Source organism: Pseudomonas sp. P42 (genome assembly GCF_017973755.1).
Lineage (GTDB): Bacteria > Pseudomonadota > Gammaproteobacteria > Pseudomonadales > Pseudomonadaceae > Aquipseudomonas > Aquipseudomonas iridis.
Map to the genome: position 1 here is coordinate 626,363 of NZ_JACOPU010000002.1, position 111,712 is coordinate 738,074.

Genomic DNA, 111,712 nt, shown 5'->3' on the forward strand with positions numbered 1-111,712 from the left:
GGTGCTCGGTGTTCTTGCCTTCGCCGTACATATCGATCGCCAGCGCGCTGTAACCGAGTTCGGCCAGATCCCGCGCGCGGCGCTTGGCGTAATCGTTCAGGCCCCACCACTCATGCACCACGACGATCCCCGGACGCTTGCCTTTGATGGCGTCGTCGTAGGCGTAGTAACCGAGCAGCTTGGTGCCGTCGGCGCTCTGGTAGGGGATTTCCTCAGTCTTGATCGCAGCCTGGGTGAGGCTGCTGGCAGCGAGCAACGTGAGGGCGAGGAACAGGCGCATGGTCGGTCTCCTTATTGATAAGTGGTCAAAACAGCCTAGTCGATTTGGTTCAGGTCAGGTTCAGAGAGCGTTCAGGGTCGGTACAGGGGAGGGGCAGTAATCTTGCGCCATACCCAAACAGCACTGTGAAAGAGGAAATACCATGACTCGTTTAAACAAACTGCTGCTGGCATTTACCGTAATGAGCGCCAGCATCGCGGCCCATGCCGACACCACTTCCAACTTCGCTGGCCTGACTTTCGGCCAGACGAGCGACAAGATCAAAAAGTCCCACGCACTGAACGATAACCTTGATCACCCGAACGCCACTGGCGCGATCGACGGCAACAACACCTACGGCGTACGCCTCGGTCAGCAAAACTCGCAAGGTCGCTACTACGCCACCTACGACAATGTGTCCGGTTCGCACAATGGCATTAAACTGCGTCAGGAAAATCTGTTGGGCAGCTACGATCTGTTCTACCCGGTGGGCAGCAGCACCAAACTGTTCGGCGGCGCGACGGCGGGTCTGACCAAACTGACTCAGGAATCCCCAGGCTTTAGCCGTGACAGCGACATCGGCTATGCAGTCGGCGGCCAGTTCGGTGTGATGCAGCAAGTTTCGCAAAACACATCGGTGGAACTCGGTTACCGTTACCTGCGCAGCAATGCCAGCACCGAGATGAGCGAACGCGGTGGCAGCAAGCAAGGCTCGCTGGACCTGACCAGCAGCGCGCAGACGTACTTGTCGGCCAACTACTTTTTCTAAGGAGTTGCCGCCAGGCTAAATGTGGGAGCGAGCCTGCTGGCGAAGCGATGTGTCAGTCGACAATCTTCATTGACTGATCCACCGACTTCGCGAGCGGGCTCACTCCCACAGGTGTGTTTTTGGAGATTTCTGATTTGCCCGGGAGAGCGTCATGAAGCTATTGGTCGTCGAAGATGAAGCGCTCTTGCGCCATCACCTGCAAACCCGCCTGACGGAGAGCGGTCACGTGGTTGAGTCCGTGGCCAATGCCGAAGAGGCGCTGTACCAGACCGGCCAGTTCAACTTTGACCTGGCAGTGATCGATCTCGGTCTGCCGGGTATGGGCGGTCTCGACCTGATTCGTCAGTTGCGTTCAGGCGGCAAGACCTTTCCGATCCTGATTCTCACCGCGCGTGGCAACTGGCAGGACAAGGTCGAAGGCCTCGCCGCCGGCGCCGATGATTACGTGGTCAAACCGTTCCAGTTCGAAGAACTCGACGCGCGCCTGAATGCCTTGCTGCGCCGTTCCAGCGGCTTCACCCAGTCGACCATCGTTGCCGGCCCGCTGTTGCTTGATCTCAATCGCAAACAGGCGAGCCTCGATGAGCAACCGCTGGCGCTGACCGCTTACGAATACCGCATCCTCGAATACCTCATGCGCCACCACCAGCAAGTGGTGCCCAAGGATCGCTTGATGGAGCAGCTCTATCCGGACGACGACGAGCGCGATCCAAATGTGATCGAAGTGCTGGTCGGCCGCTTGCGCCGCAAACTCGAAGGCCCGGCCGGGTTCAAGCCGATCGATACCGTGCGTGGCCTCGGTTACCTGTTCAATGAGCGCTGCACTTGATTCGTTCCCTTCGCGTTCGGCTGATGCTCGCCGCCACCACGTTGGCGGTGTTGTTCATGCTTGCCCTCCTGCCGGCGATGCAAGGCGCATTCAGCCTTGCGTTGCAGGATTCGATCGAGCAGCGCCTGGCTTCGGACGTCACCACGCTGATCTCTGCCGCGCGCGTTGAAGACGGGCGACTGATGATGCCGTCGCAGTTGCCCGATGAGCGTTTCAACCTCACCGACTTCCGTTTGCTCGGTTACATCTACGACCGTGAAGGGCACTTGGTCTGGCGTTCCAGAGCGACTCAGGAAGAACAGATCAACTACAAGCCGCGTTACGACGGACTCGGCAATGAGTTCGCGCGGATACGCGAAGCCAATGGTCAGGAGTTCTTCGTTTACGACGTTGAAGTCAAACTGCTCGGCGGCAAAAGTGCGGCGTTCAGCATCGTCGCCCTGCAACCGGTGCGCGAGTACGAAACCACCCTCGAAGGCCTGCGCGAAAATCTTTATCTGGGCTTCGGCGCAGCCTTGCTGGTGCTGTTGGCTCTGTTGTGGATCGGCCTGACCTGGGGCCTGAAAGCCCTGCGCCAACTCAGTCAGGAGCTCGACGAAATCGAAACCGGCGCTCGCGAAAGTCTCACCGAACAACACCCGCGCGAACTGCTGCGCCTGACAGGTTCGCTGAACCGCTTGCTGCTGAGCGAGCGTCAGCAGCGCAGCCGTTATCGTGACTCACTGGATGATTTGGCGCACAGCCTGAAAACGCCGTTGGCGGTGTTGCAAGGCGTCAGTGAGGACATGGCTCAGCGGCCTAAAGACGTCGATCAGGCCTGGGTTCTGCAGAGTCAGATTGAGCGCATGAGTCAGCAGATCAGTTATCAGCTGCAGCGGGCGAGTTTGCGTAAAAGTGGGCTGGTGCGGCATCAGGTGCGGTTGCGTCCGGTGCTGCAAAGCCTGTGCGATACGTTGGACAAGGTGTACCGCGACAAGCGTGTGCAGGTGGCGTTTGATCTGCCGGAACATTGTTATGTGCCGATCGAGCAGGGCGCCTTGCTGGAGATGATGGGGAATTTGCTGGAGAACGCTTATCGGCTTTGTCTGGGCGAGGTGCGCATCAGTGTGCGTGAGAGCCTGGCAGGGATTGAGTTGTGTGTTGAGGATGATGGGCCGGGTGTGCCGCCGGATCAGCGGGCGCGGATTCTGGAGCGTGGTGAGCGCCTGGATCGGCAGCATCCGGGGCAGGGGATCGGGTTGGCGGTGGTGAAGGATATTATTGAGAGCTATAACGCCAAACTCGCGCTGGGTGATTCGCCGATGGGTGGGGCGGCGTTCAGGATTCACTTTCCTGCGGTTTGAGTTTTGACCGGGGGTTTGGTTTTGGTTTTGGTTTTGGGGTTGGGGTGTATATCCGTTGCTGCGGTTATGGCTGCTTAGGGTTTCGCCCTTACGGCGAGTCACCTTTTCCAGACGCCGGAGTGCCGGCCCAGCGAAAAAGTAACCCAAAAGGCTTTGCCCTGACGTTCGGCCCACTCGCTGGGGCTCGGGGTTCCTTCGCTCCGGGATCCATCCGGGGCATCGATTCCGGTTTGCTTCGCTGCACCTCCTTTCGATGTCTTCCCCGGATGAACCCCTACACTCAGCCTGCCGACGGGCCTTTTAGATCAAGATCAACAGCTGCACTCGAGCTAACGCTCATTGTGTTGAGTGGTGCAGAGACCGGGCGGTGTGCGCTTTGCATTGAGTTCAAAATTGTGGGAGCTGGCTTGCCAGCGATTGCGGGCTGACAGTCGGCAGTTTCTTGCGTGTACTCGGCTCAAGTGTAGGACCCCCCGGAGGCTGCGATCTTTTGATCCTGATCTTTGCGGTGCTTTTCTGGATGCGAGCCCGGCTCGACATACCGCAGGTGCATACCCTCGCCCAAACACCTCTGTCAGTCCCTCAAAACTGCATCAATCAACGCTGGAGTCCGGCGCTTGGCGGGAGGCGGCTTCTAGATCCAGCAGTCCTTGTCCGTAGGCTTCGCTGTTACCGTAAATGCCCGTCCGGTTGGCGGTGGCCAGCAAGTGCGCACGCACTTGTTGTGGTGTGAGTTCGGGATAACGACTTTGCAGCGCTGCCATGGCGCCACTGACCAGTGCGGCGGCTGGAGATGTGCCGGCAGTTTGCACGTATTGACCATTCTTGTTGGTGGTCAACAGACCTTGGTCAGCACCTGAGTCGCCACCCGGTACGGCGATGCACCAGGCTGCTGCCACGCCGCAGTAGTTGGATTTGGCATTGATGGCGCTGCCATCGTTTTTCAGTGCAACCACGGCGATCCAGCCTTTTTCAAGTTCTGGCAGGGCGAGCGGCAAGCCAGGTTCGGCCAAGGGTTCTCGCTTCAACTCGTTACCGGTCGGGAAGACAAATACCGCGCCGTCCTGAACCAGTTTCCGGGCGGTTGCCAGCGACTCCGGCATGACTTGCTTGTAGCGTGCTTCATTGATCTCGGTCGCCGGGATGGCATTGGCCCACGAGTTATTGAGGATCAGTGCGCCTTTGTCGAAACCGGCCTGCCAGGATTGGGCAATCTCGCTGTCGAAGAAAAACGGCTCATTGTCGTCACCGAAACGAAACGGGATCAGCTGTGCGTTGAACGCGACGCCGTGCATACCCTGGTCGTCCTTGTTGGCGGCGAGAATGCCCGCCATCTGGGTGCCGTGACCGATTCGGTCAAAGGTGCCGACCCGGTTTTCGACATGATCAAACCCCGGATCACGCAGCCGTCCCTGAAATTCCGGCAGGTTGCTGTTCAATCCCGAGTCGATCAGTGCGACGGCCACGCCCTGACCGGTGCCGCCACGGGCATATAGAGATGAAGCATGAATAATCGCCAAGCCTTTCTGGGCTTGATATTCCGGCGTCTCGAACGGCGTCGGATCGATAGCGGGCTGTACGGGGTTTGTCAGGCATCCGGTTAACAGCAGCGGCAGCGCAAGCGCGGGGATGATTGAGATATTGGCTATTTGAAGCATGATCGTTCCTTGATAAGGCTCCGTGCACGGCAGGTTTTCTGGCCTGTGCAAATGTCGCGGAGGAAGGTTTTGATGAAGCGAGAACCTTACCGGTGACAAGCGGTGAAACGTCATGGAGGCAAAGTGCCCCGTCTGTTTCAAAGGATGGCGAATGGAAAGGTTTGAAGTATCGAAGTTTGAGGCGAGGGGGCGCAGCGCCCGGATTTACTTAACCTGACCTGCCTGAATCACTTTCAACGAAGGGGTTCAACCGACATCTTCAGACATGCTTTCACTACACATCAAGACCAGTCAGCGTTTTCAATGCTCTTGAGCGCGATAGGCCCCCGGCGTCAGCCCCGTCCACTTCTTGAACGCCCGATGAAACGCCGACGGTTCGGAAAAACCCAGCTGTTCAGCGATCTGTTGCAACGACAGGTCCGCGCGGCCCAGATGGTAGATGGCGATATCCCGCCGCAGCTGATCCTTCAACTCTTGAAAACTGGTGCCTTCCTCGCGCAAATGCCGGCGCAGGGTTTGCGGGCTGATGTGCAGGTGCGCAGCGACGGCGTCGAGATCAGGCCAGCGTGTGCTGTCGCGGCTGAGCAAGCGGCGCAGGCGGCTGCTCAGGCTGTCGCCGTCGTCGGGGCGTGACAGCAAGTCAGCGGGGGAGCGTTCGAGGAAGTGCTTGAGGGTGCGTTCATCCTGCAGCAACGGCATGTGCAGGTAGCGGCTGTGGAACAGCAGGCTGCTTCGATCTGCTGAAAACACCAAGGGGCAAGGGAACAACAGGTCGTATTCGGCGCCGTGCGCAGGTTTCGCATAGCTGAATGTCGCCTGCTCCAAGCGGATTCGCTGGCCGATCAGCCAACTGCCGAGACGATGCCAGATCACCAGCAGGCTTTCGCTGAGGAAGTGATCCGGGTCCCACAATTGCGAATCGTCGAGGCTCAGGCGCACCCATTCGTCCTCGCGGCTCAGGGTCAGGCGCGGGGCGTCGGGGAACAGGCTATAAAACAGCAGGCCGCGTTGCAGGGCCTTCTCCAGGTTGCGGCAGTGAATCGAGGCGTGGCACATCATGGCGAAGCTGCCGGGTTTGCTCGCGGCCTTGCCGAAGCCCAGGTATTCGTCGTCCAGTGCCAGCCACAGGCTCTGGATCAGGCGGGTGAACTGTTCCGGGGCGATGCGCGCACGGGGCTCGTCAAGCAGTTCGGGGCTGATCCCCAGTTGCAACAGCAGACCCGAGTAATCGAACCCCAGGCGGCGTGCGCCACCCAGGGCGGCACGGGCGAAATGACTGGCAACGGTGCGTTCGCGCATAAGCGGCAGATCCTTCCTCAGGCGTCGGATGGTAGCCGGGGGGTGGCAGGGGGACAAGGCGGATTTCCGCCAAATTGTAGGACGAGAACCGGTGAGTTGGCGGATATCCGCCACCCTTGAGTAACCGAGTTGTGACCAAAAAAACCTGTAACCCCTGATATCAAAAGGCTCGTAGCCATCTGCACCAAAGTGGCACGACGTTTGCGATATGAGCGATAGAAACGTGCATTGAGCCTGTGTGCAAAGTGCCGTTCCAACAACAAATCCCTCCAGTGCAGGAGGGTTCGCAATTCAGGTGTCGCGGTCAACAGATGGATGCTGCCACGCGGGACTCTTGAGGAAACTTGCAATGACGACTCGTCAGCCAATTTACAAATCCCTGTATTTCCAGGTGATCGTTGCCATCGCTATCGGCATTCTGCTCGGTCACTTCTATCCGCAAACCGGTGTGGCCCTCAAACCGCTGGGTGACGGGTTCATTAAACTGATCAAAATGGTCATCGCCCCGATCATCTTCTGTACCGTTGTCAGCGGCATCGCTGGCATGCAGAACATGAAATCGGTGGGCAAGACCGGCGGCTACGCGCTGCTGTATTTTGAAGTCGTTTCCACCATTGCCTTGCTGATCGGCCTGATCGTCGTCAACGTCGTGCAGCCGGGCGCCGGCATGCACATCGACGTGACCACTCTGGATGCCTCGAAAATCGCCACCTATGTGACGGCCAGTAAAGACCAGAGCATCGTCGGCTTCCTGCTCAACGTGATCCCGAACACCATCGTCGGCGCGTTTGCCACAGGCGATATCCTGCAAGTGCTGATGTTCTCGGTGATCTTCGGCTACGCCCTGCATCGTCTGGGTTCGTATGGTCGTCCGCTGCTGGACATGATTGATCGCTTCGCTCACGTGATGTTCAACATCATCAACATGATCATGAAACTGGCGCCGCTCGGTGCGTTCGGTGCCATGGCTTTCACCATCGGTGCTTACGGTGTCGGCTCGTTGGTGCAACTGGGCCAGTTGATGATCTGCTTCTATATCACCTGCGTGCTGTTTGTGTTGGTGGTGTTGGGTGGGATCTGCCGCGCGCATGGTTTCAGTGTGTTGAAACTGATTCGCTACATCCGTGAAGAGCTGCTGATCGTACTGGGCACTTCGTCCTCTGAATCGGCACTGCCACGCATGCTGATCAAGATGGAGCGTCTGGGTGCGAAGAAATCGGTAGTGGGTCTGGTGATCCCGACCGGTTACTCGTTCAACCTCGACGGTACTTCGATCTACCTGACCATGGCCGCGGTGTTCATCGCTCAGGCGACCGACACCCACATGGACATCACCCACCAGATCACCCTGTTGCTGGTGCTGCTGCTGTCCTCCAAAGGTGCGGCGGGTGTGACCGGTTCGGGCTTCATCGTGCTGGCGGCTACGCTGTCGGCGGTAGGTCACCTGCCGGTGGCCGGTCTGGCGCTGATCCTGGGTATCGACCGTTTCATGTCCGAAGCTCGCGCACTGACCAACCTTGTTGGTAACGCTGTTGCGACCATCGTTGTCGCCAAGTGGGTGAAAGAGCTGGACACCGACGTGCTGCAATCCGAGCTGGCCTCGGGCGGTCGCGGTATCTCCGACCAGCGTGAAGAAGACGACCTGGGTGTGGCTGAAGGCCCAACCCCGGTCAATGTGAAGTAAGCATCGCTTGTAGGAAAAACCCGCTTCGGCGGGTTTTTTCATGCCCGCAATTTGAGCGTAACGGTCACGGCTGGTGACACTTACGGTGATTGCTGTACCGGCCATCGCTGCCTAGGCTGAAGGCATCGTCCAAGGAGTTCGCCCATGTCCGCACCGCTGGCCTCATTGAAGATTCTCGATTTCTCGACGCTGCTGCCGGGGCCGTTTGCTTCCCTGTTGCTGGCGGACATGGGCGCCGAGGTGTTGCGCATCGAGTCGCCGACGCGCATGGATCTGCTGCGAGTCTTGCCGCCGCATGATCAGGGGCTGTCGGCCAGTCACGCTTATCTGAACCGCAACAAGCGCAGTCTCGCGCTCGACCTGAAACAGCCCGAAGCGCTGGAGCTGGTCAAGCAGTTGCTGGCCGATTACGACATCGTCCTCGAGCAGTTTCGCCCCGGTGTGATGGAGCGTCTGGGTCTGGGTTACGAGGCCCTGAAGGCGATCAACCCGAAGCTGATTTACGTGTCGATCACCGGTTACGGCCAGACCGGCCCGTACAAGGATCGCGCCGGGCATGACATCAACTACCTGGCGCTGGCCGGCCTTGCCAGTTATACCGGCCGGGCCGACAGCGGGCCGTTGCCGTTGGGCATGCAGGTTGCGGATATCGCGGGTGGTTCGCTGCACGGGGTGATTGGTCTGCTTGCTGCGGTGATCGCCCGTCAGCAAACCGGGCAGGGTACGCATCTGGACGTGAGCATGACCGATTGTGCATTCAGCCTGAATGCCATGGCCGGTGCCGGTTTTCTCGCCTGTGGTGCAGAGCCGGGTTGGGAAGACCAGATGCTCAATGGCGGCAGTTTTTATGATTATTACCGTTCACGGGATGGCCGCTGGATGTCGGTGGGCAGTCTGGAGCCGGCATTCATGCAGCCATTGTGCGCGGCACTGGGGCGGCCGGAATTGGCGGCGCAGGGTTTGTCGCCCAAGCCCGAGCATCAGCGAGCGCTCAAGGAAGCCTTGAAGGTCGAGTTTGAAAAGCATGACTTTGTCGAGCTGTGCGAGTTGTTTGCCGGGATCGATGCGTGTGTCGAGCCGGTGTTGAATCTGAGTGAAGCAACCGAGCATCCGCAATTACAGGCGCGGGAGTTGGTGACGCAAGTGCCGCGCGGGGATGGTTCGACGCAGGCGCAAATGGCATGCCCGCTGAAGTTTTCCCAAGGGTTGCCGGCGCCACGGCATGTCGGGGCGGTGTTGGGACAGCATACGGATGAGGTGTTGGGAGAGTTGGGGTTGAGTCCTTCGAAAATTGAAGAGCTGCGCCGGGCCAAAGTCATTCTTTAGTGCCTGTTCTGGCTTCATCGCTGGCAAGCCAGCTCCCACAGGTTTCGGTGTCGTACACAGAATCTGTGGACACCTCGAACATTGTGGGAGCTGGCTTGCCAGCGATGGGGCCAGTCAGGGCAACACAACACTGACTATTCCACCCGCATCTCACCGCTGAACACCAACGTGTTGCGGCATCTGCGGCACAGATACCGCCGCCCTTGCCGCACCAGACTATGGCGCTGTGCCGAAAACGGAAAATCACTTTCCGCACACGGGCATTTGTAGATGTAGCGGGTCACGCTGCGGCGTTTGACTGCATAAGTGTGGCAGCGATCCGGCGGCAGTTCGTAAACGCCGCGCATGATCAGTTGCCACTCTTCGCCGTGGGGCTGGATGCGGTCGCCGAACAGCTGATGGGCGATCAGGTGCGCAACTTCATGGGCCACGGTTTGCTTGAGGAAGTGTTCGGCGTTTTCCCGGTAGAGCTGAGGGTTGAAGCGCAGCAGGTTCTCGTGCAGATGCGCGACCCCGGCTTTTTGTCCGCGCAGCTTGAGACTCACCACGGGGCGTTGGAAATGACGTTTGAAAAAGGATTCAGCGAGTTGGTAACAGTCTTCGACGCGAGTATTGATTTGCTCGGGCATGCTTGATGGATCTCCAGAGGCGTCAAGTATGCCGCAACCCTCAAGCGTTGCGAATCGCCGAACCGCCGAATGGTCATCCTCCACACGAGAAGGCCGCCTTGCGGCGGCCTGTATTGGCAGATCTTGTTTTTCTCGGGGAGTCATTGCGTCAGTTGGTATATACGGGGCCTACGCCCAGTCCCCAGACAATCACGGTGAACGCCATGATGGCTACCAGCACCACCAGACCCACCGCCAGTACCGAGCTGGAAAACAGAAAACCTTCGTCCGACGGAATATTCATGAACGTCGGTAGCCCCACGTACAACAGGTACACCGTGTAGCAGATGGCCGCCGTACCAACGATCATGCCTAGCCACATATGCGGATACAGCGCCGCCAGCCCGCCGACAAACAGCGGCGTCGCGGTGTAGGTGGCAAACGCCACGCAACGCGCCAGGCTGGGGTTGGCGTCATAAGTACGGGCCATCCAGTGCACGAATGCACCCATGACCGCGACCCCGCCGAGCATCGCCAGGTATGACATGACCGTCATCCACGCCGCACTTTCGACGGTGAGCATGACCGGCGCGCGATTACCAATCACCCAGCCAACCTGGGTCGTGCCGATAAACGCCGAGACAGCGGGGATCGCCGCCAGAATCAGCGTGTGCGTCAGGTACATGTGGCTGATGCTTTCCTCTTGGTCGCCACGGATTTCCTTCCATTCCTGATCGGGGTGGGTAAAAAGTCCCACTACGTGATGGATCATGCCATTCACTCCTCTTGTTATTGCCATCGCCCCCCAACGGAGCGCCTACGGGCCAAGGTGGCCGAGCAAATTCAGGTCTTCAGATGTGTGCGACCTTACGTCGCAGTATAGAAAGGTCTTAACCGCACAGGCACTAGGGGCTTAGAGCAAATTGCGCTGTAAACACCGGGCTTAATCGCGGTGGGGTCTTGCCGCAGCCCGACGGCCCTTCGCCCTCACGATTTTTTTGCGTAAAATGCCGGCCTTTCGTCACACCTCACGGATTTCGCGTCATGGGCACTCTTACGGTCAACCAGAACAAGCTGCAAAAGCGCCTGCGCCGTCTGGCGGGCGAAGCTGTCGCCGATTTCAACATGATTGAAGACGGCGACAAGGTCATGGTCTGCCTGTCCGGGGGCAAGGACAGCTACACCATGCTCGACGTGCTGATGCACTTTCAGAAGGTTGCGCCGATCAGGTTCGAGATCGTCGCCGTGAACATGGACCAGAAGCAGCCGGGCTTCCCCGAGCACGTGCTGCCTGCCTACCTCAAAGAGCTGGGCGTCGAGTATCACATCGTCGAAAAAGACACTTATTCGGTGGTCAAAGAGCTGATCCCGGAAGGCAAGACCACCTGCTCGCTTTGCTCGCGTCTGCGTCGCGGCACGCTGTACACCTTCGCTGACGAAATCGGCGCGACCAAAATGGCCCTCGGTCACCACCGTGACGACATCGTCGAGACGTTCTTCCTCAACATGTTCTTCAACGGCAGCCTCAAGGCGATGCCGCCCAAGCTGCGCGCCGACGACGGCCGTAATGTGGTCATCCGTCCGCTGGCCTACTGCAGCGAGAAAGACATCCAGGCCTACTCGGATCTCAAGCAATTCCCGATCATCCCGTGCAACCTCTGCGGATCGCAGGAAAACCTGCAGCGCCAAGTGGTCAAGGACATGCTTCAGGAATGGGATCGCAAGACACCGGGCCGCACTGAATCGATTTTCCGCAGTCTGCAGAATGTGATTCCGTCACAGCTGGCCGACCGCAACCTGTTCGACTTCACCAGTCTCAAGATCGACGAGACCGCCGCTTCGCGCTTCGTCAACGTCGTTAACCTGTAAACACCTTCAAATGTGGGAGCGAGCCTGCTCGCGAAGAGGGAGTATCAGTCAACAAATCAGTTGAATGACACACCGCTTTCGCGAGCAGGCTCGCTTCCACATTGGTTTCTTCGCTTTATTCAATAGGAGAGGGCATGCGCGATTACAAGTGGCTGCACGAATACTGTCTGAACCGTTTCGGTTCGGCGGCTGAACTGGAAGCCCATCTGCCCGTCCCCAAGACTGCGGCACAACTGCGCAAGATCAGCGACGACCGCTACCTCTCGACCATGGCCCTGCGCGTGTTCCGCGCCGGCCTCAAGCACAGTCTGGTAGACGCCAAGTGGCCGGCCTTCGAAGAAGTGTTCTTCAAATTCGACCCGGAAAAAGTCGTGCTGATGAGCGCCGAACACCTTGAACGGTTGATGCAGGACGCGCGGATTATCCGTCACCTGGGCAAGCTCAAAAGCGTGCCGCGCAACGCGCAGTTCATTCTCGATGAGGAAAAAGAACGCGGCAGCTTTGGCGCGCTGATTGCCGACTGGCCGGTGACCGACATTGTCGGTCTGTGGACGTACCTGAAAAAGCGTGGCCATCAACTGGGTGGGCTGTCGGCGCCACGGTTTTTGCGCATGGTCGGCAAGGACACGTTTGTGCCGAGCTATGACGTGGTGGCGGCGCTGAATGCGCAGAAGATCGTCGACAAAGTGCCGACCAGTCTGCGTGATCTGGCGATTGTGCAGGATGCGTTCAATCAATGGCATGAACAGAGTGGCGGGCGGGCGATGAGCCAGATTTCGATGATGCTCGCTTACACCGTCAATCATTAAGACCGCGTTGTCCCAATCGCTGGCAAGCCAGCTCCCACAGGTTTTGCGTCGATCACAAATTAGTGTTCCAACACAGATCCTGTGGGAGCTGGCTTGCCAGCGATGGCGCCAGCTCAGGCGACAGAGATTTCACCCTCGCCAGCCAATTTGCGATTCAACTGATACCGCCAGCGCACATACAGCAGCGCCGAGCAGAACACGGCCAGGCTTGCCGCCATTTCCAGCACGCCAAACCACTGTCGGTTCGGGTCATACGCGGCCAGTGCGCCTTTGATGAAATACAGATTCACCACAAAGCACATCCATGAATGCCCGCGGGCGCTGCCCATGATCATCGCCGGGGCGAGGATCAGCCACGGGACCAGTTCGACCAGCAGAATTACCCACGGCCGCGCACCATGCAGGTCGGCGAATATCAGGTAATAGACGGCGAGCAATCCGGCCAGGGCGAAAAAGCTCAGCAGACTGATGATCCGCATCGCCTTCACGCGCGGCTCCAGCCACTCGACAGAGGGCAGGACTTTCGGCTTCTTGGCCACCTCAGCCCTCCAGTTTCTGCGCGGTTTTGGCCAAGCGCAGACCGAGGGCGCGACACAACGCCACTTCGTGCTGATCAAGACCTCTTTTGCCATCAGCGCCGGCGTGGTGGCTGGCACCATAAGGCGTGCCGCCGCCTTGGGTTTCCAGCAGCGCCGACTCGCTGTAGGGCAGGCCGGTGATCAGCATGCCGTGGTGCAGCAGCGGCAGCATCATCGACAACAGGGTGGTTTCCTGACCGCCGTGCAGGCTGGCGGTGGAGGTGAACACGCCGGCCGGTTTGCCGACCAGCGCGCCGGTCAGCCAAAGATTGCTGGTGCCATCGAGGAAGTACTTGAGCGGTGCAGCCATGTTGCCAAAACGCGTCGGGCTGCCCAGTGCCAGACCGGCGCAGTTTTTCAGGTCGTCGAGGGTGGCATAGAGCGCGCCTTCGTCCGGAATGCTTGGCGCTACGGCTTCGCACTCGGTGGAGATCGCCGGCACAGTACGCAGGCGCGCTTCGAGGCCGGCCTGTTCCACACCGCGAGCAATCTGCCGCGCCATCTCGTTGGTCGAGCCGTTGCGGCTGTAATAGAGGACCAGAATGTACGGCGCGCTCACGGCAGCAACTCCAGAATATTCTCCGGCGGACGACCGATGACGGCTTTGTCGTCGGCTTCGAGAATCGGCCGTTCCATCAGTTTCGGATGTTCAGCAATCGCGGCGATCAACTGCGCTTCGCTGAGGCTGTCGTCAGCGAGCTGAAGCATTTTGTATTCATCTTCCCCGGTGCGCAGCAATTGCCGCGCGCTGATTCCGAGCTTGCCGAGCAGGGCCTTGATTTGCGCGGCATTCAGCGGAGTTTCGAGGTAGCGCACGACGTTCGGCGTCAGGCCGCGGGCTTCAAGAAGCTCCAGCGCACCGCGGGATTTCGAGCAGCGCGGATTGTGATAAAGCGTCAGATCGGTCATGTCGGGTCGCTTCTGGCGTAGAGTGGCGGCTATTCTAACTGTGCAGCGCGCAATCCAGAACCTTCAGAGGCGATGGTTCGCAGGCGTTTTCAAATTTTCACAAGGAACAGGACATGACACGGCGATTGGCAGCGGCATTGACGATAATCGGGGCGTTGATGCTGGGGGGTTGCGGCAACGATTACGGGATTGACCAGAACGGTCAGAAGGTCGCATCCGAGCGCCTCGACAAGCAATGGGTAATCGTCAATTACTGGGCTGAATGGTGTGGCCCGTGCCGAACCGAAATCCCGGAGCTCAACCACTTGGCTGAAGAGCTCAAGAGCAGGAAGGTCGGTGTGTTCGGGGTCAACTTCGACAACGTGCAGGGTGAAGAACTGAAGAGTGCAAGCGAAAAACTGGGCATCAAGTTCACCGTGCTGGCGCAGGACCCGGCGGAGTTGTTCGAGCTGCCACGCAGCGAAGCGCTGCCGGTGACGTACATCATCGACGACAAGGGCAAGGTTCGTGAACAGCTGATGGGCGAGCAGACGGCGGCCGGGGTGATGGCGAAGCTTGATGCGTTGCAGGCTACGAAGTAGCTTTCAAAAGCCCCTCACCCCAGCCCTCTCCCGGGTGGAGAGGGGGCCGACCGAGGTGTCTGGCGCCATGCATCGACCTGAAAGATCAGGTCGATTATGGATTCGGCAAAGCTGAATCAAGTGGATGCTGGATTCAGCAGCGCAATACCTGGTCGATTCTGGATTTGCTGGAGCTAGATCCAATCGATTCTGGATTCAGCAGATCAAGACCCAATCGATTCTGGATTCGGCAGGAGCCTTTCAGGTCGGCGGACTTCCCCAATATCCCCCAATCGGTTCCCTCTCCCAGTGGGAGAGGGCTAGGGTGAGGGGCTTGGCGATTCAAGCGATCAACCCTCTTCCAGCCACCAGCGCAACGGTTTGCCTTGCGCCGGCCAGAAGCGCATCTGCTCGATTGGCGAAATGTCCCAGCGCTCGACATGCTCCAGTGCCTCCAGGAACCGTTGTTCCTGTTCCATCAGCGCCGGTGCACACAGTTTGCGGGTCTTGCCGATCTTGCCGAAGGTCAGCTTGTCACCATCCAGGGTGTACGGCGCGAACCAATGGTTGCAGCCGCCGTTACCGTAGGCACGACCGTCATCGCCAAGGGTCACGGTCAGATGGCTGTAATCCATCAATGGCCGCTCGCCGATCCATTCCAGAATGTAGCTGCGGTTCTGTTGCAGTTGCACAGGCTCGGCGGCGCAGCCCGCGAGGCCAATACCGACCAGAGCCGCCAGGGCAAAGCGTTTCATCACGCAGGCTCCTGGCATTTCGGGCACAGGTGCTTGTCGCCAACGGCCTTCCAGCCCAGCTCGGCAATGCGCGCGGTGGCGGCCGGTTTTTCTGCCGTTTTGCCCAGCTTGGCGTCCACTGCAAACTCGAAGTTCAGCGCTTTGGCGCAGCTGTCGCAATTGACCTGCCAGGTGTGGATCGCCAGTTCGCCGAACACCGGGCCCGTGGTCATCGCGGTCCATTGGCCCGGCGGGTTGATCAGGTGGCGGACGGTTTCAACGGTCAGGCGCATGGACAAATCCTTGCTGCCTTTGAGGGTGACCAACAGCGCGTCACCGATGCGGATCGAGCCACCGTTGCCGGTGACCTGATAGCGGCCCGGTACGAGGGCGCGGCATTCGGTGAGGGTGTGTTGCGGGTTCATCAGGTTGTAGCGGAAATCGTGTTCGACCATGGGTCCTCCAAATATGCGCGACATGCTAGCACGGGCTGGATTGCAGAATGATGCACGCGTGCGACCTTCGATCAGGTTCAAATCGACCTGCGCACATGGCAAACTGCCGCCCTCGACTCTTAAGGAACGGAACATGGCGCTGATCGAATGTTATGAATGCAAGCGGAGCATCAGTTCCGAAGTCAAAGCGTGCATTCATTGCGGGGCTCCGATGGCGGAGTACCAGGCCCACGTGCAAGCGCAGACCGCAGGCGCACCGGCTCAGGCTTCGACGATTTCTTTCGGCAGTCTGCCGCGTAATAGCGCGGTTCCTGAGGCCGCGGTGTTGCCGCAAGCTTCGCAGGGTTTGCCGAAAGTCATGCCGGCTGCGGCGGGGCGTCGGCGTCGACAACAGGCCGCGCAAGCTGCGCAGATCAATGAGGACGGCAGCCGCCCGGTGGAAGGCTGGCTGAAGATCATGGTGTTCCTGATTCCGTGGATTTTCGTCTGGTTCCTGCTGCGCAGCGGCCATTCGGCGAAACAGCGGTTGTTCGGCTTCGGCTGGCTGGCGTTGCTGATTCTGGCGTCGTCGCTGAAGTAAGCGGTTAAGCGATCAACCTTCGACCTGATTCTGCGGTGATCCCGCCGCCCAGGTCGCGATGTTGCGCAGGGTCGTCGCAGCAATCGCGCCCAGCGCCTCTTGCGTCAGGAACGCCTGGTGCGCGGTGACGATCACGTTAGGAAAGGTCAGCAGACGCGCCAGCACATCGTCCTGCAACGGCAAGTCGGAACGATCCTCGAAAAACAGCTGCGCTTCTTCTTCATACACATCCAGCCCCAGATAGCCGAGTTGACCGTCCTTGAGGGCGTCAATAAGCGCTGGGGTGTCGACCAGCCCGCCGCGACCGGTGTTGATCAGCATGGCGCCGGCTTGCATGTGCGCCAATGAATCGCGATTGATCAGGTGTTTGCTCTGCTCGTTCAGCGGGCAGTGCAGGCTGATGATGCGCGACTGCGCGAGCAAGTCCGGCAGGCTCAGATAACGTGCACCGAGTGCTAGAACATCGGGATTTGGATACGGATCGTACGCCAGCAATTCACAGCCGAAACCGTGCATGATTCTCGCGAAGGCGGCGCCTATCTGCCCGGTGCCGACGATGCCGACAGTCTTGCCGACCAGATCGAAACCGGTCAGGCCATGCAGACTGAAATCACCTTCGCGGGTGCGGTTGTAGGCGCGGTGCAGGCGACGGTTGAGGGCGAGGATCAGCGCCACGGCATGCTCGGCCACGGCATGCGGCGAGTAGGCCGGAACCCGCACGACGGCCAGCCCCAGACGTTTGGCCGCGAGCAGATCGACATGGTTGTAACCGGCCGAACGCAAGGCAATCAGCCGGGTACCGCCCGCCGCCAGACGTTCCAGCACTGCGGCGCTGAGATCGTCATTGATAAAGGCGCAGACCACCTCATGCTGGTCGGCCAATGCCGCTGTATCTAGACTGAGCCGGGCCGGTTGAAAATGCAGTTCAATCTCTGCCGGGCAATCGGCATCGAGGAAACTCTCGCGGTCGTAGGTCTGGCTGCTGAAAATGATCGTGCGCATGAAATCCTCCTGGAGCATCACCGGGGCTGCATCACCCGAGTCCACTTTAGCCGTGACGGCGTTGACCGGCATTGCGCTGGATCAGGCGCTGATCTTCGCTTGCGCGGCCAGTCGGTTGATCGCAAGTTCCAGCTCATCCAGCGCCATCGCTGCTTTCGGGTCTTCCTGTTTGAGCAGGGTTTCACTGCGCTGACAGGCTGCGCGCAATTGCGGTACGCCGCAGTAACGCGTGGCGCCATGCAGGCGATGCACGCGTTCAATCAGTGCATTCTGGTCGTGGTTGTCGCGCGCGCTGCAGATGGCTTCGCGGTCGGCCTCCAGTGAAGCCAGCAGCATCGCCAGCATGTCCGCCGCCAGATCTTCTTTACCGGCAGCCAGACGCAAACCTTCCTCTTGATCAAGCACTGGCAGTTCGTGATTGCCCGCAGTACCTTCGCTGACGCGCTCCGGGGCCTGATTGCGCAGTGCCAGACCGGTCCATTTCAGCACCACTTGCGCCAGTTGCCGCTCGCTGATCGGTTTCGTCAGGTAGTCATCCATGCCGCTTTGCAGCAACGCACGTTTTTCGTTGGCCATGGCATGGGCGGTGAGCGCGACGATCGGCAGCGGTGTGCAATGCCGCTCGCTTTCCCACTGGCGGATGGTTTCGGTGCTCTGGCGACCGTCCATGCCCGGCATCTGCACGTCCATCAGCACCAGATCGAACGATTCGGTCTGTACCGCTTTGACCGCGGCATAACCGCTTTCCACGGCCAATACCTTGGCGCCCATGTCTTCGAGCAAGGTCTGCACCAGCAAAAGGTTGGCCGGGTTATCGTCGACACAGAGCACTTTCGGCGCGCGACTCGACAGCGGTTCGCCGGGTTCGTTACGCGGTTGACGCGGGTTGGCCAGGTCCGACAGGGCGCGGCGCAGTTTGCGCGTGCAGGCCGGTTTGGCCTGCAGCTGGCTGTGCGGGTTGGGCACCGACAGATGGAACAGCGTCTGCTCGGTGGTCGGGCACAGCACCAGCACTTTGCAGCCCAGGTGTTCGAGGTCCCAGATATGCTGGTTCAGGCGTTCGGGCAGCATGTCGTTACTGGTGATGCCGATCACCGCCAGATCAATCGCCTGATCGGTCTGGTGTGCGCCGGTAACGCCATTGGTCAGGCTTTCCAGGGTATTGAACGGGGTGACGATAAGCCCGCAGTCTTCCAGTTGATGCTGCAAGGCCTGACGTGCCAGTTCATGGTTTTCCAGCACGGCGACCCGGCGGCCGAGCAGCGGCGCCGAGGGCAGGTCTTCGGCATCGTCGCGGGCTTTGGGCAGGCTCAGGCTGATCCAGAATTCCGAACCTTCGCCCGGCGTGCTGTCGACGCCGATCTCGCCGCCCATCTGTTCGATCAGGCGCTTGGAGATCACCAGGCCCAGTCCGGTGCCGCCGGGCTGGCGCGACAGCGAATTGTCTGCCTGGCTGAAGGCCTGGAACAACGCGCGCACGTCCTGATTCGACAGGCCGATGCCGGTGTCCTGGATGCTGATGCGCAGCTGCACGCTGTCATCGTGCTCTTCTTCCAGCATTGCACGGGCAACGATGGTGCCCTCGCGAGTGAACTTGATGGCGTTGCTGACCAGGTTGGTGAGGATCTGCTTCAGGCGCAGCGGATCACCGACCAGCGACAGCGGGGTGTCGCGGTACACCAGACTGACCAGTTCCAGCTGCTTGGCGTGAGCGGCGGGGGCGAGAATCGTCAGGGTGTCTTGCAACAAGTCGCGCAGGTTGAACGGAATGTGGTCGAGCACCAGTTTGCCGGCCTCGATTTTCGAGAAGTCGAGAATCTCGTTGATGATCCCGAGCAGGCTGTCGGCGGACTTTTCGATGGTGCCTAAATAGTCGAGCTGGCGCGGGGTCAGTTCACTTTTCTGCAACAGGTGGGTGAAGCCGAGAATGCCGTTGAGTGGCGTGCGGATTTCGTGGCTCATGTTGGCGAGGAATTCGGATTTGATCCGGCTCGCCTCCAGAGCCTCTTTACGCGCCAGATCGAGTTCGATGTTCTGAATCTCGATGGTTTCGAGGTTCTGGCGCACGTCCTCAGTGGCTTGATCGACGCTGTGCTGCAATTCTTCCTGGGCGTTTTGCAGGGTCCCGGCCATGCGGTTGATACCCGACGCCAGTTCGTCCAGTTCCTGACTGCCGAGGGGTGGCAGACGGGTTTCCAGGTGACCGTCCTTGAGTTGCGCGACGGCCTGTTTGATCTGGCTCAGCGGCCGATTGATGGTGCGGCCCATGCGTAACGCGAGCAGCGCCGCACCGGCGAGGCCCGCGGCGATCAACAACAGGCTGGCAAACAGGCTGCGATACCCGCGCAGCAACATGCCGTTGTGCGACAGCTCGAGTTCAACCCAGCCGAGCAGGCGCTCGGATTCTTCCGGGATCAGTTCGCCGGCGAGGTTGCGGTGCTTGCCGAAGACCGGCATCAGGTAGCGGGTCGCGTCATTGCCGCTGCGTCGTTGCAAGTGCGCGCTGTCGCCGCTCGGCGCCTGATTGAGCATGGTCGGGCCGGCGTGAGCCAGTGGCGAGCGATCCGGCGCGAGAAAAGTCACCGCGCGCACGTCCGGTTGTTCGAGGGACTGAGTGGCAATGCGTTCGAGCAGTTCGCCATTGCCGTGGCCCATCGCCGGCGCCACCAAGGGTGCCAGTTGCTCGGCGATCATTTCGCCACGCTGGAGCAATTGGGTTTGCAGGTCGGACTGCTGCGTCCAGGTGAAATATCCACCCAGCACCAGCGCCATCAGGCTGGTCGGCAACAAGGTCAGCAACAACACGCGACCTTTGATTCCCAGTTTCTTGAGCACGCCTATCTCCTGCATCCCGCTGATCTGTTGACTCATGCGTGCATCCGGCACGCGACATGGGCGCAGTGTAGCGATTTGCTCGCGGGCAATCTCCGGAAAAATACGGGCGTTGTCGTTCGGCCTGGCAAGGCGCGTTTGTCCGACAGTGCAACCTTGGGTTGCCCGGTGTCCGCCAATCTTGAATAATCGCGCCTAACTGAGAATTACTTGCAGATACTCATGACTCCTGTTTCCGTTGGCCAGCCACGCATTCTTTCCATCGAGGACGATCCGGTCCTGGGTGCTTATGTTCATGAACATCTGGGTCGTAGCGGGTTTCAGGTGACCTGGTGCCAGAACGGCCAGGAAGGCCTGAACATCGCCCAACGCCAGCCGTTCGACGTGGTGTTGATGGACATCCTTTTGCCGGGGCTGGACGGTCTGAACGTGCTCACTCAACTGCGCCAGAGCCATTCGACGCCAGTGCTGCTGATGTCGGCGCTGGGTGCCGAAGCCGATCGCATCAGCGGTTTTCGCCTGGGCGCCGACGATTACCTGCCCAAGCCGTTCAGCATGGCCGAACTGCATGTTCGCATCGAAGCGATCCTGCGCCGGGTCGCCCTTGATCGGCGTCCTCCAGAGCGCTCTGCGCCGGTAGCGACCGGCACGCTGCGCTTCGACGATGAACAGTGCGACGTGTACTTGCGCGAGCAACCCGCCGGCCTGACCCGAAGCGAGTTCCGTCTGCTGGAAACCCTCAATCGCAATGACGAGGAGGTCCTGAGCAAGGCCTTCCTTTATCAGCACGTTCTGCAACGCGGCTATGCCGCGCACGATCGCAGCCTCGACATGCACATCAGCCAGATCCGCCGCAAACTCAAAGCCATCGGCTACACCGAGCGCGAAGTACGCACCGTGTGGGGCAAGGGCTACGTGCTCAGTGGTGCCGATGAAAGTGTCTGAGCTGCCGGGGCGTCACTCGCTGTTCTGGAAACTGGCCTGTTTGCTGGTGGCGTTCTGTCTGCTAATGATCTGGCTGAGTTGGTCGTGGGGCCGATACATGGAGCAGCGCAACCAGTTCCTGTCTGACGTCGCCCGCGACACCCTTACGCGTTACGCCGCTGAAGCCGAGCGGGCGTGGCAGCAAGGTCAGCGTGACGGCGTCGATAGTTGGCTGCAGAGTATGGAATTGCGCGAGGCTGGCTGGGTCGGCGTAATTGACAGCAATTTGCAGTCGCTGGCCAATGATCCGTTGAACGAACAGGAAATCCAGCGCCTGACTTTTCTGCGCGGGCTCGATTGGCCGATTCATAAAAAGGGCCGGCCCGGGCTGCGCATACCGTTTCCCAAGGATCCTTCCGCCGGCAGTCTGGTGATCGAGTTGCCCGAGCGTTTCCTGCCGGGCAAATATCGACTGTTTTGGCGGGTGATCACCAACGGGGTGATTCCGGGGTTGTTCACCTTGCTGCTGTGCGTGGGGCTGTATCGCCTGCTGGTGGTGCCGCTGAACAATCTGCGCGAACAAGCCAATGCCTGGCGTGCCGATCAATTGAATGTGCGGTTATCCAGCGGTATCACCCAGCGCCCGGACGAACTCGGTGAACTGGCCCGGGCGTTCGACTCGATGTCCGAACGTCTGCAGTCCACTGTCGCCCTGCAACAGCAACTGCTGCGAGATCTGTCCCATGAACTGCGCACGCCCCTGAGCCGATTGCGGGTAGCGAGTGAAAGCGAACAGGGCCTGGAGCAATTGCGCGAACGCATCGGTCGTGAAGTCGACGGCATGCAGCGACTGGTCGAAGACACGCTGCAACTGGCGTGGCTCGACACCGAACGCTCACCATTGCCCGACGAGTCGATCCAGATCCAGGCGCTGTGGGAAATGCTCACCGACAACGCCTGTTATGAAAGCGGCTGGCCGAGCCTGCAGTTGCAGTGCTCGGTGCAGGCTTCTTGCTGGGTGCGCGGCAATCTCAACACCTTGGCTCAGGCGCTGGAGAACATTCTGCGCAACGCCATTCGTCATTCGCCCGAGGGCGGGATTGTGCGGCTGGAAGGACGGCGGGACGGGGATTACTGGCATCTGTGGCTGGAAGATCAGGGCGGCGGGGTGGCTGAAGCGGATCTGCAGCGGATTTTTGATCCGTTCACCCGACTCGACGGCTCGCGACCTGGGGATGGCGGGTTTGGTCTGGGGTTGAGCATCGCCAGGAATGCGGTACAGCGCCAGGGCGGAACGCTTTGGGCGGAGAATTGCGGGGCGGGGTTGCGGGTGAATTTGCGCTTGGTGGCGGATGATGGTGTTGTCAGCCCAGACGCCATCGCTAGCAAGCCAGCTCCGACAGGTGCCAGCGTCGCTCACCCCCCCTTCACCCACCCCCAGGCCCTGTAGGAGCATTCGAGTGAAACGAGGCTGCGATTAAAGGCAGACCGAAAGATCGCAGCGTGCCGCAGCGCCTGCACGTATATAAGCAAGACCAAAATTCTGTGGGAGCTGGCTTGCCAGCGATGAAGCCTTTTGCACCCCTGGTGAATCTGAAATGTCTCACCACTGGCGAGACAATTGCTGCTTATTCCCATAAACCATAAGCACCGCACTTTGCGTGATATGGCCTTCGCGGGTTTGCCGGTATGATAGGCGCCCCCGCACGTCTGGATTGCGAATACGCCATGACCCTGCAGTACCCAACCATCGCCGATTGCGTCGGCAACACTCCGCTGGTGCGTTTGCAGCGCCTGCCCGGTGTCACCAGCAACACCTTATTGCTCAAGCTCGAAGGGAATAACCCGGCGGGTTCGGTCAAGGACCGTCCGGCGCTGTCGATGATCACCCGTGCCGAGTTGCGCGGGCAGATTCACGCCGGCGATACGCTGATCGAAGCGACCTCGGGCAACACCGGAATTGCGTTGGCGATGGCCGCCGCGATCAAGGGTTACAAGATGATCCTGATCATGCCGGACAACTCCAGCGCCGAGCGCAAAGCGGCGATGACCGCTTATGGTGCCGAGCTGATTCTGGTCAGTCAGGAAGAGGGCATGGAAGGCGCTCGCGATCTCGCCCAACGCATGGAGGCCGAAGGTCGTGGCAAGGTGCTGGATCAGTTCGCCAATGGCGACAATCCTGAAGCGCATTACACCAGCACCGGCCCGGAGATCTGGCGTCAGACCGAGGGCACCATCACTCACTTCGTCAGCTCGATGGGTACCACCGGGACCATCATGGGCGTCTCGCGCTACTTGAAAGAGCAGAGCGACAAGGTGCAGATCGTTGGTCTGCAACCGATGGAAGGCTCGGCCATTCCAGGTATTCGCCGCTGGCCGCAGGAATACCTGCCGAAGATCTATCAGGCCGATCGCGTTGATCGCATTGTCGACATGGCGCAAAGCGAGGCCGAGGACGTCACCCGTCGTCTGGCCCGCGAAGAAGGCATCTTCTGCGGCGTGTCCTCGGGCGGTGCGGTAGCAGCGATGCTGCGTCTGTCCCGGGAAGTTGAAAACGCGGTGATCGTCGCGATCATCTGTGACCGTGGCGACCGATACTTGTCGACCGGCATTTTCGACGCGCCCAACTGATGGCCAAGCAAGAGAGAGGCCTGCGCTTCCAGCCCGCCGGCGGCAGCAAGGCCCCGCAAATCCCGACTGGCAAGAAGCAGCGCTTGAACATCGAGCGCCTGGCGAATGACGGGCGCGGTATCGCGTTTTTCGAAGGCCGGACCTGGTTCGTACTCGGCGCGCTTGCTGGTGAAGAGGTCGAAGCGCGAGTGCTCGGTGCTCACGGCAAAGTGGTCGAGGCGCGCACCGAACGCGTGTTCAAGGCCAGCGAACTGCGCCGGCCGACGCCGTGTCAGCACGCCGGTCGCTGCGGTGGCTGCAGCGTTCAGCACTTGCCCCACAGTGAACAGCTCGCCCTGAAACAGCGCATGCTCGCCGAGCAATTATCCAAGGTTGCCGGTGTCGAACCGCAAGAGTGGGTAGCACCGTTGACCGGTCCCGAGTTCGGCTATCGCCGTCGTGCCCGCGTTGCTGTGCGCTGGGACATGAAAGCGAAGAAACTCGAAGTGGGTTTCCGCGCCGCCGGCAGTCAGGACATCGTCGGCATTAACGAATGCCCGGTGCTGGTACAGCCCTTGCAGCCGATCATGAGCCGTTTGCCGGAGATGCTCCGTCGTTTGAGCAAGCCGCAAGCGTTGGGCCATGTCGAATTGTTCGCTGGCTCGTCGCTGGCGGTGTTGCTGCGGCATATGGCGCCGTTGTCTGAAGCAGATCTGACGATCCTCAAGGACTTCTGCCAGTTTCATGAAGCGCAGTTGTGGTTGCACGGCGAAGGCGAGCCGCAACCGGTCGATGCCACGCAGTCGCTCAGTTATCGCCTAGAGCAGTGGGATCTGGATCTGGCTTACCGGCCGGGCGATTTCATCCAGGTCAACGCGGGCGTCAACGAAGCGATGGTCGCGCAGGCACTGGACTGGTTGAAGCCGACCAGCGAAGAGCGCGTGCTGGACCTGTTCTGCGGGCTCGGCAACTTTGCTTTGCCACTGGCCAGAACGGTGCGCGAAGTGGTGGCGGTGGAGGGTGTGCAGACCATGGTCGAACGTGCCGCTGCGAATGCCGCCAGTAACAATTTGCATAACACAAAGTTTTTTCAAGCCGATTTATCCCAGCCTTTAACGGGTGTCGAGTGGATCGGAGATGGCTTTTCTGCGGTACTCTTGGACCCACCGCGTGACGGTGCTTTCGAGGTGGTGCGCAAGCTGGCGACCCTGGGTGCGAAGCGGTTGGTGTATGTGTCGTGCAACCCTGCAACGCTGGCGCGCGACACGGTCGAATTGATCAAGCAGGGCTACCGGTTAAAACGTGCCGGGATTCTCGATATGTTTCCTCAGACGGCACATGTCGAGGCCATGGCGTTATTTGAAGCGAGCCAGGATGGCTCGTCTGATCCGTCTGGTCCGTCCGTACAGCGCTCGCTTTAGCCCCACGAGTGCAAACGGGCAACGAAGGTCAGCGATTTGACGCATTGAATCTGCGTCGTAGGGAAGGTAAAGCAAGATGGTACAGGTGAGAGCACACCAGCCGATCAACACTGACGGCAGTATCAATCTCGAGGCTTGGCTCGATCACGCGGTCAGTGTCGATCTGGCACTGGATCGCGAAGCCTTGAAAGAAGCCTGCGAGTTCGCTCGCGAGGCCGAACAACAGTCCAATGCTGCGAAAAACCTGTGGGCCGAGGGCTCCGGGAGTTTCAGAACCGGCCTTGAGATCGCCGAGATTCTCGCCGACCTCAAGCTCGATCAGGATTCGCTGGTCGCCGCGGTCCTGTACCGCGGTGTGCGCGAAGGCCAGATCGAGTTCGCGGCTGTCAGCCAGCGCTTTGGTCCGGTGGTTGCCAAGCTGATCGACGGCGTGCAGCGCATGGCCGCGATCAGCGCCAGCCTCAGTCCGCGCCAGTCGATGGTCATGGGCACGCAAGGGCAGGTGGAAAACCTGCGCAAAATGCTCGTCGCCATGGTCGACGACGTGCGTGTTGCCCTGATCAAACTGGCCGAACGCACCTGCGCCATTCGTGCGGTGAAAACCGCCGACGACGAGAAGCGTAACCGTGTCGCCCGGGAAGTCTTCGACATCTATGCGCCGCTCGCTCACCGGCTCGGCATCGGTCATATCAAATGGGAACTGGAGGACTTGTCCTTCCGTTATCTGGAGCCTGATCAATACAAGCAGATCGCCAAGTTGCTCCATGAGCGACGGCTTGATCGCGAGCGTTTCATCGCCGACGTGATGACCCAGCTCAAGGATGAATTGCAGGCTACCGGCGTCGACGCCGACATCAGCGGTCGGGCCAAACACATCTATTCGATCTGGCGCAAAATGCAGCGCAAGGGTCTGGAATTCAGCCAGATCTACGACGTGCGTGCGGTGCGCGTGCTGGTCCCGGAAATGCGCGATTGCTATACCGCGCTGGGTATCGTCCACACGCTGTGGCGGCACATCCCGAAAGAATTCGACGACTACATCGCCAACCCGAAAGAGAACGGCTACCGCTCGTTGCACACGGCCGTGATCGGCCCGGAAGGCAAGGTGCTGGAAGTGCAGATTCGTACGCATTCGATGCACGAAGAAGCCGAGCTCGGGGTTTGCGCGCACTGGCGTTACAAGGGCACCGACGTCAAATCCGGCTCCAATCACTACGAAGAGAAAATTTCCTGGCTGCGTCAGGTGCTCGAGTGGCATGAAGAGCTGGGTGATATCGGTGGTCTTGCCGAACAGCTGCGCGTTGATATCGAGCCGGATCGGGTCTACATCTTCACGCCCGACGGTCACGCCATCGACTTGCCGAAAGGCGCAACACCGCTGGACTTCGCTTACCGCGTACACACCGAAATCGGTCACAACTGCCGTGGCGCCAAGATCAACGGGCGCATCGTGCCGCTCAACTACAGCCTGCAGACCGGCGAGCAAGTCGAGATCATCACCAGCAAACACGGCACCCCCAGCCGAGACTGGCTGAACTCGAACCTCGGTTACGTCACCACGTCGCGGGCGCGGGCGAAGATTGTTCACTGGTTCAAGTTGCAGGCCCGTGACCAGAACGTCGCCGCCGGTAAAACCCTGATCGAACGCGAGCTCACACGCCTCGGCCTGCCGGCGGTGGATTTCGACAAGTTGGCCGAGAAGGCCAACATGAAAACCGCCGAAGACATGTTCGCCGCCCTCGGTGCCGGTGACCTGCGCCTGGCGCAACTGGTCAACCTGGCGCAGCAACTGGTCGAGCCGGAGCGCGGTAACGAACAGCTGGAACTGATCCCGCGCAAAGCGACTGGCTACAAGCCGGGCAAGCGCGGCGACATTCAGATTCAGGGCGTTGGTAACCTGATGACGCAAATGGCCGGCTGCTGCCAGCCCTTGCCGGGCGATGCAATCGTCGGTTACATCACCCAGGGCCGTGGCGTGAGTATTCACCGCCAGGACTGCGCCTCGGTGCTGCAACTGGGCGGACGCGAGCCAGAGCGGATCATTCAGGTCAGCTGGGGGCCGGTGCCGGTGCTTACCTATCCGGTGGACATCGTCATCCGCGCCTACGACCGTTCGGGTCTGCTGCGTGACGTCTCGCAGGTACTGCTCAACGAGCGGATCAACGTGCTGGCGGTCAACACCCGCTCGAACAAGGAAGACAACACTGCGCTGATGTCCCTGACCATCGAGATCCCGGGTCTGGATGCACTGGGGCGGTTGCTGGGACGGATTTCGCAGTTGCCGAACATCATCGAGACACGGCGTAATCGCACCCCGTGACGCAATTGATTGTTCCCTGTGGGAGCGAGCCTGCTCGCGAAGAGGGCGTGTCAGTCGACATCTTTGTTGCAGACACACCGCTTTCGCGAGCAGGCTCGCTCCCACATGGGGTTTGTGGTGAGACAGAAAACATGATGTACAACCTTGAAGACCTGCTCCATCTCATGAGCCGGCTGCGTGATCCGCAGTTCGGTTGCCCGTGGGACATCAAGCAAACCTACGCAACCATCGTCCCGCACACCCTCGAAGAAGCCTACGAAGTGGCCGACGCCATCGAGCGCGGCGATTTCGACCATTTGCAGGGCGAGCTTGGCGACCTGTTGTTCCAGGTTGTCTATTACAGCCAGTTGGCGCGCGAAGAAGGGCGCTTTGAGTTTGCCGGTGTGATCGACAGCATCACCCGCAAGCTGATCCGTCGTCATCCTCACGTTTTTCCCACCGGCGACCTGTACGCGCCGCTGGACGTGCCGCGTTTGAATGAAGAGCAGGTCAAGCAGCGCTGGGAAGAAATCAAGGCTGAGGAACGTGCCGAGAAATCCGCCGCGCCACAGCAACAGTCACTGCTTGATGACGTACCGGCCACGTTGCCTGCATTGTCGCGCTCAGCCAAGCTGCAGAAGCGTGCGGGGCAGGTGGGGTTCGACTGGCCGGACGCCTTGCCGGTGTTCGACAAAGTGCGTGAAGAGCTCGATGAAGTGCTCGAGGCGATGTCCGAAAACGATCCCGCAGCGGTGGCTGACGAGATCGGTGATCTGCTGTTTTCCGTGGTCAATCTGGCCCGGCATCTGAAGGTTGACCCGGAGACTGCACTGCGTGGCGCCAACGGCAAGTTTGAAAGACGTTTCCGTTTTATCGAACAGGCATTGCGCGACACCCACCGTCCCATAGAAGATTGCACCCTCGAAGAGTTGGACGCCCTGTGGGGTGAAGCCAAACGTCAGGAAAAGAATTTGCCCAGCTGTGGCTGAGCAACTGCCCAAGTGAGTAAGCACCATGAGTATTTCCCTTCGCGATCAGTTGCTCAAAGCAGGCCTGGTCAATCAAAAGCAGGCCAAGCAGGTCAGCAAGGACAAGCAGAAGCAGCAGCGTCTGGCCCACAAAGGTCAGATCGAGCTGGATGACTCGCAGCAGCGCGCCGCTCAGGAAGCCATGGCCGAGAAGGTCAAGCGCGACCAGGAGCTGAACCGTCAGCAGAAAGAGAAGGCCGAAGCCAAGGAGCGCGCCGCGCAGGTCAAGCAATTGATCGAAGTCTCGCGTCTGCCGAAGCTGACCACCGAGGACTACTACAACTTCGTGGACGACAAGAAGGTCAAGCGCCTCTCGGTCAACACGCTGATGCGCAACAAGCTCAGCAGCGGTTCGCTGGCGATCGTGCATCATGCCGGCGGCTATGAAGTGATCCCGCGTGAAGCGGCCCTGAAGATCCAGGAGCGCGACCCACAGCGTATCGTGCAACTCAACGTGAAGACCGAAGAGGTCAACGCCGAGGACGATCCGTACGCGGCCTATCAGATCCCCGACGATCTGATGTGGTAAATCGCCAAGCCGTAACAACGACAAACCCCGCTGATCGCGGGGTTTGTCGTTTTCAATGCTGTGGTTGATTCAGGCGGATCGTAAATCCCGTTGCTGCTCTTGCACTTCCAGTTCGGCCTTGTAGTTGTGGGCGTCAATCTCGTTGTGGAACATCCCGACCAGCAAGTCTTGTTGATGCACATCCCAGATCCGGATACCGGCGGCTACGCCTTCATGGGACATGTGTGAATCGTCGCGTTCAGTTACTTTTACAGTCATCTGCTAGCTCCAAATCTCGAGTTATCTGCAGCAAGGCGTGTGCAGGACTCTTTTATAGAATTTGTTAGGCAGCTAAGTAAACGGCTTATTCGAGCAAGGTGTTGTTGCGTTTTTTGCAACAGTGCTGCAGGCCGCTAAATCCGCGACATTCAGTCGCAGGGCGGTAAGTTTCATGACAGAAGTTTCATTTTCAGGGCATGCATAGAACCCTGTGGGAGCTGGCTTGCCAGCGATGACGTCGGCACAGCAAACATCTTCGTTACCTGACAATCCGCTATCGCTGGCAAGCCAGCTCCCACAGGGATCAGCGGTGTCCCGGTTATATTCTTCAAACGAAAAAAAACGCCCCGAACCAGTCGGGGCGTTTTTCATGTGTGGCTCAAGCCTTGGGAATTACTTGCCTTCCCAGCGCTTCATCACCAGCGTGGCGTTGGTGCCGCCGAAGCCGAAGCTGTTGCTCATCACGGTGTTGATGGTAGCGTTTTCGCGAGTCTTGGTCAGAATCGGCATGTCAGCCACTTCCGGGTCCAGTTCGTCGATGTTGGCGGAACCGGCAATGAAGTTGCCTTCCATCATCAGCATGCAGTAGATCGCTTCGTGAACGCCGGCAGCGCCCAGGGAGTGACCGGACAGGCTCTTGGTCGAGCTGATCGCTGGAGCCTTGTCGCCGAACACTTCACGCACACCTTTCATTTCCGCGACGTCGCCGACCGGAGTCGAAGTGCCGTGGGTGTTCAGGTAGTCGATCGGGGAATCAACGGTGGACATCGCCATCTGCATGCAGCGGATCGCGCCTTCGCCACTTGGGGCAACCATGTCGTAGCCATCGGACGTCGCGCCGTAGCCAACGATTTCCGCGTAGATCTTCGCGCCACGGGCCAGAGCGTGTTCCAGCTCTTCAACCACGACCATACCGCCACCACCGGCGATGACGAAACCGTCACGGTCGGCGTCGTAGGCACGGGAGGCCTGTTCCGGGGTGTCGTTACGCTTGCTGGACAGGGCGCCCATCGCGTCGAACAGGAACGACTGGCTCCAGTGCTCTTCTTCACCGCCACCGGCGAAGACGATGTCCTGCTTGCCCATCTGGATCTGTTCCATGGCGGTACCGATGCAGTGAGCACTGGTGGCGCAGGCAGATGCGATGGAGTAGTTCAGGCCCTTGATCTTGAATGGCGTGGCCAGGCAAGCGGAAACGGTGCTGCTCATGGTCCGCGTTACACGGTATGGGCCGACGCGCTTCACGCCTTTCTCGCGCAGGATGTCCAGCGCTTCCATCTGGTTCAGTGTGGAAGCACCGCCAGAGCCGGCGATCAGGCCGGTACGCGGGTTGGACACTTGCTCGTCGGTCAGGCCGGAGTCAGTGATCGCGTCTTTCATCGCCAGGTAGGCGTAAGCCGCGGCGTGGCCGACGAAGCGAAAGATCTTGCGATCGATCAGCTCTTCGAGGGGAAGGTCGATGGAGCCGGAAACCTGGCTACGCAGACCCATTTCGGCATATTCCGGGTTGAACCGGATGCCAGGGCGACTTGCACGCAGGTTAGCGGAGACGGTCTCTTTGTCATTGCCCAGGCAAGAAACGATACCCAGACCAGTGATAACGACGCGGCGCATGCGGATAACCCTTAGAAGTTTTCAGTGGAGGTAAACACGCCGACCCGAAGGCCTTCGGCGGTGTAGATTTCGCGACCGTCCACAGAGACCGAACCGTCAGCGATAGCCAGGTTCAGCTTGCCCTTGAGGACGCGCTTGATTTGAATGTTATAGGTGACTTTCTTGGCGGTCGGCAGAACCTGGCCGAAGAATTTCACTTCGCCCGAACCCAGCGCACGGCCGCGGCCCGGCAGACCTTGCCAGCCCAGGAAGAAGCCAACCAGTTGCCACATGGCATCCAGGCCCAGGCAGCCCGGCATCACCGGATCGCCCTCGAAGTGGCAAGCGAAGAACCACAGGTCAGGGGTGATATCCAGCTCGGCGACCAATTCACCTTTGCCGTACTTGCCGCCTTCTTCGCTGATATGGGTGATGCGATCCACCATCAGCATGTTCGGGGCGGGCAGTTGCGCGTTACCTGGGCCGAACAGCTCACCGCGACTGCAGCGCAGCAGGTCTTCCCGAGTAAAGGCGTTTTGTTTGGTCATGCGAGCTCCTCAATAATCCCATGCGGCAGGTGGGGCAAATCTTCCCGACCGTTCGAAGCATTCATGCCTCGAACCGGCAGCCTACTCATAGACTATTGCGTTGTGGTGAAAGTCACAGCACCAAGGACATGAATGTACACTTGTGCACTGAAATTTTTAATCAAGCCTCTTTTGAGGCTCGTTCGGGTGCCTAAGACTGCCGCACTTTCGCTTTTCATGCCAGTCGCAGATGCTCGAAAAGCCGACACTAAGACACCCAGCGCTGCAGAATCTGCTGCAGATCATTACGTTTGAACGGCTTGGCCAGATAATCGTTCATCCCCGCCGACAGACAGGTTTCCCGGTCGCCCTGCAAGGCATTGGCGGTCAGCGCGATGATTGGCACGTTGCCGCGTCCGGGCAGGTTGCGGATCTGTCGGGTTGCTTCATAGCCGTCGATGATCGGCAGGCGACAATCCATCAGAATCACTTCGAACTCACTGCCCTGGGCACTGCGCACTGCCTGAGCGCCATCGGTGGCGACACTGACAGTAAAGCCCAGACTGCGCAGCATCGCTTCAATAACCGTCTGATTGACCGGGTTGTCCTCAACCAGCAACACAGTGCGTCCAGCGCCCTGGCCGTCACCGTTCAATGCGCGCGGTGCGACCTGTTTTGGCAATGCCTGCTTATAAAGAGCCAACGGGATTTCCAGGGTGAACACCGACCCTAGACCTTCCTCACTCTGCGCTCTTAATGTGCCGCCCATGCGTTCGGCGAGTGTGCGGGCGATCGGCAGGCCCAGGCCGGTGCCGCCGTAGCGTCGCGAAATCGAGCTGTCGGCCTGCTGGAACGCGTTGAACATCAGCTCCAGGCTCTCGGAGGAAATACCGATGCCACTGTCGCGCACCGAGCAGGTGAACCACAGCAATTCGTGATCCAGCGACTGCCACTGCGCCTCGATACTGACCCGGCCCTGTTCAGTGAACTTCAAGGCATTGCCGACCAGGTTGACTAGAATCTGCCGGATCCGCGTCGGATCGCCCTGCACCTGCAAGCCGCGCATGTCTTCGGGAATCCGCAGGTTGAGCGCCAGACCACTTTGCACTGCGCTGTGCTGGAACGACTGGGCGCACGCGCCGATCAGTTCGGCGAGGTTGAACGGAATGTGTTCCAGCTCAAGCTCTGAACGCTCGATGCGCGAGAAGTCGAGGATGTCGTTGATGACCTTGAGCAAGTGTTCAGTGGACTCCGAGGCGAGCGCGGCGTACTCGATCTGCTCCTCGGTCATGTCGGTGGTTTCCAGCAATTGCAGCATGCCGAGCACGCCATTCATGGGCGTGCGCAGTTCATGGCTCATCATCGCCAGGAAGTCGGATTTGGCATTGTTGGCCTTTTCCGCTTCCTCGCGTGTCTGGATCAACTGTGCCATCGCCTGATGCTGTTCACGACTGGCCTGCTCCAGCGCCTGAGCGAGATTGTTGATGTGCTGCGACAGCGCGCCCAGTTCGGTGTCATCGACGATCGGCAGCGGGGTTTTAAAGTCGCCATCCTGGATCGCCTTCACCGCGTTGCCGATATCGCGAATCGGCTGCGACAGGCTGCCGGCCAGACGCCGCGCCAGGACAAACGTAAAGAGCAGGGCGAACAGCGCCAGAATCCCGGCCTTGAGCAGAATCTCCTGTTGGCGCTGACTGAAGGCATCGTTGGACAGACCGACGATCACCCGCCCCAGATAATCCTCGCTGGCCGCGCCGCTGCTGACTTTGGCGTCCTGGAAAAAATCATTGTTCAGGGCAATCCGTTGGAGGCGTACCGGCGCCTGGAACACTTCGACCTGATGCGGACGACTGTGGGAATCCGCCGGTTGTTCGACATACACCAGAATCCGGTTGGCGCTGTCCTGTACTTCGAGGAAGCGCACGTTGGGCGTTGCCAGCGTCGCCTTGAGCAGACTTTCCAACACGTCGTTGTTGCCGGAAATTACCCCGTATTCGGTGGCGGGCGCCAGTTGGTTGGCGATCAGTTGACCGGTGTGGTTCAGCTCCTGGCGCAAATCCTGAATGCGCACGAACGTGAAGAAACTGATCAACAACAACGTCAGCAACAGCGCCGGGCCGAGGCTGATCAATTGGGTACGGGTGTTGATGTCCCAACGTCGAAAATTCATGGGCGGCTTTCTCCTTCAGCCAACGCGCTGGCGACAGACGCTTCATTCAGCGGTTCGATACCCAAGGAACGAGCGACCTGGGCATTACTTGAGACCTTAAAGCGTTCGGGATAGAGCGATCGCGGCCAATGGGGCGGCGGCTGGTCGAGCAACCGGTCGAGAACGCTCAGCCAATCGCTCTGGTCGCTGTAAGTGCTGGCCAGGCTGCCGGCGCGCACGAACGCGGCATTTGGCCCGACCAGCGCCATTTGTCGGGAGTAGCTGCTAAGCAGCAGATTTTTCGCGGTCTTCGGGTTGTACAGATCCGGATCATCAAGGCCCAGCAGCACTTCACTGTTTTTCAGCACGGCTTGCAGGGGGCGGCTGTCGTGAGTGTTGTCCCAGCGCTGGCTGACCACTTGCAGATTCAGCGGCTCGGCAGCCAGAAGCAGTTCTTTGAGGAGGAACTCGCTGTGTTCATCGAACAACACGCCAATCCGGCTCGCCTGAGGCAGGATGCGTCGGATCAATTGCAGCTGTCGGCTCAGTGGCGGATCACTCCAGAGCAAACTCAGGTGCGCCGGTTGCGCCGCGCCGAGGCGCTGTCGGGCTTGCAGACGGCTGATGCGCAGCACCAGCGTCGCCGGGCCTTGAGGTTCTTGCAGGCGCCAGTCGAGGCTTGGCAGGTCGAGCAGAATCAGGCGCAGGCTGGACGGCAATTTGCCTGGCGCGGGCAGACTGGCCAAGGGCTGGAAACGCACGTTGTCGGTGGGACGCAATTCGCTCAGCGCCTGCACGAACGCCTGCACGCCGGGGCTTTCTTCGGCGCCGGTCAACAGAATGTCGGCGGCCTGTACCGCCATGCCGTGCAGCCACACGGTCAGAAACAGGCCAAGTCCGGCCAGCCAATGGCCGAGGGTCGGCGTCTTCCTTGACAGACCGTGGCGCATCCTAGAACTCCAGCTCGGCGCTGACATACATCACGCGGCGTTCGTCGTAATTGTTGTCGACGAACGTGGTCGGCTCGTGATCGAGGCGCTGCTGCAGCACGCCGGCCAGTTCCAGTTGGGCCTTGCCCAGCTTGATGCGTTTGGCGATTCGGGTGTCGACGCGCTCGAAGCGATAGCCGTTGAGCGCGTTGTCGCCGTAATAGAAGAGGGCGCTGTTCCAGCCGTGGCCCCAATCGCGCAGCCATCCGGCAGAACCGCTGTGACTGGCGGTAAATTGCTGATCCAGCGGATTGCTCGCTTCGGCTTCGACGTAGGCGTAAGTGAAGCGCAAGCGGTCGACTGTGTTCACGCGCCAGTCGAGTTGGGTTTCGGTGCCGCGAAAACGTGAGCTGTTGGCGTTGCTGGCGATGTACTGATTGTTGCGCAGCGGTTCGCTGATCATCCCGGTGATCTCGTCGTAGAACAGTTTGACGTCGACCGCCAGACCCCACTCGGCGAAGTAGCCGTTGTAGCCCAGCTCTCGCGAGCGCATGTGTTCCTGATCGAGATCGCCGGGGCCGCGCGTCTTGACGAAATAGCGCGCCGAAGACTTGCCGTACGCCGAAGGTCGCAATTTGCTGACCTGATAGCTCCAGTTGACGTTGTTCTCGAACATGTCCGGCGAGCGGATCGCCTCCGAGTACACCGCGCGCAGGCCGTGACGCGGGTTGATCAGGTAATTGATCGCGAAGCGTGGGGTCAGCGAACTGCCGATCAGTTGCGTGTCTTCGAACATCGCACCGCCCTGTAACAGCCAGTGTTCAGTGGCGCGCCACTCCAATTGGCCGAACGCACGCCACGTGGTGTCGTCCAGCGTGCCGTTGAAGTAGGTCTCGGAACTGGCGCGGTCATAACGATAGTTCAGGCCGCTGACCAGACGCAGGCTGTCGGACAGGCTGAGGGTGTCTTGCAGTTCGAGGTCGTAGCGTGACTCGCGGGCGCTTTGGTCGATGTCGCCGCATAACGTCTGGCTGGCGCCGTTGCGCCACTGATCGAGCACTTGGTTGGCCAGCGCCATTTCCTGCGGCGTACCAGATTCCGCGCCTGGGCCGGTGAAGCGTGTGATGTTGCGCGCTAAACGTTCGGTGTAATTCGGGTTGAGCTGCCACAGCTGTGTCAGCTCCGGGCTGAAGGACACCTCGGCATCACAGGCGCGCCACACCTGCTGACGATCCCAATGCTGCGCCGAACCTTGTACGTAGAGACTGTGCTCGGGATTGATATCGAGATTCCAGCGCACCGAGCCGGCATAGTCCTTGGCTACGACGTCGGAATTGTTGCCGCTGTCAGTAATCCCCGAGAACACCGGGCGGTAGGTATAAGGCCGTTGATTGCTGCCGTCCTTCGCGTTGACCTGCCAGTCGAGGCTCTGGTTGTCATTCAGCGTGTGGCTGACCGCGAGGCTGAAGCGGTTCAAGCGGCGGCTGTCACGGTAATCGGCGCCCGTGCGATCGCTGTCGAAACCGTCATCCTCCTGGCCGGACAGCGACAGACGCAGATCTCCGCCATTCCATCCGGTGCCCTGGCTGGCATAAAAGTCATTGATGCCGCGCTGGCCTCGGGTAATTTTCAGCCGCGTGCCGTGGCTTTCCGCCGGGTGGCGCGTGATGATATTGACCACCGCCATCAGCGCGTTGGCGCCATAGCTGACGGTGTTCGGGCCGCGAAAGACTTCGATGCGGTCGATGTCCTCCATGGCCACCGGGATATCGCTCCAGTCCACCGTGGCCAGACCTGCGCGGTACACCGAGCGGCCGTCGATCAATACCTGCATACGCCGCGCTTCGGTGGCGTTGGTGCCGTGGTAATTGACCGCCGACTGATTGCCGCTGATGTTGCCGACCATCATGCCGGGCACCAGCCGCAGCAGTTCGCTGATGTCGCGGGCGCCGCTGACGCTGATCAATTCGCTGTCGAGTACGGTCATGCTCCCCGGCACTTCCGCCGGCGTCTGTTTTAGCCGAGTGGCCGTCAGTACCTGCGGCAGCGCCTGGCTGTCCATGAACAGGTCGTCCGCCAGCAGCACCGGGCTGAACAACAGCGCCAGCAGCAGGGAAGAACGCGGTGGGGGAGGAGCAAAAAACACGACGCGGCCTATCGAACGAAGAATTGGCGCGCATGTTAACCGAGGACAGCGACTTTTCCAGTTACGTTGCGGGCATTTTCCCAGGTTTTATTGGTCTTCTTCCTATAACTGTCGGTTATTGACGCAGGGGCTGGCCGCGACCGGGTCGCCCCGTATAATGCCGGCATCGCCACTGGTATGGATTAACGGATTGCATATGACTGAGCAGCGCCCGATTGCGGTCCTGGGAGGCGGAAGTTTTGGTACCGCCGTGGCCAATTTATTGGCCGAGAACGGCCATCAAGTCCTGCAGTGGATGCGTGACCCCGAGCAGGCCGAGGCCATCCGGGTCAATCGCGAAAATCCGCGTTACCTCAAAGGCATCAAGATTCTGCCGGGAGTGACGGCTGTCACCGACTTGCAGCAGACCCTCGACGCCTGCGATCTGTGCTTTGTCGCGCTGCCGTCCAGCGCACTGCGCACAGTGCTCGCCGCGCACGCCGAGCGTCTGAGCGGCAAGATGCTGGTCAGCCTGACCAAAGGCATCGAAGCCCAGACCTTCAAGCTGATGAGCCAGATCCTCGAAGAGATCGCCCCGCAGGCGCGCATCGGCGTGTTGTCTGGGCCGAATCTGGCGCGGGAAATCGCCGAGCATGCGCTGACGGCTACGGTGGTCGCCAGTGAAGACGAAGAACTGTGCAAACAGGTGCAAGCCGCGCTGCATGGCCGCACCTTTCGTGTTTATGCCAGCGCCGACCGTTTTGGTGTCGAACTGGGCGGGGCGTTGAAAAACGTTTACGCGATCATCGCCGGCATGGCGGTGGCGCTGGAAATGGGCGAGAACACCAAGAGTATGCTGATCACCCGCGCCTTGGCCGAGATGACCCGGTTTGCGGTGAATCAGGGCGCCAACCCGATGACCTTCCTCGGTCTGGCGGGTGTTGGCGATCTGATCGTCACGTGCTCGTCGCCGAAAAGCCGCAACTATCAGGTCGGATTCGCCCTCGGCCAGGGCCTGAGCCTCGAAGAAGCGGTATCGCGCCTCGGCGAAGTCGCCGAAGGGGTCAATACCCTGAAAGTGCTGAAAGCCAAGTCCCAGGAAGTCGGCGTCTACATGCCGCTGGTCGCAGGCTTGCACGCGATCCTGTTCGAGGGGCGCACGCTGGAACAGGTCATCGAACTGTTGATGCGGGCCGAACCGAAAACCGATGTCGACTTTATTTCCACCAGTGGTTTCAACTGACTGCTGTTATTCACGGGTAGGGGAGCTGAACATGAACGAATCAAAATCCGAAGCCAGGTACGAATCCATCCTCCTGCGGGTGTTATGGATGATCGTCTACCTGCTGGTCTGGCAAGTGGCGCAGTTTATTCTCGGCGCAGTGGTGCTGGTGCAACTGATCTATCGTTTGATCTATGGCGCACCAAGCGCCAGCCTGATGAACTTCGGCGACAGCCTGAGTCAGTTTCTGGCGCAGATCGGCCGCTTCGGCAGTTTTCACAGCGACCAGAAGCCTTGGCCGTTTGCCGACTGGCCAGCGCCGCGTACGCCCGAAGGTGAGGCGCCACATGCCGTGCCGCCAGCACCGCATCCGGTTCGCGATGAGGAACCCAAGCTATGAAACTCTGGGTATTGCGTCACGGTGAGGCCGTGCCTTATGGCTCTTGCCCCGACTCCGAACGGGAGCTGACCGAGCATGGCCGTGAAGAGGCATTGCGCAGCGCTGCGCAATTGATCGGGCAACCGATCACCGCGATCTACGCCAGCCCGTACCTGCGTGCGCAACAGACCGCGCAGATTGTCCGCGAGGCGCTGGGCTTCGAGCCCGAGATCCGCACGGTCGAGTGGCTGACGCCGGAGGTCGATCCGGACAAAGTCGCCGATCAGCTGGTTTCGGTGAGCAATGCGCTGCTGGTCAGTCACAATCCGCTGGTGGGCAATTTGCTCAGCTATCTGCAGCATGGCGCCGGGTATCCGCCGGAGAAGGTCGGCACGGCGGGGTTGGCTGAGCTTGAGAGTGCTGAACTGCTGATTGGCTCGATGACTCTCAACAGCCTCAAGCACCCTTAAAGCAAAAGATCGCAGCCTTCGGCAGCTCCTACATGGGATCGCATTCTCATGTAGGAGCTGCCGAAGGCTGCGATCTTTTGATCTTGTTTCTTTTAGTAAAAATTCCAACCAAGCACTTGCTTGGTTGACTACGCTTGCTCCAGACCTAAAAAAACAGGAGCGAGCTGCATGTCTGCCGCATTTCGTTTGCCGCTGGACGTGTTTTACGAACGTGAAGCCCGGCATCCACGCCAGCGCTTTCTCGTGCAGCCCATCGGTGGTGGCGAGGTCGAAACGCTGACCTGGGCCGACGTTGGCCATCAGGCTCGCTGCGCCGCACACTGGCTGCGTGCACGGGAGTTGCCGCAAGGCAGCCATATCGCCCTGATCTCGAAAAACTGCGCGCACTGGATCATTGCCGATCTGGCCATCTGGATGGCGGGGCACATTTCCGTGCCGCTGTATCCCAACCTGACGGCCGACTCCGTCGCTCAAGTGCTCAACCACTCGGAGAGCGTGCTCGCATTTATCGGCAAACTTGACGACTGGCCGAGCATGTCGATCGGCGTGCCGGCGGGCTTGCCGACCATCAGCCTGCCGCTGCATCCGCCCGGCGGTTTCGATTTCAGCTGGGCTGAGTTGCAACGCAGTTCACCGATCCAGGATGACCCGCGTCCCGCCGCCGAGCAACTGGCGACCATCATTTACACCTCCGGCACCACTGGCCTGCCCAAAGGCGTGATGCACAGTTTCGCCAATCTGGGGTTCGCCACCAGCCGTGGCACGCAGCTGTTCGGGCTCAACGAAAACGATCGGCTGCTGTCGTACCTGCCGTTGTGCCACGTCGCGGAACGCATGTTCGTTGAAATGGCTTCGATTTATACCGGACAGACAGTGTTCTTTGCCGAAAGCCTCGACACCTTCATCACCGATCTGAAGCGGGCGCGGCCGACGGCAATGTTCGGGGTGCCGCGGATCTGGACCAAATTCCAGATGGGCGTCTACAGCAAGATCCCGGCGAAACGTCTGGACTTGCTGCTCGGTCTGCCCTTCATCGGTAAGCGGGTCGGGCACAAAGTGTTGGCGGGCCTGGGGCTGGACGCCTTGCGCGTGGCCCTTTCCGGTGCAGCACCTGTGCCGCAGACATTGCTCGCCTGGTATCAGAAACTCGGCCTCGATGTGCTGGAGGTCTACGGCATGACCGAGGGTTGCGGTTACTCGCACATCTGTTTGCCCGGCGAATACAAACAGGGCTGGATCGGCAAACCGTGTCCGGATGTCGAGGTGCGCATCGATGCATCCGGCGAGGTCCAGGTGCGCAGTCAGGCGAACATGCTTGGCTATTTCAAGGAGCCGCAGAAAACTGCCGAGACCCTCACCGCAGACGGCTTTCTGCGCACCGGCGACAAGGGCGAACAGGATGCCGAAGGGCGCTTGCGCCTGACCGGGCGACTGAAGGAAATCTTCAAGACCAGCAAAGGCAAATACGTCGCCCCGGCGCCGATCGAAAACCGTTTGGCCGTGCACTCGCGCATCGAACAGGTGTGTGTGGTCGGTGATGGTTTGAGTGCGCCGCTGGGCCTGTGCGTGCTATCGAGCGTCAATCAGGAAGAGCCACGAGCGAGCCTGCATTCGAGCCTGGAAAAGCTGCTGGAGGAGGTCAACGCCGTGCTCGACAAGCACGAGCAACTGCGCCGGCTGGTGGTGGTCAAGGACAGCTGGGCGGTGGAAAACGGTTTTCTCACGCCGACCCTGAAGATCAAACGCAACGTCATCGAAGACACCTACGGCGCCCGATTCGAAGAATGGAGCGCGCGCAGCGAGGCGGTGCTGTGGCAGGATTGAGCGACGACTAAAACAACAAAGGAAGTCTGCGATGAGCTTGTGGCGCACCACTCCCAACATCGAGCAGTTGAACGCGATTCAGAAAAACACCATCGGCGAAGTGCTCGACATCCGTTTCGAAGCGTTCGACGAAGAATCGCTGACCGCGAGCATGGTCATCGACCATCGCACTCACCAGCCTTACGGATTGCTGCATGGCGGCGCGTCAGTGGTGCTGGCGGAAACCGTCGGTTCGATGGCCAGCTATTTGTGCATCGATGCCAGCAAGTTTTATTGCGTGGGGCTTGAGATCAACGCCAACCATTTGCGCGGTCTGCGCAGTGGTCGGGTGACAGCGGTGGCGAAGCCGATTCACATCGGTCGCACCACGCATGTCTGGGATATCCGCCTGACCAGCGATGAGGGCAAGGCCAGTTGTGTGTCGCGGTTGACCATGGCGGTAGTGCCGCTGGGTGAGCAGCCGCCAGCACGGTGACATCGAAAACGCCCCTCACCCCAGATCTCTGGCCCTCTAGACACGTCGGACCGTCCAGAGGTCTGGGGTGAGGGGGAGGGATTTCCTTGGCACACCATAACCCTGACCAGACTGTCACCATTCCTGGCAGTTACAGTCATTGCCGCCGGGCGCGGTCTTACGGACAATCAACGCCACGTTTCCCGCTCATGGATTTGCCCGCATGTCGCAACCTATCTTTTTCGCCCACGCCAACGGGTTTCCCTCGGGCACCTACGGCAAGTTGTTCGCGGCGCTCGCGCCCGAGTATCGGGTCGCGCATCTGGAGCAGCACGCTCATGACCCGCGTTTTCCAGCGGATGACAACTGGTACAACCTTGTCGACGAATTGATCCACCATTTGCAGCAGCAAGATCAGCCCGTGTGGGGCGTCGGTCACTCCTTTGGCGGTGTGCTGCACCTGCATGCGGCGTTGCGTTGCCCTGAGTTGTATCGCGGTGTAGTGATGCTCGATTCGCCGGTGCTGACCCGCACCGACCAATGGGTAATCCGCGCGGCCAAGCGCTTCGGTTTCATCGACAGACTGACCCCGGCCGGCCGCACCCTTGGCCGACGTGAAGAATTTACCGACCTCGCCAGTGCGCGCAGCTATTTCGCCGGCAAGAGCCTGTTTCGCGGGTTCGACCCGGAATGCTTCGATGCTTACCTGCAACATGGCTTGCACAAGGTGGGCGACAAACTGCGCCTGCGCTTCGACCCGGCCACTGAAATCAGCATTTATCGCGGCGTGCCGCACACCAGCCCCGGCCGCACCCGTCAGTTGCAGGTGCCGCTGGCGGTGGTGCGTGGGCACACGAGCCGGGTGGTCATGCGCCATCACACGCGCTTCGTTTCGCGGCTTGCCCAAGGTGAGGCGTTGAGCATGCCCGGAGGGCACATGTTTCCCCTTGAACGTCCACAGGACACGGCACGCTTGCTGAAAAACCTGTTTAGCCGCTGGGAAAACCGTCAGGACAAGGATTGCGCATGAGCCCGACCTTCGAAGAAGTGCGCCTGAGCCTGCCGCATATCGAACTGGCCGCGCATTTGTTCGGACCCGAGGACGGTGTGCCGGTCATCGCCTTGCATGGCTGGCTCGACAACGCCAACAGCTTTGCCCGTCTCGCGCCGAAGCTCAAAGGTCTGCGCATTATCGCGCTGGACATGGCTGGGCACGGGCATTCCGGGCATCGGCCGCACGGCGCCGGGTATGCGCTGTGGGACTACGCCCACGACGTACTGCAAGTCGCCGAGCAACTGGGCTGGAAGCGTTTCGGCCTGCTCGGGCATTCCATGGGCGCGATTGTTTCCATGGTGCTGGCGGGATCGTTGCCGGATCGGATCACTCATCTGGCGTTGATCGATGGGGTGATTCCTCCTACAGACAAGGGCGAAAACGCTGCCGAGCGCATGGGCATGGCTTTGCAGGCGCAACTGGATCTGCGCGAGAAGCGCAAACCGGTCTACACCACCCTCGACCGTGCCATCGAAGCGCGAATGAAAGGCCTGGTCGCGGTCAGTCGGGAGGCAGCAGAGTTGCTGGCTCAGCGCGGCTTGATGCCGGTGCCCGGCGGTTACACCTGGCGCACCGACAATCGCCTGACCCTGCCATCGCCGCTGCGCCTGACGCAGGAGCAGGCGATGGCCTTCGTCCAGCGCATCGGTTGCCCAGCACAATTGGTGGTCGCGGCGGACGGCATGCTGGCCAAACATCCTGAGCTGCTGGAGCGTCTACCCTTTAGCCGGGAACAGCTGCCCGGCGGGCACCATTTGCACCTGAACGACGAGCCCGGTGCGGATCTTGTCGCAGACTGTTTCAATCGGTTCTTCGCCATTCCTTGACTTGCACCGGGCAACTGTCGAGGCTGGGCGGGTTGAAATGGGAGACAACCACGATGGATTTCTATACCGCTACGACCCCGATCCGCCAAGCCATGCCGATCCGATGAGCCTGACTATGCGATCACTCAGTCTGTTGGCGCTGTGCTGCTTCAGTTCCATTTCGTTCGCCGCCGATGTGCCGGGCAGTCAGGACCTGCAGATCGTGCCGCGACTGGCAGACGCGCAAATCGTCGACTATCGCCCTCCGGCAGAGCAGGAGCGGATTTACCCATTGGGCTCGATCCGCAAGATCAGCGGCCAGTTGCGCTTTGACGGCCAGGTCACGGCCCGTGGCCAGACCACCTCGGTCACTTACGAGTTGCCACCCGAACACGCCGCCACCGAAGCCTTCACCGCCGCCCGCGAGGCCCTGCAAAAGCAGGACGCCGAGTTGCTGTTCTGGTGCCAGGCCCGCGACTGCGGCGAAAGCAGCCTGTGGGCCAACGAGGTGTTCGGCAATGCCAAACTGTACGGTTCCGACGAGCAACAGGCGTACTTGTTGCTGAGGCTGGCCGCGCCGCGGGACAATACCCTGGTGGCGCTCTACAGCATCACGCGCGGCAATCGCAAAGCCTATCTGCATGTCGAACAGTTCGAAGCGGCTGCGCCGCTCGGTGAGCTGCTGCCAACCTCAGCGACCCTGTTGCGCCAGCTCAAGAGCACCGGCGAGCTGGATTTCCCCAAACTCGTCAATGACCCGGATGACACGTGGTTACGCCTGATTTCCCGTGGCCTGAATCTTGATACCACGCAGCGAGTGACAGTGTCCGGACCGAAAGCCGAGGCCTGGCGCCAGGCATTGATCAATCAGGGCGTGCGTGCGGCACGGATGGAAACCGGCAAAGTCGATGGCGTAGGTTTGCGCATTGATTTGTTGCGATAAGCTGCATCGGGCGAGCACGCGCGGCGTGTTCGCCTACTCTTTGCCTGACTGACTTTTTCGAGACCTTACATGCTCAATAACGATCGACTGCTGGTGCAGATCCTGCTGCTGGTGTTGTTTGGCGCCAGCCTGTGGGTGATGGCGCCGTTCTGGTCGGCGCTGTTCTGGGGCGCAGTACTGGCGTTTGCCAGTTGGCCGCTGATGCGTCTTTTGACCCGGCTGCTCAATGGCCGTGAATCGCTGGCGGCGGCGGTTCTGACCCTGGGCTGGATGTTGTTGGTGGCGGTACCGTTGGTCTGGCTGGGCTTCAACCTGGCCGATCACGTGCGTGACGCGACGGCGTTCATCAAGGACGTGCAGGTCGATGGTTTGCCGGAGGCGCCGACCTGGCTCGGCAGTGTTCCGCTTGTGGGCGAACGGCTGGTCGGCATCTGGGACAGCATCGATCAGCAGGGCGCCGCGTTGATGGTGTCGATCAAGCCTTATCTGGGGCAGGTCGGTAACTGGTTGCTGGCGCGCAGTGCGCAGATCGGCGGCGGGATTCTCGAGCTGTCACTGAGCATTGTCTTTGTGTTCTTTTTCTATCGCGACGGGCCACGTCTGGCGGCGTTCGTGCACGGTTTGCTGGAGCGTTTGATTGGCGATCGCGCCGGGTACTACATCGAACTGGTTGCCGGGACGGTGCAGCGAGTGGTCAACGGGGTGATCGGCACGGCAGCGGCGCAGGCGGTTCTGGCGTTGATCGGGTTCCTGATTGCCGGGGTGCCGGGGGCGTTGGTGCTGGGTATCGTCACGTTTCTGCTGAGTCTGATTCCGATGGGCCCACCGTTGGTGTGGGTGCCGGCTACCGCCTGGCTGGCCTGGAAGGGCGAGTATGGGATGGCGGTATTTTTGGGTATCTGGGGGACGTTTATCATCAGTGGCGTGGATAACGTGCTCAAGCCGTATCTGATCAGCCGAGGCGGGAATTTGCCGTTGGTGATTGTATTGCTTGGGGTGTTTGGCGGGTTGATTGCGTTCGGGTTTATCGGGTTGTTTATCGGGCCTACGCTTTTGGCGGTGGCTTATAGTTTGTTGACGGATTGGAGTAAGAGTCAGGCTCGGGTTTAAGGACGCTTCAAGGTTTTTGGCTTGGGGTGTATCCGTCGATCTTGATGTCGACTGACACGCCCCCATCCCGGCAGGCTCACGCCTACCGGGACGGGGGCTTTTCAGGTGCGCGGCAGGCGAATGATGGCGGTGAGACCACCGCCCGGTGTTTCTTCCAGATTCAATTGCCCGCCCAGTCGCTGCGCGGCTTCCCGGGCGATGGTCATGCCCAGCCCGACGCCACCGGAATTGCGGTTGCGCGATCCTTCCAGACGAAAGAATGGCTCGAACACCGCTTCACGTTTGTCCTCGGCAATCCCCGGCCCATGGTCGATCACGCAGATCAGCAGTTGCTCGCGCTGATCGTGCAATTCGATGCGCGCCTGCCCGGCGTAACGCAGGGCGTTATCCATCAGGTTGTTGAGGCAGGAACGCAGTGCCATCGGTTGCACCGGCAGCGGTGCGCAATGGCCGCTGACGTATACGTCCGCACCTTGATCCTGAGCGTTTTCGCACAATGATTCGACCAGCGCCTGCACGTCCATCAGCTGCAGGGCTTCGCTGGTGCGTTGCTCATGCAGGTAGGTGAGGGTGGCGTCGAGCATGGCGATCATGTCGTTCAAATCCTGCCGCATCTGGCTTTGCAGTTTGTCGTCGCTGATGTTCTCCAGGCGCAATTTCAGTCGTGACAAGGGGGTGCGCAGGTCATGGGACACTGCGCCGAGCATGCGCGCACGTTGCTGGACTTGTTCACGAATGCGCCGCTGCATCAGGTTGAAGGTATGCGCCGCTTGCCGCGCCTCGCGTGGGCCTGACTCGTCCAGCGGGGGGCTGTCGAGGTCTTCGCTGAGACGTTCGGCGGCGTCGCTCAGGCGTTGGATCGGCCGACTGAGCAACTTGGCGCCGTACCACGCGGCGACCATCAAGGTGATGAACTGAAAAGTCAGCGGCACGATCGGGCCGCCGAACCAGGGGCGCGGTGGGCGTGGCTGGTAGCGGGAATCGTGCGGCGACGGTTGGCCTTCGATGGTTTGGGAGAATTCCGGTGGTGGCGGAGGCAGGGGCGGGCCGTAGAGGCGGAACCAGGTAAAAGCGAGCAAGTGCGCCAGGACGATCGCCACGAACAGCACGCCAAACAGCCGGCCGAACAGCGTGTCGAAGCGCGCCCGCATCAGCCGATGTCTCGGGCGTCGAACAGGTAACCTTCACCGCGTACGGTTTTGATCAACTGCGGGGCTTTCGGATCATCGCCGAGTTTCTGTCGCAGGCGTGAGACCAGTAAATCGATGCTGCGGTCGAACGCTTCGATTGAGCGACCGCGCGCAGCGTCGAGCAGTTGTTCGCGGCTGAGCACCCGACGCGGACGTTCGATAAACACCCAGAGCAGGCGAAACTCGGCGTTGGACAGCGGCACCACCAGGCCGTCGTCGGCGACCAGTTGGCGCAGTACGCTGTTCAGGCGCCAGTTGTCGAAGCGGATGTTCGCCCGCTGCTCGGTGCGATCATCGCGCACGCGGCGCAGGATGGTCTGGATCCGCGCGACGAGTTCGCGCGGTTCGAACGGTTTGGCCATGTAGTCGTCGGCGCCGAGTTCCAGGCCGATGATGCGGTCGGTGGGTTCGCAGCGTGCGGTGAGCATCAGGATCGGGATGTCCGATTCGGCGCGCAGCCAGCGGCACAGCGACAAGCCGTCTTCGCCGGGCAGCATCAGGTCCAGCACCACCACATCGAAATGCTCGGCTTGCATGGCCTGGCGCATCGCTGTGCCATCGGTGACGCCGCTCGCATGGATGTTGAAACGCGCGAGGTAGTCGATCATCAACTCGCGGATCGGCACGTCGTCGTCGACGATCAGTGCACGAATGCTCCAGCGCTTGTCGTCTTTTTGCTCATCCGTCACGGTGGTTTGGGTGTTGTGCATGGGGCTGTTCATCTGCCAGTAGGCCGCCAACCACAAAGATGGGCTGCGAGGTGGTGGTTTCAGCATAGGCGTCCGGCGGTGAGGCGGGAAGTGCTGATGTAAGGACGTATTGCGGCTGGCGAGGCTAGCGCGGGCGCGTGTTGGCGACATGTCGATTGTGTATCGGAGTCGACACAATAGCAGCGAGCGCTATGCTGATCTCGGCTGGCGCGACGATTTTACCGATCATCGGGTGCCGCGCCGCCGCCGGTTCCGCTACAATGCGCGCCGATTTCGACCTGCCTGAGAGCCCTTCCAATGTCCGTCTGCCAGACTCCTATCATCGTCGCCCTGGATTTCCCCACCCGTGACGCCGCACTGATGCTGGCCGACCAGTTGGACCCGAAACTGTGCCGGGTCAAAGTGGGCAAGGAGCTGTTCACCAGTTGCGCCGCTGAAATCGTCGGCACCCTGCGTGACAAGGGTTTTGAAGTATTCCTTGATCTGAAATTCCACGATATTCCCAACACCACTGCGATGGCCGTAAAAGCGGCTGCCGAGATGGGCGTGTGGATGGTCAACGTTCACTGCTCCGGCGGTATGCGCATGATGGCGGCCTGCCGTGAAGTACTGGACAAGCGTAGCGGCCCGCAGCCGCTGCTGATCGGCGTCACTGTGCTGACCAGCATGGAGCGCGAAGACCTGGCAGGTATTGGTCTGGATATTGAGCCGCAAGAGCAGGTTCTGCGTCTGGCAGCATTGGCCGAGAAAGCCGGGATGGATGGTCTGGTGTGCTCGGCACTGGAAGCCCAGGCGCTGAAAACTGCGCATCCGTCGCTGCAACTGGTGACCCCGGGGATTCGCCCGGCGGGCAGCGCGCAGGACGATCAACGACGCATTCTGACCCCGCGTCAGGCGCTGGATGCAGGCTCCGATTACCTGGTGATCGGCCGTCCGATCAGCCAGGCGGCTGATCCGGCGCAGGCGTTGGCTTCCGTCGTCGCCGAAATCGCCTGATCAGACCCTGCACAAAACCCTGTAGGAGTTGGCGCAGCCCGCGATCTTTTGATCTTCCCTCAGCGGGCATAAATGGCTGCATGCGGTAAAAAGATCTCAGCCTTCGGCAGCTCCTGCAGGGGCTGCCTGCAGGCTGGGGTCCTTTTGACTTTACTTTAAACCTTCAACACCAACTTGCCGAAATTCTCGCCGCTGAACAATTTCATCAGCGTCTCCGGGAACGTCTCCAGCCCCTCGACAATATCTTCCTTGCTCTTGAGTTCGCCCTTGGCCATCCAGCCGGCCATTTCCTGTCCGGCGGCAGCGAATTGTGCGGCATGGTCCATCACCACAAAACCTTCCATCCGCGCACGGTTGACCAGCAGCGACAGGTAGTTGGCCGGGCCTTTGATCGCCTCCTTGTTGTTGTATTGGCTGATCGCACCGCAGATCACCACTCGCGCCTTCATGTTCAAACGGCTCAGCACCGCGTCGAGAATATCGCCGCCGACGTTATCGAAATAGACGTCCACGCCTTTCGGGCATTCACGTTTAAGCCCTGCAACCACGTCTTCGCTCTTGTAGTCGATTGCGCCGTCGAAGCCCAATTCATCAATAAGGAATTTGCACTTGTCGGCACCGCCGGCAATGCCGACCACGCGGCAACCTTTGATCTTGGCGATCTGGCCGGCAATGCTGCCCACCGCACCGGCCGCGCCGGAAAGCACCACGGTGTCGCCGGCCTTTGGTGCGCCGACATCGAGCAGGGCGAAGTAGGCGGTCATGCCGGTCATGCCCAGCGCAGAGAGATAAACCGGCAACGGCGCCAGTTTCGGATCGACTTTGTAGAAACCTCTGGGCTCGCCGAGGAAGTAATCCTGCACGCCAAGGGCGCCGTTGACGTAGTCCCCGACTGCAAAGCCCGGATTGTTCGATGCGACGACTTTACCTACGCCCAAGGCGCGCATGACTTCGCCGATACCGACCGGCGGAATGTAGGACTTGCCTTCATTCATCCAGCCGCGCATGGCCGGGTCGAGGGACAGGTATTCGTTCTTGACCAGAATCTGTCCAGCCGCAGGTTCTCCGACCGGCACTTCCTGATAGGTGAAGGTCTCGCGGGTGGCGGCACCCACCGGGCGTTTGGCGAGCAGGAACTGGCGATTGGTCTGGGAAGTCATGACAGGCACTCAAGTTGAATGAAGCCTTGTTGATAGACCTTCATGGGCGATGCCGCAAGGTTGGCTGATGCGGCGAATGCTCGCCGATCCAATGCAGTGATAGTCATAGGCATGGATTTATCACTGCGACGCATGGGTGCATAAACAGCCCTCTGATAGTGCTGACGTCCGGCAAAGCCTTGTCGCTATGCTGCAATTGCGCTGCATGTCTACACAGCCCCCTGCATCTATCCGTTCGAGGACATAACAATGAGCATGACGTTTTCCGGTCAGGTCGCCGTAGTCACTGGAGCCGCCAACGGCATCGGCCGCGCCACGGCCCAGGCGTTCGCCGCCGAAGGTCTGAAAGTGGTGGTGGCCGATCTGGATACTGCCGGAGGGGAGGGCACTGTCGCGCTTATTCGTACAGCCGGCGGCGAAGCTACCTTCGTGCGCTGCAACGTTACCGTCGAAAGTGAAGTAAAAAATCTGATGGACGAGGTGATCAATACCTACGGCCGTCTCGACTATGCCTTCAACAATGCCGGGATCGAAATCGAGAAGGGCAAACTGGCCGACGGTTCCATGGACGAGTTCGACGCGATCATGGGCGTCAATGTCAAAGGCGTCTGGCTGTGCATGAAATATCAGTTGCCGCTGTTGCTGGCTCAGGGGGGCGGAGCGATCGTCAACACCGCCTCGGTGGCGGGCCTGGGGGCGGCGCCGAAGATGAGCATTTATGCCGCGTCGAAACACGCGGTGATCGGTCTGACCAAGTCGGCGGCCATCGAGTACGCGAAGAAGAAAATCCGCGTCAACGCGGTGTGTCCGGCAGTCATCGACACCGACATGTTCCGTCGTGCCTATGAGGCCGATCCGAAGAAAGGCGAGTTCGCCAATGCCATGCATCCGGTGGGGCGCATCGGCAAGGTCGAGGAAATCGCCAGCGCGGTGTTGTACCTGTGCAGCGACGGTGCAGCGTTCACCACGGGCCATTCGTTGGCGGTGGATGGTGGCGTTACCGCGTTCTGAATCACATGGCTGAAAAAACCCGCATTCGTGCGGGTTTTTTTATGGGCTGCGTTGAGTTCACTTAAACCACTAAACAATGTGTATCAAATGATTAGAACAGTCGCTTTTGACGGCGTTGTCGCACAGCCTGTGCCGCGTGGCTGTGATTAACTGCCGCCAGCAAAACGGACAGGAGTTTGCTTGCTCATGGAATTGAGAATTGACCGACAGGCAATGGTGCCCGTCGTACAGCAGATTGTTGACGGGCTGACTGAGTGGATCCTGCAAAGCGGGGTACCGCCAGCCACCCGTTTGCCCTCGGTTCGGCAAATCGCCCGGGGTAATCTGCTCAGCCAGTCGTGTGTCGTCGAGGCGTGCGAGCGGTTGGTTTCACAAGGCGTCCTGACCACCCGTCAGGGCGCGGGATTTATCGTGGCAGCGTCGCCGTCGACGGCGAGCGCAGAGGATGAGTCGGTGCCCTTCGAGGACCGGCTTGCCTGGTGTGATGCGGTGTGTGGGGCCGCGAGTGGTTTGAAACTTGGCGGCGGCGGTTTGCCGCAGAGCTGGCGCGAGCCTGACGATCTCAGTTATGCGCTGCGAGAGGTGGCGCGCACCGATATGGCAAGCCTGTTCAACTACAGCACGCCGCTGGGCCTTGCGGCATTGCGCGAGCAGATCGCCAAACGCCTGCGACTGTTCGGTATCGAGGCTCGCAGCACGCAGTTGCTGAGCACGAGCGGCGCCAGTCACGCGCTGGACCTGATCGTTCGAACCTTGTTCAAGGCCGGTGACTGCGTGGTAGTCGAAACCCCCGGTTACGCGCCGCTGTTCGACCTGTTGCGGCTGCACGGGGTGCAAATGCTTGAAGTGCAGCGCACACCGAGCGGGCCGGATACCGTCGCGCTCGAGGCGTTGCTGCGCCAGTTTCAGCCCAGGGCGTTGTTCATCAACAGCCATCACCAGAATCCGACTGGCAGTTGCCTGACGCCGGCGGTGGCGCAGCGCATCGTGCAATTGAGCAAGACCTACGATTTGCGCGTGATCGAAGACGATGTCTACGCCGACCTGCACACGGGCAACGGTACTCGACTGGCGGCGCTCGACGATGAAGGGCGCGTGATTTATGTCGGCAGTTTTTCCAAGACACTCAGCAGTTCGTTGCGGGTCGGATTTGTTCTCGCCGACGGCGAGATTGTTGCGCGGCTTGCCCAGGTCAAGATGATCAGTGGTCTGGGGGCCTCAAGGTTTTCCGAGGCGGCGCTGGCCAATCTGATGGCGACCGGTGCTTATCGCAAACTGGTGCAGCGCCAGCGGCAGCGTTTGAATGCTGATCGCGCCGCGGCGTTGCAGGCACTGGAAGACGCCGACTGGGAAGTGTTCGGCAAACCGACTGGCGGCTTGTTCATCTGGGCACGTGCGCGGGTGGCGGATCAGGCGCGAGTACGCGCACAGGCTCAGCGTTGCGGTGTTTTGCTGTCCGCCCCGGACGCCTTCAGCCCCAGTGGCGAGGGGGGCGACTGGCATCGCATCAACGTTGCTTACGCCTGTGATCCGCGGGCTCGACAGTTTTTTCGGCATACCGGTTCGGATCGACCTCAAATGTTCTGAAAACGACGCAGGCGTAGCTTTTTGCCATTATTCCGACGCCAGAGACTTGTGCTTGTTCATGGCCATTGCGACTCTTCGTCAACTGACTTTGGCAGGGGACTACGCGCAATGATTTCGGCCGTGCAAGGACGTTTTGCCAACCTCGGTATGGCGAAAAAACTGGGTATCGGGTTTGTGCTGGTTTTGCTGCTGACCGCACTGGTGGCGGCGATTGGCGTCTGGTCCCTGCAAACCATCAGTCACCGATTCGACGGACTGAAACAGATGTCCTCGCTCAATAGCGGCCTGCTCAAGGTGCGTTTGCTCGAGCAGGAGTATGCGTTGCGCGGTAATCCGAAAACGGCCGACGGCTTGCGTGAGGGCGTGGATGGCTTGATTGCCCTGGCCAACGAGCTCAAGGCGCAATCACCGGCCAATGTCCCGGTCATGCTGGATGTCGAGCAGTCGCTGGGCGCGTATCGCAAGGCGTTCGACGAGTTTGTCTCGTTGACCCAGACCAAGGATCTGGCGCTGGAAATGGCCAGTTGGTCGGTCTCAAGCGTGGCCAACAACCTCGACGTGTTGCAGGCCGGGCTGGCGGACGACGGTGCCTATACCTTGAAGGACACCGAAGGCAAGGACGGTGCGCAGTTCATCGAACAGGCCAATCAGATCAGCCAGGTGTCTAGGCTGATGCTGCAAGCGATGAATGAGGCGCGGGTTCGTCTGGATCAAAGTCGCAAGGGCGATGACAGTGGTGGCAAGGGCAATATCGAACAGGCCGCGCAAGCCCAGAGCCAGGCCGAAGCGCTGAAGTCCACGGTCAAGGACGATGGGTATCTGACGGTGCTCAATGAAGTCTCGGGGCACATTGCCGGTTTCAACGACAAGCTGGCCGAGTACACCGGATTGCTCGAACAGGAAAAAACTGTTTACGAGCAATTGCATCAGCGCGCGGCACAAGTGATGGTGCGGGTGGATCAGGCTTACGTTGCCGAAGACGCCGCCATGCAGGCCGAGCTGAAAAAGAATTCACTGTTGATTGTGGGTTCTTCGGCATTGGCGCTGTTGGTCGGTTTGATTGCGGCGTGGCTGATTACTCGGCTGATCGTCGCGCCGTTGCGCAGTGTGATCAATGTCGCGCAGCGCATTGCGGCCGGTGATTTGAGTGCGACCGTGGAAGTCACCCGCCGTGACGAGATTGGCCAACTGATGTTGGCGATGCAGCAGATGGGCGCGGGGTTGAGCACAATTGTCAGTGGGTTGCAGGCCGGTATCGAACAATTGGCCAGCTCCGCGCAGTCGCTGTCGGCAATCACCGAGCAGACCAATCTTGAGGTCAGCAGTCAGAAGGAAGAAACCGAACAGGTGGCCACGGCCATGAACCAGATGACCGCCACCGTCCACGATGTCGCGCGCAGCGCTGAAGAGGCGGCGTTGGCGGCGCAGACGGCGGATGGCAAGGTCGAGAGTGGTCAGCAGGTGGTGCGCCAGAGCATGGCGCGGATCGAGCAGCTGGCGGATTCGGCGAATTCGGCCAGCTTAAGCATCGAGAGTCTCAGTGCCGAAATCCAGAATATCGGTACGGTGCTGAGTGTGATCAAAAGCGTTGCTGAGCAGACCAATCTGTTGGCACTGAATGCGGCGATCGAGGCGGCGCGGGCCGGGGAGCAGGGCAGGGGCTTTGCGGTGGTGGCCGATGAGGTTCGCGCATTGGCTCGACGCACGCAGCAATCGACCGAAGAAATTGAGCGGCTGGTCAGCGCGTTGCGCTCGGCGGCGCATTCGTCGGTGCAGCAGATTCAAAGCAGCGGTGAGTTGGTGAAGCTCGCGGTGAGTGATGCGTTGCAGACTGAGAGTGCGTTGGGGAGTATTGCGGCGGCGGTTTCGTTGATTCAGCAGATGAATCAGCAGATTGCGGCGGCGGCGGAGGAGCAGAGTTCGGTGGCGGAGGAGATCAACCGCAGTGTGACGAGTATTCGCGCGAGTGCGGATCAGTCGTCGATTGCGATGCGTGGGAATGCGGCTTCGAGTATTGAGCTGGCGCAGTTGGGGAGTGAGTTGCGGGGGATGGTTGGGCATTTTCGGCTTTGACGCTTTTGACTTGGCGGCCTTTGGGCCGACCATGTTGTGGGGGTTGGGGTGAATATCCGTTTTTTTTGGTGTTGCGGCTGGCGGTTTCGCTTTTACAGCGAGTCCCTTTGGCAAACGCCCCAAAGGAACCAAAGGTCTGGGCCCCAACGTTCGGCCCGCTCGCTGGGGCTCGGGGTTCCTTCGTTCCGGGATCCATCCGGGGGCATCGCTTCCGGTTTGCTGCGCCGCACCTCCTTTCAATGTGTTCGACTTCGTCGAACGGCGCTACGCGCCAATCCCCCGGGTGAATCCCTCCTCTCAGCCTGCCGACGGGGCCTTGTAGATCAAGAGCTGCAGTCGAGCTTGCGCTCATTCTGTTGAGTGGGGCGGCTGCGCCGCGGTGGTGATGGTGAGGGCGGTGGTGGGGAGCTAGTGGGCGAGGATTGATTTTTTTGTTCGGGGTTTTCGTTCAGGTCGGCGTACCTTTTGAAGCAACTCGGTCGGTTCCCTCTCCCTCTGGGAGAGGGTTAGGGTGAGGGGCTTTTGATCTCCCGCGCGAGCCCACAAAAAAGCCACCTCTCGGTGGCTTCTCTTTCAGCATCTGCGATCAGTCGTAGATGACTTTTTTCTTCCAGTCCGCATCGGCTTCAACGTCTTTGAGCCCTGCAGTCAGTTGGTTCTCTTCACCTTCCACTGGAGCGATTTTGTCCATGACCTGGGCGTTGGCGCGAGCCAGCAGTTTCTCCTGGTACTCCAGTTGTTCGGCATACATTTTCGGGTCTTGTTGTTTGCGCAGGTATTGCACGCCGCGTTCGAAGGCGAGGCGGGCCTGGCCGGGTTGGTTTTGTTGCAGGGACTGTTGGCCGAGGTTGTTGAAGAACTCGATGTGCAGCAGTACCAGAATGTGGCGGACTTCGCGAATCCATTGTTTGGCTTCGTTCGGTGGCAGGAAGCCGTCATGGGCGGCGCGGGTGATCTGGCCGTGCAGGGCTTCGAGGAGGAAGCGTACGTCTTTGGCTTTGGCTTCGGTCAGGATCGGCGCCGGTGGATTGTTGACCGGGATCGATTCGCCTTGGGCTACCAGTGCATTCAGTTCGGTGATGCGGGCTTTGGTGGCTGCGCTGGTTTTCTCAAGGTTCAGCAGGCGCTGGCAGACGTTGAGTTCCAGGCGAGTCAGCAACAGCTTGAGGGCCGGTGTCATAAACTGGCCGGGGAAGGTCTCGGTCAGTTCACCGCAACGGCGCAGTCGGTCGTTGAGTTCGACTTTGGTGCGGGCCTTTTCCAGTTTGTTGTTTTCCACCACATGGTTCATGTAGCCAATGGCGATCAGAATTGCGATCCCGGCTACTACTAGCAGGGTGATCATGAGTGGTGTCACCGGTAAGACCTCTTTATAGGGTTCGCATGCGAGTGTAGTGGTTGGACATTTACGCGCCTAGCGCCGTTCGACGAGCTGGCGCGGCGGGTTCTATCTGTATCGGCCATACACCGCTTATATGAATGCTGGCGCATGATGTGCAGATTGCCATCACTGTGCGGTGGACTATAACGTCTTGGCGACTGCCGGAATATAGGCGTCAATCGTCGGGCGACGGAAAAGTCGGATCGGTGCCTTAAAGCAGGTCGAAGTCATTGATTTAAATAAATTTATATCAGGGGGTTGACGACCTCCCAATCCATCCATAGAATGCGCGCCACTTACAGCGTAAAGCACACAGCGAAACGCGGTAGGGAGTGAATGTTGTAGTGTGTCCCCTTCGTCTAGTGGCCTAGGACACCGCCCTTTCACGGCGGTAACAGGGGTTCGAGTCCCCTAGGGGACGCCAATGCGGGAATAGCTCAGTTGGTAGAGCACGACCTTGCCAAGGTCGGGGTCGCGAGTTCGAGTCTCGTTTCCCGCTCCATTTTTAAACAGCACTGCTTTCGGGCGGGGCTGAGTGAAACCAGAACCAAGTCTTCGGGCTCGGATCTGGACACCGAAACACACACCATGTGTTCCGGGTAGCGTGTCCCCTTCGTCTAGTGGCCTAGGACACCGCCCTTTCACGGCGGTAACAGGGGTTCGAGTCCCCTAGGGGACGCCATTTGCGGGAATAGCTCAGTTGGTAGAGCACGACCTTGCCAAGGTCGGGGTCGCGAGTTCGAGTCTCGTTTCCCGCTCCAAATTCACAAAAACGCCGCTCAGTGATGAGCGGCGTTTTTGTATGCGTGTTATTTGGATTCTTCTCCCAGGTATCTCCAGGCAAAAAAAGGCCCACCGATGAAAATCGGTGGGCCTTTTTGCGTTGCGGGACAGATTACCAGGACAGCATCAGTCGACCGGCAAACAGAATCAGCACAACGCCCATGGTGCGTTCGAACCAGTGCCCCATGCGCATGAACAACAATCGTACCTTGCTGCTCGAAAAAAACAGCGCGACCACCACAAACCACAGCGCATTCACAAAACACATCCACACACCGTAAAGCGCTTGAATCTTCAGCGGTGTGCTGGCGCTGATGATGGTGGTGAATATCGCGAGGAAGAACAGCGTGGCTTTGGGGTTGGTGGCATTAGTCAGAAAACCGGTACTGAAGGCTTTGAACAACGTTTGTTCGGCGACGGGTTCATCGGCAGTTTTGTCACCTTCGAGTGTCGATTTCGGCTTGCTGCGCAGCAGGCTGATACCCAGATACAAAATGTAGGCACCGCCAATCACCTTGGCGACCGTCAACAGCCACGGGGTGGTGTGCATCAATGCGCCGACGCCCAGCAAGGTGTACAGCACATGTACGGAAATGCCGGCGCCGATACCCAATGCCGTGCAAATCCCGACCAAGCGCCCAAAACGCACACTCTGGCGAATGGTGACAGCGAAATCCGGTCCGGGAGCGACCACGGCCAGAAAGTGAATGGTGGCCAGCGCCAAAAACTCGCCCAGGTAGTTCGATAACATCTCAGCTCCAGAAGGTCAGGGGTGAAGCATTGCCGCGGTAGCCGACAAAGAAGGAAAGGCTCAAGCGCGGATCGGCTACGCCCGGCGTGACCGAGTGCATGCAGCGCGAATTGAACATGATGAAATCGCCGGGCTCAGGCTGTACCTCCAGGGTTGGCGGGCCGAGCAGTGCCGGATCGATGCCGTAGCTGTCGCCGCGCATTTCGTCGAATTGATCCGGCGTAATGTCGTCATCCCACATTTGCAACGCGCCGCCCTCGGTCGGCATATTCAGGTATACGTTGCAGGCAAATTGCGCCTCGAGGCTGCGGGCCTGAAAACTCTCTGGCGCGTCCTTGGCGAAAATGTCGTGGTGGGCCAGGAAGCACACGCCGGGTTTCACCACGCGCGAAAGACCGACATACATTTTGCGGCCGTAGAGGTTTTCCAGATGTGCGCCGGCTGGCCAGGATTCGTCGAGCATGCAACGCAGCGTGTCGACAGGCGAAGAGTAGGGCGCACAGCGCTGACGCAGTTCGGCGATGTTGCTGGTGGCCCGTTCGAAATAATCCTCGATCAGTAGCGGCTGGTTTTCCGCTTCATAAAACGCCATGCCGATGCGGCCGATACTTGGTGCGTTGATGTAGCCCTCAAAGCCTGGAGCAAGAATCCTGTCGCCAATCTGGATCGCCAGTGGCTCGGGCAAAAAGCCTTTGATGCGGATGGCAAGGACTTCTTCGTTGGCCAGTTTTTTTATGCACGTCTCATCGAGACGCTCGACGTCTAGCATCATTTTCTTTTAGGTCCATCTATCGATAGTCAACGGAATCCGCGCGTGCGGTTCCCCCGCGCCGGCCACTGCGCGGGGCAGTGGCCGAAATGCTCAATCCACGCTGTAGTGGACGGACAGCGTGCCTTTCTTCTGCGAAAGGGACGCGATCGTGACTGTGCCCAAATCCTTCAGGCTACGTACGTGGGTGCCGCCGCAGCCATAGGCCGGCAGCTCGCCAAAACCGATTTCCCGCGCGCCTTCGCGCAGTGACGTCAGGCGTGGCAGATCGTGTTCTACCCATTGATCGATACCGAGTTGAACGGATTGCGCGTCGATCTCCTGCGCGTCATCGCCCGGCTTGAATTGCACGCGTCCTTCGTCTGGCCAGTGGTGCGCCTTGATCGGCGTCCAGCCCAGCGTCTGAATGAAATGCCCGATCAAATGACCGGCCGAGTGCATGCGGGTATTAAAACAGCGGCGCTGTTCGTCGACGCGGATGCAGGTCATGCCGAGCGGTACCGGTCGGTCAACGAAGTGGATGATTCGATCCGGTTCCTGCACCACGCGCAGCACCAGACTCTCGCCAATCCAGCCGGTGTCACACGGCTGGCCGCCACCTTGCGGATGAAACAAAGTGGCGCGCAGCACTACTGCGAATTCGTTCTCTTGGGGCGTGCAGTCGAGGACTTCCACATTGGCCTTGAGGTCATCACTATGGAAAAAGAGGCGAAGCGTCATATTCCATGCCCTGATTAAAGTTCCTGTTTTTATTATATGAATCGTGCAATAACGTGATAATCCGTTCAAACATCAAAGGACTTGTGCGCTGTGAGCATCAATCTACCGCTACCACTGCTTGGCGAAATGGCGATTTTCGTCAAGGTGGTGGAGACCGGCAGCTTTTCTGAGGCGGCGCGCCAGCTCGGCTCTTCTCCATCGGCGGTGAGTCGCAGCATTTCTCGGCTGGAAAAGGCCTTGGCTACGCGGCTGTTACAGCGCACCACGCGCAAGCTGCGGCTGAGTGACGGCGGGGAAGAGGTGTTCAAGCGTTGTCAGGAGATGGTCTGCGCCGCCAAGTCGGTGATGGAGATCGGCGGCCAGTTCACCCATGAAGCCGAGGGCCTGATACGCGTCAGTGTGCCGAAGGCGGTGGGGCGTTTCGTGATTCATCCGCACATGCCCGAATTTCTGCGGCGTTACCCCAAGGTCGATGTCGAGTTGTTGCTGGAAGACCGGCAGGTCGACCTGATTGACGATCATGTCGATCTGGCGATCCGCATCACTGATCGGCCACCGGCCGGGCTGGTTGGGCGGCAACTGCTGACCATCGATCATTTGCTGTGCGCATCCCCGCAATATCTGGCCGAGCACGGTACGCCGACGCATCCCCACGACTTGCTCAATCACAGCTGCATTTATCTGGGCGAAACCCCGAGCGATGCGCGCTGGAAATTCAAGAAGGGTACCAAAGCAGTAACGGTGGGGGTGCGCGGTCGCTATGCTGCCAATCACACCGGTGTACGCCTGGGCGCGGTGTTGCAGCACATCGGTATTGGCAGCCTGCCGTATTTCACCGCACGCTATGCACTGGAGCAGAAGTTGGTGGTGCAGGTGCTGCCAGACTGGACGTTCCTGGCTTCGTACCACGGGGGGCTGTGGTTACTGCATTCGCCAACGCGCTACCTGCCGCCGAAGTTGCGGGTGTTTATCGACTATCTGGTGGCGTGTCTGGAGAAAGAGCCGACGTTGAGTAAGCCCGGGAAATCGGGTGGCGTTATCAACGCAGCGATGGCGTATGAGTTACCGGAAAGCGAGGGGTTGTTGTAGCGCAAAAGCAAAAGATCGCAGCCTTCGGCAGCTCCTACATGGGAACGTACTCTCCTGTAGGAGCTGCCGAAGGCTGCGATCTTTTGATCTTCAGCAGATAAAAATCAGTGCTTGCTGTCCTGAGCGGACATCGCCAACAGCTGTTTTTCCTGATTCCAGTCGAACGGCTCATCGTTCTGTTCAGCCTCGAAGCGACGCTCTTCCAGAGCCTGATACATGTCGATTTCTTCATCAGACAGGTAGTGCAGGCAATCGCCGGCAAAGAACCACAGCAGATCCCTTGGAATCAGGTGGGCAATTTGCGGATAGCGGCTGATCACTTGAGTCAGGATGTCCTGGCCCAGATATTGGCTTTCGATCGGTTCGATTGGCAGTGAAGCGAGCAATTCGTCAAAGCGCTCCAGGAACAAGGCATGGCTTTCTTCGGGAACCTGTTCGGCCTCACCTACGGCGACCAGAATACTGCGCAGATGGTCGAGTAACACAAGATGATCGGCAACGACGTTGGACACGAGATAAGTCCTCAAGAGCAAAACGGGCGCAGGAGTATAAAGCTCCTGCGCCCTTTTTTCACAGCTAACGGTTAGGCGGTAGCGCCGATCAGCGCACTTTGCCCTCTGCCAGCAGCAGTTCTTCTTTGTCGAAGTCATCGACATCGATCACCTTGCGCCGTGCTGCTTCGGCATCGCGCAGGCTCTGCGCTTCAATCGGTTGCAATACACCTGCTTCCAGCGCCGCATCAATGGCGTGTTCGCCCGCCTCCGGTTTGACCTGGCCGCTTTTCAACGAAGTGTGCAGTTTTTTGTGCAACGGCTGCGCGGCATTCAGCAGATCGCTGGCGTGTTGCAGCGCACCGACAGCATCGTCCGCCGATTGCGGGCGATAGCAGCCGGCAAGCAGTTCTTCCAGCGCCGGATCACCTTTGGCTCGACCAATTACCCCTGCCACTTCGGCACCGAGTTTGTCCGACGGGCCTTTGTGACGACGACCGAACGGGAACACGATCACGCGCAACAGGCATCCGAAGACCTTGTTCGGGAAGTTGCTGAGCAGTTCATCCAGCGCCCGTTCCGACTGGCCAAGGCTTTCTTCCATGGCCCATCTGAACAACGGCTCCATGTAGGCCGGCGAATCCAGATCGTGATAACGCTTGAGCGAGGCCGATGCCAGATACAGATTGCTCAGTACATCACCCAAGCGTGCCGACAGGCGTTCGCGACGTTTCAGTTCGCCGCCCAGTAGCATCATGCTGAAGTCGGCGAGCATGGCGAACGCCGCCGCCTGACGATTGAGTGCGCGGAAATAACCCTGACTGATCTTGTCGCCCGGTGCTTTTTCGAAATGACCGAAGCCGAGGTTCAGCACCAGCGTACTGGCGGCGTTGCCCACGGCGAAGCCGATGTGTTTGAGCAGCAGGCCATCGAACTCTTTCAGTGCCTGGTCCTTGTCCTCGCGACCGGCCAGGGCCATTTCCTTGAGCACGAATGGATGGCAGCGAATCGCACCCTGGCCGAAGATCATCAGGTTGCGCGAGAGAATGTTCGCGCCTTCCACGGTGATGAAGATCGGTGCACCGTTCCAGCTGCGTCCCAGGTAATTGTTCGGGCCCATGATGATCGCCTTGCCGCCGTGTACATCCATGGCGTGGCTGATGCATTCGCGACCGCGTTCGGTAAGGTGATACTTGAGGATCGCTGACAGCACCGAAGGTTTTTCGCCCAGATCCACAGCGTTGGCGGTGAGCATCCGCGCGGCGTCCATCATCCACGCGTTACCGCCGATGCGCGCCAGCGCTTCCTGAATACCTTCGAATGCCGACAGCGGCACGTTGAATTGCTCGCGAATCTGCGCGTACTGGCCGGTCACCAGGCTGGTGAACTTGGCCGCGCCGGTGCCGACGGCAGGCAACGAAATCGAGCGCCCGACCGATAGGCAGTTCATCAGCATCATCCAGCCTTTGCCGAGCATTTCCTGACCGCCGATCAGGAAGTCCAGCGGGATGAACACGTCTTTGCCCGAGTTCGGGCCGTTCATGAACGCGGCCCCCAGTGGCAAGTGCCGACGGCCGATTTCCACGCCGGCTGTATCGGTCGGAATCAGCGCCAGGCTGATACCGAGGTCGGTCTTGTCGCCCAGCAGGTGATCCGGGTCATAGGCCTTGAACGCGAGGCCGAGAAGGGTGGCCACCGGGCCGAGGGTGATGTAGCGCTTCTCCCAGTTCAGGCGCAGGCCGAGAACCTCCTCGCCTTCCCATTGGCCTTTGCAGATGATCCCGGTGTCGGGCATCGCGCCGGCGTCGGAACCGGCCAGTGGTCCGGTAAGGGCGAAGCACGGGATATCGTCGCCACGGGCCAGCCGTGGCAGATAGTGATTACGTTGTTCGTCGGTGCCGTAATGCAGCAGTAGTTCGGCCGGGCCGAGGGAGTTGGGCACCATCACGGTGGAAGCGAGGTCGCCGCTACGCGTGGCGAGCTTCATTGCCACTTGCGAGTGGGCATAGGCCGAGAAGCCTTTGCCGCCGAATTCCTTGGGAATGATCAGGGCGAAGAAACCGTGCTCCTTGATGTGCGCCCAGGCTTCTGGCGGCAGGTCCATCGACTGACCGATCTGCCAGTCCGTGACCATTGCGCAGAGTTCTTCGGTCGGGCCATCAATGAACGCCTGCTCTTCTTCACTCAATTGAACCTTGGGATAAGCCAGCAGTTTGTCCCAGTCCGGACGACCACTGAACAGCTCGCCATCCCACCACACGGTGCCGGCATCGATCGCGTCGCGCTCGGTCTGGGACATCGGCGGCAGGGTTTTCTGGAACCAGTTGAACAGCGGCGCACTGAAATGTTTACGGCGCAGGTCGGGCAGCAGCAAGGGGGCTGCGACTACCGCCAGGACGACCCAGAGCACCAGCAACAGCAAGCCTGGTGCGTGGCTGAAAATCCCCATGGCTACCAGATAAACAGCAACGATGCCCAGCGCGGGCAGCGGGGCGACGCGCCGGTGGGCGAGGTACGCCACACCAATGATCAAAACCAGTATCCACAACAACAGCATATTCAGTCCTCCGTGAACCAAGGCAAATCGACCCTCCACAGCTTAGACGGCATCTGCGAAACCGGGTGGTCAGAGCATGGTGATTGAAATCGTGGGAAACCCCGGATGGTTTTCGTAGGTTCGGTGGGCAACACGTGTGGGAAATCGTTCGCTTATCCCGCGCCTTTGCGTCCAAGTTTGGCCGAAACGTCGTTATCTCTGTGCTTTGGCTATCGCTAGACTCGGCTCTCACCCAGGAGATCTGTCGTCATGCGCGAGTATCTGAGTCCCGGCCGCTTCATCGATAGTGACCACCCAGCGGTGGTGGAGTTCGCCGAATTGCATCGTGGTGCCAGCCGTGATCCGCTGGCGCAGGCGATCAGCCTTTATTACGCCGTGCGCGAGGCAGTGCGTTACAACCCCTACACCTTCAGCCGTGACCCGCAAACCTTGTGCGGCAGCTATGCGCTGGCGACGGGGGAGAGTTACTGCGTGCCCAAAGCCACGCTGCTTGCCGCCTGCGCGCGCCATTGCGGTATTCCTGCGCGCATCGGCCTGGCGGATGTCAGAAATCACCTGTCGACCCCGCGATTGCTTGAACTGCTGAAAAGCGATGTGTTCGCCATGCACGGCTACACGGAACTGTTGCTAGACGGTCGCTGGGTCAAGGCGACCCCAGCGTTCAACCAGCAGCTCTGCGAGATGTTCAACGTCGCACCGCTGGAATTCGACGGCATCAATGACAGTGTTTTCCACCCGTTCAACCGTGACGGCGCGCAACTGATGGAGTATCTGGTCGATCACGGCCAGTTCACCGATGTGCCGGAAACCTTCTTCTTCGAACACCTGGAAAAATGCTATCCGCACCTGTTCGGTGATCACTTGCCGCCACTGTTGGGCGACATGCAGAGTGATGTCAGGAGACTCTGATCCGGCGTATGCTGCCTGCCCACTCAAGTGCAAAGAGGCGGTCATGCTGAAGATCTGGGGACGGAAAAACTCATCGAATGTCAGAAAGCCGCTGTGGGCCGCCGAGGAATTGGGCCTGGATTACGAGGCGCTTGATGCCGGTGGCGCATTCGGCGTGGTCGACACACCTGAGTACCGGGCGATGAACCCGAACGGTCGGGTGCCGGTGATCGAAGATGACGGGTTCGTGCTGTGGGAATCGAACGTCATCGTCCGCTATCTGTTGGCCAAGCATGCGCCGGCCAGTAACTGGTACCCGGCAGATCCGCAAGCGCGCGCGATTGCCGACAAGTGGATGGACTGGACTACCGCAAGTTTTGCCAGCCCTTTCCGCACCGTGTTCTGGGGCGTGTTGCGTACTCCGGCGGACCAGCAGGATTGGCCGGCCATCCGCGCCGCGATCAAGGAGTGCACCGAGTTGCTGGCCATGGCCGATCAGGCCCTCGCCTACAAACCCTACTTGTCCGGTGACGAAATCGGCATGGGCGATATCCCGCTCGGCAGTTTCATTTATGCCTGGTTCGAGATGCCCATCGAGCGCGCGCCGCAACCGCATCTGCAAGCCTGGTACGAGCGCCTGAAGCAGCGTCCGGCGTACCGCAAAGCAGTTATGACCGCGTTGACTTAATACCTACTATCGACACGCTTGACTGTACTTGTGCGGCGGCGGCACGCACCATTGCGCTCTTGCGCCGCGGTTGAATTCGCCGTCGCGCGCCCTTATTCAGTTCTTTCTTCCCTTCACCATGGTGCGTAAATCAGATATGAGTTCCGCTCTGTCCATCCGGCAGCTAACCAAAACCTACGGCAACGGGTTCCAGGCCTTGAGTGGTATCGATCTGGACGTCGCCGAAGGTGACTTTTTCGCCTTGCTCGGCCCCAACGGCGCCGGCAAATCCACGACCATAGGCATTCTCTCGACTCTGGTGAACAAGACCAGCGGCACGGTGAATATCTTCGGTCATGACCTGGACAAGAACCCCGCGCAGCTCAAGCGCTCGATTGGCGTGGTGCCCCAGGAATTCAACTTCAACCAGTTCGAAAAGACTTTCGACATCGTCGTGACCCAGGCCGGTTACTACGGCATTCCAGCGAAGATCGCCAAGGAACGCGCCGAGCAGTACCTGACCCAGCTCGGTCTGTGGGACAAACGCGATGTGCCGTCGCGTTCGCTGTCCGGCGGCATGAAGCGGCGGCTGATGATTGCCCGCGCGCTGGTGCATGAGCCGCGTCTGCTGATCCTCGACGAACCGACTGCCGGCGTCGACATCGAGCTGCGCCGTTCGATGTGGACGTTCCTCACCGAACTTAATCAGAAAGGCATCACCATCATCCTCACCACGCACTATCTGGAAGAGGCTGAGCAACTGTGCCGCAACATCGGCATCATCGACCACGGCACCATTGTCGAGAACACCAGCATGCGTCAGCTGCTCGGTCAGTTGCATGTGGAAACCTTCCTGCTCGACCTGAAAGGTGATCTGGCTGCCGCACCGCAACTGGTCGGCTATCCGGCGCGTCTGGTGGATGCGCACACGCTGGAAGTCCAGGTCGACAAATCGATGGGCATTACCGCGCTGTTCGGCCAATTGGCGTTGCAGAACATCGAAGTCCTGAGCCTGCGTAACAAAACTAATCGCCTTGAGGAGCTATTCGTGTCCCTGGTGGAGAAAAATCTGTCGAAGGTGGCGGTATGAGTTCCGAGTTCCGTCCCAACCTCGTCGCCCTCCAGACCATCGTTTACCGCGAGGTCAAACGCTTCACGCGGATCTGGCCGCAGACGCTGCTGCCGCCGGCGATCACCATGGTTTTGTACTTCGTGATCTTCGGCAACCTGATCGGTCGGCAGATCGGCGAGATGGGCGGCTTCACTTACATGGAGTACATCGTGCCGGGGCTGATCATGATGTCGGTGATCACCAACTCCTATGGCAACGTGGTCTCGAGCTTCTTCGGCAGCAAATTCCAGCGCTCGATTGAAGAACTGATGGTCTCGCCGGTATCACCGCACACGATTCTGATCGGCTACACCTGCGGTGGCGTGTTGCGCGGGTTGATGGTCGGGTTGATCGTGACCATCCTGTCGCTGTTCTTTACTGATTTGCAGGTGCATCACCTGGGCGTGACCATTCTGGTGGTGGTGCTGACGGCGACGATTTTCTCGCTGCTGGGCTTCATCAACGCCGTGTTTGCACGCAACTTCGATGATATTTCGATTATCCCGACCTTCGTGCTGACACCCCTGACGTATCTGGGTGGCGTGTTTTACTCGATCACTCTGCTGCCGCCGTTCTGGCAGACCGTGTCGATGGCTAACCCGGTGTTGCACATGGTCAATGCGTTCCGTTACGGCATTCTCGGGGTGTCGGATATCCGCATCGGCATCGCGATCACGTTCATGCTGGTGGCGACGGTGGTGCTGTATATCGGCTGTGCGCGCTTGCTGGTGAGTGGGCGCGGGATGCGTACCTGAAAGAACGCACTACCCCTGTAGGAGCTGCCGCAGGCTGCGATCTTTTGATCTTGTTTTTCCGGAGGCAAAATCAAAAGATCGCAGCCTGCGGCAGCTCCTACAAGTATCTCCGTTACCCAAACAAGAACGGCCTCCATTGCGGAGGCCGTTTTGCATTCACGACATGCGTTTTTTCTTGCGCCGCGCCCATTGCCGGGACACCCACCAGCGCCAATACATCATCACGCCGAAATAGGCGATGACGCCAAGCACCAGCCCGACCACTATCGAGCCCAGCAAAAACGGTTGCCAGAGCGTCGACAGTTCACCGCTGATCCATTCCCAGGTCAGCTCATCCGGCAAGTGCCGCGCCGGCACGTCCATCAACCACGCGCCGGCCTGATAGGTGCAGAAAAACACCGCCGGCATGGTGATCGGATTGGTCAGCCACACCAGGCTGACGGCAATCGGCATGTTGCCTCGCACCACGACTGCCAGTGCCGCGGCGACCAGCATCTGAGCGGGAATCGGCAGGAAAGCAGCGAACAGCCCGACCGCCATCCCTCGGGCCACCGAGTGGCGATTGAGGTGCCAGAGGTTTGGGTCATGCAGCAACTTGCCGAGAAAGCGTAAGGATTTGTGTTCCCTGATGCTCGTCGGGTCGGGCATGTAACGTTTGAATAAGCGCCGGGGCATAAGGCTTCTCGGTCGGTTAAGGCGGCAAGTATGTCTGGATTCCATGAACGGCCCATTCAGACTTTGTGACAATTGTTGACGGCGGTCGTGCCAAATACCCGCTATGCCTAAGTTCGGGACTCTCAAGGACGGGCTTATGCGCACAGGGATGATGGCGCTGGCAGTCGGTTTGCTTGCTCCGATATTTATGCCGGCCTTACCGCCGGTCTGGTTGATGGTGTTGCTGGCGGTCGTGGCTTTGATGCTGCTGCCGTTTCGCAGCTATCCATTGGCTTTTCTGCTTTTTGGTTTCACCTGGGCTTGCGTCAGCGCGCATTGGGCGTTGCAGGATCGCTTGCCGGTGGCGCTGGATGGCGAGACCCGTTGGCTCGAAGGGCGCGTGGTCGGGTTGCCGCAAAACAGCGATGGCGTGGTTCGTTTCGAGTTGGCGGATGCCCATTCGCGCCACGGCAAACTGCCGTCACTGATGCGCCTGGCCTGGTACGCCGGGCCGCCGGTCAACAGCGGCGAGCGCTGGCGCCTGGCGGTCAAGCTCAAGCGCCCGAGCGGGTTACTCAATCCGGACGCCTTTGATTACGAAGCCTGGCTACTCGCCCAACGCATTGGCGCAACGGGCACGGTCAAGGAGGGTCAGCGCCTTGGCGAGTCGCGATGGGAGTGGCGCGACAGCATTCGTCAGCGCTTGCTGGCGGTCGACGCGCAGGGCCGGGGAGGGGCGCTGGCGGCGCTGGTGCTGGGCGATGGCTCGGGCCTGAGTCGCGAGGATTGGCAGACTCTGCAAGACACCGGCACCGTGCATTTGCTGGTGATTTCCGGCCAGCACATCGGCATGCTGGCGGCGGTGATGTACTTGTTGGTCGCCGGGCTGGCCCGATATGGTCTGTGGCCGCTGCGTTGGCCGTGGCTGCCTTGGGCCTGTGGTCTGGCCTTCGCCGCGGCACTCGGTTACGGCTTGCTCGCCGGATTTGATGTGCCGGTGCGAAGGGCCTGCGTGATGGTCGGGCTGGTGCTGTTGTGGCGCCTGCGCTTTCGGCATCTCGGCGCCTGGTGGCCACTGTTGCTGGCGTTTAATGGCGTGCTTTTGCTGGATCCGCTGGCCAGTCTGCGCCCCGGTTTCTGGTTGTCCTTCGCGGCGGTGGCGGTGCTGATCTTCACCTTTGGCGGGCGCCTTGGGGCATGGCGCTGGTGGCAGACCTGGACGCGGGCGCAATGGTTGATCGCGATCGGTCTCTGCCCGGTGTTGTTGGCGCTGAATCTGCCGATCAGCCTCAGTGGGCCGTTGGCGAATTTGCTGGCGGTGCCTTGGGTCAGTCTGGTGGTGCTGCCTCCGGCATTGCTTGGGACTCTGCTGTTGCCGGTGCCGTATGTCGGCGAAGGGTTGTTGTGGCTGGCGGGTGGTTTGATCGGCTGGCTGTTCCAGGGCCTGGTGCTGATCGCCGGGCAGTGGCCGGCGTGGATTGCGCCGTCGCTTCCCGGTTGGGCGCTGGCTATCGGCAGTCTCGGTGCCGTGCTGTTGCTGTTGCCGCGAGGCGTACCGCTGCGTCCGTTGGGCTGGCCATTGTTGTTGATTCTGGTCGTGCCACCTCGGGAGCGGCTGGACGCCGGACTGGCCGATGTCTGGCAACTCGATGTCGGCCAAGGCCTGGCGATTCTGATCCGTACTCGTCATCACGCGCTGCTCTACGATGCCGGTCCTCGGTTCCGCGATTTTGATCTTGGCGAACGTGTCGTCTTGCCGGCCCTGCGCAAACTGAATGTCGAGACACTGGACCTGATGCTGCTCAGCCATGCCGACGCCGATCATGCCGGTGGTGCTTTGGCCGTTGCGCGCCGTTTGCAGGTGAAGCAAGTCATCAGCGGCGATCCGCCGGGGCTGCCAGCCGAACTGAACGCGCAGGCGTGTGAAAGTGGCCGACAATGGCAGTGGGACGGTGTCAGTTTTCAACTTTGGCAATGGGCGGATGCTCACGACAGCAATCAGCGCTCCTGCGTGTTGCAGATCGAGGCCAATGGTGAGCGCCTGCTGCTGACCGGCGATATTGATAAACACGCCGAGCGAGTCTTGCTGCAAAGCCCTCTGAACGTAGCCACTCAATGGCTGCAAGCCCCGCACCACGGCAGCCGCAGTTCATCATCGATGGCATTGCTCAAAGCGTTGAAACCCGACGCAGTCTTGATATCCCGCGGCCAGGGCAACTCGTTCGGTCATCCGCACCCGACCGTCATTGCGCGTTATCGCCAGCAAGGGTTACGTATTTACGACAGTGCCGAGCACGGTGCCATTCATCTGCAACTTGGGGCGTTCAAACCACCGTGGACAATGCGCCAGTACCTGCGTTTCTGGCGTGAACCGCCGCTGTCCTCCCATTGAGCGAGGCAAGCATGGAGGCGACATCACGGTCGTCGGAGCGGCGGGTCTTAATCGCGAACCGGTATGGTAAAGTGGCGCACTTTTTCGAGGGGACTGTCACTGTGTGGGAATTGGTCAAATCCGGCGGCTGGATGATGCTGCCGATCATTCTGAGTTCCATCGCGGCCATGGCGATTGTCGCCGAGCGCCTGTGGACCCTGCGCGCCAGTCGCGTCACCCCCGAACACTTGTTGGGCCAGGTCTGGGTCTGGATCAAGGACAAGCAGCTCAATAAAGAAAAACTCAAGGAATTGCGAGCCAATTCGCCGCTGGGGGAAATCCTCGCCGCAGGCCTGGCCAACTCCAAGCATGGTCGCGAGATCATGAAAGAGTGCATCGAAGAGGCCGCCGCCCGGGTTATTCACGAGCTCGAGCGCTACATCAATGCACTCGGCACCATCGCCGCCATGGCGCCGTTGCTGGGTTTGCTCGGCACCGTGCTCGGCATGATCGACATTTTCAGCGCGTTCACCGGTTCCGGCATGACCACCAACGCCTCGGTTCTGGCCGGTGGTATCTCCAAAGCGCTGATCACCACGGCTGCGGGCCTGATGGTCGGTATTCCGGCCGTGTTCTTCCACCGTTTCCTGCAACGCCGCATCGATGAACTGGTGGTGGGCATGGAGCAGGAAGCGATCAAACTGGTTGAAGTGGTGCAGGGCGACCGTGACGTCGACCTGGCTGAGGGCCGCGCGTGAAATTCCGTCGCAAGCCCCGGGAAACCGTAGATATCAACCTCGCGTCGCTGATCGACGTGGTGTTCATCCTCCTGCTGTTTTTCGTCGTGACCACCACGTTTACTCGCGAAACCCAATTGCGCGTGGATCTGCCGGAAGCGGTCAGCGGCTCGCCGGCCGAAGATCAGCAACTCAAGCAACTGGATGTCGCGATCAGCGCCGAGGGCGTGTTTTCGGTGAATAACAAGATTTTGCCGAAAAACGATCTGGCGACGCTGATGGAAGCCATGCAGAAAGAATCCAACGGCGATACCAGCATGCCGTTGTCGATCAGTGCCGATGGCAAGGCTCAGCATCAATCAGTGATCACCGCCATGGACGCGGCCGGCAAGCTCGGTTTCAGCCATCTGCGCATGACCACGGTCGAGGCGGCGCCTAAATCCTGATGAGCCTGTCCGATCGTTTGCTCGCTGCGTGGTATCAGGGGCACCCGGCCCTGACGCTGTTGCGGCCGCTGGAAATGCTCTATCGGCGCGTCGTCATCGGCAAGCGTCAGCGTTTTCTCGACGGTGAAGGCGAAATCTATCAGCCGCCGGTGCCATTGATCGTGGTTGGCAACATCACGGTCGGCGGCACCGGCAAGACGCCGATGATTCTATGGTTGATCGAGCATTGCCGGCGCAGGGGGGTGCGCGTCGGCGTGGTCAGTCGTGGTTACGGCGCCAAACCGCCGCAGTTGCCCTGGCGGGTCGAGGCCGATCAAAGCGCCGACATTGCTGGCGACGAACCGTTGCTGATCGTGCAGCGCACGGGCGTGCCTCTGATGATCGACCCCAATCGCAGCGCCGCCGTCAAAGCCTTGTGCGCCAGTGAACCGCTGGATCTGATCCTCTCCGACGATGGCATGCAGCACTACCGACTGGCGCGGGATCTGGAGCTGGTGCTGATCGACGCCGCCCGTGGCCTGGGCAATAAGCGCTGCTTGCCGGCAGGTCCTTTGCGCGAGCCGATCGAACGTCTGCAAAGCGTTGACGGCGTGCTGTTCAACGGTGCCAACGAGGACCGCGACGACGGTTTCGCTTTCCGCCTGCAACCCACCGCGCTAATCAATCTGCGCAGTGGCGAACGCAAGCCGCTTGATCATTTTCCGGCCGGGCAGGCGCTGCATGCGGTGGCCGGGATCGGTAATCCGCAACGTTTCTTCAATACCCTCGAAGCGCTAGACTGGCGGCCAGTCCCCCATGCGTTTGCCGATCACGCCGAGTACAGCGTGCAGGCCTTGAATTTCACACCGTCATTGCCGTTGGTGATGACTGAAAAGGACGCGGTGAAGTGCCGTGCCTTCGCGGCTGCCGACTGGTGGTATCTGGCGGTCGATGCCGTGCCGTCGCCGGCCTTCGTGGCCTGGTTCGACACACAGCTGATACGCCTGTTGCCGGATCGTCTTTTGCCTTAACTCTTTTATCCAGGGAATGTTCATGGACACCAAATTGCTCGACATCCTCGCGTGCCCTATCTGCAAAGGCCCGCTCAAGCTCAGCGCCGACAAGACCGAACTGATCAGCAAGGGCGCCGGCCTGGCGTACCCGATCCGTGACGGCATCCCGGTCATGCTCGAAAGTGAAGCCCGCACCCTGACCACCGATGAGCGTCTGGATAAATGACCACTGCCTTCACCGTTGTCATCCCGTCGCGTTTCGCTTCGACCCGGCTGCCGGGTAAACCGCTACTGGACATTGCCGGCAAGCCGATGATCCAGCACGTCTGGGAACAGGCGAGCAAAAGCAGCGCCACTCGTGTGGTCGTGGCAACCGACGATGCGCGCATCGTCGAGGCTTGCAAAAGCTTTGGCGCCGAAGTGGTGCTGACCCGTGAAGATCACAACTCCGGCACCGATCGTCTGGCCGAAGTCGCGGCGAAACTGGGCCTTGAGCCTGACGCAATCGTGGTCAATGTGCAGGGCGACGAGCCGCTGATTCCGCCAAGCGTGATCGATCAGGTCGCCGCCAACCTCGCGGCCCACACCGAAGCGCGCATGGCCACGCTGGCCGAGCCGATCGAAGATGTGGAAACCCTGTTCAACCCGAACGTGGTCAAGGTCGTCAGCGACCTTAATGGCCTGGCGCTGACCTTCAGCCGTGCAACCTTGCCGTGGGCGCGCGATGCGTTTGCCAAGAGCCGTGAGCAATTGCCTGATGGCGTACCGTATCGTCGCCACATCGGCATTTATGCCTACCGCGCCGGATTCCTTCAGGACTTCGTCAGTTGGGGCCCGTGCTGGCTTGAAAACACTGAATCGCTGGAGCAACTGCGTGCCCTGTGGCACGGCGTGCGGATTCATGTCGCCGACGCGCTGATCGCGCCGCCGACCGGTGTCGACACCGTCGAAGACCTTGAGCGCGTTCGTCGCCTGCTGGAGGCTTGATGCGGGTTTTGTTTGTGTGCCTGGGCAACATTTGCCGTTCGCCCACGGCCGAAGGGGTGTTGCGCCACAAACTGCGTCAAGCGGGGCTGGCCGATCAGGTCGAAGTGGCCTCCGCCGGCACCGGTGACTGGCACGTCGGCAACGCGCCTGACAAGCGCAGCCAGGCGGCGGCCAAGGTGCGCGGTTATGATTTGTCGGCGCAACGCGCGCAGCAAGTCAGCCGTGCCGATTTCGCCACTTACGATTTGATCCTGGCCATGGACAACAGCAACCTGCGCAACCTCAAGGCGCTGCAACCGTCCACTGGCAAGGCCGAGCTGGATCTGTTCCTGCGTCGTTATGCCGGTGTCGTCGATGAAGTGCCGGACCCGTATTACGACGGCGACCAGGGTTTCGAGCAGGTGCTGGATCTGATCGAAGCGGCCTGTGACCAACTGCTGATCGAAGTAAAGGGCCGGTTATGAGTCTGCTGGTGCAACACCGGGTTTCCCTGAAACCGTTCAACAGCTTTGGCGTGGACGTTCACGCGCAGCTGTTCGCCGAAGCCCACTGCGACGCCGATGTCCGCGAAGCGCTGGCGTATGCCGAGTCTCACGATGTGCCTTTGCTGGTAATCGGTGGCGGCAGCAACTTGCTGCTGACCGCTGACATTGCGGCGCTGGTGCTGCGCATGGCCACACGCGGTATCCGCGTGATCAGCGATGACGGCAGTCGCGTGGTGCTCGAAGCCGAAGCGGGCGAGCCGTGGCATCCCTTTGTGCAGCACACTTTGGCGCAGGGTTTATCCGGGCTGGAAAATCTCAGTCTGATCCCCGGCACCGTTGGCGCTGCGCCGATGCAAAACATCGGTGCTTACGGCGTCGAGATCAAGGATGTGTTCGCCGGGCTCACCGCGCTGGATCGCCACACTGGCAAACTGCGCGATTTCAGCCTCGAAGAATGCAACTTTGCCTACCGTGACAGCGTGTTCAAGCAGCAGCCTGGGCGTTGGCTGATCCTGCGGGTGCGTTTTACGCTCGACCGCGTCGCGCATCTGCATCTGGAATACGGCCCTGTGCGTCAGCGCCTGACCGAGCAGGGTATCGAGCAACCGACGCCCACTGACGTCAGCCACGCAATCTGCAGCATCCGCAGCGAAAAACTCCCGGACCCAGCAGTGCTCGGCAATGCCGGCAGCTTTTTCAAGAATCCGTTGGTGCCGGCAGCGCTGGTGGCGCAGATCAAGAAGCAGCATCCGGATCTGGTGGCCTACGCACAACCGGACGGGCAGATGAAACTCGCCGCCGGTTGGCTGATCGAACGTGCCGGCTGGAAAGGTTTTCGTGAGGCCGATGCCGGCGTGCATAAGTTGCAGGCGCTGGTGCTGGTCAACTACGGCGCGGCGACCGGCCTGCAGTTGCTCGACTTGGCGCAGCGTATCCAGAAAGACATTAGCGAACGTTTCAATGTCGAACTGGAAATGGAGCCCAACCGGTATTGAAGCAGCTGCGAGCCTCAAGCTTTGAGCTGCAAGCTACAATCTCTGCTACATGAACCAGCTACTGCTTTTACTTGCAGCTTGTAGCTAAAAGCTCGTAACTGAAAAGCCCTGTCTCAGCAGGGCTTTTTTGTTAATCCTGGGTTAACTTAGCGAGCTAACGATACTGTTCATTTGCTCCACCAAAGGCCCGGTGCAGACCTTCCCGTCGGCACAAGAGAGCCCATTAGCCTGAGTCGATCTGCGCGAACCCACCGCTGACTTTCCGGCGGCAGATTGCTCGACCCCATAACCTCCAAAAATATGCGGGCGTGCCCATGATTACCCTGAAACTCAATGGCCAAGACCATTCACTCGATGTCACCGAAGACATGCCGCTGTTGTGGGCGATTCGTGATGTCGCCGGTTACAACGGCACCAAATTCGGTTGCGGCATGGGCCTGTGCGGCGCTTGCACCATTCATATCGATGGTTTGCCGGCGCGCAGTTGCATCACGCCGATCGGCTCGGTAGTCGGCCAGAACGTCACTACTATCGACAACCTGCACGCTGACCCTGTCGGGCAAGTCGTCCAGCAAGCCTGGCTCGACAGCGCCGTGGCCCAGTGCGGCTTTTGTCAGGGTGGGCAGATCATGTCGGCCACCGCTTTGCTCAAGACCAATCCCGACCCGAGCGACGAGCAGATCGAAGAAGCCATGGTCGGCAACATTTGCCGCTGCGGCACCTATAACCGGATCAAAACCGCGATCCGCCAGGCTTCCACCCACCTGAAGGAGGCCAAGGCATGAGCCGCCTGCCAAATGATTTCGCCCTGAGCAATCTCAGTCGCCGTGGCTTCCTTAAAGGCGCAACCGCCACCGGTGCATTGGTGCTGGCGGCGAGCTGGGGTTGGCAGGATGCGTTGGCCGAAGACAAGCCGAAGCAGTTCGGTGCCGATGGCATGCCCAACGGCTGGATCGACGATCCGAAGGTCTACGTCAGCATCGCCGCCGACGGCACGGTGACTGTTGTTTGTAACCGGTCTGAGATGGGCCAGGGCGTGCGCACCAGTCTGACCATGGTTGTCGCCGACGAACTGGAGGCTGATTGGGCGCACGTCAAAGTGCAGCAGGCGCCTGGGGATGAAGTGCGTTTCGGCAATCAGGACACTGATGGTTCGCGCAGCATGCGTCACTGGTACGAGCCGATGCGCCGTTGCGGCGCGGCAGCCCGTACGATGCTTGAGCAAGCGGCGGCTGCGCAATGGAAAGTGCCGGTGGGCGAATGCCATGCGCAATTGCATAAAGTCATTCACAAGCCGTCCGGGCGTGAGCTGGGTTATGGCGAGCTCGCCACTGCGGCCAGTGCGTTGGCGGTACCGGCGCGCGACAGTCTGCGCCTCAAGCAGCCGTCGGAATTTCGCTATATCGGCAAGGAAGGCAGCAAAGCCATCGACGGTGACGACATCGTCAAAGGCCGCGCGGTATACGGCGCCGACGTGCATTTCGACGGCATGCTGTACGCGACCATCGCCCGTCCGGCGGTGTATGGCGGCAAGGTCAAATCCGTGGATGACAGCGCGGCGCTGAAAGTGCCCGGCGTGCTAAAAGTCATGCAGATCGAAGGCCGTCCACTGCCTTCGGAGTTTCAACCGTTGGGCGGGGTGGCCGTGGTTGCCAGCAACACCTGGGCGGCAATCAAGGGTCGCGAGGCGCTGAAGATCGAATGGGACGATGGCCCGAACGCCAGTTACGACTCGATCGCTTATCGCAAGGAACTGGAAGCCGCGTCGCTGAAGCCCGGCAAAGTGGTGCGCAACACCGGCGATATCGACAAGGCGCTGAGCAGTGCTGCCAGCAGCCTGGAAGCTTCTTATTATTTGCCGCATCTGGCACAGGCACCGATGGAGCCGATGGTGGCCATCGCCCGCTTCAACGACGGCGTTTGCGAGGCATGGGCGCCGAGCCAGGCACCGCAGGTGACGCGTGAACGCATCGCTGAGCGCCTGGGGCTGCCATTCGATAACGTCACAGTCAATGTGACGCTGCTGGGTGGCGGTTTCGGGCGCAAGTCGAAACCGGACTTCGTCATTGAAGCGGCGATCCTCGCCAAGGAGTTTCCTGGCAAGGCCGTGCGGGTGCAGTGGACGCGCGAGGACGACGTGCACAACTCGTATTTCCATACCGTGTCCGCCGAATATCTGAAGGCGGGCGTGGGCAAGGACGGCATGCCGTCCGGCTGGTTGCATCGCACCGTGGCGCCGAGCATCACCGCGCTGTTTGCGCCGGGCATGAACCACGAAGCCGCGTTCGAACTGGGCATGGGCTTCACCAACATGGCCTACGCCATTCCCAATGTGCGTCTGGAAAACCCGGAAGCGAGGGTGCACACACGGGTCGGCTGGTATCGCTCGGTGTCGAACATTCCTCATGGTTTCGCGATCCAGAGTTTCGTCGATGAACTGGCGCACAAGGCCGGTGTGGATCCGCTCAAATATCAGATCAAGCTGCTTGGCCCGGACCGGCAGATCGATCCGCGCACCTTGAGCGAAGAATGGAACTACGGCGAATCCCCTGAGCGTTATCCGATCGATACCGGTCGTATGCGCGCCGTGCTGGAAACCGCAGCGAAGGCAGCCGGTTGGGGGCGTCAACTGCCAAAGGGGCGTGGCCTGGGGCTGGCGGTGCATTACAGCTTCGTCACTTACGTCGCGGCGGTGATTGAAGTCGAGGTCAAGGACGATGGCACGCTGATCGTGCACAAGGCCGACATCGCCGTGGATTGCGGGCCGCAGATCAATCCTGAACGTATTCGCTCGCAGTTCGAGGGCGCTTGCGTGATGGGCCTGGGTAACGCCGTGCTGGGTGAAATCAGCTTCAAGGACGGCAAGGTTCAGCAGGACAACTTCCATATGTACGAAGTGGCGCGCATGTCGCTGGCGCCGAAGGAAGTTGCCGTGCATCTGGTCACGCCACCGGGCGATGTGCCGTTGGGCGGCGTCGGTGAGCCGGGCGTACCGCCGATCGCGCCGGCACTGTGCAATGCGATCTTCGCCGCTACCGGCAAACGCATCCGCAACCTGCCTGTGCGTTATCAGTTGCAGGGCTGGCAGAAGGCTGAGGCCTGATGGACAGCGTCGATCTGAATGTCCTGCGCAGCGTGCTCGAATGGCGCCGCGCCGGCCAGCGGGTGGTGCTGTTCAGCGTGGTGCAGACCTGGGGCACGGCGCCGCGGTCGCCCGGCGCCATGCTCGCCTTGCGCGAGGATGGCGTGGTAATTGGCTCGGTGTCCGGCGGCTGTGTCGAGGATGACTTGATCGCCCGGCTGCACGACGGGCGCATTGCCACCGACGGGCCACCGGTGCAACTGATCACCTATGGCGTCACGCGTGAAGAGGCGGCGCGGTTCGGTTTGCCGTGTGGCGGCACGTTGCGCCTGACAGAAGAGCGGGTAGGCGACCCGGGGTGGGTCTCCGAACTGCTTGCGCGATGTGAAGCCCACGAGATCGTTGCCCGTGAGTTGAACATTGAAACGGGTGAAGTGGTGTTGACGCCCGCGAGCAAATCCGACGCGCTGGAGTTCGATGGCAAAACCCTGCGCGCGATTTACGGCCCGCGCTGGCGTCTGCTGTTGATCGGCGCCGGTCAGTTGTCGCGGTATGTGGCGGACATGGCGCGACTGCTGGATTTCGAGGTGCTGATCTGCGATCCGCGCACCGAGTTCGTCTACGGCTGGGAAGAACAGCATGGTCGTTTCGTTCCGGGTATGCCGGATGATGCGGTGCTGAACATCCAGACCGACGAGCGCACGGCGATTGTCGCGCTGACCCACGATCCGCGGCTGGATGACATGGCGTTGCTCACCGCGCTCGATTCGCCGGCCTTTTATGTCGGCGCACTGGGTTCGCGGGTCAACAGTCAGAAACGCCGGGAGAATCTCGCTCAGCTAGGCTTGTCAGTCGACGCGATCAAGCGTTTGCATGGGCCGATCGGTCTGCACATCGGTAGTCACTCGCCGGCGGAAATTGCCTTGTCCTTGCTCGCGGAGATCGTGGCGATCAAGAACGGGGTCGAGTTGAAACAGAAGAAGCCAGTGGAGGGCGCATGAGTCATTCCATCGCAGTGATCGTGTTGGCAGCAGGCGAGGGCAGCCGCTTTCGCCAAGTGGTGGGCGCGGACAAGGACAAGTTGCTGGCCGACTGCGCTGGTCGTGATGGCGCCGTGCGTTCGGTGATCGAGCACGTGCTGGTGAACCTGCCGGCCAGTCTCGACAAGCGCGTGCTGGTGACGACTGAAGCGCGACCGCAGGCGATGCGCATGGCACAGGCTTATGGCTGTGAAGTGGTCTCGATCGAGTCGACCGGCATGGGCGACAGCATTGCCTCAGGCGTGGCGGCGTGTCCGGATGTTGATGGCTGGCTGATCGTGCTGGGAGATATGCCGTTTATCTTGCCGTCGAGTATCGAGCGGGTGGTGGCGGCGATGGTGGACGATGCGGTGAGTGTGCCGGTGCAGGATGGCGAGTTTGGGCATCCTGTGGGGTTTGGACGTTCGTTTGGCTCGGGGTTGCTGGCGTTGAGCGGTGATCGCGGAGCCAGGCCTTTGTTCAAGCAGGGAAGGGTGGTGGAAGTGTTGGTGGATGATCCAGGGGTGTTGTGGGATATCGACGTTCCTGAAGCTCTGGTATTTAAGTAACAGCGAAGTCAAAAGATCGCATAAAAAAGCCCCGCCTGATTGCTCAGGCGGGGCTTTTTAGTGGCTTACGGAATCAGACGAGTGGTTTAGGCTCGTGTTCTTTTTCCTGGGCCTCTTCGTGTTGCTGTGCCGCGTCCTGAACGGAGCGTGGCGCTTCAGCGATCACCGATTCAACCGTAGCTTCTTCGGCAGTCGGGGCAGAAGCTGCCTCAACCACTGGCTCGGCAACAACCGGAGCAGAAGCTGCTGCCAGCTCGGCTTCCTTCGCCAGACGCTCTTCTTCACGCTTGCGACGACGCACTTCACGCGGGTCGTTCGGCGCGCGGCCGCTTGGCGTCAGCGCGCTGACCGGAGCAGTTTCAACCACTGGGGCTGGTGCTTCGGCAACCACTGGAGCCTCGACGACTGGCGCTTCAACGATTGGCGCTGGAGCCGGTTCGGCAACCTTGGCTTCTTCAACCACTGGCGCTTCGTATGCAGGCGCTGGTGTTTCAGCGGCGGCAGGCTCAGCTACCCAGTTGAATGCAGTCTGCTCTTCGCGAACTTCACGCACGGTTTCGGTCACGGTTTCAGCGACGGTTTCGACAACCGGCTCTGCAGCGACGACTGGCGCCTCGACGACTACCGCAGGTTCGGCGGCAGGTTCAGCAAAAGCTTCAAACTGAACCTGGGTTTCGCGAACCGGTGCTACTTCAACTTCCGGAGCTGCTGTCACTTCCACTGGAGTGGTGGCTTCAACAACCGGAGCTTCTACTGGAGCAGTTTCCAGAGTAGCGGCGGTGGCACGTTCGGCTTGCTCGTGAGCTTGTGCTTCAGCCGGAGCGCTGATGACGCTGCTGGCAACGGCGGTAGTCACGGCCAGGCCAGCGGCCAGATCGGCAGTGCTTGGGCCTTCAGCGTTTTCGTCGGACTCGGACTCTTCCGAACCTTCGATCACGTTGCCATTGGCATCACGCTGACGCTCACGACGGTTGCTGCGACGACGCTGACCGCGGGAGCGACGACGTGGGCGATCGCCTTCGGCGCTCTCCGAACCGTCTTCCGGCAGTTGCTCTTCGTTGCTGATGACTTCTTCTTCATCGGCAACGGCAGCAGCTGCCTGCTCGGCGCGCGGTTGACGTTCTTCACGCGGTGGACGCGGTGCGCGCTCTTCACGTGGCTGGCGGGCCGGACGCTCTTCAGCGGTCACGGCTGCGGCTACAGCTGGAGCGGCATCCAGTGGCTCGCGCAGTTCACGAACACGTTCTTCACGCTCGCCACGTGGCTTGCGATCTTCACGTGGAGCGCGTGGTGCACGCTCTTCACGCGGGGCGCGTGGTGCGCGTTCTTCGCGGGCGGCTGGCGCTTCGGTGCGGGCTTCACGAGGCTCGCGAACTTCACGGGCTTCACGAGGCTGACGCTCTTCACGCGGCTCACGTGGGGCGCGCTCTTCACGCGGTGCGCGTTCTTCGCGCGGCTTGCGTTCTTCATCGCGGCGACCGTTACGGTTGCGGCTCTGCTGACGACCGTTGCGACGCTCTTCGTTACGGGCCGGGCGTTCGGTGGCCGGTTTTTCAACCACCACCGGAGCGGCTGGCTCTTCCTTGGTAGCAAACAGGCTGACCAGCGACTTCACCAGACCTTTGAACAGGCTTGGTTCTGGTATGGCCGCTGGAGCAGGCGCTGGTGCGGCAGGTGCTGCAACTTCGGTCGGAACCGGAGCGTTGGCGCGAGCCGGAGCAGTCTTGACCGCGGCTTCCTGGCGAACCAGGGTGCGGGTCGCAGCGGCTGGCTGGACTTCTTCGACTTCGGCAGCGGCTGCAGCGATTTCGTAGCTGGACTGGTTGGTCGCGGCTTCCGGGCTGTCATCACGCAGACGCTGAACTTCGAAGTGCGGCGTTTCGAGGTGATCGTTCGGCAGAATGATGATGCGGGCACGGGTGCGCAGTTCGATCTTGGTGATCGAGTTGCGTTTTTCGTTGAGCAGGAACGCAGCAACCGGGATCGGCACCTGGGCGCGGACTTCGGCGGTGCGGTCTTTCAGTGCTTCTTCTTCGATCAGGCGCAGGATCGCCAGCGACAGCGATTCAACGTCGCGGATGATGCCGGTGCCGTTGCAACGCGGGCAAACGATGCCGCTGCTTTCGCCCAGCGATGGACGCAGGCGCTGACGGGACATTTCCAGCAGGCCGAAGCGCGAGATACGGCCGATCTGCACGCGAGCGCGGTCGGCTTCCAGGCATTCGCGGACTTTCTCTTCCACGGCGCGCTGGTTCTTGGCAGGGGTCATGTCGATGAAGTCGATGACGATCAGGCCGCCGATGTCGCGCAGGCGCAACTGACGGGCGATTTCTTCAGCCGCTTCAAGGTTGGTCTGCAGGGCGGTTTCTTCGATGTCGCTGCCTTTGGTGGCGCGGGCCGAGTTGATGTCGATGGACACCAGGGCTTCGGTCGGATCGATAACGATGGAGCCGCCGGAAGGCAGTTCGACGACGCGCTGGAAAGCGGTCTCGATCTGGCTTTCGATCTGGAAACGGTTGAACAGCGGAACGCTGTCTTCGTACAGCTTGATCTTGCTGGCGTACTGCGGCATCACCTGGCGGATGAAGGTCAGGGCTTCGTCCTGGGCTTCAACGCTGTCGATCAGCACTTCGCCGATGTCCTGGCGCAAGTAATCGCGGATAGCGCGGATGATCACGTTGCTTTCCTGGTAGATCAGGAATGGCGCGGCGCGATCCAGCGAGGCTTCTTTGATGGCGGTCCAGAGTTGCAGCAGGTAATCGAGGTCCCACTGCATTTCTTCGCTGCTGCGGCCAAGGCCGGCAGTGCGCACGATCAGACCCATGTCGGCTGGAGCAACCAGACCGTTCAGCGCTTCACGCAGTTCGTTGCGCTCTTCGCCTTCGATGCGACGGGAGATACCGCCGGCACGCGGGTTGTTCGGCATCAGTACGAGGTAACGACCGGCCAGGCTGATGAAGGTGGTCAGGGCTGCGCCCTTGTTGCCACGTTCTTCTTTCTCGACCTGAACGATGACTTCCTGGCCTTCGCTCAGGACGTCCTTGATGTTGACGCGGCCTTCAGGGGCTTTCTTGAAGTATTCGCGGGAGATTTCTTTGAGGGGCAGGAAGCCGTGGCGCTCAGAGCCGAAGTCGACAAAGGCAGCCTCAAGGCTTGGTTCGATGCGAGTGATCTTGCCTTTATAGATATTGGCTTTTTTCTGCTCGCGTGCACCGGATTCGATGTCCAGGTCGTAGAGGCGTTGACCATCTACCAGTGCAACACGCAACTCTTCGGGTTGAGTTGCGTTAATCAGCATTCTTTTCATGTAGTACCGTCGGTTTCCGGGCTGCCGGAAACGGCGTTCGGCACACACGACTTCTCACGGTCGGTGTCAGGTGCGTCGGGAGTGGTTGGCCATTCCCGTGTCTAGCGATTGCGACCAATTGGGCCGAGACCGCGACGTACGCGTCCTGCTTGCTGTGGCTACTTAAGCACTCAGTCAGGAGGAGGAATCAACCAGCGGCTGTGGACGAGATGAAGCGTCTTGATAAAGCCTAATGCTACACAGTCCAGCGGTTGTGCATCTCCACCCTACACGTATCCCTGATAATTCGGGTGCTGCCGCGCGCAGAATCCGCAACGGGTTGGCATTTACCGTGAGCTCCGAAAGGGGAGGTCACGCATCATGGCTAATTTAGGCGTTGTTTCCGAAACCTGCGCTCGGGGTCATTCACAGCTGACTGCACTTTGTGAACTGGCCTTGAATGTTTGCCTGCCAGGCGAGTAAAAACTCTGCTCGGCGGTGTGATTCAGGCCTTATGTCACCTGCGCTTGTTACAACTGCAAACTCCACCGTTACGTAGCGAAAGCCCCGTAGGACGGCCTCGCGTCCTGGTGAATTGCGTTGGTCAGGGCCGGTTTTTGACCGTGGTTCCGCTGTCCAGGCCGCTTTTGGCGGCGTTCGCGACTATAGCAGCAATGATTAAGTGCTTCAAATCCATAAAAATTGTTATCATCCGCGCCATGACAACTACTGCCCCTTCGACTCCAGGCGTTCAACTGCTTGAAGTCTCGCCGGAGTATGCCGGCCAACGAATCGACAATTTTCTCCTCGCCCGGCTCAAAGGTGTGCCCAAGACTTTGATTTACCGCATTTTGCGCAAAGGCGAAGTGCGTGTGAACAAAGGTCGGATCAAGCCCGAATACAAGCTGCAGGCCGGTGATGTCGTGCGCGTTCCGCCCGTTCGCGTGCCTGAGCGTGACGAGCCGGTGCCTCTGGCGCAGGGCCTGTTGCAGCGCCTGGAAGCCTCGATTGTCTTCGAAGACAAAGCCCTGATCGTGATCAACAAGCCTGCGGGCATTGCGGTTCACGGTGGCAGCGGCTTGAACTTCGGTGTGATCGAAGCCTTTCGTCAGTTGCGTCCGGATACCAAAGAGCTGGAGCTGGTTCACCGTCTCGACCGCGACACTTCCGGCCTGCTGATGATTGCCAAGAAGCGCAGCATGCTCCGTCACTTGCACGAGCAGTTACGCGGCGATGGCATCGACAAGCGCTACATGGCGCTGGTGCGCGGCAACTGGGCGACCTCGATCAAGAAAGTCAGCGCACCATTGCTCAAGAGCAACTTGCGTTCCGGCGAGCGCATGGTTGAAGTCAATGAAGAAGGCAAAGAAGCCCTGACCCTGTTCAAGGTGCTGCGCCGCTTTGGCGACTTCGCGACCATGGTCGAAGCCAAGCCTGTGACCGGTCGCACCCACCAGATTCGCGTTCACACCCTGCATGCCGGGCATTGCATTGCTGGCGACAGCAAGTATGGCGACGAGGGTTTCACCAAGGAAATCCGAGATCTGGGCGGCAAGCGCCTGTTCCTGCATGCTTACATGCTGACCGTGCCGCTGCCGGATGGCGACAAGCTGACCTTGCAGGCGCCGGTCGATGAAATGTGGGCCAAGACCGTGGAGCGATTGAGTGCGCCCATCTGATTACAAACTGCTGATTTTCGATTGGGACGGCACGCTGGCCGATTCCATTCATCGTATCGTCGAGGCCATGCATTCGGCGTCCGGGCGCTCCGGTTTCGAATTGCGTGATGATTTTGCCGTCAAAGGCATCATCGGTCTTGGCTTGCCCGAGGCGATCCGCACTTTGTATCCCGAAATCAGCGACGCCGAAATGACCTTGTTTCGTGAGTATTACGCTGATCACTACATTGCGGCAGAGGCTGTGCCTTCGCCGCTGTTTGAGGGGGTCGTCGAATCAATGGCGTCCTTTCGTGAGCAGGGTTATCACCTCGCTGTCGCGACCGGCAAGAATCGGCGAGGACTGGATCGGGTGCTCAAGGCCAATGGCTGGGAAGAGTATTTCGACATTACCCGCGCGGCCGATGAAACTGCGAGCAAGCCGCACCCTCTGATGCTGGAGCAGATACTTGCTCATTGCGGTGTGCGTGCCGAACAGGCGCTGATGGTCGGGGATTCGTCCTTCGATCTGCTGATGGCGCGTAACGCGGGGATGGATTCGGTAGCGGTCAGTTATGGCGCGCAATCGATCGAATCGTTGCAGCAGTTCGAGCCGCGTCTGTCGATCGACCGTTTTTCCGAATTGCATGCCTGGCTGGCGCAGCAGGCTTAATACGTTTTTGCTGGGGTGGATGGCATGACCGACGAATGGAAAGCACCGGCCAAGGCAAGTGCCGACGACGGTGACGAGAAGAGCTGGAAGCTGCTGGAAAAGACCCTTCTGGCGGGTGTGCAGGAACAGCGTCGTTCGCGGCGCTGGGGGATTTTTTTCAAGCTGCTGACATTTGTTTACCTGTTTGTCGCGCTGATTCTGTTCACGCCGCTGATGGACATGGAAAAAAGCGCCACTCGCAGCACCAACTACACAGCGCTGATTGACGTCACAGGCGTGATCGCCGACAAAGAACCGGCCAGTGCCGACAACATTGTCGGCAGCCTGCGCGCTGCGTTCGAGGACAAGAAGGTCAAGGGTGTCATCCTGCGGATCAACAGTCCGGGTGGCAGTCCTGTGCAGTCCGGTTATGTGTATGACGAGATCAAGCGTCTGCGTGGCTTGCACCCCGAGATCAAGCTGTATGCGGTGATTTCCGATCTCGGTGCGTCTGGTGCGTATTACATCGCCAGCGCTGCGGATCAGATCTACGCCGACAAGGCGAGTCTTGTGGGTTCCATTGGTGTTACAGCGGCCGGTTACGGCTTTGTCGGCACCATGGAGAAGCTGGGAGTCGAGCGTCGCACGTACACGTCTGGCGAGCACAAATCGTTCCTTGATCCGTTCCAGCCGCAGAAGCCTGAAGAAACGGCGTTCTGGCAAAGTGTGCTGGACACCACGCACAAGCAGTTCATCAACAGCGTCAAGCAGGGTCGTGGCGATCGCCTGAAGGATAAAGAGCATCCGGAGCTGTTCTCCGGGCTGGTCTGGTCTGGCGAGCAGGCGCTGCCGCTGGGTTTGATCGATGGTCTGGGCAGTGCCAGTTCGGTGGCGCGTGATGTGGTCGGCGAGAAAGAGTTGGTGGACTTCACCGTCCAGGAATCGCCGTTTGATCGCTTCTCGAAGAAACTTGGCGCCAGTGTGGCCGAGCAGTTGGCGATGTGGATGGGTTTCCACGGGCCATCGTTGCGTTAATTGGTTGTAGCGATCAAAAGATCGCAGTCTGCGGCAGCGCCTGCAGGTTCGATGTTCATTCGCATTATTTGCGATGACGCGAACCCTGTAAGAGCTGCCGCTGGCTGCGATCTTTTGCTTTAAGGAATCTGTACGCCTTCAAGTAGCAGCATATCGATCAGGCGAATCAGCGGCAGGCCGATCAGGCTGGTAGCGTCAGGGCCTTCGGTGGACTGGAACAGGCTCACGCCCAGGCCTTCAGCCTTGAAGCTGCCTGCGCAGTCGTAAGGCTGCTCGATGTGCAGGTAACGCTCGACCCGTGCCTGATCGAGCTGGCGCATGTGCACGGTGAACGGTACGCAGTCGACCTGGCATTGCCCTGTCTGGCTATTGAGCAGCGCTAGGCCGGTGAGAAAAGTCACGCTGGCGCCACTGGCGGCCATCAGTTGCTCGCGGGCCTTGTCGAAAGTGTGCGGCTTGCCGATGATCCGGTCGCCGAGTACGGCTACCTGGTCGGAGCCAATAATCAGGTGAGCGGGGTGGCTGTTGGCCAATGCTCGGGCCTTTTGTTCGGCAAGACGTTTGACCAGCTCGATTGCCGGTTCGCCGGGACGGTGGCTTTCATCGATATCTGGCGAGCTGCAGACGAATGGCAGGTGCAGGCGGGAGAGCAATTCCCGGCGATAAGTCGAGCTTGAAGCAAGTAATAAAGGCAGCATTTGCGTCTCCTGAGGCAGATGTGAATTCTAGCGGAGGCACGCAAGTGACGGACAGGGCACAATTTCCTTTGACATGGGTGGGGGCATCCCTATAATGCTGCGCCTATGTTGAATGACCCGATTCCACCTCACGTTGACCCGCGCAAATTGGCTGATCGTGGCACCACCATCCAAGGTGAGCTGCTACTGGCCGATTTGAAGAGACTCTGCGACCCGCTTTCCGACACTGTCGGTACGGTGCAGGCGAAATTCGTTTTTGAACGAGATGAACGTAAATCTGTGGTAATCCACAGCTTTATCGACACCGAGGTCAAAATGGTTTGCCAGCGTTGTCTTGAGCTGGTCACCCTGCCGATCCACAGCGAATGCAGTTACGCTGTGGTTAAGGAGGGTGCGAATACCCAGTCGTTACCGAAAGGTTATGACGTGCTGGAACTGGGCGAAGATCCATTGGATCTGCAGTCACTGGTCGAGGAGGAGCTTTTGCTTGCCTTGCCTATCGTGCCTGCTCATCATCCGGAAGAATGCCAGCAGCCGGCGGGGTCAGATGAGCCCGAACCGAGCGAGGACGAGGTAACGCGGTCCAACCCGTTCAGTGTATTGGCGCAGTTAAAGCGTGACCCAAACGTTTAGGAGTTAATCAATTATGGCTGTTCAGCAGAACAAAAAATCCCGCTCTGCTCGTGACATGCGTCGTTCGCACGACGCCCTGACGGCGAGCACTCTGTCTGTAGAAAAAACCACTGGTGAAATTCACCTGCGTCACCACGTATCGCCAGAAGGCGTATACCGTGGCCGTAAAGTGATCGACAAGGGCGCTGACGAGTAATCACTTGTCTGCTCAAGTCATCGCGATTGACGCAATGGGCGGGGACTTCGGTCCCCGCAGCATTGTTCAGGCCAGCCTTGCTTGCCTGTCTGCTACACCCTCGCTGCACCTGACCCTCGTCGGTCAACCCTCCCTTCTCGAAGAATTGATCAACGGCCAATCGGCTGCCGATCGCGCGCGCCTGACGATTGTGGCGGCCAGCGAAGTCATCACCATGGACGAAAAACCGACTCAGGCCCTGCGTGGCAAGCCGGACTCGTCGATGCGTGTTGCTCTTGAACTGGTGCGTGATGGCAAGGCTCAAGCCTGTGTCAGTGCCGGCAATACCGGAGCGTTGATGGCGCTGTCGCGCTATGTGCTGAAGACCTTGCCGGGTATCGATCGTCCCGCGATGGTTGCAGCCATTCCGACGCAGAAAGGTTATTGCCAGTTGCTTGATCTTGGCGCCAACGTCGATTGCAGTGCGGAGCATCTGTTGCAGTTTGCGGTGATGGGCTCGGTGGCGGCGCAGACGCTGGGTATTGCTCGCCCTCGGGTGGCGTTGCTGAACATCGGCACCGAAGACATCAAGGGCAATCAACAGGTCAAGTTGGCGGCAACGCTGTTGCAGGCGGCCAGAGGCATTAACTACATCGGTTTCGTCGAGGGTGACGGCCTGTATCGCGGTGAGGCGGATGTGGTGGTGTGCGACGGGTTTGTCGGCAACATTCTGCTCAAGTCCAGCGAAGGCCTGGCCACGATGATTGCTGCGCGCATTGAGGCGCTGTTCAAAAAGAACATGGCTTCGCGCGCAATCGGTGCCTTGGCGCTGCCATTGATGAAGCGCTTGCAGGCAGATCTGGCACCGGCGCGACACAATGGCGCAAGCTTTCTTGGCTTGCAGGGCATTGTGGTGAAAAGCCACGGTTCGGCGGGAGTTCAGGGCTTTCAGAGTGCGATTCAGCGTGCGCTGATCGAGATTCAGGAGAACCTGCCCGAGCGCCTTCACGGGCGTCTGGAGGATTTGTTGTCTTAGGCGTTTTCGTCGGACAATGCTTAAATGTGACCGCCCGGTTCAAAGGGCCATCCAACTGTCAGTTTCTTGCGTCCCCCAGTGGGGCGTCATTTTCCGACGACAAGATCATTAGGGGCTTGTTACATGTCTGCTTCCCTCGCATTCGTCTTTCCAGGACAAGGTTCGCAGTCCCTCGGCATGCTGGCCGAGCTGGGCGCGCAACATCCATTGATCCTCGAAACTTTCCAAGAAGCCTCCGCTGCTCTGGGGTATGACCTGTGGGCACTGACCCAGCAGGGGCCGGAAGAGCTGCTTAATCAAACCGACAAAACCCAACCGGCCATTCTGACCGCATCGATCGCCTTGTGGCGTCTGTGGCTGGCTGAAGGTGGTGCGCGTCCGGCATTTGTTGCCGGTCACAGCCTGGGTGAATACAGCGCGCTGGTGGCTGCCGGCAGCCTGAGTCTGGCTGATGCGGTAAAGCTCGTTGAGCGCCGTGGCCAGCTGATGCAGGAAGCGGTTCCGGCCGGGCAGGGCGGCATGGCTGCCATTCTGGGTCTGGAAGATGCTGACGTGCTGGCGGCCTGTGCTGAAGCGGCACAGGGCGAAGTGGTCAGCGCCGTCAACTTCAACTCCCCGGGCCAGGTTGTAGTGGCCGGTGCCAAGGCTGCCGTCGAGCGCGCCATTGAGGGCTGCAAGGCGCGTGGCGCCAAGCGTGCCTTGCCGCTGCCGGTGAGCGTGCCGTCGCACTGCGAGCTGATGCGTCCGGCTGCCGAGCGCTTTGCCGAATCCATAGCCGCCATTAACTGGCAGGCGCCGCAGATCCCGGTGGTACAGAACGTCAGTGCACAAGTGCCGGCCGATCTGGAAACCCTCAAGCGTGATCTGCTCGAACAACTCTACAAGCCAGTACGCTGGGTCGAGTCCGTACAGACACTGGCCGCCAAGGGCGCGACAAATCTGGTCGAATGTGGCCCGGGCAAAGTACTGGCGGGTCTGAACAAACGTTGCGCCGAAGGCGTTTCGACTTCCAACCTCAATACCCCAGACGCTTTCGCTGCCGCTCGTGCAGCGCAGGCCTGAATCAGGAGAAACTTGCATGAGTCTGCAAGGTAAAGTTGCACTGGTCACCGGTGCAAGTCGCGGTATCGGCCAGGCTATCGCACTGGAGCTGGGCCGTCAGGGCGCCATCGTTGTGGGTACCGCAACCTCCGCCAAGGGTGCCGAGGCGATTGCCGCCACGCTCAAAGAGCACGGCATTCAGGGTACCGGTCTGGAACTCAACGTCACCAGCGACGAATCCGTCAGCAAAGTGATCGCGACCATTCAGGAGCAGTTCGGTGCACCGGCGATTTTGGTCAATAATGCCGGCATCACCCGCGATAACCTGATGATGCGCATGAAAGATGACGAATGGTACGACGTGATCGATACCAACCTGAACAGTCTGTATCGCCTGTCCAAGGGCGTTCTGCGCGGCATGACCAAAGCCCGTTGGGGTCGAATTATCAGTATTGGCTCGGTGGTGGGTGCCATGGGCAACGCAGGCCAAGTAAACTATGCAGCCGCCAAGGCCGGTCTGGAAGGTTTCAGCCGTGCAATGGCGCGTGAAGTCGGTTCGCGTTCGATTACGGTCAACTCGGTAACCCCAGGGTTTATCGACACCGATATGACCCGCGAACTGCCTGAAGCACAGCGTGAAGCCTTGCAGACGCAGATTCCGCTGGGTCGTCTGGGACAAGCTCAAGAGATCGCGTCTGTGGTCGCTTTTCTTGCATCCGACGGTGCGGCATACGTTACTGGGGCTACAATCCCGGTGAACGGTGGGATGTACATGTAAGTAAAATGTGACGGATTGCTTCAAAAAAATGTCATACGAGCTGTCTAAAATCCGTTATAAAGCTGCAATCTATTTATAGGCAGAGGGCCGCAGGGTTTGAGGAGTGAAGCTTTCAGTTGAAAAACTGAAAAGTCTTTCTATACACTTACCCACTGGCCAGCTGCCTGAATTTGTCCATTAGGAGTGAAAACAAGGTATGAGCACCATCGAAGAGCGCGTCAAGAAAATCGTTGCCGAGCAACTGGGTGTTAAAGAAGAAGAAGTGGTTAACACCGCTTCCTTCGTAGAAGACCTGGGTGCCGACTCCCTTGACACCGTTGAGCTGGTGATGGCTCTGGAAGAGGAATTCGAGACCGAAATCCCTGACGAAGAAGCTGAGAAGATCACTACTGTACAAGCTGCAATCGATTACGTTACAAACCACCAGGCTTAATAGCTTGTAATCGTTGCTTGCTGTCATGGAAAAACCGCACTGCCATCACGGCGTGCGGTTTTTTCTTTAGGCCTGATGCAAAGTCGTCATTTGAAAAAGGAGAGTGCTGTGTCGCGTAGACGCGTCGTAGTCACCGGTATGGGTATGTTGTCGCCACTGGGCACGGATGTGCCAAGCAGTTGGCAGGGCATTCTGGCTGGCCGCAGTGGCATTGGTCTGATCGAACACACCGACCTTTCTGCCTATTCCACCCGCTTTGGCGGCTCGGTAAAGGGCTTCAATGTCGAGGAATACCTGTCGGTCAAGGAAGCGCGCAAGCTCGACCTGTTCATTCAGTACGGTCTCGCGGCTGGCTTTCAAGCCGTACGCAACGCTGGCCTGGAAGTCACTGACGCCAACCGCGAGCGCATTGGCGTGGCCATGGGTTCGGGCATCGGCGGTCTGACCAATATCGAAGAAACCAGCCGTACTTTGCATGAGACGGGCCCGCGTCGAATCTCGCCATTCTTCGTGCCAGGCTCGATCATCAATATGATTTCCGGTTTCCTGTCCATCCATCTGGGCGCACAGGGACCTAACTACGCCATTGCTACAGCGTGTACCACCGGTACGCACTGCATCGGCATGGCGGCGCGCAACATCATGTACGACGAAGCCGACGTGATGATTGCCGGCGGTGCCGAAATGGCCGCATGCGGTCTGGGCATGGGCGGCTTCGGCGCGTCCCGTGCGCTGTCGACCCGCAACGACGAGCCAACTCGCGCCAGCCGTCCCTGGGACAAGGGTCGTGACGGTTTCGTACTGTCCGACGGTGCCGGTGCACTGGTGCTCGAAGAACTCGAACACGCCAAGGCGCGCGGCGCGACCATCTACGCCGAGCTGATCGGTTTCGGCACCAGTGGCGATGCGTTCCACATGACTTCGCCACCTGCCGACGGCGCGGGTGCAGCTCGCTGCATCACCAACGCCTTGCGCGACGCGAAGATCAACGCCGATCAAGTGCAATACATCAATGCCCACGGCACCTCGACCCCGGCCGGCGACCTTGCCGAGGCCAACGCGATCAGGTCGGTGTTCGGTGAGCACGCCTATAAACTGGCGGTCAGCTCCACCAAGTCCATGACGGGCCACCTGCTGGGTGCAGCCGGAGCGGTCGAGGCGATCTTCAGCATCCTGGCGATCAACAGCCAGGTAGCGCCGCCAACCATCAACCTTGATGAGCCGGACGAAGGCTGTGATCTCGATTTCGTGCCGCACACCGCGCGCAACATGGACATCGATGTCGTGCTGTCGAACTCCTTCGGCTTTGGCGGCACCAACGGTACCTTGGCGTTCCGTCGGTTCGCAGGCTGATGGACAGCTGGGTCGACGGTCAACCGGCTGACACTCTGTCGCTGAAAGACCGCGGCCTGGCTTACGGCGATGGTCTGTTCGAGACCATTGCCGTGCATGACGGCCAGCCAGTATTGCTTGATCGACACATGACGCGGCTGGCCGATGGCTGCTCGCGTCTGGCTATCGCTGCCGATATCGAACTGATTCGCCACGAACTGCTGAGCTACGCTGCCGCGATGGACGAGGGTGTGCTTAAACTCATCCTCACCCGTGGCGACGGTTTGCGCGGTTACGCGCCTGACCCTGCGGCGCTGGGTCGACGCATTCTGCAAGGCAATCCGCCGGCGGCTTATCCTGCTGCGCATGCCGAACATGGCATCCGCCTGTTTCCGTGCAATACGCGCCTGTCCAGGCAGCCATTGCTTGCCGGACTCAAACACCTCAATCGACTGGAACAAGTACTCGCCCGCGCCGAATGGCAAGACAGCGAGCACGCTGAGGGCTTGATGCTTGATCAGGCCGGTCGAGTGATCGAAGGGGTGTTCAGCAACGTGTTTCTGGTGCGCGATGGTGTGTTGATCACGCCCGATCTGAAACGCTGCGGTGTCGCCGGTGTGATGCGCGCGGAAATATTGTTTCAGGCCGAGTCATTGGCCATCCCCACCCAAACCGTTGATATCGGCCTGGAACAGCTGCAATGGGCCGATGAAGTGTTTGTCTGCAACAGCGTATATGGCGTCTGGCCGGTACGCGCCTACGCTGCACTGAGCTGGCCGGTTGGCCCGCTCACCCGTAAACTGCAAGCCATTGCCCGCGCCCTACTGGATGCCTGATTTGTGAGACGTAAATTATTGCTGCTGCTGGAAACCGGACTGGTTCTGGCAGGGCTGCTGTTGGGCGCCAGCGCCTGGAAGATTCACTCCGCGCTGGAACAGCCCTTGAACATCACGCAGGAAGAACTGCTGGATGTGCCGAAGGGCTCTACACCGACCCGTACCTTCCTTGGACTCGAAAGCGATGGCGTCATCAAAGACGCTTTCTGGCTACGGGTCTATTGGCGTTTCAATCTTGCTGGCACGCCGATCCACACTGGCGAATACCGCATGCAGCCCGGGATGACCGTCAACGGTCTGATCGATTCGTGGAAGCGTGGCGACGTGGTTCAGTACAGCTTGACGCTGGTTGAGGGCTGGAATTTCCACCAGGTACGTGCTGCGCTGGCGAAAGATGAAAAAATCGAACAGACCATCAATGGTTTGAGCGACAGCGACGTGATGGCGAAGATTGGCCACAAGGGCCTGTTCCCGGAAGGCCGTTTCTTCCCCGATACCTATCGTTTCGTGCGCGGCGTGTCCGATACCGAGCTGCTGAAAAAGGCTTTTGAGCGTCTCGACGAAGTGCTGGCCAAAGAGTGGGAAAAACGCGCTGCCGATGCACCGTACAAAGAGCCTTATCAAGCGCTGATCATGGCGTCCCTGGTCGAGAAGGAAACCGGTGTACCGCAGGAGCGCGGCGAGATTGCCGGGGTTTTTGTGCGCCGGATGGCGCTGGGCATGCAGCTTCAGACCGATCCGACAGTGATCTATGGTTTGGGCGATCGCTACACCGGCAAGTTGACCCGCGCTCACCTCAAGGAGCCGACGCCGTATAACACTTACGTGATTCCCGGCTTGCCGCCGACGCCGATTGCGATGGTCGGGCGTGAAGCCATTCACGCGGCGCTGAACCCGGTGGGAGGCACCAGCCTCTACTTTGTTGCCCGTGGCGACGGTAGCCATGTGTTCTCTGACGATCTCGATGCGCATAACAATGCGGTGCGTGAATTTCAGCTCAAGCGCCGTGCCGATTACCGCTCCAGCCCGGCGCCGGCAACTACGCCGGAAGCGGCACCGGCCGCCGAAGAGTCGATTCCTGCGGCATCGCCTAATACTGCGCCCGAGTCGCTGCCGCAGGTTCCGACTGAGGAATCCGCGCCGACTCCTGACGCCGACGCACCACAAAACACGCAATGACTTTTATTAAGGACTGCCTGTGACTGGCTTGTTTATCACCCTGGAAGGCCCGGAAGGCGCCGGCAAGAGCACCAATCGCGAATACCTCGCCGAGCGTTTGCGCGCCGCCGGTGTCGAGGTCGTGCTGACCCGCGAGCCCGGCGGTACGCCACTGGCAGAGCGGATTCGCGATGTGCTGCTGGCCCCGGCCGACGAAGTCATGAACCCGGATACCGAACTGCTGCTGGTGTTCGCTGCGCGTGCTCAGCATCTGGCCGAGGTGATTCGCCCGGCACTGGCGCGCGGTGCGGTGGTGCTGTGTGATCGCTTCACCGATTCGACGTATGCTTATCAGGGAGGCGGTCGCGGTTTGTCGCTGGAGCGTATCGCGACGCTGGAGGCTTTCGTGCAGGGTGATCTGCGCCCGGACCTGACGCTGATTTTCGACCTGCCGGTAGAAATCGGCCTGGCTCGTGCCAGCGCTCGCGGTCGCCTCGATCGTTTCGAGCTGGAAGGCCGGGCATTTTTCGAGGCGGTGCGCAGTGCATTCCTCAAGCGTGCTGAAGCCGATCCTGCGCGCTATGTGCGCATCGATGCCGGTCAGCCGTTGGTCAAGGTTCAACAATCGCTGGATACCCTGATTCCGAACTTGCTGGAGCTGAGCCGTGGCTGAGGCCTATCCATGGCAGGACAGCCTCTGGCAGCAACTGGCCGGACGTAGCCAGCATGCTCACGCTTATCTGCTGCATGGGCCGGCCGGGATCGGCAAACGCGCACTGGCCGAGCGGTTGATGGCCAGTTTGTTATGCAAGCACCCGACGCCGGAGGCTTGCGGTGAATGCAAATCCTGCCTGCTGCTCAAGGCCGGCAGCCATCCGGACAATTACATTATCGAGCCGGAAGAAGCCGACAAGGCGATCAAGGTCGATCAGGTGCGCGATCTGGTCAGTTTCGTGGTGCAGACCGCGCAACTGGGCGGGCGTAAGGTGGTGCTGATCGAACCCACGGAATCGATGAATATCAACGCCGCCAACGCCTTGCTCAAGAGCCTTGAAGAGCCTTCTGGCAATACGGTGTTGTTGCTGGTCAGCCACCAGCCGAGCCGTTTGTTGCCGACGGTCAAGAGTCGTTGTGTGCAGCAGGCCTGCCCGCTGCCGGGTGAAGCGATGAGCCTGCAATGGCTGGCTCAGGCCCTGCCGGAGTGTTCCGAAGCGGAGCGTGTCGAACTGCTGACGCTGGCCGCCGGTTCGCCGTTGATGGCGGTCACTCTTCACTCCCAGGGCGTACGCGAACAGCGCGCGCAAGTGGTCGAAGGGGTGAAGAAGTTGCTCAAGCAGCAGCAATCGCCAACGCAATTGGCCGAAGAATGGAAAAACATCCCGATGCTGCGCCTGTTTGACTGGTTCTGTGACTGGTCGAGCCTGATCCTGCGTTATCAACTGACTGAGGATGAAGCCGGCCTCGGTCTGAGCGACATGCGCAAAGTGGTGCAGTACCTGGCGCAGAAAAGCGCCCAAGGCAAAGTGCTCGATATTCAGGACTGGATTCTCGCGCAGCGGCAGAAAGTGTTGAGCAAGGCCAATCTCAATCCGGCGCTGTTGCTGGAAGCGCTGTTGGTGCAATGGGCGGGACTGCCAGGCCAGCGGTGATCCCCGCAAAAACGATGGTGTGCGCCTAGACTCTGAACATCAGCAGTGGAGGTCAACATGAATGAACCCGTCAGCCCGGGGCCGCGCAACGGCATTTTGTCCCTGACCATCAAAGACAAGTCGGTGCTTTACGCCGCTTACATGCCGTTCATCAAAAACGGTGGCCTGTTCATCCCGACCAACAAGAGTTACAAGCTGGGCGACGAGGTGTTCATGCTATTGAACTTGATGGATGAACCGGAAAAGATCCCGGTTGCCGGCAAAGTCACCTGGATTACGCCCAAAGGCGCACAAGGCAATCGCGCAGCCGGTGTCGGCGTGCAGTTCAACGACGGCGACAACACCGCGCGCAGTCGCATCGAAACCCATCTGGCCGGAGCCCTCAAGTCCGACCGTCCCACTCATACGATGTAAGTAGCCGTATTTTTATGCTCGTAGATTCCCATTGTCACCTTGATCGCCTCGACCTCACCGCCCATGACGGCTCGCTGGATGCCGCACTCGATGCGGCCCGCGAGCGCGGGGTAGGGCATTTTCTGTGCATCGGCGTAAGCGCCGACAACGCCGCTGACGTCAAAGCCCTCGCCGAGCGTTACGACGATGTCGATTGCTCGGTCGGCGTGCATCCTCTCGATGTGCAACCGGGAGCCGCCCCCGCGCTGGACTGGTTGCTGCACGAACTCAATCACCCGAAAGTGGTGGCGATCGGTGAAACCGGTCTGGATTACCACTACGAGCCGGAAGCCGCCGAGCTGCAACAGGCGTCGTTCCGCCTGCACCTGCAAGCGGCGCAGCACACCGGCAAACCTGTGATCATCCACACCCGCGGCGCCCGCGCCGATACCCTCGAACTGCTGCGTGAAGCCGCGCTGCCACAGGCCGGGGTGCTGCATTGCTTCACTGAAGACTGGGACATGGCCAAGGCTGCGCTGGACATGGGTTATTACATTTCCCTGTCAGGCATCGTGACCTTCCGCAATGCCGATGCGCTGCGTGATGTCGCGAGCAAAGTCCCGGCGGATCGTCTGCTGGTTGAAACCGATTCGCCGTACCTGGCGCCGATCCCTTATCGCGGCAAGCCGAACCTGCCGCAATACGTGCGTGAAGTGGCAGAGTTCCTGGCGATGCTGCGTGGTGAGAATTACGAGCGTTTTGCCGAGCAGACGACCGAAAACTTCAAGCGGCTGTTCCCGCTGGCTCATGTGAAAGTCTGAATCGCAGGCAAAAAAAACCCGGGTTCTGGGGGGTGAATCCGGGTTAAGACCATTAGGAGTAAAACAAAGGCACGCGGTCCGTTGGTACCTTTATCGACACGGCACTTGGGGGAGATGCCGTCCGACAGTTGAAGTATTGATCAGTCTGGCGTGCAGTCCAGTTAGCTGGTCGTGGTTTTTAAACAAATTTGGAATACGTTCGCTTCAGTTGAGTTCTCATTGCGCCCAAAACGTTCTCAAAATGAACAAGAAACACAGATGTGGTCGGATGATCCGTGCATTTTTGCGCAAGTTAGGCATAATACGCGGCTTCGAATTTTGACCCTTCAGACCTTTTTCTTATGCACAAAGAACCTCGTAAGGTCCGTGAGTTTCGTCGCCGCGAGCAAGAAATTCTCGATACCGCGCTCAAGCTGTTCCTCGACCAAGGTGAAGACAGTGTCACCGTCGAGATGATTGCTGATGCCGTAGGTATCGGCAAAGGCACGATCTATAAACATTTCAAGTCCAAGGCCGAGATCTATCTGCGCCTGATGCTCGATTACGAGCGCGATTTGAACGAGCTGCTGCATTCGGCCGATGTCGACAAGGACAAGGAAGCACTGTCCCGTGCCTACTTCGAATTCCGTATGCGTGATCCGCAGCGCTATCGTCTGTTCGATCGTCTCGAAGAGAAGGTGGTCAAGGGCAACCAGGTGCCGGAAATGGTCGAGGAGCTGCACAAGATCCGTGCCTCGAACTTCGAACGCCTGACCCTGCTGATCAAGGGGCGCATCAGCGAAGGCAAGCTCGAAGACGTGCCGCCGTACTTCCACTACTGCGCGTCCTGGGCATTGGTGCACGGCGCTGTCGCGCTGTATCACTCGCCGTTCTGGAGCAATGTGCTGGAAGATCAGGAAGGTTTCTTCCAGTTCCTGATGGACATCGGCGTGCGCATGGGCAACAAGCGCAAGCGCGACCCCGAAACGCCGAGCAGCTGAGCCATTCAGCTGCTTTATTGCGCAATGATTTCGTTACATGGCGCAGTACCGCAGGAATATACTCAGGCATAGGGCTTGCTAAAACTTGATTTGTGAGTCAAGTTTTAGCTGCTCGATTTCCTTTCGCCGGAGTGATCATGATCGTTGACCGTCAAGGCAGGCGCTTTCGCAATTTGCGGATCAGCCTGACTTCAGCCTGCAATTACGCTTGTACCTACTGCGTGCCCAATGGCAAGCGGTTGGTAGCTGCGCAGGATGAGCTGTCGGCCGACGCCATGGCGCGCGGCGTGGCGTATCTGATTGAAGCCGCTGGCATTGAGCGTTTGCGCATTACCGGTGGCGAGCCGCTGGTCAGCCCCAAACTTGAATCGTTCATGACCGCCGTCGGCAAGATGGGGCTGGAAGACATCAGCCTGACCACCAACGGTCAACTCCTCGCCAAGAAACTTCCGCTGCTAGTGGATGCCGGTCTGCGCCGGATCAATGTTTCTCTCGATACCCTCGACGCCGACGCGTTCCGCAGCATTGCCCGCGGCGGCGACCTGGCCACCGTGCTCGACGGCATGGATAAGGCCGCAGCGGCGGGGATGAAGATCAAGGTCAACATGGTGCCGTTGCGCGGCCAGAATCTCGATCAGGTCATGCCGTTGCTCGACTACTGCCTGGAGCGCGGGTATGAGCTGCGTTTTATCGAGTTGATGCGCATGGGCCACCTGGCCAAAGACTCCAATGCCTTCCTGCAACAGTTTGTCAGTCTTCAACAATTGCTGGAGCTGATCGGTGAGCGTTACGAGTACGCGCAAGCCGATGCCCCTGTCGACGCTACGGCTGTGCGTTACGCGATTGCCGGGGTGGGCCATTTTGGGGTGATTGCCAATGAAAGCGTGCCTTTCTGCCGAACCTGCTCACGCCTGCGCCTGTCATCGACCGGTTGGCTGCATGGTTGCCTGTCGTCGAGCAACCGCCACTACGTCGGCGATCTGCTCGACAAACCGCGTCACGAGGCACTGCCTGCGCTACAACGCTTGCTGGTGAAGGCTTTGGGCGACAAGCAGGAAGTGGCATTTTCCGGCGGCGCAACCATCATGAAAATCATCGGCGGCTGATATTCCCATTCGCGATCAGGCTCGCTCCCACATCTGGAATGCGTTCCACTTGTGGGAGCGAGCCGGCTCGCGAAAGCGTCCTGTAGTTCGACGAAGTTCCCGAGCTGGCGCAAAAGCTGCATTCAACGCCCATTCGCCGGTTTTCCGTCACCGGCTTCTGGAGGATAAGGATGCGTAGCCTGGTTTTGCTGCTGGCCATTTTGGCGCTTGGCGGCTGTATGACTGTCAGCGATATGGCCGAAGGCACTCGCTATCAGATGAGCGACGCGGGGCTGCTGGACCACAGCGACAGCCGCCGCGTGAACAACTTCCGTATTCAGCCGGATTCGTTTATCTACATCGCCCAGGGTGCGTTTGCGCCGCCGGGTGGTTCGTATCCGCGGCCGAACGTGGTCGCTGAGGAAGCGTTCAAAGGCTTTATCGAATACTTTCCGATGGTTCGCCGCGCCCGCGCGCCGGAAGGCCTCGATCAGGCAATGGGTGAAGCCCGTGACGCGGGTGCGCATTACTTGCTCTACACCCGTTTCGCCAAGGCTGATGACCGCATCGGCAACTCTGATGAGTGGCTGGATGAGGAGGCTGTGGATCGCCTCGGTATCGACGGCGGCGTGATTCAGATCATGTTGATCGAGACCAGCACCCAGTATTTGATTGATACTGCACGGATCAAGAGTCGTGGCGGTTTACTGACGTTCCACGACAGCAAACCCGAAGACCTGATCGGCCCACCGCTGGCGCAATACGCGCGCAGCCTGTTGGGGATCGGCAACCAGTAATTTCAAGGAGTACGCCATGAGTGGCCCGCAAAAAGCCAATGACCTGTTGGGACAAATCCCCAAAACCAAAGGCCTGCCACCGGTGCACTTGTGGAACCCGGACTTCTGCGGCGACATCGACATGCGCATCGCCCGGGACGGCACCTGGTATTACCTGGGCACGCCGATCGGGCGCAAGCCTATGGTCAAGCTTTTCTCTACGATCATCCGCCGCGACGGCGATGATTATTTTTTGATTACGCCGGTCGAGAAGGTCGGCATCAAGGTCGACGACGCGCCGTTTGTGGCGATTGCCGTCGAGGTTGAAGGCGAGGGTGAGGCGCAGGTGCTGCGCTTTACCACCAATGTCGACGAAACCGCTGAGGCTGGGCCGGAGCATCCGATTCGAGTTGAGATCGATGCGGTCACTCAAGAGCCTGCGCCTTACGTACACGTGCGCGCCAACCTTGAGGCGTTGATTCATCGCAATGTGTTTTACCAATTGGTCGAACTGGCGGTCAGTCAAAAAATCGATGGGCAGAGCTGGCTCGGTGTGTGGAGTGGCGGCGAGTTCTTCCGTATCGGCCTCGAACCGTAATTTCAAATCCCTGTGGGAGCGAGCCTGTTCGCGATAGCTGTGTATCAGTCGACGAAAATATTGACTGACACTCCGCTATCGCCAGCAGGTTCGCTCCCACATTTGTTTTGTGTGATCACAAAAATCTGATTTGACACCCAATCGTATGATCATTAGCTTGATCACCCATCGCGATCCGCTTTGAGGTGTTCATGTCCAGCAGCTTTCATGCATCAACGGTTGACTCGCTGGGCAGTTGGATCGCCGCTGGCCAGATCAAACCGGGGCAGACCATCAAGGTCGAAGCTGATCTGGGCGAACAGCTCGGCGTCAGCCGCACCGTCATTCGCGAAGCGATCAAAACCCTCGTTGCCAAAGGCATGCTTGAAGTCGGGCCGAAGGTCGGCACCCGCGTGTTGCCCGTGCGCCGCTGGAACCTGTTCGATCCCCAGGTCGTCGGTTGGCTGTCACGCAATGGTCTGCCGGAAAACTTCGTCGATGATTTGCTCGACCTGCGCCGCACCATTGAACCCATGGCTGTGCGCTGGGCCTGCGAGCGCGCGACGCTGGAGCAGATCGACGCCGTGCAACTGGCCTACAACGCCCTCGAGCGCGCGGTAGACAGCGGCGGCGATTACAACCGTGCCGATCAGGCCTTCCACGAGTGCATTCTTGCCGCCAGCCATAATCAGTTCATTGAACAGATGGTCCCGGCGCTCGGTGCGTTGCTGGCCGTTTCGTTTGAAGTCTCGGCGGCCGATCCGGATGAACTGCGCCGCACCTTGCCAATCCACAAAGACATGGCCGACGCCATCGCCGCTCGCGATTCTGCGCGCGGTGTGTGGGCCTGCATGACCCTGATCGACAACGCAGACCTGGCGATCAAACGGTTTTACCCAAAAGTCATGGCCGACAAAAAGGCCGGTTAAATATCCAATATCGCTCCCACACTGAAAAAACTACAAGACCCAAGGAGTTGAAATGACCTGGACCGCACTGACCCAGCACCGCGCCCAACTCGGTGAAGGCCCGTTCTGGGACGCGCCGACCCAGGCGCTGTACTGGGTCGATATCGCCGGCCAACAAGCCCTGCGCCTGATTGGCCAGAACGTGCAGATCTGGCAAATGCCCGAGCACGTTTCCGCGTTCATCCCCTGCGCCAGCGGCGATGCGCTGGTTACGCTGAGCAGCGGCGTCTATCGTCTCGATCTCGACTCCCCCGGCCTGGAACCGCGCCTGACGCTGTTCTGTGTCGCCGACCCGCAACCTGGCAATCGTCCCAACGAAGCCCGCTGTGACGCACAAGGCCGACTGTGGCTCAGCACCATGCAAAACAACATCGGCGAGCAGGGCGAAGATCTGCCGATCGTCCGGCGTTCCGGTGCCCTGTTCCGTATCGATCCCGACAAACGCGTCACGCCATTGCTACGCAACCTGGGGATTCCCAACACGCTGCTGTGGAGCGACGACGGCACCAGGCTGTTGTTCGGCGACAGTATGGACGCCACGTTGTACAGCTACTTCATCCACACCGACGGCAACCTCGACGTCGCCAATCTCTGGTATGGCCCGGATGAACAGGGCGGCCCTGACGGTTCGGCGATGGATGTCGAAGGCTATGTGTGGAACGCCCGTTGGGACGGCAGTTGTCTTTTGCGGCTGACGCCTGATGGCAAGGTTGATCGCAAAATCGATCTGCCGATCAGTCGCCCGACCAGTTGCGTGTTCGGCGGCGAAGACCTGAAAACCCTGTACATCACCAGCGCCAAGAGCCCGCACAACCATCCTCTGGACGGCGCAGTGCTGACGATGCGTGTTGATGTTGCAGGAAAGCTGTGTACGCGTTTCGCTGGTTAAATCCCAAAATATGGGATGCAAAATTATATATTGAGATTATTTGGCGGTCGGGTTTATAGTCGGCTCCAGCAGTAACACGCACTCACACTTAAAAAGAACAAAACAGGTGAAGTGATGCAGCGAATTTCCATCGCACTCCCACGCGGAGTCCGCGCCACGCAACGGCCCAATGCCGTCAGTGGCGCCTGCCTGTTCAGTTCTAAACGCTCTCCAGACCGGACATCGTCAGATGCCCGGTTTTTTTGCGCTTGCGAACAGGAGTCCTTGAGCCATGGGTGAACCTCTTTCCCTGCCGCCGGTGCCCGCACCGCCGAAGGGCGAGCGTCTGAAAAACAAAGTCGTGCTGCTCACCGGTGCCGCTCAGGGTATCGGTGAAGCCATCGTCGCAGCCTTCGCTTCGCAGCAAGCCAAACTGCTGATCAGTGATATTCAGGCCGAAAAAGTCGAGAAGGTTGCCGTCCATTGGCGCGAGCAAGGCTTTGACGTCCAGGCGATCAAGGCTGATGTGTCGCGCCAGACCGATCTGCACGCCATGGCCAAACGCGCCGTTGAACTGCACGGGCGCATCGACGTGCTGGTCAACTGTGCCGGGGTCAATGTGTTCCGCGATCCGCTGGAAATGACCGAAGAAGACTGGCGTCGCTGCTTCGCCATCGACCTCGACGGCGCGTGGTACGGCTGCAAAGCAGTCCTGCCGCAAATGATCGAGCAGGGCATCGGCAGCATCATCAACATTGCCTCGACCCATTCTTCGCACATTATTCCCGGCTGTTTCCCGTACCCGGTGGCCAAGCACGGGTTGCTGGGACTGACGCGCGCACTCGGCATCGAGTACGCAGCGAAAGGCATCCGCGTCAACGCCATCGCCCCCGGCTACATCGAAACGCAGCTGAACGTCGATTACTGGAACGGTTTCGCCGACCCGCATGCCGAGCGTCAACGCGCCCTCGACCTGCACCCGCCCAAACGCATTGGTCAGCCGATTGAAGTGGCGATGACGGCGGTGTTCCTGGCCAGCGATGAAGCGCCATTCATCAATGCTTCGTGCATCACCATCGATGGTGGCCGCTCGGTGATGTACCACGACTGATCGATCGGATTCCACGCGAAGAAATCCGCCTGAAATCCAATCATCATACGATATGACTATTTTCAACAGACTTTGCAGGAACGTGCTTTACCGCTTTTCAAACATTGCTCAAAAAAAATAACAAGGAGTCAGCTTATGAAACGTCGTTTCGGGATTCGTACCCTGTGCAGTGCCGCGCTCGCGGTCACCGCGTTCAGCCTGAGCAGTTCGCTGCTCGCCGCCGATGCCGTGAAGATCGGTTTCCTCGTCAAGCAGGCCGAGGAACCGTGGTTCCAGACCGAGTGGGCCTTCGCCGAGAAAGCCGCCAAGGACAGGGGGTTTGAACTGATCAAGATCGCCGTCCCGGATGGCGAAAAAACCCTGTCGGCCATCGACAGCCTCGCGGCCAATGGTGCCAAAGGCTTTGTGATCTGCCCGCCGGACGTGTCGCTCGGCCCGGCGATCATGGCCAAAGCCAAACTCAATGACCTCAAGGTGATTGCCGTCGACGACCGTTTTGTCGACGCCAACGGCAAGTTCATGGAGGACGTGCCTTACCTGGGGATGGCCGCGTATGAAGTGGGTCAGAAGCAGGGCGCCGCCATGGCTGCCGAAGCGAAAAAACGCAACTGGGACTGGAAAGACACCTACGCGGTCGTCAACACCTACAACGAACTCGACACCGGCAAGAAACGCACGGACGGCTCGGTCAAGGCCCTCGAAGACGCCGGCATGCCGAAGGATCACATCCTCTTCGCCGCACTGAAAACTCTCGATGTGCCAGGCAGCATGGACGCCACCAACTCGGCGTTGGTGAAACTGCCGAGCGCGGCGAAGAACCTGATCATTGGCGGCATGAACGACAACACCGTGCTTGGGGGCGTGCGCGCCACAGAAGCCGCCGGGTTTGCCGCGGCCAATGTGATCGGCATCGGCATCAACGGCACCGACGCCATCGGCGAACTGAAAAAGCCTAACAGCGGCTTCTTCGGTTCGATGCTGCCGAGCCCGCACATCGAAGGCTACAAAACTGCCGAGATGATGTACGAGTGGGTTACCACCGGCAAAGAGCCGCCGAAATACACCGCCATGGACGACGTCACCCTGATCACCCGCGAGAACTTCAAGCAAGAGCTGGAAAAAATCGGCTTGTGGAACTGACGTAGCGACGGCCCGGGCAACCGGGCCGTTTGAACGGTGTGAAGAGGTGGCTTAAATGCACGCGCAAGTACAAAGACAAGAAAACAGCGCCAGCGGCAGTCTGCGCTTCAACGGGATCGGCAAAACCTTTCCCGGCGTGAAGGCGCTGGACGGCATCAGCTTCGTCGCCCATCCCGGCCAGGTCCACGCCTTGATGGGCGAGAACGGCGCCGGCAAGTCGACCCTGCTGAAAATCCTCGGCGGCGCTTACATTCCGAGCAGCGGCGAGTTGCAGATTGGCGAGCAGACGATGGCCTTCAAGTCGACAGCCGACAGCATCGGCAGCGGCGTGGCGGTGATCCATCAGGAACTGCATCTGGTGCCGGAAATGACCGTCGCCGAAAACCTGTTCCTCGGCCATTTGCCGGCCAGTTTCGGTTTGATCAATCGCAGCACGCTGCGTCAGCAAGCGCTGGATTGCCTCAAAGGCCTGGCCGATGAAATCGATCCGCAGACCAAAGTCGGGCGTTTGTCGCTGGGCCAACGGCAACTGGTGGAAATCGCCAAGGCCCTGTCGCGTGGCGCCCATGTGATCGCCTTCGACGAGCCAACCAGCAGCCTTTCGGCGCGCGAGATCGACCGTTTGATGGCGATCATCGGGCGCCTGCGGGATGAGGGTAAAGTCGTGCTTTACGTGTCCCATCGCATGGAAGAAGTGTTCCGTATCTGCGACGCGGTGACGGTGTTCAAGGACGGCCGCTACGTGCGCACCTTCGAGGACATGAGTCAGTTGACCCACGATCAACTGGTGACCTGCATGGTCGGCCGCGACATTCAGGACATCTACGATTACCGCAACCGCCCACGCGGCGCAGTGGCGCTGAAAGTCAACGGCCTGCTCGGCCCGGGCCTGCGTGAGCCGATCAGTTTCGAGGCGCACAAAGGCGAGATTCTCGGTTTGTTCGGATTGGTCGGGGCAGGGCGCACCGAGTTGTTTCGCTTGCTCAGTGGCCTGGAGCGCAAAACCGCCGGACGCCTCGAACTGCGCGGCCATGAACTGAATCTACGCTCACCGCGCGATGCCATTGCCGCCGGGATTCTGCTGTGCCCCGAGGATCGCAAGAAAGAAGGGATTATTCCGCTGGCCAGCGTCGCCGAGAACATCAACATCAGTGCGCGTGGCGCGAATTCGGGTCTTGGCTGCCTGATTCGCGGCCTGTGGGAGAAGGGCAACGCCGACAAACAGATCAAGGCACTGAAAGTCAAAACGCCCCACGCCGGCCAGCAGATCAAATTCCTTTCCGGCGGCAATCAGCAGAAGGCCATTCTCGGTCGCTGGCTGTCGATGCCGATGAAAGTCCTGCTGCTCGACGAACCGACCCGTGGCATCGACATCGGCGCCAAAGCCGAGATCTACCAGATCATCCATAACCTCGCTGCTGACGGTATTTCGGTGATTGTGGTGTCGAGCGACCTGATGGAAGTGATGGGTATTTCCGACCGCATCCTGGTGCTGTGCGAAGGCGCCCTGCGCGGCGAAGTCAGCCGCGACCAGGCCAATGAATCCAACCTGCTGCAACTGGCTTTGCCGCGCCACCGCGCTGACGGCGTGGCGAACTGAGAGGTGACTATGATGACAACCCAAAACGAAACCCTGCCGAAAGAGCGCAAACCTTTGGACATGCGCCGCTTCCTCGATGACTGGGTCATGCTGTTGGCGGCGGTGGGCATTTTTGTCGCCTGTACGCTGCTGATCGACAACTTCCTTTCGCCGCTGAACATGCGCGGGTTGGGCCTGGCGATTTCCACCACCGGCATTGCTGCCTGCACCATGTTGTATTGCCTGGCGTCAGGGCATTTCGACTTGTCGGTGGGCTCGGTGATTGCCTGCGCCGGGGTGGTGGCGGCGGTGGTGATGCGCGACACCGACAGCGTATTCCTTGGCGTCGGTGCGGCGCTGGTGATGGGCTTGATCGTCGGGCTGATCAACGGGATCGTGATCGCCAAGTTGCGCGTCAATGCTTTGATCACGACGCTTGCGACCATGCAGATCGTGCGTGGCCTGGCCTACATTTTTGCCAACGGCAAAGCAGTGGGCGTGTCGCAGGAGTCGTTCTTCGTGTTCGGCAATGGCCAGTTGTTCGGCGTGCCGGTGCCGATCCTGATCACCATCGTCTGCTTCCTGTTTTTCGGCTGGCTGCTGAATTACACCACCTACGGGCGCAACACCATGGCCATCGGTGGCAACCAGGAAGCGGCGTTGCTGGCGGGGGTCAATGTAGATCGCACCAAGATCATCATCTTCGCCGTGCACGGTGTGATCGGTGCGCTGGCCGGTGTGATTCTGGCGTCGCGCATGACCTCCGGGCAGCCGATGATTGGTCAGGGTTTCGAGCTGACAGTGATTTCCGCGTGTGTGCTGGGCGGGGTGTCGCTGAGTGGCGGGATCGGCATGATTCGGCATGTGATTGCCGGGGTGTTGATTCTGGCAATCATTGAGAATGCGATGAACCTGAAGAACATCGATACGTTTTATCAGTACGTGATTCGCGGTTCGATTTTGCTGTTGGCTGTGGTTATTGACCGCCTCAAGCAACGCTAAGTCAAAGCTAACCCTCACCCCAGCCCTCTCCCGGAGGGAGAGGGGGCCGACCGAGGTGTCTGGCATCCTGCATCGACCTGATAAATACAGTCGACTATGGATTCGACAAAGCACTTCCAGGTCGGCAAATCTCCAGAGCATCCCCCATTCAGTCCCCTCTCCCTCCGGGAGAGGGCCAGGGTGAGGGTGCTTGTGATCTTCCCGCCTTCCGTCTGCTCAACTAAAAATCCCTTGCCCACCCACGCCCGTTTCGGTTATCAATTTGTACATGATTAGACAGGTACGATTCGACAAGAAACAACGGGTGGTCGACGAGCTCGTCCGGCGCATCGAAAGCGGCCTCATGGAGGACGGCTTTCTGTTGCCCGGCGAGCATCAGTTGGCTCAAGAATTCAACGTCAGCCGTGGCACGTTGCGCGAAGCGCTGGCCGAACTGAAGCGGCGTAAATACATCGCCACGCAAAGCGGGGTCGGTTCCATCGTCACCTTTGACGGTGTGGTCCTCGACCAACGCAGCGGCTGGGCTCAGGCATTGGCAGACACTGGTGCGCTGATCAACACCGAAGTATTGCGCCTCGAAGCCGTGACCCGGACCGATCTCTCCGCTGTGTTCGGCTCCGATCAATTCATTCTGCTCGAGCGCCGTCGCCGCTCCAACGACGGCACATTGGTGTCCCTCGAACGCTCGCTGATGCCGGCCAACGGCGGCCTGGAAAGCCTGCCGCGTGTCGGCCTGATCGACAATTCCCTGACCATCACCCTGGCCGCCTACGGCTACATCGGCGAGCGCGGCGATCAGTGGCTCGGCGCCGAACCCTTGAATGCCGAAGACGCCGAATTGCTCGGCCGGCCGCCAGGCACGGTATTTCTCAAAGCCCTGCGCACCACCTACGACCGGCAGAACCGTTTCATGGAGCAGGTTGAAAGCCTGCTCGACCCGGTGCATTTCCGTCTGCACCTGCAATTTGGAGAATCGAAGTGACCCCGCTTAACCGTGCCCTCGGTGCGTTTTATGGCTTGGCCCTCGGTGATGCGCTGGGCATGCCAACTCAATCGCTGAACCGCGAAACCATCAAGACACGTTTCGGCCAGATTACCGATCTGCAAGACGCCGGTCCGTTGCAACCCATCGCTGCGAACATGCCCAAAGGCTCGATTACCGACGACACGGAACAGGCGATTCTGGTTGGCGAGTTGCTGGTCGAAGGCAAGGGCCATATCGACCCCGCCATCCTTGCGCAACGGCTGATCGAGTGGGAAGCGCAGATGCAGGCCAAAGGCTCGCAGGACCTGCTGGGCCCTTCGACCAAGCGCGCCATCGAAATGATCCTCGCCGGTCACTCGCCGCAAGAGGCCGGGCGCTACGGCACCACCAACGGCGCGGCCATGCGCATTACCCCCGTCGGGATCGCAGCAGATGTTGCTGATGCTCAGCGGTTTATCGCCGCAGTGGTGCAGGCCTGCCAGGTCACGCACAACACCACTCTGGGGATTTCCAGCGCGGCGGCGGTGGCGGCGGTGGTCTCGGCCGGGATCAATGGCATGGACCTGGGCGAGGCGCTCAACCTCGGCCAACAAATCGCGCAACAAGCGCAAGAACACGGTCACTGGGTGGCCGGTGGGCGCATCGCTTCGCGCATCAGTTGGGCGCGCAGCATCAGCGTCGACAGCGACAAGGCATTGCTCGCCGATCTGCTCTACGACGTGATCGGCACTTCCGTGGCGTCGCAGGAATCGGTGGTGGTCTCGTTCGCCCTGGCGCAGCAGGTGGCCATCGGTGAAATGAGCGCGTTCGATGCGTTGTGCATGGCGGCGAGCCTGGGTGGCGACACCGATACCATCGCCGCGATTCTCGGCGCCATGCTTGGGGCCTGCCTGGGTCTTGAGTGTTGGCCGACCGAGATGATCAATACGGTGAAAGCCGTCAATCATCTGCAGCTTGAGCCGTTGGTGCAGGGGCTATTGGCCTTGCGCTGATTGAACTGACGCCATCGCTGGCAAGCCAGCTCCCACAGAGCAAGTGCACACCTTAAGGTTCACTCTGTACCTGTGGGAGCTGGCTTGCCAGCGATAGGCGCACCGCATAATCGAATATTCACCCGCAATGGATCGCAAAGACAGGCCGAGGATGGCCGCGATGTCTTGTTGTTTCGCATCATTGCCACAACCACAAAAAAGGCAAACAGGAGCATTTTCATGAGTTCATCGAACGCCGGGCAGCTGGAAACCCGTGGCATCGAGCCGGTGCCGGAAGCCGAGTGCAACGGTCATCCGCTGCAACTGTTCTGGGTCTGGTTCGCCGCCAACATTTCCATTCTCGGCCTGCCGCTGGGTGCCACACTGGTCGCGTTTCGCGGTCTGGCGATCTGGCAGGCAATCATCGTCGCGATCATCGGTGCCGCCGGTTCGTTCGCGGTGGTCGGGATCATCTCGATTGCCGGCCGCCGTGGCCGCGCGCCAAGCCTGACCTTGTCGCGGGCGATTTTCGGCGTACGCGGCAATATCGGCCCGACACTGGTCTCGCTGATGTCGCGTCTGGGCTGGGAAACCGTCAACACCACCACCGCTGCATTCGTGCTGCTGTCGCTGTGCTCGATCCTGTTCGGCTCACCGGTTGAGGCGAAAAGCGCACCCGCGCTGACGCTGCTCTTCATTGCGATTTTCGTGCTGCTGACCTTGGCGGTCTCCGGCCTCGGCCATGCGACTTTGCTGGTGATCCAGAAGTGGGCGACGTACGTGTTCGGCGCGCTGAACATTCTGGTCGGCGGCTTCCTCTGTGCCACCATCGACTGGAGCGCGGTGTTCAACGCCACACCGGCGCCGGTCAGCGCAATGATCATCGGCATCGGTACCATGGCGGCGGGCACCGGTATCGGTTGGGCCAACGCGGGCGCTGACATGTCGCGCTATCAGCATCGCAGCGTCAAAGCCGCGCGTCTGGTCGCTTCCGCAGCGTTCGGTGCGGGTATTCCACTGGTGCTGCTGATCACCCTCGGCGGCCTGCTGTCGGTGGGTAACAACGATCTTGCCTCGGCGACTGACCCGATCGTGGCGATCCGCGACATGCTGCCGACCTGGATGGCCGTGCCGTACCTGATCACGGCGTTCGGTGGCTTGCTGCTGTCGAACAACCTGTCGGTGTACTCCGCCGGTTTGACCACATTGACGCTCGGCCTCAAGGTCAAGCGCGTCTACGCCGTGGTGGTCGACATCGTTGCGATCTTCGCCGGTTCGATCTACTTCATGCTGATCGCCGACAGTTTCTACGGCCCGTTCATTACCTTCATTTCCCTGCTGGCGGTGCCGATCACCGCGTGGGTCGGGATCTTCGTGATCGACTTGATTCATCGTCATTACTACAGCCCGCAAGACCTGCTCGACGTCAGCCCAAGCAGTGCCTATTGGTATCACGGCGGTATCGAGTGGCGCGCATTCGGGGCGTGGGCGATTGCCATCGTGCTCGGTTTCAGCTTCACCACCATCGGCACCACCGCTGAGAATGTCTGGTTCAAAGGTTTCCTGTCCGACTCGTGGCTGGGCCACAACGGCCTCGGCTGGATCGTGACGTTCGTGGTGGCCGGTGGCATCTATTTCCTCCTCGGCGGGGCAAAAGATCGCCGTGCCGCACCCGTCGAGAATGCTCATGCCTAAGATGTTGCACACCGGCCAGGTCATCATCGACCTGGTCATGGCCGTGGATAAACTGCCGCAGATTGGCGGCGACGTACTGGCGCAGTCCGCCGGTTTCGAGGCTGGCGGCGGTTTCAACGTGATGGCGGCAGCGGTGCGCAATGGCCTGCCGGTGGTTTACCTCGGTCGTCATGGCACCGGGCGTTTCGGCGATCTGGCGCGGCAGGCGATGCAGGCCGAGGGGATTCACATCGGTATCAGCCAGCCTGCGCAGCGCGACACGGGTTTGTGTGTGGCACTGACCGATGCGTCGGCCGAGCGCAGTTTCATTTCCTACATCGGTGCCGAGGGCGAGGTGACCATCGATGATTTGAACAGCGTGGCTTTTGAGGCCGGGGACTATGTTTATCTCAGCGGTTACAGCCTGCTGCACGAGGGCAAGGCGCAGGCTCTGCTTGACTGGACGTTGGCATTGCCCGCCACGATCCACGTGGTGTTCGATCCGGGTCCGTTGGTGGAATCGCCGGATTCACCGCTGATGCAGGCGCTGTTGCCGCGCATTGATGTGTGGACCAGCAACAGTGTCGAGGCGTTGCGTTTTACCGGTGCTGAAGACATCGGTGTTGCGCTGGATTGTCTGGCTGAGCATCTGCCGCGAGACGTATTGATGGTGGTGCGCGATGGGCCGCAGGGTTGCTGGATTCATCAACGTGACGAGCGTCGGCATGTGCCGGGGTTTGCCGTCAAAGCGGTGGACAGCAATGGTGCCGGTGATGCGCATGCCGGGGTGTTTGTTGCGGGCTTGGCGCAGGGTTTGACTGCATATGAGGCGGCGCAGCGAGCGAACGCGGCGGCGGCATTGGCCGTGACACGCTGGGGGCCGGCGACAGCGCCGGGGACTGCTGAAGTGGATGCGCTGATCCGTGAATCCAGCGGCGGCTGATCTACCGTTATCGCTGGCAAGCCAGCTCCCACAGAGATCGGATGTGTGCACAAATGTTGCGTCCACCAGAAAAACTGTGGGAGCTGGCTTGCCAGCGATGAGGCCATCAGCCCCACCATAGATTTCAAGCGGCCGCTCACCGCATCGGCAGCGAGCGGCCGCAGGACTACTGCAGATCCAGTTTGCGCGCTGCTTCAACCCCGGCAGCACTGAGCTTGATCGGCAAATTCAGCGAGTGTTCACCGGCCTCGTTGCAGGTGATATGGCCATGGTGAATCAAACCGCGGTCCTGCAATGAGGCGAGGGCGCTGGCGACGACTTTTTCGCCCCGGTAGTTGTCCAGCACCTCCTTGCCCAGTCCACTCGGGTGGGCGTGCAGCAGGCGGGTGAGGACTTCTTTTTCCAGGTTTTTATCGACGTTCATGGTTACCTCTTCATGGGTGTGAATAGGGTCGCTCGCGTCGGCGAACTACTGGCCGGATCCTTCGGAACCGGAGCCACCGGTGGTGGTTTTCGAACCGACGCCCGGGCCCGCGTTGTCTGGCGTGGCGGGGGCATCGGGGGTGTTCATGCCACCCTGGCGACCGGGATCACTGCCTTGCGTGCGCGGGTCAGTACCGGTGGCAGGTGGCTGGTTGATCAATGGCACGCCAGAGCCATCGGTGTTCATGCCGGGGGCACTGTTGATGACGGGGGCTCGGGGTGGGGTCGGATCGGTAGGGCCGGTGCCCGCAGCGGTGGCGGCGAACACCGCGGGGCAGAGCAGGGCGCTGAATACGAAAGCGGTCAACCTTGACGGGATCATAGGGCTTCTCCAGTGATTGGAATCCATACCCTTTGTTGGTCTGCCCTCGTCGTCGATTGGTGCCTGATGAGCGACGAACGGTCTAGATCGCTGGCGCGGTTCTGACGTTGAGTCGTCGCCAGAGCAAGCGGCCGATGGTGATCAGCCAGTTGATCAGCGCCACAGCCAATACGGTGTACAGCAGTGCCGCCATTCCGTGTTCGACGATGATTTTTCCGGCCAGCAGCGGAAAGCCGAACACGCCGATGAAGTACGCCAGGCTGAACAGCAACAAGGCCTGCGAAGTGGTACCGACGGGCGCTTCGTTGGCCGCCAATCCGTTGATCACCGAATAGGTCAGGCCGTATCCGACACCGAGCATGACCGCCGCCAGCAGATAACTGAAAGCGCTGTGCACGCCGAAGGCGAACAGCACAATCGAGCCGAGCATCAAACCCGACAACAGACATGACGCCCGCAACGGATCACGCTTGACCACAAACCCTGCGATCAACAGGCGACTGCTGATTGCCGCGCTCATGAAGCCGAGAAAGAACAGCGAATAATCCAGCGAATGGGCGGCGGCGTAACTGGTCTGGAAACTCGACAAACCGCCGAATACGCAGCCACCGAGACCGACCATGATGATCGCGAAGACTGCGCGGGAACCGAGCACCTGCGCCGACGTTGACCAAGTGATGCTTGCGGCTGTTGTGGCTTGGGTGCTTTTCAGTCGTGAGCCGAGACGCCAGAACATCAACACGCCGATCAGGCTCGCCAGCGCTGCCAGATAAAACGCCGAGGTCACCGGTAACTCCAGCGCACTGGCCGCACGCCCGAGCAATGGGCCGCTGCCAATCCCGGTCATCATGCTG

General features: G+C 59.8%; 110 protein-coding genes, 4 tRNA genes and 1 pseudogene (2 of these 115 cut by a window edge). 81 read left to right on the forward strand and 34 right to left on the reverse strand.

Annotation, left to right across the window (positions count from 1 at the left end; genetic code table 11):
• A protein-coding gene (locus H8B20_RS07765; RefSeq protein WP_210622767.1) for a dienelactone hydrolase family protein crosses the window boundary here: on the reverse strand, nt 1-280 show its 5' portion. 512 nt of this gene lie to the left of the window's left edge; the window shows 280 of its 792 coding nt (coding positions 1-280); its start codon is at nt 278-280; the stop codon falls past the left edge of the window.
• Nucleotides 281-422: 142 nt separating this feature from the next.
• Between H8B20_RS07765 and H8B20_RS07770 the strand changes: the two genes are divergently transcribed.
• From H8B20_RS07770 to H8B20_RS07780, 3 genes are all read left to right on the forward strand, one after another.
• On the forward strand, nt 423-1,028 hold the full coding sequence (locus H8B20_RS07770; protein WP_042560511.1) for a membrane protein: 606 nt from the start codon (nt 423-425) through the stop codon (nt 1,026-1,028).
• A gap of 151 nt (nt 1,029-1,179) precedes the next feature.
• Nucleotides 1,180-1,857, forward strand: coding sequence for a response regulator transcription factor (locus tag H8B20_RS07775; protein ID WP_042560510.1), 678 nt, complete (start codon nt 1,180-1,182; stop codon nt 1,855-1,857).
• Nucleotides 1,854-3,200 carry an ATP-binding protein gene (locus tag H8B20_RS07780; protein WP_210622768.1) on the forward strand — a complete coding sequence of 449 codons (1,347 nt, stop codon included), beginning with the start codon at nt 1,854-1,856 and terminating at the stop codon, nt 3,198-3,200. Before H8B20_RS07775 ends, H8B20_RS07780 begins: the two co-directional genes overlap by 4 nt.
• 593 nt (nt 3,201-3,793) lie before the next feature.
• Here the strand turns inward: H8B20_RS07780 and H8B20_RS07785 are convergent.
• Together H8B20_RS07785 and H8B20_RS07790 are read right to left on the reverse strand one after the other, a co-directional pair.
• A complete protein-coding gene (locus tag H8B20_RS07785; RefSeq protein WP_210622769.1) occupies nt 3,794-4,858 on the reverse strand; it encodes a S8 family peptidase in 1,065 nt (354 codons plus the stop codon).
• A 300-nt stretch (nt 4,859-5,158) separates the two neighbouring features.
• Nucleotides 5,159-6,157, reverse strand: coding sequence for an AraC family transcriptional regulator (locus H8B20_RS07790; protein ID WP_210622770.1), 999 nt, complete (start codon nt 6,155-6,157; stop codon nt 5,159-5,161).
• Nucleotides 6,158-6,506: 349 nt separating this feature from the next.
• On the opposite strand from H8B20_RS07790, the gene H8B20_RS07795 reads away from it, so the two are divergent.
• Together H8B20_RS07795 and H8B20_RS07800 are read left to right on the forward strand one after the other, a co-directional pair.
• A complete protein-coding gene (locus tag H8B20_RS07795; RefSeq protein ID WP_115146197.1) occupies nt 6,507-7,841 on the forward strand; it encodes a dicarboxylate/amino acid:cation symporter in 1,335 nt (444 codons plus the stop codon).
• 144 nt (nt 7,842-7,985) lie between these two features.
• A complete protein-coding gene (locus H8B20_RS07800; RefSeq protein ID WP_210622771.1) occupies nt 7,986-9,167 on the forward strand; it encodes a CaiB/BaiF CoA transferase family protein in 1,182 nt (393 codons plus the stop codon).
• 134 nt (nt 9,168-9,301) lie between these two features.
• On the opposite strand, the gene H8B20_RS07805 is transcribed toward H8B20_RS07800, so the two are convergent.
• Together H8B20_RS07805 and H8B20_RS07810 are read right to left on the reverse strand one after the other, a co-directional pair.
• Nucleotides 9,302-9,796: a SprT family zinc-dependent metalloprotease gene (locus H8B20_RS07805; protein WP_210622772.1), complete on the reverse strand. Its 495-nt coding sequence runs from the start codon at nt 9,794-9,796 to the stop codon at nt 9,302-9,304.
• Between the two features lie 148 nt (nt 9,797-9,944).
• On the reverse strand, nt 9,945-10,547 hold the full coding sequence (locus H8B20_RS07810; protein ID WP_042560502.1) for a Yip1 family protein: 603 nt from the start codon (nt 10,545-10,547) through the stop codon (nt 9,945-9,947).
• Between the two features lie 272 nt (nt 10,548-10,819).
• Between H8B20_RS07810 and ttcA the strand changes: the two genes are divergently transcribed.
• Both ttcA and H8B20_RS07820 read left to right on the forward strand, forming a co-directional pair.
• The gene (gene ttcA / locus H8B20_RS07815) at nt 10,820-11,644 is read left to right on the forward strand and encodes a tRNA 2-thiocytidine(32) synthetase TtcA (protein WP_150592982.1); all 825 of its coding nucleotides are present in this window, start codon (nt 10,820-10,822) and stop codon (nt 11,642-11,644) included.
• 134 nt (nt 11,645-11,778) lie between these two features.
• Nucleotides 11,779-12,453, forward strand: a complete 675-nt coding sequence (locus H8B20_RS07820; RefSeq protein ID WP_042560500.1) for a DNA-3-methyladenine glycosylase I — start codon at nt 11,779-11,781, stop codon at nt 12,451-12,453.
• 113 nt (nt 12,454-12,566) lie between these two features.
• On the opposite strand, the gene H8B20_RS07825 is transcribed toward H8B20_RS07820, so the two are convergent.
• The 3 genes from H8B20_RS07825 to arsC are packed head-to-tail and all read right to left on the reverse strand — an operon-like array spanning nt 12,567 to nt 13,940.
• On the reverse strand, nt 12,567-12,992 hold the full coding sequence (locus tag H8B20_RS07825) for a DUF2069 domain-containing protein (protein WP_042560499.1): 426 nt from the start codon (nt 12,990-12,992) through the stop codon (nt 12,567-12,569).
• A gap of 1 nt (nt 12,993) precedes the next feature.
• On the reverse strand, nt 12,994-13,590 hold the full coding sequence (wrbA, locus tag H8B20_RS07830) for an NAD(P)H:quinone oxidoreductase (RefSeq protein ID WP_210622773.1): 597 nt from the start codon (nt 13,588-13,590) through the stop codon (nt 12,994-12,996).
• Nucleotides 13,587-13,940, reverse strand: coding sequence for an arsenate reductase (glutaredoxin) (gene arsC, locus H8B20_RS07835; RefSeq protein ID WP_042560497.1), 354 nt, complete (start codon nt 13,938-13,940; stop codon nt 13,587-13,589). The genes wrbA and arsC overlap by 4 nt, the downstream gene beginning before the upstream one ends.
• A 113-nt stretch (nt 13,941-14,053) precedes the next feature.
• Between arsC and H8B20_RS07840 the strand changes: the two genes are divergently transcribed.
• On the forward strand, nt 14,054-14,521 hold the full coding sequence (locus H8B20_RS07840; RefSeq protein ID WP_210622774.1) for a TlpA disulfide reductase family protein: 468 nt from the start codon (nt 14,054-14,056) through the stop codon (nt 14,519-14,521).
• Between the two features lie 329 nt (nt 14,522-14,850).
• Here the strand turns inward: H8B20_RS07840 and H8B20_RS07845 are convergent, their stop codons facing one another.
• Both H8B20_RS07845 and H8B20_RS07850 read right to left on the reverse strand, forming a co-directional pair.
• Nucleotides 14,851-15,255, reverse strand: a complete 405-nt coding sequence (locus H8B20_RS07845) for an META domain-containing protein (protein WP_047302660.1) — start codon at nt 15,253-15,255, stop codon at nt 14,851-14,853.
• Nucleotides 15,255-15,689, reverse strand: coding sequence for a hypothetical protein (locus H8B20_RS07850; protein WP_042560494.1), 435 nt, complete (start codon nt 15,687-15,689; stop codon nt 15,255-15,257). The genes H8B20_RS07845 and H8B20_RS07850 overlap by 1 nt, the downstream gene beginning before the upstream one ends.
• 133 nt (nt 15,690-15,822) lie before the next feature.
• Here H8B20_RS07850 and H8B20_RS07855 point away from each other — a divergent pair, with 133 nt between their 5' ends.
• The gene (locus H8B20_RS07855) at nt 15,823-16,269 is read left to right on the forward strand and encodes a hypothetical protein (RefSeq protein WP_210622775.1); all 447 of its coding nucleotides are present in this window, start codon (nt 15,823-15,825) and stop codon (nt 16,267-16,269) included.
• A gap of 12 nt (nt 16,270-16,281) precedes the next feature.
• Here H8B20_RS07855 and H8B20_RS07860 read toward each other — a convergent pair whose 3' ends face one another.
• Nucleotides 16,282-17,271: a 2-hydroxyacid dehydrogenase gene (locus H8B20_RS07860; protein ID WP_042562177.1), complete on the reverse strand. Its 990-nt coding sequence runs from the start codon at nt 17,269-17,271 to the stop codon at nt 16,282-16,284.
• Nucleotides 17,272-17,352: 81 nt separating this feature from the next.
• The gene (locus H8B20_RS07865) at nt 17,353-20,106 is read right to left on the reverse strand and encodes a response regulator (RefSeq protein WP_210622964.1); all 2,754 of its coding nucleotides are present in this window, start codon (nt 20,104-20,106) and stop codon (nt 17,353-17,355) included.
• A gap of 219 nt (nt 20,107-20,325) precedes the next feature.
• Here H8B20_RS07865 and H8B20_RS07870 point away from each other — a divergent pair, with 219 nt between their 5' ends.
• The 7 genes from H8B20_RS07870 (at nt 20,326) to H8B20_RS07900 (ending at nt 28,914) form a co-directional block, all read left to right on the forward strand.
• Nucleotides 20,326-21,048: a response regulator transcription factor gene (locus tag H8B20_RS07870; protein WP_210622776.1), complete on the forward strand. Its 723-nt coding sequence runs from the start codon at nt 20,326-20,328 to the stop codon at nt 21,046-21,048.
• Complete coding sequence (locus H8B20_RS07875) at nt 21,035-22,477, forward strand: sensor histidine kinase (RefSeq protein WP_210622777.1); 1,443 nt, start codon at nt 21,035-21,037, stop codon at nt 22,475-22,477. Before H8B20_RS07870 ends, H8B20_RS07875 begins: the two co-directional genes overlap by 14 nt.
• Nucleotides 22,478-22,755: 278 nt before the next feature.
• Nucleotides 22,756-23,658 (forward strand): cysteine synthase CysM, encoded by a 903-nt coding sequence (gene cysM / locus H8B20_RS07880; protein WP_200616896.1) that lies wholly within the window; start codon nt 22,756-22,758, stop codon nt 23,656-23,658.
• Nucleotides 23,658-25,058, forward strand: coding sequence for a 23S rRNA (uracil(1939)-C(5))-methyltransferase RlmD (rlmD, locus tag H8B20_RS07885; protein WP_210622778.1), 1,401 nt, complete (start codon nt 23,658-23,660; stop codon nt 25,056-25,058). The genes cysM and rlmD overlap by 1 nt, the downstream gene beginning before the upstream one ends.
• A 76-nt stretch (nt 25,059-25,134) precedes the next feature.
• The gene (gene relA / locus H8B20_RS07890) at nt 25,135-27,378 is read left to right on the forward strand and encodes a GTP diphosphokinase (RefSeq protein WP_042560488.1); all 2,244 of its coding nucleotides are present in this window, start codon (nt 25,135-25,137) and stop codon (nt 27,376-27,378) included.
• A 134-nt stretch (nt 27,379-27,512) separates the two neighbouring features.
• Entirely contained in the window at nt 27,513-28,346 is an 834-nt protein-coding gene (gene mazG, locus H8B20_RS07895; protein WP_210622966.1) for a nucleoside triphosphate pyrophosphohydrolase, read from the forward strand.
• Nucleotides 28,347-28,371: 25 nt separating this feature from the next.
• Nucleotides 28,372-28,914, forward strand: coding sequence for a DUF2058 domain-containing protein (locus H8B20_RS07900; protein ID WP_042560486.1), 543 nt, complete (start codon nt 28,372-28,374; stop codon nt 28,912-28,914).
• Nucleotides 28,915-28,983: 69 nt separating this feature from the next.
• Here the strand turns inward: H8B20_RS07900 and H8B20_RS07905 are convergent, their stop codons facing one another.
• The 7 genes from H8B20_RS07905 to H8B20_RS07935 all read right to left on the reverse strand — a co-directional run bounded on the left by H8B20_RS07905 (nt 28,984) and on the right by H8B20_RS07935 (nt 36,516).
• Nucleotides 28,984-29,172 (reverse strand): hypothetical protein, encoded by a 189-nt coding sequence (locus H8B20_RS07905; protein WP_008079144.1) that lies wholly within the window; start codon nt 29,170-29,172, stop codon nt 28,984-28,986.
• A gap of 72 nt (nt 29,173-29,244) precedes the next feature.
• The gene (locus tag H8B20_RS07910) at nt 29,245-29,544 is read right to left on the reverse strand and encodes a hypothetical protein (protein ID WP_210622779.1); all 300 of its coding nucleotides are present in this window, start codon (nt 29,542-29,544) and stop codon (nt 29,245-29,247) included.
• A 21-nt stretch (nt 29,545-29,565) separates the two neighbouring features.
• A complete protein-coding gene (gene fabB / locus H8B20_RS07915; RefSeq protein WP_210622780.1) occupies nt 29,566-30,786 on the reverse strand; it encodes a beta-ketoacyl-ACP synthase I in 1,221 nt (406 codons plus the stop codon).
• Nucleotides 30,787-30,797: 11 nt separating this feature from the next.
• A complete protein-coding gene (gene fabA / locus H8B20_RS07920) occupies nt 30,798-31,313 on the reverse strand; it encodes a 3-hydroxyacyl-[acyl-carrier-protein] dehydratase FabA (protein ID WP_042560484.1) in 516 nt (171 codons plus the stop codon).
• Between the two features lie 247 nt (nt 31,314-31,560).
• Nucleotides 31,561-33,462 (reverse strand): response regulator, encoded by a 1,902-nt coding sequence (locus tag H8B20_RS07925; protein WP_210622781.1) that lies wholly within the window; start codon nt 33,460-33,462, stop codon nt 31,561-31,563.
• Entirely contained in the window at nt 33,459-34,391 is a 933-nt protein-coding gene (locus H8B20_RS07930; protein ID WP_210622782.1) for an ABC transporter substrate-binding protein, read from the reverse strand. The genes H8B20_RS07925 and H8B20_RS07930 overlap by 4 nt, the downstream gene beginning before the upstream one ends.
• Before the next feature lies 1 nt (nt 34,392).
• Nucleotides 34,393-36,516, reverse strand: a complete 2,124-nt coding sequence (locus H8B20_RS07935; RefSeq protein ID WP_210622783.1) for a TonB-dependent receptor plug domain-containing protein — start codon at nt 36,514-36,516, stop codon at nt 34,393-34,395.
• 196 nt (nt 36,517-36,712) lie between these two features.
• Here H8B20_RS07935 and H8B20_RS07940 point away from each other — a divergent pair, with 196 nt between their 5' ends.
• From H8B20_RS07940 to H8B20_RS07980, 9 genes are all read left to right on the forward strand, one after another.
• Nucleotides 36,713-37,738 (forward strand): NAD(P)H-dependent glycerol-3-phosphate dehydrogenase, encoded by a 1,026-nt coding sequence (locus H8B20_RS07940; protein ID WP_042560480.1) that lies wholly within the window; start codon nt 36,713-36,715, stop codon nt 37,736-37,738.
• Nucleotides 37,739-37,769: 31 nt separating this feature from the next.
• Nucleotides 37,770-38,117 carry a DUF4389 domain-containing protein gene (locus H8B20_RS07945; protein WP_042560479.1) on the forward strand — a complete coding sequence of 116 codons (348 nt, stop codon included), beginning with the start codon at nt 37,770-37,772 and terminating at the stop codon, nt 38,115-38,117.
• Nucleotides 38,114-38,566, forward strand: a complete 453-nt coding sequence (gene sixA, locus H8B20_RS07950) for a phosphohistidine phosphatase SixA (RefSeq protein WP_042560478.1) — start codon at nt 38,114-38,116, stop codon at nt 38,564-38,566. The genes H8B20_RS07945 and sixA overlap by 4 nt, the downstream gene beginning before the upstream one ends.
• A 168-nt stretch (nt 38,567-38,734) precedes the next feature.
• Nucleotides 38,735-40,390: an AMP-binding protein gene (locus H8B20_RS07955; RefSeq protein WP_210622784.1), complete on the forward strand. Its 1,656-nt coding sequence runs from the start codon at nt 38,735-38,737 to the stop codon at nt 40,388-40,390.
• Between the two features lie 31 nt (nt 40,391-40,421).
• Entirely contained in the window at nt 40,422-40,865 is a 444-nt protein-coding gene (locus tag H8B20_RS07960) for a hotdog fold thioesterase (RefSeq protein WP_042560476.1), read from the forward strand.
• Between the two features lie 202 nt (nt 40,866-41,067).
• On the forward strand, nt 41,068-41,874 hold the full coding sequence (locus H8B20_RS07965; protein ID WP_042560475.1) for an alpha/beta fold hydrolase: 807 nt from the start codon (nt 41,068-41,070) through the stop codon (nt 41,872-41,874).
• Nucleotides 41,871-42,725 (forward strand): alpha/beta hydrolase, encoded by an 855-nt coding sequence (locus H8B20_RS07970; RefSeq protein ID WP_042560474.1) that lies wholly within the window; start codon nt 41,871-41,873, stop codon nt 42,723-42,725. The genes H8B20_RS07965 and H8B20_RS07970 overlap by 4 nt, the downstream gene beginning before the upstream one ends.
• 115 nt (nt 42,726-42,840) lie before the next feature.
• Nucleotides 42,841-43,647, forward strand: a complete 807-nt coding sequence (locus H8B20_RS07975) for a DUF4892 domain-containing protein (RefSeq protein WP_047302641.1) — start codon at nt 42,841-42,843, stop codon at nt 43,645-43,647.
• A 69-nt stretch (nt 43,648-43,716) separates the two neighbouring features.
• Nucleotides 43,717-44,757, forward strand: coding sequence for an AI-2E family transporter (locus H8B20_RS07980; RefSeq protein WP_042560472.1), 1,041 nt, complete (start codon nt 43,717-43,719; stop codon nt 44,755-44,757).
• A 101-nt stretch (nt 44,758-44,858) separates the two neighbouring features.
• Here H8B20_RS07980 and H8B20_RS07985 read toward each other — a convergent pair whose 3' ends face one another.
• Together H8B20_RS07985 and H8B20_RS07990 are read right to left on the reverse strand one after the other, a co-directional pair.
• Nucleotides 44,859-45,908: a sensor histidine kinase gene (locus H8B20_RS07985; RefSeq protein WP_210622785.1), complete on the reverse strand. Its 1,050-nt coding sequence runs from the start codon at nt 45,906-45,908 to the stop codon at nt 44,859-44,861.
• On the reverse strand, nt 45,908-46,657 hold the full coding sequence (locus H8B20_RS07990) for a response regulator (protein WP_042560470.1): 750 nt from the start codon (nt 46,655-46,657) through the stop codon (nt 45,908-45,910). Before H8B20_RS07990 ends, H8B20_RS07985 begins: the two co-directional genes overlap by 1 nt.
• A 297-nt stretch (nt 46,658-46,954) precedes the next feature.
• Between H8B20_RS07990 and pyrF the strand changes: the two genes are divergently transcribed.
• Nucleotides 46,955-47,653 (forward strand): orotidine-5'-phosphate decarboxylase, encoded by a 699-nt coding sequence (gene pyrF / locus H8B20_RS07995; protein ID WP_210622786.1) that lies wholly within the window; start codon nt 46,955-46,957, stop codon nt 47,651-47,653.
• A gap of 155 nt (nt 47,654-47,808) precedes the next feature.
• Here pyrF and H8B20_RS08000 read toward each other — a convergent pair whose 3' ends face one another.
• On the reverse strand, nt 47,809-48,813 hold the full coding sequence (locus H8B20_RS08000; protein ID WP_047302637.1) for an NADP-dependent oxidoreductase: 1,005 nt from the start codon (nt 48,811-48,813) through the stop codon (nt 47,809-47,811).
• A gap of 249 nt (nt 48,814-49,062) precedes the next feature.
• Here H8B20_RS08000 and H8B20_RS08005 point away from each other — a divergent pair, with 249 nt between their 5' ends.
• From H8B20_RS08005 to H8B20_RS28270, 4 genes and pseudogenes are all read left to right on the forward strand, one after another.
• Entirely contained in the window at nt 49,063-49,824 is a 762-nt protein-coding gene (locus tag H8B20_RS08005; protein WP_150593011.1) for an SDR family oxidoreductase, read from the forward strand.
• A 186-nt stretch (nt 49,825-50,010) separates the two neighbouring features.
• Nucleotides 50,011-51,411, forward strand: coding sequence for an aminotransferase-like domain-containing protein (locus tag H8B20_RS08010; protein ID WP_210622787.1), 1,401 nt, complete (start codon nt 50,011-50,013; stop codon nt 51,409-51,411).
• 987 nt (nt 51,412-52,398) lie between these two features.
• Nucleotides 52,399-52,623 (forward strand): annotated as a pseudogene (locus H8B20_RS28265) (HAMP domain-containing protein); the annotation flags it as partial.
• Nucleotides 52,621-53,484: a methyl-accepting chemotaxis protein gene (locus H8B20_RS28270; RefSeq protein ID WP_414704592.1), complete on the forward strand. Its 864-nt coding sequence runs from the start codon at nt 52,621-52,623 to the stop codon at nt 53,482-53,484. The pseudogene H8B20_RS28265 and the gene H8B20_RS28270, both read left to right, overlap by 3 nt.
• A gap of 586 nt (nt 53,485-54,070) precedes the next feature.
• On the opposite strand, the gene H8B20_RS08020 is transcribed toward H8B20_RS28270, so the two are convergent.
• Complete coding sequence (locus H8B20_RS08020; protein ID WP_215729247.1) at nt 54,071-54,829, reverse strand: hypothetical protein; 759 nt, start codon at nt 54,827-54,829, stop codon at nt 54,071-54,073.
• A gap of 384 nt (nt 54,830-55,213) precedes the next feature.
• Here H8B20_RS08020 and H8B20_RS08025 point away from each other — a divergent pair.
• The 4 genes from H8B20_RS08025 (at nt 55,214) to H8B20_RS08040 (ending at nt 55,626) form a co-directional block, all read left to right on the forward strand.
• A tRNA-Glu gene (locus tag H8B20_RS08025) sits at nt 55,214-55,289 on the forward strand.
• A gap of 2 nt (nt 55,290-55,291) precedes the next feature.
• Nucleotides 55,292-55,367: transfer RNA gene (locus H8B20_RS08030), tRNA-Gly, on the forward strand.
• 104 nt (nt 55,368-55,471) lie between these two features.
• A tRNA-Glu gene (locus H8B20_RS08035) sits at nt 55,472-55,547 on the forward strand.
• A gap of 3 nt (nt 55,548-55,550) precedes the next feature.
• Nucleotides 55,551-55,626: transfer RNA gene (locus H8B20_RS08040), tRNA-Gly, on the forward strand.
• 134 nt (nt 55,627-55,760) lie between these two features.
• Here the strand turns inward: H8B20_RS08040 and H8B20_RS08045 are convergent.
• The 3 genes from H8B20_RS08045 to H8B20_RS08055 all read right to left on the reverse strand — a co-directional run bounded on the left by H8B20_RS08045 (nt 55,761) and on the right by H8B20_RS08055 (nt 57,888).
• Entirely contained in the window at nt 55,761-56,399 is a 639-nt protein-coding gene (locus H8B20_RS08045; RefSeq protein ID WP_042560463.1) for a LysE family translocator, read from the reverse strand.
• Nucleotide 56,400: 1 nt separating this feature from the next.
• On the reverse strand, nt 56,401-57,171 hold the full coding sequence (locus H8B20_RS08050) for a 2OG-Fe(II) oxygenase (protein ID WP_210622790.1): 771 nt from the start codon (nt 57,169-57,171) through the stop codon (nt 56,401-56,403).
• A 90-nt stretch (nt 57,172-57,261) separates the two neighbouring features.
• Nucleotides 57,262-57,888 carry an alanyl-tRNA editing protein gene (locus H8B20_RS08055; RefSeq protein ID WP_115146216.1) on the reverse strand — a complete coding sequence of 209 codons (627 nt, stop codon included), beginning with the start codon at nt 57,886-57,888 and terminating at the stop codon, nt 57,262-57,264.
• Nucleotides 57,889-57,978: 90 nt separating this feature from the next.
• Here H8B20_RS08055 and H8B20_RS08060 point away from each other — a divergent pair, with 90 nt between their 5' ends.
• Complete coding sequence (locus tag H8B20_RS08060; RefSeq protein WP_210622791.1) at nt 57,979-58,977, forward strand: LysR family transcriptional regulator; 999 nt, start codon at nt 57,979-57,981, stop codon at nt 58,975-58,977.
• A gap of 104 nt (nt 58,978-59,081) precedes the next feature.
• Here the strand turns inward: H8B20_RS08060 and H8B20_RS08065 are convergent, their stop codons facing one another.
• Together H8B20_RS08065 and H8B20_RS08070 are read right to left on the reverse strand one after the other, a co-directional pair.
• Entirely contained in the window at nt 59,082-59,489 is a 408-nt protein-coding gene (locus tag H8B20_RS08065) for a PA2817 family protein (RefSeq protein ID WP_042560459.1), read from the reverse strand.
• A gap of 88 nt (nt 59,490-59,577) precedes the next feature.
• Nucleotides 59,578-62,025, reverse strand: a complete 2,448-nt coding sequence (locus H8B20_RS08070; RefSeq protein WP_210622792.1) for an acyl-CoA dehydrogenase — start codon at nt 62,023-62,025, stop codon at nt 59,578-59,580.
• Between the two features lie 249 nt (nt 62,026-62,274).
• Between H8B20_RS08070 and H8B20_RS08075 the strand changes: the two genes are divergently transcribed.
• The 4 genes from H8B20_RS08075 to H8B20_RS08090 all read left to right on the forward strand — a co-directional run bounded on the left by H8B20_RS08075 (nt 62,275) and on the right by H8B20_RS08090 (nt 65,446).
• A complete protein-coding gene (locus H8B20_RS08075) occupies nt 62,275-62,934 on the forward strand; it encodes a transglutaminase-like domain-containing protein (RefSeq protein WP_210622793.1) in 660 nt (219 codons plus the stop codon).
• Between the two features lie 43 nt (nt 62,935-62,977).
• Nucleotides 62,978-63,601 (forward strand): glutathione S-transferase family protein, encoded by a 624-nt coding sequence (locus H8B20_RS08080; RefSeq protein WP_210622794.1) that lies wholly within the window; start codon nt 62,978-62,980, stop codon nt 63,599-63,601.
• A gap of 136 nt (nt 63,602-63,737) precedes the next feature.
• Nucleotides 63,738-64,670 (forward strand): ABC transporter ATP-binding protein, encoded by a 933-nt coding sequence (locus tag H8B20_RS08085; protein WP_200616882.1) that lies wholly within the window; start codon nt 63,738-63,740, stop codon nt 64,668-64,670.
• On the forward strand, nt 64,667-65,446 hold the full coding sequence (locus H8B20_RS08090) for an ABC transporter permease (RefSeq protein ID WP_210622795.1): 780 nt from the start codon (nt 64,667-64,669) through the stop codon (nt 65,444-65,446). Before H8B20_RS08085 ends, H8B20_RS08090 begins: the two co-directional genes overlap by 4 nt.
• Before the next feature lie 156 nt (nt 65,447-65,602).
• Here H8B20_RS08090 and H8B20_RS08095 read toward each other — a convergent pair whose 3' ends face one another.
• Nucleotides 65,603-66,121, reverse strand: coding sequence for a DUF2062 domain-containing protein (locus H8B20_RS08095; RefSeq protein WP_210622796.1), 519 nt, complete (start codon nt 66,119-66,121; stop codon nt 65,603-65,605).
• Nucleotides 66,122-66,257: 136 nt separating this feature from the next.
• Here H8B20_RS08095 and H8B20_RS08100 point away from each other — a divergent pair, with 136 nt between their 5' ends.
• The 12 genes from H8B20_RS08100 (at nt 66,258) to H8B20_RS08155 (ending at nt 77,783) form a co-directional block, all read left to right on the forward strand.
• Nucleotides 66,258-68,492, forward strand: coding sequence for a DNA internalization-related competence protein ComEC/Rec2 (locus H8B20_RS08100; protein ID WP_210622797.1), 2,235 nt, complete (start codon nt 66,258-66,260; stop codon nt 68,490-68,492).
• A 101-nt stretch (nt 68,493-68,593) separates the two neighbouring features.
• Nucleotides 68,594-69,229 (forward strand): MotA/TolQ/ExbB proton channel family protein, encoded by a 636-nt coding sequence (locus H8B20_RS08105; RefSeq protein ID WP_042560451.1) that lies wholly within the window; start codon nt 68,594-68,596, stop codon nt 69,227-69,229.
• Complete coding sequence (locus H8B20_RS08110; RefSeq protein WP_042560450.1) at nt 69,226-69,654, forward strand: ExbD/TolR family protein; 429 nt, start codon at nt 69,226-69,228, stop codon at nt 69,652-69,654. The genes H8B20_RS08105 and H8B20_RS08110 overlap by 4 nt, the downstream gene beginning before the upstream one ends.
• The gene (gene lpxK / locus H8B20_RS08115; protein WP_210622798.1) at nt 69,654-70,664 is read left to right on the forward strand and encodes a tetraacyldisaccharide 4'-kinase; all 1,011 of its coding nucleotides are present in this window, start codon (nt 69,654-69,656) and stop codon (nt 70,662-70,664) included. Before H8B20_RS08110 ends, lpxK begins: the two co-directional genes overlap by 1 nt.
• A gap of 22 nt (nt 70,665-70,686) precedes the next feature.
• The gene (locus H8B20_RS08120; RefSeq protein WP_003174668.1) at nt 70,687-70,872 is read left to right on the forward strand and encodes a Trm112 family protein; all 186 of its coding nucleotides are present in this window, start codon (nt 70,687-70,689) and stop codon (nt 70,870-70,872) included.
• Nucleotides 70,869-71,633: a 3-deoxy-manno-octulosonate cytidylyltransferase gene (gene kdsB, locus H8B20_RS08125; protein WP_210622799.1), complete on the forward strand. Its 765-nt coding sequence runs from the start codon at nt 70,869-70,871 to the stop codon at nt 71,631-71,633. The genes H8B20_RS08120 and kdsB overlap by 4 nt, the downstream gene beginning before the upstream one ends.
• The gene (locus H8B20_RS08130; protein WP_047302609.1) at nt 71,633-72,097 is read left to right on the forward strand and encodes a low molecular weight protein-tyrosine-phosphatase; all 465 of its coding nucleotides are present in this window, start codon (nt 71,633-71,635) and stop codon (nt 72,095-72,097) included. The genes kdsB and H8B20_RS08130 overlap by 1 nt, the downstream gene beginning before the upstream one ends.
• Entirely contained in the window at nt 72,094-73,113 is a 1,020-nt protein-coding gene (murB, locus tag H8B20_RS08135) for a UDP-N-acetylmuramate dehydrogenase (protein ID WP_210622800.1), read from the forward strand. Before H8B20_RS08130 ends, murB begins: the two co-directional genes overlap by 4 nt.
• A gap of 314 nt (nt 73,114-73,427) precedes the next feature.
• Nucleotides 73,428-73,898 carry a (2Fe-2S)-binding protein gene (locus tag H8B20_RS08140; RefSeq protein WP_096794874.1) on the forward strand — a complete coding sequence of 157 codons (471 nt, stop codon included), beginning with the start codon at nt 73,428-73,430 and terminating at the stop codon, nt 73,896-73,898.
• Nucleotides 73,895-76,216: a xanthine dehydrogenase family protein molybdopterin-binding subunit gene (locus tag H8B20_RS08145; RefSeq protein ID WP_210622801.1), complete on the forward strand. Its 2,322-nt coding sequence runs from the start codon at nt 73,895-73,897 to the stop codon at nt 76,214-76,216. The genes H8B20_RS08140 and H8B20_RS08145 overlap by 4 nt, the downstream gene beginning before the upstream one ends.
• A complete protein-coding gene (locus H8B20_RS08150) occupies nt 76,216-77,196 on the forward strand; it encodes an XdhC family protein (RefSeq protein WP_210622802.1) in 981 nt (326 codons plus the stop codon). Before H8B20_RS08145 ends, H8B20_RS08150 begins: the two co-directional genes overlap by 1 nt.
• Nucleotides 77,193-77,783, forward strand: a complete 591-nt coding sequence (locus H8B20_RS08155; protein WP_210622803.1) for a nucleotidyltransferase family protein — start codon at nt 77,193-77,195, stop codon at nt 77,781-77,783. Before H8B20_RS08150 ends, H8B20_RS08155 begins: the two co-directional genes overlap by 4 nt.
• Before the next feature lie 73 nt (nt 77,784-77,856).
• Here the strand turns inward: H8B20_RS08155 and rne are convergent, their stop codons facing one another.
• Nucleotides 77,857-81,090 (reverse strand): ribonuclease E, encoded by a 3,234-nt coding sequence (rne, locus tag H8B20_RS08160; RefSeq protein WP_210622804.1) that lies wholly within the window; start codon nt 81,088-81,090, stop codon nt 77,857-77,859.
• A 698-nt stretch (nt 81,091-81,788) separates the two neighbouring features.
• Here rne and rluC point away from each other — a divergent pair.
• The 3 genes from rluC to sppA are packed head-to-tail and all read left to right on the forward strand — an operon-like array spanning nt 81,789 to nt 84,411.
• On the forward strand, nt 81,789-82,748 hold the full coding sequence (gene rluC / locus H8B20_RS08165; protein WP_042560440.1) for a 23S rRNA pseudouridine(955/2504/2580) synthase RluC: 960 nt from the start codon (nt 81,789-81,791) through the stop codon (nt 82,746-82,748).
• Nucleotides 82,735-83,397, forward strand: a complete 663-nt coding sequence (locus H8B20_RS08170; protein ID WP_201231019.1) for an HAD-IA family hydrolase — start codon at nt 82,735-82,737, stop codon at nt 83,395-83,397. The genes rluC and H8B20_RS08170 overlap by 14 nt, the downstream gene beginning before the upstream one ends.
• 24 nt (nt 83,398-83,421) lie before the next feature.
• Entirely contained in the window at nt 83,422-84,411 is a 990-nt protein-coding gene (gene sppA / locus H8B20_RS08175) for a signal peptide peptidase SppA (RefSeq protein ID WP_210622805.1), read from the forward strand.
• 119 nt (nt 84,412-84,530) lie between these two features.
• Here sppA and H8B20_RS08180 read toward each other — a convergent pair whose 3' ends face one another.
• Nucleotides 84,531-85,109: a Maf family protein gene (locus tag H8B20_RS08180; RefSeq protein ID WP_210622806.1), complete on the reverse strand. Its 579-nt coding sequence runs from the start codon at nt 85,107-85,109 to the stop codon at nt 84,531-84,533.
• Between the two features lie 105 nt (nt 85,110-85,214).
• Between H8B20_RS08180 and H8B20_RS08185 the strand changes: the two genes are divergently transcribed.
• The 27 genes from H8B20_RS08185 to H8B20_RS08315 all read left to right on the forward strand — a co-directional run bounded on the left by H8B20_RS08185 (nt 85,215) and on the right by H8B20_RS08315 (nt 110,053).
• Nucleotides 85,215-85,742: a YceD family protein gene (locus H8B20_RS08185; protein WP_042560436.1), complete on the forward strand. Its 528-nt coding sequence runs from the start codon at nt 85,215-85,217 to the stop codon at nt 85,740-85,742.
• 13 nt (nt 85,743-85,755) lie between these two features.
• Entirely contained in the window at nt 85,756-85,938 is a 183-nt protein-coding gene (gene rpmF / locus H8B20_RS08190; protein WP_008152339.1) for a 50S ribosomal protein L32, read from the forward strand.
• A 4-nt stretch (nt 85,939-85,942) separates the two neighbouring features.
• Entirely contained in the window at nt 85,943-86,953 is a 1,011-nt protein-coding gene (gene plsX / locus H8B20_RS08195) for a phosphate acyltransferase PlsX (RefSeq protein WP_080896053.1), read from the forward strand.
• Nucleotides 86,954-87,076: 123 nt separating this feature from the next.
• A complete protein-coding gene (gene fabD, locus H8B20_RS08200) occupies nt 87,077-88,015 on the forward strand; it encodes an ACP S-malonyltransferase (RefSeq protein WP_042560434.1) in 939 nt (312 codons plus the stop codon).
• 16 nt (nt 88,016-88,031) lie between these two features.
• On the forward strand, nt 88,032-88,772 hold the full coding sequence (gene fabG / locus H8B20_RS08205) for a 3-oxoacyl-ACP reductase FabG (RefSeq protein ID WP_042560433.1): 741 nt from the start codon (nt 88,032-88,034) through the stop codon (nt 88,770-88,772).
• 196 nt (nt 88,773-88,968) lie between these two features.
• Nucleotides 88,969-89,205, forward strand: coding sequence for an acyl carrier protein (gene acpP, locus H8B20_RS08210; protein ID WP_003442511.1), 237 nt, complete (start codon nt 88,969-88,971; stop codon nt 89,203-89,205).
• A 108-nt stretch (nt 89,206-89,313) separates the two neighbouring features.
• Entirely contained in the window at nt 89,314-90,558 is a 1,245-nt protein-coding gene (gene fabF / locus H8B20_RS08215) for a beta-ketoacyl-ACP synthase II (RefSeq protein ID WP_042560432.1), read from the forward strand.
• Entirely contained in the window at nt 90,558-91,373 is an 816-nt protein-coding gene (gene pabC, locus H8B20_RS08220; RefSeq protein WP_210622807.1) for an aminodeoxychorismate lyase, read from the forward strand. Before fabF ends, pabC begins: the two co-directional genes overlap by 1 nt.
• Before the next feature lie 3 nt (nt 91,374-91,376).
• Nucleotides 91,377-92,552: an endolytic transglycosylase MltG gene (gene mltG / locus H8B20_RS08225; protein ID WP_047302579.1), complete on the forward strand. Its 1,176-nt coding sequence runs from the start codon at nt 91,377-91,379 to the stop codon at nt 92,550-92,552.
• A 19-nt stretch (nt 92,553-92,571) separates the two neighbouring features.
• Nucleotides 92,572-93,204, forward strand: coding sequence for a dTMP kinase (tmk, locus tag H8B20_RS08230; RefSeq protein ID WP_042560429.1), 633 nt, complete (start codon nt 92,572-92,574; stop codon nt 93,202-93,204).
• Complete coding sequence (locus H8B20_RS08235; protein ID WP_210622808.1) at nt 93,197-94,180, forward strand: DNA polymerase III subunit delta'; 984 nt, start codon at nt 93,197-93,199, stop codon at nt 94,178-94,180. The genes tmk and H8B20_RS08235 overlap by 8 nt, the downstream gene beginning before the upstream one ends.
• 57 nt (nt 94,181-94,237) lie before the next feature.
• Nucleotides 94,238-94,594 (forward strand): PilZ domain-containing protein, encoded by a 357-nt coding sequence (locus H8B20_RS08240; RefSeq protein WP_042560427.1) that lies wholly within the window; start codon nt 94,238-94,240, stop codon nt 94,592-94,594.
• A gap of 14 nt (nt 94,595-94,608) precedes the next feature.
• A complete protein-coding gene (locus H8B20_RS08245) occupies nt 94,609-95,394 on the forward strand; it encodes a TatD family hydrolase (protein ID WP_115146231.1) in 786 nt (261 codons plus the stop codon).
• 341 nt (nt 95,395-95,735) lie between these two features.
• Nucleotides 95,736-96,374, forward strand: coding sequence for a TetR/AcrR family transcriptional regulator (locus H8B20_RS08250; RefSeq protein ID WP_007908276.1), 639 nt, complete (start codon nt 95,736-95,738; stop codon nt 96,372-96,374).
• A gap of 137 nt (nt 96,375-96,511) precedes the next feature.
• A complete protein-coding gene (locus H8B20_RS08255; protein ID WP_047302572.1) occupies nt 96,512-97,480 on the forward strand; it encodes a GTP 3',8-cyclase MoaA in 969 nt (322 codons plus the stop codon).
• A 170-nt stretch (nt 97,481-97,650) separates the two neighbouring features.
• Nucleotides 97,651-98,256, forward strand: a complete 606-nt coding sequence (locus tag H8B20_RS08260; RefSeq protein WP_042560424.1) for a DUF4823 domain-containing protein — start codon at nt 97,651-97,653, stop codon at nt 98,254-98,256.
• 16 nt (nt 98,257-98,272) lie between these two features.
• On the forward strand, nt 98,273-98,833 hold the full coding sequence (locus H8B20_RS08265) for a DUF1285 domain-containing protein (protein ID WP_210622809.1): 561 nt from the start codon (nt 98,273-98,275) through the stop codon (nt 98,831-98,833).
• A gap of 191 nt (nt 98,834-99,024) precedes the next feature.
• Nucleotides 99,025-99,741 carry a FadR/GntR family transcriptional regulator gene (locus H8B20_RS08270; RefSeq protein ID WP_210622810.1) on the forward strand — a complete coding sequence of 239 codons (717 nt, stop codon included), beginning with the start codon at nt 99,025-99,027 and terminating at the stop codon, nt 99,739-99,741.
• A 52-nt stretch (nt 99,742-99,793) separates the two neighbouring features.
• A complete protein-coding gene (locus tag H8B20_RS08275; protein WP_210622811.1) occupies nt 99,794-100,669 on the forward strand; it encodes an SMP-30/gluconolactonase/LRE family protein in 876 nt (291 codons plus the stop codon).
• Between the two features lie 271 nt (nt 100,670-100,940).
• A complete protein-coding gene (locus tag H8B20_RS08280; RefSeq protein WP_210622812.1) occupies nt 100,941-101,759 on the forward strand; it encodes an SDR family oxidoreductase in 819 nt (272 codons plus the stop codon).
• A gap of 135 nt (nt 101,760-101,894) precedes the next feature.
• Nucleotides 101,895-102,899, forward strand: a complete 1,005-nt coding sequence (locus H8B20_RS08285) for a substrate-binding domain-containing protein (protein ID WP_042560420.1) — start codon at nt 101,895-101,897, stop codon at nt 102,897-102,899.
• Between the two features lie 55 nt (nt 102,900-102,954).
• The gene (araG, locus tag H8B20_RS08290) at nt 102,955-104,499 is read left to right on the forward strand and encodes an L-arabinose ABC transporter ATP-binding protein AraG (RefSeq protein ID WP_210622813.1); all 1,545 of its coding nucleotides are present in this window, start codon (nt 102,955-102,957) and stop codon (nt 104,497-104,499) included.
• A gap of 12 nt (nt 104,500-104,511) precedes the next feature.
• Nucleotides 104,512-105,480, forward strand: coding sequence for an L-arabinose ABC transporter permease AraH (gene araH, locus H8B20_RS08295; protein ID WP_042562174.1), 969 nt, complete (start codon nt 104,512-104,514; stop codon nt 105,478-105,480).
• A gap of 268 nt (nt 105,481-105,748) precedes the next feature.
• Nucleotides 105,749-106,462, forward strand: a complete 714-nt coding sequence (locus H8B20_RS08300; RefSeq protein WP_042560418.1) for a GntR family transcriptional regulator — start codon at nt 105,749-105,751, stop codon at nt 106,460-106,462.
• On the forward strand, nt 106,459-107,457 hold the full coding sequence (locus tag H8B20_RS08305) for an ADP-ribosylglycohydrolase family protein (RefSeq protein ID WP_210622814.1): 999 nt from the start codon (nt 106,459-106,461) through the stop codon (nt 107,455-107,457). Before H8B20_RS08300 ends, H8B20_RS08305 begins: the two co-directional genes overlap by 4 nt.
• Nucleotides 107,458-107,676: 219 nt before the next feature.
• Complete coding sequence (locus H8B20_RS08310; protein ID WP_210622815.1) at nt 107,677-109,131, forward strand: purine-cytosine permease family protein; 1,455 nt, start codon at nt 107,677-107,679, stop codon at nt 109,129-109,131.
• Nucleotides 109,124-110,053, forward strand: coding sequence for a PfkB family carbohydrate kinase (locus H8B20_RS08315; protein ID WP_115146234.1), 930 nt, complete (start codon nt 109,124-109,126; stop codon nt 110,051-110,053). Before H8B20_RS08310 ends, H8B20_RS08315 begins: the two co-directional genes overlap by 8 nt.
• 166 nt (nt 110,054-110,219) lie before the next feature.
• Here the strand turns inward: H8B20_RS08315 and H8B20_RS08320 are convergent, their stop codons facing one another.
• From H8B20_RS08320 to H8B20_RS08330, 3 genes are all read right to left on the reverse strand, one after another.
• Nucleotides 110,220-110,477 (reverse strand): hypothetical protein, encoded by a 258-nt coding sequence (locus H8B20_RS08320; protein ID WP_210622816.1) that lies wholly within the window; start codon nt 110,475-110,477, stop codon nt 110,220-110,222.
• A 45-nt stretch (nt 110,478-110,522) separates the two neighbouring features.
• Nucleotides 110,523-110,858, reverse strand: coding sequence for a hypothetical protein (locus H8B20_RS08325; RefSeq protein WP_210622817.1), 336 nt, complete (start codon nt 110,856-110,858; stop codon nt 110,523-110,525).
• 82 nt (nt 110,859-110,940) lie between these two features.
• Nucleotides 110,941-111,712 carry the 3' portion of an MFS transporter gene (locus H8B20_RS08330; protein WP_210622818.1) on the reverse strand. 425 nt of this gene lie beyond the right edge of the window, so only the last 772 of its 1,197 coding nucleotides appear in the window; the start codon falls outside the window, past its right edge; the stop codon is at nt 110,941-110,943.

What these genes read in the sequence shown, in the direction of transcription:
- H8B20_RS08045 (WP_042560463.1), bottom strand. Translation starts at nt 56,399, where the DNA reads ATGTTATCGAACTACCTGGGCGAGTTTTTGGCGCTGGCCACCATTCAC.
- mazG (WP_210622966.1), top strand. Translation starts at nt 27,513, where the DNA reads ATGTACAACCTTGAAGACCTGCTCCATCTCATGAGCCGGCTGCGTGAT.
- murB (WP_210622800.1), top strand. Translation starts at nt 72,094, where the DNA reads ATGAGTCTGCTGGTGCAACACCGGGTTTCCCTGAAACCGTTCAACAGC.
- H8B20_RS07955 (WP_210622784.1), top strand. Translation starts at nt 38,735, where the DNA reads ATGTCTGCCGCATTTCGTTTGCCGCTGGACGTGTTTTACGAACGTGAA.
- H8B20_RS07965 (WP_042560475.1), top strand. Translation starts at nt 41,068, where the DNA reads ATGTCGCAACCTATCTTTTTCGCCCACGCCAACGGGTTTCCCTCGGGC.
- H8B20_RS07860 (WP_042562177.1), bottom strand. Translation starts at nt 17,271, where the DNA reads ATGCGCACGATCATTTTCAGCAGCCAGACCTACGACCGCGAGAGTTTC.
- pyrF (WP_210622786.1), top strand. Translation starts at nt 46,955, where the DNA reads ATGTCCGTCTGCCAGACTCCTATCATCGTCGCCCTGGATTTCCCCACC.
- H8B20_RS07960 (WP_042560476.1), top strand. Translation starts at nt 40,422, where the DNA reads ATGAGCTTGTGGCGCACCACTCCCAACATCGAGCAGTTGAACGCGATT.
- araG (WP_210622813.1), top strand. Translation starts at nt 102,955, where the DNA reads ATGCACGCGCAAGTACAAAGACAAGAAAACAGCGCCAGCGGCAGTCTG.
- fabB (WP_210622780.1), bottom strand. Translation starts at nt 30,786, where the DNA reads ATGCGCCGCGTCGTTATCACTGGTCTGGGTATCGTTTCTTGCCTGGGC.
- H8B20_RS08325 (WP_210622817.1), bottom strand. Translation starts at nt 110,858, where the DNA reads ATGATCCCGTCAAGGTTGACCGCTTTCGTATTCAGCGCCCTGCTCTGC.
- H8B20_RS07945 (WP_042560479.1), top strand. Translation starts at nt 37,770, where the DNA reads ATGAACGAATCAAAATCCGAAGCCAGGTACGAATCCATCCTCCTGCGG.
- H8B20_RS07855 (WP_210622775.1), top strand. Translation starts at nt 15,823, where the DNA reads ATGGCGCTGATCGAATGTTATGAATGCAAGCGGAGCATCAGTTCCGAA.
- H8B20_RS07785 (WP_210622769.1), bottom strand. Translation starts at nt 4,858, where the DNA reads ATGCTTCAAATAGCCAATATCTCAATCATCCCCGCGCTTGCGCTGCCG.
- H8B20_RS07930 (WP_210622782.1), bottom strand. Translation starts at nt 34,391, where the DNA reads ATGCGCCACGGTCTGTCAAGGAAGACGCCGACCCTCGGCCATTGGCTG.
- H8B20_RS08245 (WP_115146231.1), top strand. Translation starts at nt 94,609, where the DNA reads ATGCTCGTAGATTCCCATTGTCACCTTGATCGCCTCGACCTCACCGCC.
- H8B20_RS07790 (WP_210622770.1), bottom strand. Translation starts at nt 6,157, where the DNA reads ATGCGCGAACGCACCGTTGCCAGTCATTTCGCCCGTGCCGCCCTGGGT.
- H8B20_RS08255 (WP_047302572.1), top strand. Translation starts at nt 96,512, where the DNA reads ATGATCGTTGACCGTCAAGGCAGGCGCTTTCGCAATTTGCGGATCAGC.
- arsC (WP_042560497.1), bottom strand. Translation starts at nt 13,940, where the DNA reads ATGACCGATCTGACGCTTTATCACAATCCGCGCTGCTCGAAATCCCGC.
- H8B20_RS07980 (WP_042560472.1), top strand. Translation starts at nt 43,717, where the DNA reads ATGCTCAATAACGATCGACTGCTGGTGCAGATCCTGCTGCTGGTGTTG.
- H8B20_RS08075 (WP_210622793.1), top strand. Translation starts at nt 62,275, where the DNA reads ATGCGCGAGTATCTGAGTCCCGGCCGCTTCATCGATAGTGACCACCCA.
- H8B20_RS08055 (WP_115146216.1), bottom strand. Translation starts at nt 57,888, where the DNA reads ATGACGCTTCGCCTCTTTTTCCATAGTGATGACCTCAAGGCCAATGTG.
- H8B20_RS07775 (WP_042560510.1), top strand. Translation starts at nt 1,180, where the DNA reads ATGAAGCTATTGGTCGTCGAAGATGAAGCGCTCTTGCGCCATCACCTG.
- H8B20_RS08265 (WP_210622809.1), top strand. Translation starts at nt 98,273, where the DNA reads ATGAGTGGCCCGCAAAAAGCCAATGACCTGTTGGGACAAATCCCCAAA.
- H8B20_RS08005 (WP_150593011.1), top strand. Translation starts at nt 49,063, where the DNA reads ATGAGCATGACGTTTTCCGGTCAGGTCGCCGTAGTCACTGGAGCCGCC.
- H8B20_RS07820 (WP_042560500.1), top strand. Translation starts at nt 11,779, where the DNA reads ATGCGCGATTACAAGTGGCTGCACGAATACTGTCTGAACCGTTTCGGT.
- kdsB (WP_210622799.1), top strand. Translation starts at nt 70,869, where the DNA reads ATGACCACTGCCTTCACCGTTGTCATCCCGTCGCGTTTCGCTTCGACC.
- H8B20_RS07910 (WP_210622779.1), bottom strand. Translation starts at nt 29,544, where the DNA reads ATGAAAAACGCCCCGACTGGTTCGGGGCGTTTTTTTTCGTTTGAAGAA.
- H8B20_RS08000 (WP_047302637.1), bottom strand. Translation starts at nt 48,813, where the DNA reads ATGACTTCCCAGACCAATCGCCAGTTCCTGCTCGCCAAACGCCCGGTG.
- H8B20_RS07795 (WP_115146197.1), top strand. Translation starts at nt 6,507, where the DNA reads ATGACGACTCGTCAGCCAATTTACAAATCCCTGTATTTCCAGGTGATC.
- H8B20_RS08080 (WP_210622794.1), top strand. Translation starts at nt 62,978, where the DNA reads ATGCTGAAGATCTGGGGACGGAAAAACTCATCGAATGTCAGAAAGCCG.
- H8B20_RS07805 (WP_210622772.1), bottom strand. Translation starts at nt 9,796, where the DNA reads ATGCCCGAGCAAATCAATACTCGCGTCGAAGACTGTTACCAACTCGCT.
- fabA (WP_042560484.1), bottom strand. Translation starts at nt 31,313, where the DNA reads ATGACCAAACAAAACGCCTTTACTCGGGAAGACCTGCTGCGCTGCAGT.
- H8B20_RS08145 (WP_210622801.1), top strand. Translation starts at nt 73,895, where the DNA reads ATGAGCCGCCTGCCAAATGATTTCGCCCTGAGCAATCTCAGTCGCCGT.
- H8B20_RS07870 (WP_210622776.1), top strand. Translation starts at nt 20,326, where the DNA reads ATGACTCCTGTTTCCGTTGGCCAGCCACGCATTCTTTCCATCGAGGAC.
- H8B20_RS07810 (WP_042560502.1), bottom strand. Translation starts at nt 10,547, where the DNA reads ATGATCCATCACGTAGTGGGACTTTTTACCCACCCCGATCAGGAATGG.
- sppA (WP_210622805.1), top strand. Translation starts at nt 83,422, where the DNA reads ATGACCGACGAATGGAAAGCACCGGCCAAGGCAAGTGCCGACGACGGT.
- H8B20_RS08285 (WP_042560420.1), top strand. Translation starts at nt 101,895, where the DNA reads ATGAAACGTCGTTTCGGGATTCGTACCCTGTGCAGTGCCGCGCTCGCG.
- H8B20_RS07845 (WP_047302660.1), bottom strand. Translation starts at nt 15,255, where the DNA reads ATGAAACGCTTTGCCCTGGCGGCTCTGGTCGGTATTGGCCTCGCGGGC.
- rluC (WP_042560440.1), top strand. Translation starts at nt 81,789, where the DNA reads ATGACAACTACTGCCCCTTCGACTCCAGGCGTTCAACTGCTTGAAGTC.
- acpP (WP_003442511.1), top strand. Translation starts at nt 88,969, where the DNA reads ATGAGCACCATCGAAGAGCGCGTCAAGAAAATCGTTGCCGAGCAACTG.
- H8B20_RS08130 (WP_047302609.1), top strand. Translation starts at nt 71,633, where the DNA reads ATGCGGGTTTTGTTTGTGTGCCTGGGCAACATTTGCCGTTCGCCCACG.
- H8B20_RS07770 (WP_042560511.1), top strand. Translation starts at nt 423, where the DNA reads ATGACTCGTTTAAACAAACTGCTGCTGGCATTTACCGTAATGAGCGCC.
- H8B20_RS08140 (WP_096794874.1), top strand. Translation starts at nt 73,428, where the DNA reads ATGATTACCCTGAAACTCAATGGCCAAGACCATTCACTCGATGTCACC.
- H8B20_RS08095 (WP_210622796.1), bottom strand. Translation starts at nt 66,121, where the DNA reads ATGCCCCGGCGCTTATTCAAACGTTACATGCCCGACCCGACGAGCATC.
- H8B20_RS08260 (WP_042560424.1), top strand. Translation starts at nt 97,651, where the DNA reads ATGCGTAGCCTGGTTTTGCTGCTGGCCATTTTGGCGCTTGGCGGCTGT.
- cysM (WP_200616896.1), top strand. Translation starts at nt 22,756, where the DNA reads ATGACCCTGCAGTACCCAACCATCGCCGATTGCGTCGGCAACACTCCG.
- H8B20_RS08070 (WP_210622792.1), bottom strand. Translation starts at nt 62,025, where the DNA reads ATGCTGTTGTTGTGGATACTGGTTTTGATCATTGGTGTGGCGTACCTC.
- H8B20_RS08185 (WP_042560436.1), top strand. Translation starts at nt 85,215, where the DNA reads ATGTTGAATGACCCGATTCCACCTCACGTTGACCCGCGCAAATTGGCT.
- rlmD (WP_210622778.1), top strand. Translation starts at nt 23,658, where the DNA reads ATGGCCAAGCAAGAGAGAGGCCTGCGCTTCCAGCCCGCCGGCGGCAGC.
- H8B20_RS08250 (WP_007908276.1), top strand. Translation starts at nt 95,736, where the DNA reads ATGCACAAAGAACCTCGTAAGGTCCGTGAGTTTCGTCGCCGCGAGCAA.
- H8B20_RS08180 (WP_210622806.1), bottom strand. Translation starts at nt 85,109, where the DNA reads ATGCTGCCTTTATTACTTGCTTCAAGCTCGACTTATCGCCGGGAATTG.
- H8B20_RS08010 (WP_210622787.1), top strand. Translation starts at nt 50,011, where the DNA reads ATGGAATTGAGAATTGACCGACAGGCAATGGTGCCCGTCGTACAGCAG.
- H8B20_RS07940 (WP_042560480.1), top strand. Translation starts at nt 36,713, where the DNA reads ATGACTGAGCAGCGCCCGATTGCGGTCCTGGGAGGCGGAAGTTTTGGT.
- H8B20_RS08315 (WP_115146234.1), top strand. Translation starts at nt 109,124, where the DNA reads ATGCCTAAGATGTTGCACACCGGCCAGGTCATCATCGACCTGGTCATG.
- H8B20_RS08150 (WP_210622802.1), top strand. Translation starts at nt 76,216, where the DNA reads ATGGACAGCGTCGATCTGAATGTCCTGCGCAGCGTGCTCGAATGGCGC.
- H8B20_RS08085 (WP_200616882.1), top strand. Translation starts at nt 63,738, where the DNA reads ATGAGTTCCGCTCTGTCCATCCGGCAGCTAACCAAAACCTACGGCAAC.
- H8B20_RS08300 (WP_042560418.1), top strand. Translation starts at nt 105,749, where the DNA reads ATGATTAGACAGGTACGATTCGACAAGAAACAACGGGTGGTCGACGAG.
- H8B20_RS28270 (WP_414704592.1), top strand. Translation starts at nt 52,621, where the DNA reads ATGGGCGCGGGGTTGAGCACAATTGTCAGTGGGTTGCAGGCCGGTATC.
- H8B20_RS07975 (WP_047302641.1), top strand. Translation starts at nt 42,841, where the DNA reads ATGCGATCACTCAGTCTGTTGGCGCTGTGCTGCTTCAGTTCCATTTCG.
- H8B20_RS07970 (WP_042560474.1), top strand. Translation starts at nt 41,871, where the DNA reads ATGAGCCCGACCTTCGAAGAAGTGCGCCTGAGCCTGCCGCATATCGAA.
- H8B20_RS08320 (WP_210622816.1), bottom strand. Translation starts at nt 110,477, where the DNA reads ATGAACGTCGATAAAAACCTGGAAAAAGAAGTCCTCACCCGCCTGCTG.
- H8B20_RS08120 (WP_003174668.1), top strand. Translation starts at nt 70,687, where the DNA reads ATGGACACCAAATTGCTCGACATCCTCGCGTGCCCTATCTGCAAAGGC.
- H8B20_RS07875 (WP_210622777.1), top strand. Translation starts at nt 21,035, where the DNA reads ATGAAAGTGTCTGAGCTGCCGGGGCGTCACTCGCTGTTCTGGAAACTG.
- pabC (WP_210622807.1), top strand. Translation starts at nt 90,558, where the DNA reads ATGGACAGCTGGGTCGACGGTCAACCGGCTGACACTCTGTCGCTGAAA.
- H8B20_RS07925 (WP_210622781.1), bottom strand. Translation starts at nt 33,462, where the DNA reads ATGAATTTTCGACGTTGGGACATCAACACCCGTACCCAATTGATCAGC.
- H8B20_RS07800 (WP_210622771.1), top strand. Translation starts at nt 7,986, where the DNA reads ATGTCCGCACCGCTGGCCTCATTGAAGATTCTCGATTTCTCGACGCTG.
- H8B20_RS08155 (WP_210622803.1), top strand. Translation starts at nt 77,193, where the DNA reads ATGAGTCATTCCATCGCAGTGATCGTGTTGGCAGCAGGCGAGGGCAGC.
- araH (WP_042562174.1), top strand. Translation starts at nt 104,512, where the DNA reads ATGACAACCCAAAACGAAACCCTGCCGAAAGAGCGCAAACCTTTGGAC.
- H8B20_RS08050 (WP_210622790.1), bottom strand. Translation starts at nt 57,171, where the DNA reads ATGATGCTAGACGTCGAGCGTCTCGATGAGACGTGCATAAAAAAACTG.
- fabD (WP_042560434.1), top strand. Translation starts at nt 87,077, where the DNA reads ATGTCTGCTTCCCTCGCATTCGTCTTTCCAGGACAAGGTTCGCAGTCC.
- H8B20_RS07900 (WP_042560486.1), top strand. Translation starts at nt 28,372, where the DNA reads ATGAGTATTTCCCTTCGCGATCAGTTGCTCAAAGCAGGCCTGGTCAAT.
- H8B20_RS07985 (WP_210622785.1), bottom strand. Translation starts at nt 45,908, where the DNA reads ATGCGGGCGCGCTTCGACACGCTGTTCGGCCGGCTGTTTGGCGTGCTG.
- H8B20_RS08275 (WP_210622811.1), top strand. Translation starts at nt 99,794, where the DNA reads ATGACCTGGACCGCACTGACCCAGCACCGCGCCCAACTCGGTGAAGGC.
- rne (WP_210622804.1), bottom strand. Translation starts at nt 81,090, where the DNA reads ATGAAAAGAATGCTGATTAACGCAACTCAACCCGAAGAGTTGCGTGTT.
- H8B20_RS07840 (WP_210622774.1), top strand. Translation starts at nt 14,054, where the DNA reads ATGACACGGCGATTGGCAGCGGCATTGACGATAATCGGGGCGTTGATG.
- H8B20_RS07990 (WP_042560470.1), bottom strand. Translation starts at nt 46,657, where the DNA reads ATGCACAACACCCAAACCACCGTGACGGATGAGCAAAAAGACGACAAG.
- H8B20_RS08280 (WP_210622812.1), top strand. Translation starts at nt 100,941, where the DNA reads ATGGGTGAACCTCTTTCCCTGCCGCCGGTGCCCGCACCGCCGAAGGGC.
- H8B20_RS08310 (WP_210622815.1), top strand. Translation starts at nt 107,677, where the DNA reads ATGAGTTCATCGAACGCCGGGCAGCTGGAAACCCGTGGCATCGAGCCG.
- H8B20_RS08100 (WP_210622797.1), top strand. Translation starts at nt 66,258, where the DNA reads ATGCGCACAGGGATGATGGCGCTGGCAGTCGGTTTGCTTGCTCCGATA.
- H8B20_RS08020 (WP_215729247.1), bottom strand. Translation starts at nt 54,829, where the DNA reads ATGATCACCCTGCTAGTAGTAGCCGGGATCGCAATTCTGATCGCCATT.
- H8B20_RS08090 (WP_210622795.1), top strand. Translation starts at nt 64,667, where the DNA reads ATGAGTTCCGAGTTCCGTCCCAACCTCGTCGCCCTCCAGACCATCGTT.
- sixA (WP_042560478.1), top strand. Translation starts at nt 38,114, where the DNA reads ATGAAACTCTGGGTATTGCGTCACGGTGAGGCCGTGCCTTATGGCTCT.
- H8B20_RS08240 (WP_042560427.1), top strand. Translation starts at nt 94,238, where the DNA reads ATGAATGAACCCGTCAGCCCGGGGCCGCGCAACGGCATTTTGTCCCTG.
- H8B20_RS07905 (WP_008079144.1), bottom strand. Translation starts at nt 29,172, where the DNA reads ATGACTGTAAAAGTAACTGAACGCGACGATTCACACATGTCCCATGAA.
- H8B20_RS08270 (WP_210622810.1), top strand. Translation starts at nt 99,025, where the DNA reads ATGTCCAGCAGCTTTCATGCATCAACGGTTGACTCGCTGGGCAGTTGG.
- ttcA (WP_150592982.1), top strand. Translation starts at nt 10,820, where the DNA reads ATGGGCACTCTTACGGTCAACCAGAACAAGCTGCAAAAGCGCCTGCGC.
- rpmF (WP_008152339.1), top strand. Translation starts at nt 85,756, where the DNA reads ATGGCTGTTCAGCAGAACAAAAAATCCCGCTCTGCTCGTGACATGCGT.
- H8B20_RS07850 (WP_042560494.1), bottom strand. Translation starts at nt 15,689, where the DNA reads ATGGTCGAACACGATTTCCGCTACAACCTGATGAACCCGCAACACACC.
- relA (WP_042560488.1), top strand. Translation starts at nt 25,135, where the DNA reads ATGGTACAGGTGAGAGCACACCAGCCGATCAACACTGACGGCAGTATC.
- lpxK (WP_210622798.1), top strand. Translation starts at nt 69,654, where the DNA reads ATGAGCCTGTCCGATCGTTTGCTCGCTGCGTGGTATCAGGGGCACCCG.
- fabG (WP_042560433.1), top strand. Translation starts at nt 88,032, where the DNA reads ATGAGTCTGCAAGGTAAAGTTGCACTGGTCACCGGTGCAAGTCGCGGT.